Source organism: Streptomyces sp. NEAU-YJ-81, assembly GCF_017592595.1.
Taxonomy (GTDB): Bacteria; Actinomycetota; Actinomycetes; order Streptomycetales; family Streptomycetaceae; genus Streptomyces; species Streptomyces hygroscopicus_B.
Genome location: NZ_JAGFNO010000009.1, coordinates 154,797 through 268,447, shown reverse-complemented (window position 1 = coordinate 268,447; position 113,651 = coordinate 154,797). Strand labels below are relative to the sequence as shown.

Genomic DNA, 113,651 nt, shown 5'->3' with positions numbered 1-113,651 from the left:
CAGCACGATCCCGGCGACCTGCGCGGAGTCATCCGTTGTGCGATCCATGGGCCCTGCTTACCGCACCTGGGGGCCGTGCGGGGGCTTCATCCCAGCCGGTCTGATTTTCGCTCTCCGTATAGCGCGTCGTGCACTGAGTGGCGTTAACTGATCCGCGGCCCCTTGTGTCCGAATCCACGCGAGGTGGAGGGTTGGGGCGGCCATGCGGGAAGGGGGCAGGCTGTGCGAGAGGGCGCGAGGGGGCGAAGGGCAGTGTTGGCCAACGATGGCGCGGGGCTCTGGGGTGAACCCGGTGCCTTGTCAGTGGAGGGCGCCGCAGTCGTGGAAGCCAGGCGAGTGGCGGGCACCGATGACGATCCGAGAGCGGCCGAGCTGCGCCGTGCCGTGGCCCGGCTCAGGCGTGATCTGGCCGCCCACCCGGCGGAATTACCGGACCGGGCGATCGCGGACGACGAGCTGGCCGCGCTCGATGCCATGGCCCGCACCGGCGCACCGGAGCTGCATCGCCTGCGCCGCTCGCTGCTGCTCATCGCGGGCGCGCTGGGCTCGGTCAGCGCACTGGGCTCCGCCCTGACGGGCGTCCGCGCGGCGATCGACCAGTTCAACAACGTGCCGCAGCCGGGCAGAGGGCGAGACTGAGCGGCGGCCCGTGGTCCCGCCCGGCCGCGGGCGGCCCTGTGGCCTTGCCCCCGTTGCCCCGCCCGCCCCGGTGGCCCGCTCCCCATGGCCGCCTTCCGCCGGGCGATGGGACGACGCGTGCGTCGAGCGGGATGCCCGGCCGCGCGCCTGCGTCGAGTTGGGACGCCCGGTCGCCCGGTGGTGCTTCCGGCAGCGCCGACGCCGCACTCGGTCCCGTCCGCCCCGCGCAGGCCGCACCTCATCGAGCCGCGCGGACGGTGGCCCGCCCGCCGGTCCCCTCCGCCGTCAGGCGGACCCGGTGCTGGCCAGCACCCCCGACAGCTCGACCGCGACCTCCTTGAGGATCGGCACGATCTGCTGTGTGGCCTCGTCCGTCACCCGGCCCGCCGGGCCCGAGATGGAGATGGCCGCCGGTGCGGGGGAGTCGGGCACCGGGACCGCGAGGCAGCGCACGCCCATCTCCTGCTCGTTGTCGTCCACCGCGTAGCCCTGCTCGTGGACCTGCCGCAGCGCGTCGAGGAACTCGTCCGGCGAGGTGATCGTCTTCTCGGTCACCGCGGGCATGCCGGTGCGGGCCAGCAGGGCGCGCACCTCCTCGGGAGGCGTGCTCGCCAGCAGCGCCTTGCCGACGCCCGTGGTGTGGGGCAGCACTCGCCGCCCGACCTCGGTGAACATCCGCATCGAGTGGCGCGAGGGCACCTGCGCCACGTACACCACCTCATCGCCGTCCAGCAGCGCCATGTTCGCGGTCTCGCCGGTCTCCTCCACCAGCCGCGCCAGATACGGCCGCGCCCAGGTGCCCAGCAGCCGGGCCGAGCTCTCGCCGAGCCGGATCAGCCGGGGCCCGAGGGCATAGCGGCGGTTGGGCTGCTGGCGGACATAGCCGCAGGCCACCAGCGTGCGCATCAGCCGGTGAATGGTGGGCAGCGGCAGCCCGCTGCTGGTGGAGAGCTCGCTCAGCCCGACCTCGCCCCCGGCGTCGGCCATCCGCTCCAGCAGGTCGAAGGCGCGCTCCAGGGACTGGACGCCACCGGATCCGGCGGTGGTGGCGGCGGTCTTGGACTCGGCGGACGGCACGTCGGTGTTCCTTTCACAGCGGTCGGCACCGGCCCGCATACGGTGACGATCCGCTGCCGACCGGCCACGGGCAGCCTACCGGTCCCCGGCGACGCCCACAGCGGGCTTGCACTGACGGTCCGCGCCGGTCACGGCGGGTGTGCCGGAGCGGCCGGGGACTGGCCGCTCCCGGACACGGGGGCCCCTTGACCGCGGGGACATCGCTGGCTACATTTCTGCGGCGCGGAATTACATTTCCATTGTATGGAATCGCCAGGGGAGCTCCATGCGCATTCTCGTGCTGAACCCCAACACCACCGTCTCCATGACGGCAGCGATCCGGGCCATCGCGGAGGCGAGCGCGAGCTCCGGCACCGAGATTGTCGCGACCGAGCCGCTGTGGGGGCCGGAGTCGATCGAGGGCCACTTCGAGGGATGTCTCAGCGCCGCCGCCGTACTGGACCGGCTGGCCACCTGGGACGAGCCCTTCGACGCCCTGGTGATGGCGGGGTTCGGTGAACCGGGCCGCGAGGCGGCGCAGGAACTCCTCGACGTGCCGGTCCTCGACATCACCGAGTCCGCCGCCCAGATGGCCATGATGCTCGGCCATGCCTACGGGGTCGTCACCACCCTGGACCGGGCCGTTCCGCAGATCCGGGACCGGCTGCTGGTGGCGGGGCTGCTGGGGCGCTGCGCGGCGGTGCGCGGCACCGGCCTCGGCGTCCTGGAGCTGGAGGCGGACCCGGAGCGCACCGTGGAGCTCATCGTCCGGACCGCGCGTGAGGTAGTGGAGCGGGACGGCGCCGAGGTCGTCTGTCTGGGGTGCGGCGGCATGGCGGGGCTCCAGGAGCGGGTCTCGGCGGCGCTGGGCGGGGTTCCGGTGGTGGACGGCGTCGCCGCCGCGGTGCGTTTCGCCGAGGCGGTCGTCGGGCTCGGGCTCTCCACCAGCAAGGTGCGCGCCTTCGCCGCGCCCCGTCCCAAGGCCATCGGCGGCTGGCCCATCAGCGCCCGCCCGTCCTGAATCCGAGGGTTTTCCGATCCGCGATCCGAGGGTTCTCCGATCCGCCGGGCGGACCGGGCCCACGGGCGACGTTCACGGCAACGCCCGCGTAATCGATCGGCAACACCTTCGCGGCACCGTCATGCGGAAAAGAATTTCCGTCCCAGTTCCCCGGAGGGCGCCATGGCATCACCCGCCACACCAGACCCCCGTCTCTATAACGAGGACCTCGCCCCCGCCGTGGAGCGCACATGGGGGACGTACAGCATCTTCGCCATGTGGATGTCGGACACCCACGCGATCAGCAACTACGCCTTCGCGGCGAGCCTGTTCGTGCTGGGGCTGCCGACCTGGGAGGTGTTCCTGTCCCTGCTGGCCGGAGTCACCATCCTCTACTGGTTCATGAACCGCATGGGCCACGCCGGCCACCGCACCGGGGTGCCGTTCCCCGTGCTCGCACGAGCCAGCTGGGGTGTGTACGGGGCCAACATTCCCGCCCTGCTGCGGGCGGTGATGGCGGTCGCCTGGTACGGCATCCAGACCTGGCTGGCCTCCGAGGCCTTGGTCCTCCTCGGCGTTCAGTTGGCGCCCTCGCTCGCCGACTACGACCGCGACTCCATCCTCGGTCTGTCCACCCTCGGCTGGATCGCCTTCCTGGTGATGTGGCTGCTGCAGGCGGTGCTGCTCACCCGGGGCATGGAGTTCATCCGCAAGGTGCAGGACCTGGCCACCGGTCCGGTGGTCTGGCTGGTGATGCTCGCGCTCGCCGTATGGCTGATCGCCAAGGCGGGCGGGGACATCTCGCTCACCGACAGCCTGACCGGGCTCAGCGGGGGCGAGCAGCTCCATCAGAGCCTGATCGCGGTCAGCCTGACGGTCGCCACCTTCCTCACTCTCGTGCTCAACTACGCCGACTTCGCGCGGTTCACCCCAGACCACCGGGCCTACCGGCGCGGCAATCTGCTCGGGCTGCCGGTGAACTTCACCGCCTTCGCCGTCGTCTCCGTGCTGATGACGGCCGGCACGATCTCGGTGTTCGGTGCGGCGATCTCCGATCCGGTCGAGATCATCGCGAAGATCGACAACCCCGTGGTCACGGTGCTCGGCGCACTGTCCTTCATGGTCGCCACCATCGGCATCAACGTCGTCGCCAACTTCGTCTCGCCCGCGTACGACTTCGCCAATCTCGCGCCGAAGTATCTCGACTTCCGGCGCGGCGGCATGATCACGGCGGTGCTCGCGATCGTGGTCATGCCGTGGAAGCTCTACTCCAGCCCGGTCGTCATCCAGTACTTCCTGGGCGCCCTCGGCGCCTTCCTCGGCCCGCTGGTCGCCATCCTGCTCGTGGACTACTACCTGGTGCGGCGCGGCCATATCGACGTCGACGCGCTCTTCAGCGCCGATGCGTCGGGCGCGTACTACTACCGCAAGGGCTTCAATCCGGAGGCGATCATCGCCTTCGTGCCCTCGGCCGCGATATCGGCGGTGCTGGCCTTGGTCAAGGGGTTCGAGGACCTGGCCCCGTTCTCCTGGGTCTTCGGAATGGCCCTCGCCGGGGGTATCTATGCCCTGAGGTCCGCGAGGACCCGGACCGGCGGGACAGGGGCCGATGCGCCGATTCCGTCGCCGGTCGCGGCTGGTGGGGCCTTGACCGGGCCGTCCGCCGAGTGAATCATTCAACGGAAAGTTGATTCCGTTTCGCGGAATCGGCGAGGGTGGAGGCGAGGAGGATATCGGTGCCCGACGTGGAGCTGGTGCTGCGCTCGGCCAGGGTGGTCACGCCGGACGGCCTGCGCGCGGCCTCCGTGTCCGTCGCCGACGGCCGCATCGTGGCCGTCGGGCCGTACGACACCCCGGACCCGGACGGCGCGAGGGTCGAGGACCTCGGCGACGACGTCCTGCTCCCCGGCCTCGTCGACACCCACGTCCATGTCAACGACCCCGGCCGCACCGCCTGGGAGGGGTTCGGCTCCGCCACCCGCGCCGCCGCGGCCGGCGGCGTCACCACCCTCGTCGACATGCCGCTCAACAGCGTCCCGCCGACCACCACCGTCCAGGCCCTTGAGGTCAAACGGGCCGTCGCCCGGCGGTCGGCCCATGTCGACATCGGGTTCTGGGGCGGCGCCGTGCCCGGGAACGCCCCGGACCTGGAGCCGCTGCACGACGCGGGCGTCCTCGGCTTCAAGGCGTTCCTGCTCCCCTCCGGCGTGGACGAGTTTCCGCCGCTCGCCCCCGATCAGCTCCAGACCGCCCTCCGCGAGATCGCGGGCTTCGGCGGACTGCTGATCGTCCACGCCGAGGACCCCCATCTCATCGACGGCGCTCCGCCGCCGACCGGTCCCCGCTACACCGACTTCCTGGCCTCACGCCCGCGCGCCGCCGAGAACGAGGCCATCGCGGGCCTCATCGCCCTCGCCCACGAGCTGGACGCCCGCGTCCACGTCCTGCACCTCTCGTCCGCCGACGCGCTGCCGCTGATCGCCGACGCCCGCCGTAAGGGCGTCCGGATCACCGTGGAGACCTGCCCGCACTTCCTGACCCTCACCGCCGAGGAAGTCCCCGACGGCGCCACGGAGTTCAAATGCTGTCCGCCCATAAGGGAGGCCGCCAACCAGGACGCGCTGTGGGCGGGCCTGGCGGCCGGGGAGATCGACTGCGTCGTCTCCGACCACTCGCCCTGTACGGCCGACCTCAAGGTGGACGACTTCGGGCGGGCCTGGGGCGGCATCTCCTCGCTCCAGCTCGGCCTCCCCGCCGTCTGGACGGCGGCCCGGCGGCGCGGCCACACCCTCCACGACGTGGCCCGCTGGATGTCCACCGGCCCCGCCGCGCTCGTCGGTCTCGACCGTAAGGGCGCCATCGAGGCCGGCCGCGACGCCGACTTCGCGGTCCTCGCCCCCGACGAGACCTTCACCGTCGACCCCGCCGCCCTCCACCACCGCAACCAGGTCACCGCCTACGCGGGCAGAACGCTCTACGGCGTCGTACGGTCCACCTGGCTGCGCGGCCGGAAGATCGCCGACCACGGCGCGATCGCCGACCACGGCGCGATCGCCGACCGTGGCGCGATCGCCGACCGTGGCGCGACGAGCGAACCCACCGGCCGACTCCTGGAAAGGCAGCCCCGCACATGACCGCGCCGATCCCCCGCTTCACCGGCGACGCCGCCCCGTACGGCGGTGGCGATCCGTACGCCGACTACCGGACCGCCGACCTCCCCTTCACCCACCTCGTGGACCTGGCCGACCGGCGGCTCGGCGGCAGCGTGGTCGCGGCCAACGACGAGTTCTTCGCCGAGCGCGAGAATCTGCTGAAGCCCGAACCCCCGCACTTCGACCCCGCCGCCTTCGGCCACAAGGGCAAGGTCATGGACGGCTGGGAGACCCGGCGGCGGCGCGGAGCCTCGGCCGACACCCCGCATCCGGCCGAGGACGACCACGACTGGGCCCTGATCCGCCTCGGCGCGCCCGGCGTCGTCCACGGCATCGTCGTCGACACCGCCCACTTCCGCGGCAACTACCCGCGGGCGGTGAGCGTCGAGGCGGCGGCGGTGGACGGCACCCCGTCCCCCGAGGAACTCCTCGCCGACGACGTCGTATGGACGGAACTCGTCCCCCATACGCGGATCGGCGGCCACGCGGCCAACGGCTTCCCGGTCTCCGTAGGCCGCCGCTTCACCCACCTCCGCCTCAAGCAGCACCCCGACGGCGGCATCGCCCGCCTCCGCGTCCACGGCGAGGTCGCCCCCGACCCGGCGTGGCTCACCGCGCTCGGCACCTTCGACGTGGTGGCGCTGGAGCACGGCGGCGCGGCCGAGGACGCCTCCGACCGCTTCTACTCCCCGCCCGCCAACTCCATCCAGCCCGGCCGCTCCCACAAGATGGACGAGGGCTGGGAGACCCGCCGCCGCCGCGACACGGGCCACGACTGGGTCCGCTACCGCCTCACCGCCCAGGCGTCCCTGCGCGCCGTGGAGATCGACACCGGCTGCTACAAGGGCAACGCACCGGGCTGGGCGGCGCTGTACGGCCTCGACGCCACCTCCGGCGCGGACCCGGCCGACCACACCTCCCCGGCCTGGACCGAACTCCTGCCCCGCACCCGCCTCCAGCCCGATACGGTCCACCGCCTCCTCCTCGACGCCGCCCCGCCGGTGACCCACGTCCGGATCGACATCTACCCGGACGGCGGCGTCGCCCGGCTGCGGCTGCACGGAACGCTGACCGAGGCGGGCGCCGAGCGGCTCGCCGCATGCCATACGGAGCTGAGCGACTAGCTCCCTCCCCGGCGGGCCTCCCGCACCCGACGAGAGGTTCAAGCCCTCAGGCTCGCTGCCTACAGGTACCGGACGCGGAGGCGGGGACCGAGCGAGCCCGCGCGTATCCGTGACGACTTGCCCCGTCCCCACCGCGATGGTGAGGCGGGGACCGGTTGAGTGGCCGGCCAGTGACGAGCCCCACCCCGTTCTGCTGGGGGTGGGGCTCGGTTTCTGGTCAGTCGGCGTCGGGCTCTCGCACCAGCAGTTCATCACCGGCCGGAAAGCGGGCGGCTCCGTTCTCCTCCCAGGTGACCACGACGGCTATCCCGCCCATCGGGCCCTGGGCGGTCGACGCCTTCTTGACCGTGCGCCACTCGCCGTCGTAGCCGATCACGTCACCCGGACAGATCAGGGCAGCGCGCTTGGTAGGCAGGCTTAACCGTTCTTGTCGGCGGGCCTGATGCGGTCCAAAGGGGCTTCCCACTCGAGGCCACCTCCCCTCGGCCGCATGAACGCCGTTTGGCTGAACACCTTTCCGGTGCCCTTGACGCGTTCCTCAACTACGCCTTGCAGCTCGCCTGTGCATCCGGTCTCAGTGTCTTCGACAAGCGTGCCCTTCGAGTACGGCAGACCGCCGTGACTGAGCACCGTCGGTGGATTCTCTTGTGTCTGTGCCATGATCCCTCGTCCCACCTGTGCATATGTGTCTCACGCAAGAGAACTGCCGCAGTGCAAAGCGAGCTTGCACACCTCTTGCACAGGGTGCAAGCACATGAGTGCTGAGAGTGAGACGATGGATCAGAGGTAACGCCAGTCGAGTGGGGAAGACGCACACTATGAGCGCGACCAAGATTCCCGGACCCGGTGCGAATGTGGCCGTTTGCCGCAAGGCGCGCGGCTTCAGCCAGGTTGCCCTTGCTCGGCGTGCAGGCGTGTCCGTCTCGCTGCTCAGCAAGATCGAGGTGGGCGACCGCGCGCTGACCCAGGGCATTGCCGCTGCTCTCGCCCAAGCCATGGGGCTGACGCTGGATGAGCTGCTGGGCACGGCCCCTGTCGAGCGCACCGACGAGAAGAGCCTTGCCGCCCTCAATTACGTCATTCGACGGTTCGACATCCCCGATACACCGCCGACCCACCCCGAGGACCTTCCGCGCAGCCTGGCCGAGCTGAACGAGCACCGCTATCGGACCGAGCTGTCGGCGGTGTTGCAAAAGCTCCCGGGCGTGCTGGCCGACGCGACCAACTACGCGCACGCCACCCAATCGCCCGACGCCTGGACCCGTGTCGCCGATACATACTCGGTCGTCTACTGGCTGGCCGCCCGACACCGCTGGATGCACCTCGCCGAGCTGGCCGTCATGAAACAGCGGTTGGCCGCCGAGCGTGCGCACCCCATCGCGGCCACGGTGGCCGCCCGGGACGAGGCCGGAGCCTTCCTGAACTCCGGAGACTTCGCGGGCGGGTTGGCCATTGTGGACCGTGCCGTTGTTGAGGCCGAGTCGACCTTGCGAGGCCATGACCGCGCCTATGGCCTGGGCATCCTGCACCTGCGCGGGCTGACGCTGGCCGGTCGGATCAAGGACAAGGCAACCGCCCAACGGCACAGCGCGGCAGCGTGGCAGGTGGCCGAGGAGTTCCCTGAGGACGTCGAGGACCATGGCATCCACTTCGGGCCCGAGAACACCGCAGTGCATGTCATTTCGACGGCCTCTGACATGGAGGACTACCGCGAGTCTGTCAATACGGCGGATGACCTGATCCGGGGTGGGGTGACGCTTCCGGCCACGCGCGTTGGCCCGCTGCACATGAACATCAGCCGGTCAAAGCTTGCCCTGGGGGACCGTGACGGGGCTCTCGAATCGCTCGAAGCGGCTTGGGACGTCGCGCCGGAGATGGCCCGGGTGCATCCGACCAGCCAAGAGCTGATGCGCGTGCTGACCTCGCTGCACCGCCGCAGCAACCCGCGCCTTACGAAGCTGGCCAAGAGGGCGGGCGTGCCCTTCTGACCGTCAGCGCCGAAACGGGCGACGGCGTGGAGGGCGGGTTGGGCGAGCGTGGCTGCTTCACGCAGCGCAGCTTCAAGGCATGGCGGAGCTGTGCGCCGTGCCCCCGTATGACCCCGGCCCGGGGGGAACGGCTGGCTCGCCCAGGTTGCTGGGCACCTCGCCCGGAACGCGCGGGGCGCCGCCTTCTGGGCTGATCGCTCAGCCCGTCGGCTCCGGGACCCCGATCGGGTTGGGGAAGCGCAGGGCGGCGGCGCAGGCGGTGGCCAGTGGGGTGAGGAGCCGTACCAGGGTCGCCACCTCCTCAGGGCCCAGCGGTCGCCAAGGGCGTTCCGCCGCTCGGTCGGTCGCGGTCTCGGCCGTCCTGAGCAGCTCGCGTCCGTCCTGCGTCGCGGTGCCGTCCGGGGTGAGCAGGGCCCGGTCGGTCAGGCGCCGGGCGGCGGCGTCCCACTCCTGGTCGGTCCAGCCGCGGTGGGGCTGGAGTTCGGTGCGGGGGAGGTCGACGCCGGATCGGAGGACGAGGGCTTCGCAGCCGTCGAGACCGGCGGCGACCAGGGCCGCGACATGGCCGTCGCCGCGGTGCTCGCGCAGCAGGGTCGTCGCATGCCACAGCCGTTCGACCGGCTTGTCGGGGAAGTCCAGCGCGCCGTTCGCGGCGGCCAGCACCCGGCCGGACCCCTCCAGGCCCGCCGCGCGGGGGACCAGGGCCTCGGCGGCGCGTTCCACCTCGCGCTCGCGCCCGGCGAGCAGCCGGTCGAGGGCGGCCGCGGCGCCCGTACGGCGGAGCTCCAGGGCCCGCCCGGGCGTGGTCAGGGACCAGACGTCGGGCAGGGCGCGGGCGACCATGGCGGGCGCGAAGGTGAAGAAGGCCGCCACGACGGGCTCCGGCCCGACCGGTCCAAGCGGCGCGGCGCGGCCCGCGAAGTAGCCGCGCCAGAAGCCGCGCAGCCCCACGTCCTCGTACGCGGCCGCGGCCTCCGGTGCGAAGTACGCGACCGCGTGGATCGGCTCGAAAAGGGCCCACATCGTGCGGGCCGTCGTCGCAGCGCTGGTGTTCATCGCCATGCTCCCTTCAGCATCGCCCCCGGGGCCGGACCACGACCGGCATTGTGCCAAGCTCCCGGAACCCGGACATCCGGGTCGGACGTTGACCCGGATGTCCGGTTACGACATCACCTGACACCATCTGGCAGCACCGGACGCGACGGACGGGACGGACGGGAGCGATGAGGCCGATGAGGCCGATGCGACCGACCCGAGCCGACGCGCCTGATACGACCTTCGAGGAGATCGGCTGTGACCCTGCGGCAAGAGATCGTCGGCAACGCCATGCAGATGGCGGTCTGCACCCTGCAGCCGGGGCAGACCGTCTACTGCGAGGCCGGGAAGTTCCTGTTCAAGACGGCGAACGTGACGATGGAGACCCGGCTGTCCGGGCCCGGCGGGGGCGGCGGTCAGGCCGCCGGGGGCAGTGGCGGGAACGCCGGGGGCAGTGGCGGGAGCGCCGGGGGCGGCGGGATGGGCGGGATGCTGCGCCAGGCCATGGGCACCGCCATGCAGGTGGGGCAGCGGGCGCTGGCCGGGGAGTCGCTGGCGTTCCAGTACTTCACCGCCACCGGCGGCGAGGGCACCGTCGGCTTCGCGGGGGTGCTGCCCGGTGAGATGCGGGCGCTGGAGCTGGACGGGGCGCGGGCGTGGTTCGCGGAGAAGGACGCCTTCGTGGCGGCCGAGTCCACTGTGGAGTTCGGGATCGCCTTCCAGGGCGGGAAGACCGGGCGCAGCGGCGGCGAGGGATTCATCCTGGAGAAGTTCACCGGGCACGGCACGGTGATCATCTGTGGTGCGGGCAACTTCATCGACCTGAATCCGGCCGATTTCGGCGGCCGGATCGAGGTCGACACGGGCTGCATCGTGGCCTTCGAGGAAGGCATCCGGTACGGCGTGGAGCGCATCGGCGGGCTCAACCGCCAGGGGCTGATGAACGCGGTCTTCGGCGGTGAGGGACTGTCGCTGGCCACGCTGGAGGGCAATGGGCGGGTGATCCTGCAGTCGCTCACCATCGAGGGCCTGGCGAACGCCCTGAAGAAGGCGCAGGGCGGCGACAAGCAGGGGCCGACGGGCGGGATGTTCTCCACCCACGCGGGGTGACGAGCGGCTGGGCCTCTGGGCCCCGGCCCCCGCCTCTTACCCGCCCGCGACGTAGAAGAGGAAGAAGAGGAAAGCGGCGATGAAGTGGACGCCCACGAGGTAGATGAAGACCCGGACCGTGAAGCTCATCGGCGCCCGGTCCTCCTCGTTCGGGCCGGTCCGGGCATGCACCGTCGGGTCCGCCCGGGTATCGCTCGCGGTCATGTCGTTCGCGTCCGTCATGGCGTACCGGGCCTTCCTCGGCGAGGGGCGTCGCCGAGGCAGAGCTCGGCCGCGCCGCTCTGCAGCAGCGTGTGGACGAAGAGCAGATCCACGCCGCCGGGCGAGGCGGCGGCGATGCGGTGCGGGGTGAGCGAGTCGAAATGGGCCGCGTCGCCCGGGGAGAGGGCGTGCACGGTCTCGCCGAGGGTCAGCCGCAGCCGGCCCCCCAGGACGTAGAGCCACTCCTCGCCGGGGTGGACCCGCACCAGGCCCTCCTGGGCGCCGGAGCGCTCCGGCACATGCAGCCGCAGCGCCTGCATGGCCCGGCCGGAGCCGCCGGCCTGCCAGTAGGTCCAGCCGCCGGCCTCCTGCGCCTCCATGCGGTCGGCCCGCACGACCGGGTCCCGTTCCGAGGTCCCCTCGCCGAGCAGGTCGGATACCGTGGTTCCGTAGGTACGGGCCAGGGTCAGCAGCATCGGGAGCGAGGGCTGGCGGCGGCCCGTCTCCAGCCGCGACAGATGCGCGGGTGAGAGCCCGACGCGATGGGCGGCGGCCTCGAGTGTCAGACCGCTGCGCCGCCGCAGGTCACGCAGGCGGGGAGCGACGGTGGGCAGCTCGGCGGACGGTCCGCCGGGGTGGCCGTCGGCCGGTCCGTCCGTGGGCCCCTCGTCGGGACCGTGGGGGAGCGGGTGCATGTCTCCGGTATAGCCAGTCTTGACCTCTCGGGCAAAAGTTTTGCCTGAGAGGCAAGAAGCGCGCCGGGGCGGGCGGGAGGTTACGTTTTCGTTACCTCCTCTGGCGCTTCGCGCAGTTCTTGTGAACTCCCGGCGAACGGCGGTCACTTGGCATTGACACGACAGCGTCTACGCGCGTCATGCTATGTCTATGACAATCCCCCCACGGATCGCTCGCATCGGTGCTCTCGGCGCCCTCGTCTCGACGCTGATCATCGGCGGTACGGCCACCGCGGCCACCGCTGTCGCCCCGGCGGCCTCGCAGACCGTTGTGTCGTCGCAGGTCATCGCGGCCGTCGGCGACATCTGCTACTCGGATCTGCCGTCCCAGGCCCATGACACCCTGGACCTGATCGAGCAGGGTGGCCCCTACCCGTTCCCCCAGGACGGCACCGTCTTCCAGAACCGTGAAGGCGTCCTTCCGTCCCAGTCCTCCGGTTACTACCACGAGTACACCGTGATCACCCCGGGCTCCGACGACCGTGGCGCCCGGCGCATCGTCACCGGTAAGCAGACGGACGAGGACTACTACACCTCGGACCACTACGCCTCGTTCGACCTGGTCGACCGCGGCTGCTGACGCAGCCCCACCGAAGACCGCCACCCCCCGCACCGCGGCCGCTGCCCCTCATCAGGGCAGCGGCCGCAACGCTGTCTGCGCCCGCCCTCAGATCCGCCCTCGGCCCCCCCTCAGGCCCGCTCTCCGTCCCGCCGTCGCCCCGATAACGGTCACCGCCCGGGAACCCCGCGCGGGTCATTGTCGTTGCTTCCCGATACCGTCTCGGTTAGCGGCGGACGTGCGGGGAGGCATGGTGGCGAACGGTCCGGAAGTGGTCACGTGCGGGGAGGCGATGCTCCTGCTGCTCGCCGAGCCCGGGGTTCCGCTGGACCGGGCCGTGCATTTCCGCCGGTCGGTGGCGGGGGCCGAGTCCAATGTGGCCGTGGGCCTCGCCCGGCTCGGCCACGGGGTGCGCTGGCTCGGCCGGGTCGGCGCCGACCCCGCGGGGGAGGCGGTGCTGCGCGAGCTGCGCGCCGACTGTGTGGACGTCGCCCACGCGATCGTGGACGACCACGCCCCCACCGGGCTGCTGATGCGCGACAGCCATGCGCACCGCGCCATCGATGTGCAGTACTACCGCATGGGATCGGCCGCCTCCCGGCTGACGCCCGAGCAAATACGCCCCGAGGCCCTCGAAGGCACCCGGCTGCTCCATCTGTCCGGGATCACGCCGATGCTCTCGCCGACCGCGGCGGCCGCGAGCCGGCGCCTGGTGGAGCTGGCCCGTGCGGCCGGGGCCAAGGTGTCCTTCGATCCGAACGTACGACACAAGCTGGGCGGCGCGGCGCAGTGGGCCCAGACGGCGGGCCCGTTGCTGCGCGATGCCGACATCGTCCTCGCGGGCGAGGACGAGTTGGAGCTGCTGACCGCCCAACCCGCCGACGAGGCCGCGCGGGAGCTGCTGCGCGGCGGGGCCGACGAGGTCGTGATCAAGCGCGCCGACCACTCCTCGACCGTCCTCACCGCGGACGGCGGCTGGGACCAGGCGCCCCACGCGGTGCCGGTCGTCGACCCGATCGGGGCCGGTGACGGCTTCGCGGCCGGCTATCTGTCGGCCCGCCTGCGCGGGCTGCACGAGCACCAGGCGCTCGCCGAGGCGGTGTGCGTGGCCGCCCTCGTCGTCCAGGCCGCCACCGATACGGACGGGCTGCCCACCGCCGCCGCGCGGGACCGGGCGCTCGCCGAGCTGTCCAAGGGCGGGGACGCGGTATACCGCTGAGCCGACACAGGCAACACGGACAACGGAGACAGCACAGACAGCGCGGACAGCGCCGGTAACACCGACAAGCCAGATATCGATCCACCAAGCGCACCACAGCACCGCACATAGTCCACCGCATACCGAAACCGCCGCATATCCCGGAGGCAATCCGGGGCGGCATCGCCAGCAGCACTTGGGAGAGGAAGGCGGCGACCGCCGTGTACCGCTGGGAGATCACCCGGGCCGCGCTCGCGCAGCGCGTTCTCGCCATCGTCCGTAGCGACAGCTACGACCACGCCCATGCCACGGCGGACAGTCTGCTCTCCGCCGGTATCACCAGCCTGGAGATCTCGCTGACCACGCCCTTCGCCCTGGAGGCGGTCACCACACTGATCCGGGAGGTCGGTGATGACGCGGTGATCGGCGCGGGCACGGTGCTCGACGCCGCCTCGGCCCGGATGGCGGTGGACGCGGGCGCCCGCTTCCTCGTCTCGCCGAGCCTGGACCCCGAGGTCATCCGCACCGGCCACCGCTACGGCCTGCCGGTCTTCCCCGGCGTGGCCACACCCACCGAGGCGGTGCACGCTATGGAGCTGGGCGCGGACGCCCTGAAGCTCTTCCCCGCCTCCGCCTACGGGCCCCGATGGGTCAGCGACGTACGGGCCGCGCTGCCGCAGGCCGCCGTGGTCCCCACCGGCGGGGTGACGCTGGCCGAGGCCCCGGACTGGATCGCGGCCGGGGCCGTCGCGTGCGGAATGGGCTCGGCGCTGTCCGAGGGCGACCGGGACACCGTGGGCAAGCGCGCCGCCGAGCTGCTGGCCCGCCTCGCGGATGTGGCACCACCGCTGGACTCGGCGCCAGAGCCGTACTGAGGGGGTGCGCGGGCCGTACGGACTGGGGCGCGGGCCGTACTGACCGCTGTGCGCGGGCTGTACGGACAGCGGGGAGGGCCGACCGCTGTGCGCGGGTCGTACGAATGGCGGTGCCTGAGCCGTACGTCCGCGTATCCCAGCGGGTGGTCAACGGCTTCCCGTGGGGCGGGAGTTCTGCCACCCTGAGCGCGCTGTGATCATGCGGCTCGTACCGGCCGCCCGCTCGCGCCCAGGAGGTGCCGTGAGACGTACCGTCACGCTGTCCGCCCTCGCCGCCGTGCTCGCCGCCACCGCCGCCGGTTCGGCGCTGGCCGTCGGCTCCACGTCCAAGCCCGAGTCGCCGGGGGCGTCCGCCGCCGACCGCGCCCGGCCGCAGCGCGGCACCCTGCTCGACCGGGTGCCCGAGCGCGGGGTGCTGCGGGTGTGCACCACGGGCGACTACCGGCCTTTCAGCCATCGCGACCCCAAGTCCGGCGCCTACACCGGCATCGACATCAAGATGGCCGGGGACCTCGCCAAGAGCCTGGACGCCAAACCGGCGTTCGTGGCCACCACCTGGGCCACCCTGGTGGACGACCTTGCCGCCGGACGCTGCGACGTGGGCATGGGCGGGGTGTCGGTGACCCTGGCCCGCGCCCGTAAGGCGTCCTTCAGCGAGCCGTATCTCACCGATGGCAAGACGCCGATCGTGCGCTGCGCGGACAAGGACAGGTACCGCACGCTGGAGGACATCGACCGGCCTGGCGTGCGGGTGGTGGTCAACCCGGGTGGCACCAATGAGGAGTTCGCCCGGGCCCATGTCAAACGGGCCACTCTCACCGTCCATCCGGACAACACCACGATCTTCGACGAGATCATCGCGGTCCGCGTCGATGTGATGATGACGGACGCCAGCGAGACCCGATACCAGTCCGCGATCCACCCGGAGCTGTGCGCGGTCCACCCCGACGAGCCGTTCTCCTTCTCCGAGAAGGCGTACGCCCTGCCGCGCGGCGACGCGCAGTTCAAGGAGTACGTCGACCAGTGGGTCCATCTGGCCACGCACGACGGTACGTACAAGAAGTACGAGGATGAGTGGATGAAGCGGTGAAGCGGTGAAGCCGCGAGGGGCGGATGGGGCGGTGAATCGGCGGCGGACGGCCGGCGGCTGAAAAACTGGCCATCGCCGTAGGACTCTTGCGTCCGCCGCCCCCCGCGGTGCCCGGAGCGGGAAGATGGCCCCATGAGTCCCGCCCAGCCCGTGCGCCGCCGCTCGGACGCCGTCGCCAACCGCGCCGCCCTCCTCGACGCGGCCGAGCGGGTCCTGCTCCGCGATGGGCCCGCCGTGCCGTTGGACGTGGTGGCGCGCGAAGCCGGGGTCGGCATCGCCACGCTGTACCGGAACTTCGCCGACCGCGACGAGTTATACGCGGCCGTCGTCCACCGCGCCCACCAGCTCGTGGCCGACCTCGCCCAGGAGGCCGAGGCCAGCGCGGCGCCACCGCTGGACGCGCTGGCCGGTTTCCTGGACGGGCTCCTCGCCGAACGCCGCCATCTCGCCCTGCCGTTGCTCAGCGCCCCCGGCCCGCGTCCGCAGAACGGAGCCGACCCCCTCGGCCCGCATCCGCAGAACGGGGCCGACCCTCTCGGCCCGCGGATCTCCAGGTCGTTGGCCGCGGTCCTGAAGCGGGGCATCGACGACGGCTCGATCCGGCCCGATGCCACCGCCGCCGACCTCGTCGTCACCGGCGCGACGCTCGCCCGTGCCCAGCTCCCGTCCGACGCCTGGGAGCGGGCCGCCCGCCGCATCGCCGCGCTCGTCCTGGACGGTCTGCGCGCCCGCTCCGGCACCGCCCCGCTCCCCGCCGGGCTCACCGGTGCCGAGCTGGACCGGGCCATGACCCACAGCGGGGGCGATAGGGCCGCCTACTAGCCTGTCGCCCGCAGCGGGATGCGCATTTGCGCGAATTCGGGCGCGGCCCTTGCGCGGGTGCTACACGCTGACGGATGCCGGTTGTAATGCCCCGGACCGGTGAACGTTTCCTCGCACCCGGAGAGACGATATGAGCAGCCCCCTCAGCCACCCCCTCGTGCGGACCTTTCTGGCCTCGGTCGAGCGGCGGACCGCGGCGCTTCCCGCCGCGTGGCGGGAGGAACTGCTCGAGGATCTGCGCGAGGAGATCGCGGCGGCGCTGGCGGACGACGTCACCGAGGATCCCGCCGCGGACGGCGGCCCGGCGATCAGCGAGGAGCGGGTACGGCGGGCGCTCGACTGGATCGGAACCCCGGAGGAGATCGCGGCGGATGCGCTGGCCGAGGAGTCCGGCAGCATTCCCCCCGAGCCGGAGAACCCCGGCGGCACCTGGCTGACGCTCGGTCTCGCCGTGCTGCCGGTGCCGCTGTGCCTGGTCCCGGGCGTGGGCATACCGCTGGGGCTGGTCGCCGCCTTTGGGGCGCTCGTCCGGCTGTGGCGGTCCGCGCCCTGGGCGCGGCGCGAGAAGCGGCAGGCCACGCTGTTCGTCCTGTCGCCGCTGGTGACGGTGCCGGTGCTGGCGGCCGCCCTCTCCCTGGCGTTCGACGGGATCAGCGCCCCCGCGTTCGTTGCCTCCCTCCTGATAGCGCTCGCCCTGCCGGTGGTCGGCGCCATACGGCTGGCCCGGTCCGCCGCCAGGCTGCGCGAGCAGGCCCCTCAGGAGGCAGGGGCAGGACGGCCCCTTGGGTGACAGCGTTGTCGGCCCCGGCGGGTCGACTGTGCGTAGTTTGTCCGGACAACAGAACTTCACGACTTCCCGTCATGTGCTCATCCGGATACCCTCGCCCCGTGGCTATGGAGGAAGAAGACTCTTCGGGCGGGGCTGAGGCGCTCCAGCTCAGCGTGGATCGCAGCAGTCCGGTCCCGCTGTATTTCCAGCTGTCCCAGCAGCTCGAGGCGGCGATCGAGCAGGGGCGGCTGGCGCCCGGCAGCCTGCTGGGCAATGAGATCGAGCTGGCCGGGCGGCTCGGGCTGTCCCGCCCCACCGTGCGGCAGGCCATTTCGTCGCTGGTCGACAAGGGGCTGCTGGTGCGCCGCCGGGGCGTGGGCACGCAGGTGGTGCACAGCCAGGTCAAGCGCCCGCTGGAGCTGAGCAGCCTCTACGACGACCTGGAGGCGGCCGGTCAGCGCCCCGCCACCCAGGTGCTGCTGAACACGACCGAGCTCGCGACCGCCGAGGTCGCCGCCGCGCTCGGCATCTCCGAGGGTGCCGAGGTGGTGCTGATCGAGCGGCTGCGGCTGGCGCATGGCGAGCCCATGGCCCATCTGCGCAACCACCTCCCCGTGGGCCTGCTCAAGCTGGACAGCGCCGAGCTGGAGGACACCGGGCTCTACCGGCTGATGCGCGCGGCCGGGATCACCCTGCACAGCGCCCGCCAGGCGGTCGGCGCCCGCGCGGCCACCGCCGAGGAGGGGGAGCAGCTCGGGGAGCCGGAGGGGGCGCCGCTGCTGACCATGGAGCGCACGACCTTCGACGACACCGGCCGGGCCGTGGAGTTCGGCTCGCACACCTACCGGGCCTCGCGCTACGCCTTCGAGTTCCAGCTCCTCGTACGCCCCTGAGCCCTTCGCTCCCGCCGTACCCGACCGCTGTTGCTGCCGCGCCTGGCCGTCGCGCTCGGCCGCTGTTCTTGACGTGTCCCGCGTCCCCCGCTACAAGTCCTCCAGCCGGACGGGCACCGGGCCCGCCACGGGTTTCACCGTACGCGGCGCCGCCGAGCACCCCGGAAGCCCCGGCGAGGGCCGGTAACGGATACTTGGCGGCGGCCGGGCCCGATCATGCCGGACCCGGCCGCGAAGGTGACAGCGGGACGAACACACAGTGAGAAGGGCGGGTCTTCGTGGCGAAGGTGCGGAGAGGGGCACGTGCGATGACCGCCGCCGTGCTGGCGGCGGTGCTGGGTACGGCGTTGGCGGGCTGCAGCAGTACGGGCGGCAAGCGTGCCGAGGAGCGGGCCGCGAGGGAGGCGGCCGCCGGGGGGCGGGCGGCGGTCAACACCCCGAAGTGGACCTTCGCGATGGTCACCCACTCCGGCGACGGCGACACCTTCTGGGACATCGTCCAGAGCGGCGCCAAGCAGGCCGCGGTCAAGGACAACATCCGGTTCCTCTACGCCCACAACGAGGAGGGCAAGGAGCAGTCCCAGCTCGTCCAGTCCTACATCGACCAGAAGGTCGACGGCCTGATCGTCACCCTCGCCAAGCCCGACGCCATGAAGGCCGTGGTGAAGAAGGCGCAGAAGGCCGGGATACCGGTGATCACCGTCAACTCCGGTTCCGAGGTGTCCAAGGCGTTCGGCGCGCTCACCCACGTCGGCCAGGACGAGACCATCGCGGGCGAGGCCGTTGGCGACGAGCTCAACAAGCGGGACCGCAAGAAGGCCCTGTGCGTGCTCCACGAGCAGGGCAACGTCGGCCATGAGCAGCGCTGCGACGGCGCGGCCGAGACCTTCGACGGCAAGATGGAGAAGATCTACGTCGAGGGCACCAACATGCCCGATGTGCAGTCCTCGATCGAGGCCAAGCTCCAGTCGGACAAGGGCATCGACACCGTGCTCACCCTCGGCGCGCCCTTCGCGGACACCGCCGCCAAGGCCGCCGACCAGGCGGGCAGCAAGGCCGAGATCGACACCTTCGACCTCAATGCCAAGGTCGCCGCGGCGCTCCAGGACGGCACGCTCGGCTTCGCCGTGGACCAGCAGCCGTATCTCCAGGGCTATGAGGCCGTGGATCTGCTGTGGCTCAACCGCTACAACGCCGATGTGCTCGGCGGCGGCAAGCCGGTGCTGACCGGACCGCAGATCATCACCAAGGACGACGCCGCCGAGCTCGCGTCGTACACGAAGCGGGGCACTCGATGAGCGCAGAGGCACCGCCCGTCGAAGAACTCGCGAGCCGGCAGCCGGTCCGTGGCTCGCTGCCGCGCCGGCTCGCGGGGCGGCCGGAGCTGGGCGCGGTCGTCGGCGCCGTCGCCGTCTTCGTCTTCTTCTCGATCGTCGCCGACGCCTTTCTCCAGTGGTCCAGCTTCAGCACCGTGCTGTACGCCTCCTCGACCATCGGGATCATGGCGGTGCCGGTCGCGCTGCTGATGATCGGCGGGGAGTTCGATCTGTCGACCGGCGTCCTGGTGACCAGCTCGGCGCTGATCTCGTCGATGTTCTCGTACCAGATGACGGCGAACGTATGGGTCGGCGCCGGGGTGTCCCTGCTGGCCACCCTCGCGATCGGCTTCTTCAACGGCTATCTGCTCGTCCGCACCAATCTGCCGAGCTTCATCATCACGCTCGGCACCTTCCTGATCCTCCAGGGCTGCAACCTCGGCTTCACCAAGCTGATCAGCGACACCGTCTCCACCAAGACCATCGCCGACATGGAGGGCTTCCCCTCCGCCCATAAGGTCTTCGCCTCGCATCTGACCATCGGGGACGTCGAGGTGCAGATCACCGTCCTGTGGTGGTTCGCCCTGATCGCGCTCGCCACCTGGATCCTGCTGCGCACCCGCGCCGGGAACTGGATCTTCGCGGTGGGCGGCGCCAAGGAGGCGGCCCGCGCGGTCGGCGTACCGGTGGAGCGCACCAAGATCGGCCTTTATCTGGGCGTCGCGCTGGCCGCCTGGATCTCCGGCCAGCATCTGCTGTTCAACTACGACGTCGTCCAGTCCGGCGAGGGCGTGGGCAATGAGCTGCTCTACATCATCGCCGCCGTCATCGGCGGCTGCCTGCTGACCGGCGGCTACGGTTCGGCGGTCGGCGCGGCCGTCGGCGCGTTCATCTTCGGCATGACCAACAAGGGCATCGTCTACGCGCAGTGGGGCGCCGACTGGTTCAAGTTCTTCCTCGGGGCGATGCTGCTGCTCGCCACGCTGCTCAACTGGTGGGTCCGCAAGCGGGCGGAGGAGAGCAAATGAGTACGTCCCAGACATCTCGGGCGTCCCGGACGGCTCTGGTCGCGCTCAGCGACATCAGCAAGTACTACGGCAACGTCCAGGCCCTGGACGGCGTCTCCCTGGAGGTGCACGCCGGGGAGATCACCTGCGTCCTCGGGGACAACGGCGCGGGCAAGTCCACCCTCATCAAGATCGTCGCGGGGCTGCACCGGCACGACGGCGGCACCTTCGCCATCGAGGGGGAGGAGACCCGGCTCGGCTCCCCGCGTGAGGCCCTCGACCGCGGGATCGCCACGGTCTACCAGGACCTCGCCGTGGTCCCGATGATGCCGGTGTGGCGGAACTTCTTCCTCGGCTCCGAGATCCACAAGGGCCGCGGACCGCTCCGGCGCCTGGACGTGGCGGCGATGCGCGCCACGACCCACCGTGAACTGCTGCGCATGGGCATCGATCTGCGCGACGTCGACCAGCCCATCGGCACCCTCTCCGGCGGTCAGCGCCAGTGCGTCGCCATCGCCCGCGCCGTCCACTTCGGCGCGAAGGTGCTCATCCTCGACGAGCCGACGGCGGCGCTGGGCGTCAAGCAGTCCGGGGTCGTGCTCAAGTACGTCGCGGCCGCCCGGGACGCGGGCCTCGGCGTGGTCCTCATCACCCACAACCCGCACCACGCCTATCTCGTCGGCGACCGCTTCGTGCTGCTCAAGCGAGGTGCCATGGCGGGCAGCCACGCCAAGGACGAGATCGCGCTGGAGGAGCTCACCCGGCAGATGGCGGGCGGCAGCGAGCTGGAACAGCTCAGCCATGAGCTGGCCCGCACCCCCGCCCCCGATCTCTCGGAAGGGGTCGCCAAGGGCTGAGCGGCCGGGCCGACGGCCGTGTTCCGGCACCTCCGCGGGCCGCGCGCCGTAGGCTCGCCATGCGGCGTGAGGCACGGGTGAGGCACAATCGCACGGCGGGCCCCACCCGCCACGACCGACGCACCCGAGGCCGCCCGGCCTCCCGATACCCCCGCAGGGACGACGAACTCTTGCGAGCACGTACCCGCAGCGACCGTACCCCCCACACCGGCGAGGGGGCCGGCCGATGAGCATCTACCGCGAACGAGTGCACCGGGGCTCGGCCCGGGCCACCGTATTGCGGACCGTCGGCACCCGTGAGCGCCGCTCGCATCTCAGCGCGCCCCGGGTGCCCACGGTCGGCATCGACATCGGCGGCACCAAGGTGATGGCAGGGGTGGTCGACGCCGACGGCACCATCCTCGAGAAGCTGCGCACCGAGACCCCGGACAAGTCCAAGAGCCCCAAGGTCGTCGAGGACACCATCACCGAACTGGTGCTGGACCTCTCCGACCGGCACGATGTGCACGCCGTGGGCATCGGCGCCGCGGGCTGGGTGGACGCCGACCGCAACCGGGTGCTCTTCGCCCCGCATTTGTCCTGGCGCAACGAACCGCTGCGCGACCGGCTCGCCGAGCGGCTCGACGTCCCGGTCATGGTCGACAACGACGCCAACGCCGCCGCGTGGGCGGAGTGGCGGTTCGGCGCCGGACGCGGCGAGGACCATCTCGTCATGATCACCCTCGGCACCGGAATCGGCGGCGCGATCCTGGAGGACGGCCAGGTCAAGCGCGGCAAGTACGGCGTCGCGGGGGAGTTCGGCCATATGCAGGTCGTCCCGGCCGGCCACCGCTGCCCCTGTGGCAATCGCGGCTGCTGGGAGCAGTACAGCTCCGGCAACGCCCTCGTCCGCGAGGCCCGCGAACTGGCCGCCGCCGAATCGCCGGTCGCGTACGGGATCACCGACCGGGTCGGCGGCAACATCCAGGAGATCACCGGGCCGCTGATCACCGAGCTGGCTCGGCAGGGCGATGCCATGTGTATCGAACTGCTCCAGGACATCGGCCAGTGGCTCGGCGTCGGCATCGCCAATCTCGCCGCCGCCCTCGACCCCTCCTGTTTCGTCATCGGCGGAGGCGTCAGCGCCGCCGACGATCTGCTGATCGGCCCCGCCCGGGACGCCTTCCGGCGCACCCTCACCGGCCGCGGGTACCGGCCGGAGGCCCGGATCGTCAAGGCGCAGCTCGGCCCCGAGGCCGGGATGGTCGGCGCCGCCGACCTCGCCCGGCTGGTGGCCCGCCGCTTCCGCCGCGCCAACCGCCGCCGCGTCGAGCGATACGAGCGCGCCGGGTCCTCCTCCCCGCTGCGGCTGACACCGCGCGGTCAGGCAGGCCGCGAATGACCGCCGCCGAGCAGCGCCCCGGCGCCCCGACGCCCCCCGCCGCCGACGGCAGGCACCCCGACGGGTCCACGTCCGGTGGGCCCACGTCCGGTGGGTCCACGCCTGGCGGGTCAATGTCCGGCGGGTCCACGCCCGGTGGCGGCCGCCCGTCCCGCCGCTGGCTCAAGGCCGTGATCGTCTTCCTGCTGATCGCGATCCCGGCGGGCTATCTGGTGATCTCCGCCATCCAGAGCCGCAACGGCGGTGAGGACAAGGCGGCGGCGGCGTCGGCCAAGGGCCTTGAGCCGGGCTATCCGACTCGGGTGCAGCGGCGCATATACGACGTGCCGGTGCCGCCCTACTCCAAGAAGGTCGCGTTCTACGAGACCAACTCCTGGAAGGTCAGCTCGCTGTACGTGCAGTTCGTCACCTCCCGCGACGGACTCGACTCCTTCCTGCACCGGATCGGCACCGGCCGCTCCGCCCTGGACAAGGGCAAGGTGACCATCACCGGCGACCAGGCGAAGAAGGTCGGCTGGCAGGTCGGGGAGGCTGGTCACGACTGGGCCGGAATGGAGCTCAAGCAGAAGGATCCGCAACCCAAGTTGAGGATCACGGTCAAGTTCGACAATCCGGCGCATCCCAAGGTTTACGTGGTCTCCACGGTCACCCCGTAGGTCCTTCACATCCTGGGTGCATCAGGCCCGAAACCCCCGCCACTTCTGTCGGATACCGTTTTCGGGTGAGCGAGACGAAGACACTTCAGTACCGGACCGACGGACCCGAGGACGGGCCCCTGCTCGTCCTCGGACCGTCGCTGGGCACCACCTGGCATATGTGGGACCGTCAGATACCCGAACTCTCCCGCCACTGGCGCGTCCTGCGCTTCGACCTCCCCGGCCACGGTGGCGCGCCCGCCCATCCGGCCCCCTCCGTGGCCGAGCTCGCCGCCCGGCTGCTGGCCACCCTCGACCAGCTCGAGGTCGAACGCTTCGGCTACGCGGGCTGTTCGATCGGCGGGGCCATCGGCGCCGAGCTCGCGCTCCGACATCCCCGGAGAGTGGGCTCACTCGCCCTCGTCTCCGCCTCCCCGCGCTTCGGCACCGCCGACTCCTTCCGGCAGCGCGGCGTCGTGGTCCGCACCAACGGCCTCGACCCGATCGCCCGCGCCACCCCCGAGCGCTGGTTCACCCCCGCCTTCGCCGCCTCGCAGCCCGCCATCGTCGACTGGGCCGTCCAGATGGTCCGCACCACCGACCCCGGCTGCTATATCGCCGCCTGCGAGGCCCTCGCCGCCTTCGATATCCGCGCCGAGCTGGGCCGGATCGGCATCCCCACCCTTGTGGTGGCCGGCGCCGACGACCAGGTCACCCCGGCCGCCGACGCCCGCGTCCTGGTTGCCGGCATCGCCGACGCCCGGCTCGCGCTCGTCCCCGGCGCCTCCCATCTCACCCCCGTCGAACAGCCGATGGCCGTCACCGATCTGCTGGTGCGCCACTTCTCCAGCTCCTGGCAGTCCCCGGACCACCCGACCGGGATGACCGCGATCCCCGCGTCCCCGGTCAAGCCCGTGCTCTCCCCGGTACCGCCCGGCGCCGAGATCGTCAGTTATGGCCACAATGTGCCCGAGCCGCTGCTGGACGCCCACTCCGACGCGTACGACCAGGGCATCAAGGTGCGCCGCGAGGTGCTCGGCGACGCCCATGTGGACCGCGCGCAGTCCCTGACCGACGAGTTCACCGGCGACTTCCAGGACTTCATCACTCGCTACGCGTGGGGCGAGGTGTGGACCCGGCCCGGAATCGACCGGCGCACCCGCAGCGTGGTCACCCTCACCGCCCTGGCCGCCCGCGGCCACCTCGACGAACTCGCCTTCCACACCCGCGCCGCGCTGCGCAACGGGCTGACCCCCACCGAGATCAAGGAGGTGCTGCTGCACACCGGCGTCTACTGCGGGGTGCCGACCGCCAACTCCGCCTTCGCCGTGGCCCAGCGGATCATCCGCGAGGAGACAAGCCCGGAGGGCTAGTACGGTCACCGGGCCCGCGGGAGCACAATGATCTCCATGAAGCTCACCAAGAAGGGCCATGCCTGCGTCCGGATCGAGAAGGACGGGCAGGCGCTCGTCATCGACCCCGGGACCTTCAGCGAAGAGGACGCCGCGGTCGGCGCGGACGCGATCCTGGTCACCCACGAGCACTTCGACCACTTCAACGAGGAGCGGCTGCGCACGGCGCTCGACGCCAACCCCGCCGCCCATATCTGGACGCTCTCCAGCGTCTCCGGCCAGATCTCGGCGGCGTTCCCCGGGCGGGTGCACACCGTCGGGGAGGGCGACACCTTCACCGCCGCCGGATTCGACCTCGAGGTGCACGGCCAGCTCCACGCCGTCATCCACCCCGACATCCCGCGGATCACCAATGTGGGCTATCTCGTGGACGGCACGCTCTTCCACCCCGGCGACGCGCTCACCGTGCCCGCCGGACGGCAGGTGGACACGCTGATGCTGCCGGTGCACGCCCCCTGGAACAAGCTCGCCGAGGTCCTCGACTACGTCCGCGCGGTCGACCCGCGCCGGGCCGTCGACATCCACGACGCCCTGCTGTCCGACCTCGCGCACATGGTCTACGGCCGCATGCTCGGCCCCGACGGACCGGGCACCGGTGGCGCCGAGCACCTGCGGCTGACACCGGGCGAGTCCCTCACCCTCTGAGGGCCGGGACCCGGCCACGAGCGGCGCCCTGTGCGGGCCGGGCGGGCTGTCATAGCCGGGATGTAGGTTGTCCCCTATGCGCATCGCGACCTGGAACGTCAATTCGATCACCGCCCGGCTGCCCCGGCTGCTCGCCTGGCTGGAGAGCAGTGGCACGGACGTCCTGTGCGTCCAGGAAACCAAGTGCGCCGAGACCGCCTTTCCGTACGAGCCGCTGCGCGAGCTCGGCTACGAGTCCGCGGTCAACGCCACCGGGCGGTGGAACGGAGTGGCGCTGGTCTCCAAGGCCGGTCTCACGGACGTCACCGTGGGCCTCCCCGGCGGCCCGGACTACGACGGCGGCCAGGAGCCGCGGGCGATAGGCGCCACCTGCGGCCCGGTCCGCCTCTGGTCGGTCTATGTGCCCAACGGCCGGGAGATCGGCCACCCCCACTACGACTACAAGCTGCGCTGGCTGGAGGCGCTGCGCACGGCCGTCGCCGGAGACGCGGCCGGTGAGCGTCCTTTCGCGGTCCTCGGCGACTTCAATGTGGCGCCGACCGACGAGGACGTCTGGGACCGCTCCGCCTTCGACGGGCTGACCCATGTGACCGACCTGGAGCGCGAGGCCCTGGCGGCGCTGCGCGAGGCGGGGCTGTCGGACGTGGTGCCCCGGCCGCTGAAGTACGACCGCCCGTTCACCTACTGGGACTACCGGGAGCTGGGCTTCCCCAAGAACCGCGGTATGCGGATCGACCTGGTCTACGGCAACGAGGTGTTCGCCAAGGCGGTCGGCGACGCGTATGTGGACCGCGAGGAGCGCAAGGGCAAGGGCGCCTCCGACCACGCCCCGGTCGTCGTCGACCTGGAGGTGTGACCCCGGGGGCGTGCTCTACGGGGAGCCCCCATACGCGGGAGCCCCCCGAGCCGCCCCTTTACCTCACCAGCTTCCGCAGGTCGATCGACTCCGCCATCGCCCGCAACCCCGCGTCCCCCGGGTGCAGATGGTCCCCGCTGTCGTAGGCGGGCAGGATCCGCGCCGGATGCTCGGGGTCCCGCACCACCGCGTCGAAGTCCAGCACGGCGTCGAACGCCCCGCCGCTGTCCCGCAGGAAGGCGTTGACGGCCGAGCGCCGCGCCTCCGCGTCCGCCGTGCACAGCGACTCGCCCTCGCACGGGGCGATGGTCGCCCCGACCACCCGCAGCCCGCGCTCATGCATACGCGCCGCGAGCGACCGCAGCCCCGCGATCAGCTCCTCGGCCGAGCTGCCCCAGCGCAGATCGTTGATGCCCTGGAAGACGACGACCGTACGGGCCCCGGTCTGGGCGAGCACATCCCGCTCCAGCCGGTGCTGTGCGCTGACCCCGCCGGTGTCCGTGGAGACGCCCTCGCCCGGATAGCGGTCGGCGACCACGCGGTTGGCGGAGATGCCCGCGTTGAGCACGCCGTACGCCGGGATCTCGGACTGGCCGCGCAGCCGGCGCGAGAGCACATCGGGCCAGCGGCGGTTGGCGTCATTGGTGGACTTGGTGCCGTCGGTGATCGAGTCGCCGAGCGCCACCACCGAACCCGGCCCGCCCCGCACATCGACCCCGGTCAGAAACGGCCAGGTGGTGAGGGTGCCGGTATAGGACTCGGCGCCCGGCTCACCGGTCCGGTCACCGCTGCCCGCCGCGCTCAGATACGACCGCTGGGTGGCCTGGCTGTGCACCGGCACCGCCGCGACCGGACCCGGCAGATGGATGCTCACCAGCAGATTGGCGTCCGCCGGAACCGGGAAGTCCACCGGATCGCTGAATACCTGCGCGCCCGCGGGGACCGACGTCCCCGACCGCCCGCCGAAGGTCAGCGGCACCGGTACGCCCTGCGCCGCCGCGCCGCTCGCCTGGAGCGCGACCGTCGCATGGCCGATCTCCACGGGCGATGCGGCGAAGGTGTTCTCCAGCCGGACTCGGGCCCTCGGCCCGCCCGCGCTGGTGTGCACCACCAGCCGCAGCGTCTGATCGGTCCACGGCCCGACCTTGGTGTACCCGGCGGTGCTCGCCGCCCAGCTCCCGGTCCAGCCGTCCGCGGGCTGCCGCAGCGACGCGGCGAAGACATGGAGATCGGCCGCCGGGCCCGGATCCCTCGGCAGCACCACCGAGGCCACATCCCGGCCGCGCTCCAGCGGCACCGTCACCGCGTACAGCCGGGCCGTCTCCTGCCGCTGCCCGGCGGCGGTGTTGAGATGGGGGAGCCCGACGGCCTTGGTGGCGGCGGGGCCCGCCCGCCAGTCCGGCGCGCTCAGTGTGTACGGGCGGCTCGACCCGTCCCGGTAGCGCACCGTGCCGACACCGCTCGCCCCGGCGCCGGGCCCGTCCGGTGAACTGCCCGCCACCAGGAAGGTCAGCGCCTCGCCCCGCCCGCGCAGCCGCACCGCCTGTCCATCGGCGATCACGTTGTCGGGCCGTGCCCCCGCGCTCCTCGGCCAGGCCAGCCTCGCCGCGTCCAGGGCGATGTCCCGCCCCGGGGTCCAGCCGGCGGCCCGCAGATCCTGTGCGGAGAGCGAGGTGCCCGCGCCGTCGAAGTCGGCGTCACCCGGCCGGGCGTCATCGCTGACCGCCTGGTTGTCGAAAAGCCGCTCCAAAGGGAGCGGCTTCTGGGTCGGCCGGGTCGGCACGCCGGCCGGTGCGGCGGAGGAGGGCGCGAGGAGTGCGAGAGTGACACCTCCCGCGACGATCCCGGCGGCTGTCCAGGGTCTCGCGACGCGCATAAGTGTCCCCTCTCGCAACCAACCTGACCGGTGATTCGACAGGCGCGGGAAGAACGTAGAAAGGCGGGTGGGTGTCGTCAAGACAAGCAACGGGTCACGTCTCGCGCCGCGCCGCGCCGCGTCGCTTTCGCGCCGCCCAACAAGCATCGGGTCACAGCTCACACCGCGCGCCCTGTGGTGCGCCGGTGGCGCGGGTGCCACGCTGAGTCGTATGAACATCTCCTTCTTGGGCAACTGGCGCAAGCGACGCGGCCCCGCCTCGGGCACGGCCCTGATGGGCGCCCAGGAGGAGGACCCCCAGGGCGTCGCCCAACTGCTCTCCGAATGCGAGCTGCTGCGCGCGCGGGCCGCGGCCGCGGGCATCGGACTTGATGACTCGACAGCCTCCCTGGAGGCGCTGGACCAGATGGCGCCGCGCTGGCGCGACGACCCGGACGAGCTCCCCTGGCTCGGCAACGACGCCGGTCTCTACCTCGGCACGGTCATCGTCCGCACCGTCCCCGGGGCCGTCTGGCAGGTATGGCCCAACGGCCGGCCCGTCGTCATGCTGGCCTCGGGCCGGGAGGTCGACGTCGTGGAGGCCGGTCAGCAGTGGGCCGCCGACGGCGCCCCCGAACTCTGCCAGCGCTACGCCGAGGTCGCCGAGGCATAGGGGGCGTCTGACGGCTCGTGGACGCCTGCGGCGGGCTGCTCCCCTCCCCGCCCCTTCCCGAAACTGGGGCTCCGCCCCAGACCCCGGCCGGACGACCCGGAGGTGGGCGGGCGCCCGCCCGCTCAGCCGCTGCTTCGGTGTGCCGACCGCGATCAGCCCTCCGGTGTAGGGGTCCAGGGGCGGAGCCCCCCACGCGGCGGAGCCGCATATCGTCAGGTGTCGGGAAGGGGCGGGGAGGGGGAAGCGTCGATATGCGGCTCCGCCGCGTGGGTCGATATGCGGCTCCGGCGCGTGGTCCGCTGGCCCACGTAGGCCCTGTCGGGCGGTATCCGCCCATCGGCGCGTGTCCGTACCCCAAGCTCCCCAGTTGTCTGGATAGCTTTCGCTGATCGGGACACAGCGGAAGGCGGGTGGGGCCGGGTATGGCCGTCGGTGAGCCGTTGATCGAGCTGCACGGCGTCAACAAGCACTTCGGCGCGCTGCACGTTCTGCGGGACATCGATCTCACCGTCGGGCGCGGCGAAGTGGTCGTGATCATCGGCCCCTCCGGCGGCGGCAAGTCCACCCTGATCCGGACCATCAACCGGCTGGAGACCGTCCAGTCCGGCTCCATCGTCGTCGACGGCCGGCCGCTGCCCGACGAGGGCAAGGAGCTGGCGCGGCTGCGGGCCGAGGTCGGCATGGTCTTCCAGTCGTTCAACCTCTTCGCCCATCGGACCGTGGTGGCCAATGTGATGCTCGGTCAGACCAAGGTCCGCCGCCGCGGGAAGCAGGACGCCGAGCGGCGCGCCCTTGACCTGCTGGACCGGGTGGGACTCGCCGACCAGGCCGGGAAGTTCCCCGCCCAGCTCTCCGGCGGTCAGCAGCAGCGGGTGGCCATCGCCCGCGCGCTGGCGATGGATCCGCAGGTGATGCTCTTCGACGAGCCGACCTCCGCCCTCGACCCGGAGATGATCAACGAGGTGCTGGAGGTGATGCGTCAGCTCGCCCAGGAAGGGATGACGATGGTCGTCGTCACCCATGAGATGGGCTTCGCCCGCTCCGCCGCGAACCGGGTGGTCTTCATGGCCGACGGCCGGATCGTCGAGGACCGTTCGCCGGAGGAGTTCTTCAGGGCCCCGGAGAGCGAGCGGGCCAAGGACTTCCTGTCCAAGATCCTCAAGCACTGAGCCGGTGATGACGGACATGAGGCGTCTGCGCCGCGCGACCACCGCCCTCGCCACGGCCCTGACCCTGCTGCTCATGGTCGGCTGCGGCAAGGAGGGCAGCCCGCCCGCCAAGGGACCCCGGGCCGAGAAGCTGCCCACCTACAAGGTGGCGACCGGCTTCCGGCTGCCCTCCTCGCCCACCTGGCGCAGGGCCGAGCGGCGCGGCCATCTCACCGTCGGGGTCAAGGAGGACCAGCCCTATCTGGGCGAGCGGGACCCGGCCACCGGCCGCTACTCGGGTTTCGACATCGAGATCGCCCGCATGATGTCCGCCTCCCTCGGCTTCGCCCCGAAGACCATCCGGTTCCAGACCATCGCCTCCGCCAACCGCGAGACCGCGCTCCAGAGCGGCCAGATCGACTACTACGTCGGCACCTACACCATCAATCCGCTGCGCAAACGGCTGGTCGGCTTCGCCGGGCCGTACTTCATGGCCGGCCAGTCGCTGCTGGTGCGCACCGACGAGGACGACATCCACGGCCCCGCCGACCTCGCGGGCAAAACCGTCTGCTCGGTGGCCGGCTCGACCCCGCTGCAGCGCATCCAGACCGACTACCCCAAGGCCCACGCGGTCGCGTACGACACGTACTCGGTGTGCGTGGACAATCTGCTCAGCTTCCAGGTGGACGCGGTGACCACCGACAACACCATCCTGCTCGGCTACGCGGCCAAGGCCCCCGAGGAGCTGAAGGTGGTGGGCCGGCCCTTCTCCAAGGAGCCGTACGGCATCGGCGTGCCCAAGCGGGACAACGCGCTGCGCTTCGCGCTGGACGACGCGATCCAGGTCCATGAGCGCAACGGCGACTGGAAGAAGGCGTACGAAGCGACCCTCGGCCTCTCCGGCGTGCCCGCCCCCAAGCCGCCCCCCATCGACCGCTACCGCACCGGCTGAAGGCCCTCCCATGGACGTGCTCACCCAGAACTTCTCGCTCTACGGCAAGGGCTTCCTCGGCACCTTGGAGCTGACCGTCTACGCCTCGCTGCTCGCCCTCGTGCTCGGCATCCTGATGGCCGCCTTCCGGGTGGCGCCGGTCGCCTCACTGCGCGCCTTCGGCACCGCCTGGGTGATGGTGCTCCGCAACACCCCGCTGACGCTGCTGTTCTTCGCGGTGATGCTGGGGCTGCCGCGCTTCGGTCTTGCGCTGCCGTTCACGGTCTTCGCGGTGATGGCGCTCGGCTGCTACACCTCGGCGTTCATCTGCGAGGCGGTCCGCGCGGGCATCAACACGGTGCCGGTGGGGCAGGGCGAGGCGGCCCGCAGCCTGGGCATGACGTTCGACCAGACGCTGAGCGCGGTGGTGCTGCCGCAGGCGTTCCGCTCGGTCATCCCGCCGATCGGATCGACCCTGATCGCGCTTGCCAAGAACTCGGCCATCGCCGGGTCGTTCAGCGTCACCGAGCTGCTCGGCACCTATAAACCCCTCAATGAGCGGGGCTACAGCATCATCTGGTCCTTCGTCTGGATCGCCGCCGGGTATCTGATCATCACCCTCGCCATCAGCGCGATCTTCGCCCTGCTGGAGCGGCGCTGGGGAGTGCAGCGATGACCGCTACCTCGACCACCGCCCTCTACGACGTCCCCGGTCCGCACACCCGGCGCCGGCACCGGATCTACGCGCTGGCCGGGACGGCCGTGCTGCTGGTCCTGCTCGGCTGGGTCATCTATCTCCTCATCCACACCGGCCAGTTCACCTACCGCAAGTGGATGCCGTTTGAGTACAAGGGCATCCAGGAGCTGCTGCTGAACGGGCTCGCGGGCACCCTCAAGGCGTTCGGGATCGCCGCGGTCCTCTCGCTCGCCCTCGGCGGGGTACTCGCCGCCGGGCGGCTCTCCGAGCATCGCCCGGTGCGCTGGGTGGCCACGCTGCTGGTGGAGTTCTTCCGGGCGATGCCCGTCCTGGTGATGATCTTCTTCGTCTTCGTGGCGCTGAAGGTCCAGCCGCTGCCCGCCCTCGTCACCGGGCTGACGCTGTACAACGGCTCGGTGCTGGCCGAGGTGTTCCGGGCCGGGGTGAACTCGGTGGACCGCGGCCAGCGCGAGGCGGCGTACTCGCTCGGCCTGCGGAAGACCCAGGTCATGACGTCCGTGCTGGTGCCGCAGGGGGTGCGGGCGATGCTGCCGGCCATCATCAGCCAATTGGTGGTGGCCCTGAAGGACACCTCGCTCGGTTTCCTCATCACCTATGAGGAGTTTCTGCACGCCGGAAAGCTGATCGCGTCCAATCTCGACTACGACCTGCCGTTCATCCCGGTGGTCATGGTGATCTCACCCATCTACATCGGGATGTGCATGCTGCTGTCGTGGTTCGCCAACTGGGTGGCCAAGCGGGAGCGGCGCAGTGTGAAGACCCGCCAGGTCGAGGTCGCCGCCGCCGAACCGGCCGCCCCGATGCCGGGGGACACCCGCGGCTGAGCCGGGGCGGCCGGAGGGTGCGTCAATCGCGGACCGGGACCGTGAGGTAGGACGGGTCGGCGGCCGGGGACGAGAACGTGAGATGGGCGCCGTCGGGGTTGTGCTCGATGTAGAGCGGGTCGACGGTGTCGACGACCAGCGCCAGCCGGTGGCCCGCCGGGACGTCGTACGCCGTGGAGAACAGCTCCAGGTCCACTCCGAACGGCGTGCCCGGGGTGCGGTCGTGGAAGGTGACCGGGGCGTTGGTGATGAGTTTGCCGATGCCCAGCGGGCCCACATCGTAGAGATACGCGACCGCCGTACCGTCCGAGCGGTCGCTGGTCACGGTGGTGTGGAGCTTCACGGTGCCGCGGACGCGCTGCTCGCGCGCGGCGGCTCCGGTCTGCCAGACGGCCGCGTGGGACCGGGGCAGCAGCGGGATCGAGGCCAGCGGCGGGACCTTCAGGAACTGGTCGAGGGCGCCGCTCAGCAGCACCGTTCCGGCGTTGGCACCGGAGTCGTGGTTGGCGGTGATCTTCTCGGTGGTGGCGAGCGGGACGCGGCGCTGCCCGGAGGGGACGGCCGACCAGCTGGGGTAGCCCTCGTAGCCGTCGCCGCTTGCCGTACGGGACATCAGCTGCACCGGCGCTTGCGTGTCGATGCCGTTGCGCTCGCCCTTGAGGTAGCGGTCGAGCCATTGCCGGGCGTGGCCCCAGGTGGTGTTGGGCAGTCCGAGCAGCCCGGTGAGCTCGGCGGTGGCGTGGTCGCCGGGCCGCAGCTCCAGCCGCTTGGGGCCGGTGAGCTTCTCGAAGAAGTCGGCGTAGCTGTTGGGCGGGAAGATCGAGTCGCCCCAGGAGTTGCCCAGCATGATGGCCGCGCCATTGGCGTTGATCCGGTCGAGCTGGGCGGCGGGGGACCGCTTCTTGCCCCAGGCGATCAGCTCCGGTTCCTTGGCGAGGCCGGAGGAGAAGAAGTCGTCGAGGATCTGCCGGAGTTCATCGCTGGGCCGGCCGGTCAGCTCCCCGGCCCCGGCGAGCAGCCCGGCGGCCTGGGCGTGCTGGGTGCGCCCGCTGTAGATCGAGCCGACCAGGTCCGCCCAGCCGCTCATGGCCACCACGGCCTTGATCCGCGGGTCGGCACCGGCCGCGAGCAGGCTGATCCCGGCGCCGTAGGAGAGCCCGGCCATGCCGATGTGGTCGGGGTCGGCGGGGGTGTGGGCGAGCGCCCAGTCGATGACCTTGGACGCGTCGGCGATATCGGGCGGCCCGGCCGTCTCGATCTTCCCGCCGGACTGCCAGAAGCCGCGGGAGTTGTAGGTGAGGACCACATACCCGGCTTCGGCGAGCTTTTTGGCCTGGGCGAGGTATTCGACCTGGGGCAGGGACCAACTGGTGGGCAGGACGACGAGGGGCAGGCGGCGGGAGGCGTCGGCGTCCGCGGGGGCCACGACGTTGGCGGCCAGCTTCACGCCGCCGTCGCCGGGGATGTCGACGAACCGTATGGAGACCCCCGAGGAGGCGGAGGCGGAGGCGGTCGTGGCGGTGGTCGGGGCCGGTGCCGCGGCCTGGACGGAGGGGGCGAGGCCGAAGGCCGCGCCGGCCAGGACGGTCACCGAGACGGCGGCGGCCATCGTGGGGCGCAGGGCTTTGCGGGCAGGGGTCACTGTGGCTCCTGGTGGGGGTGCCGTGGGGGCAGGGGAGCACCGGTGCTGGTGACCTGACGGTAACTCGGGGGTTTACCGGCGGTAATAGCGCGGTAAGTTACGCCTGGGTAACGATAGAGGTCGTGGTCGGCTGCCGGGGTCGGCCCGGCCCGGGGCGCTATCCGGGGGCCGGATCCGCAGGGGTCCGGCCCCGCTCCTGCGGAATTCCGCCCGAGCGCAAGCCCCCGCCGGCCGCCGGGCTTTGGCCTTGCGACGAGCCCCGGCCCCGGGCTGGGTGTCGGTCCTGGGCTGGGCCCCGGCCCCCGTGCTCAGGGGGGCGACGGCTCGCGGCGCCTGCGGCGGGCTGTTCCCCTCCCCGCCCCTTCCCTCAACTGGGGCTCCGCCCCAGACCCCGCGCCTGACGACCCGGATATGCGCGGGCGTCCGCCCGGTCATCCACTGTGCCGGTGTGCCGACCGCGATCAATCCGCCGCGTGGTCCGCCGGACACCCCATGGCGCCGCTCGCGCGGGATCGCGTCCACCGCCCAAGCCTCGGCCCCAGGTCCCAGGGTGGCCCAGGACCGGGCCCGGCTACGTGCCGCCCGCCCCGCGGAGGTTGCGGCGGATCTTGATGTCCCGCATGTCCGTCACGCCGACCCGCAGGATCCGATGGGGGTAACCATGCGCGGTCAGCGCCGCGATGGCCCGTTCGGTCGCCTCGTGTTCGCCGTCGTCCGGCTCCTCCGCCGGAACCTGGCAGCGGAAGGTGAACGCCGAAAGGCTCTGGTCGCAGGTGAAGGTGCCCGCCTCGGTGAAGCCCACCTGGAAGGAGCCGACCGCGGTGCGCAACGCCTCGCGATCGTCCTCGCCCAGCTCCTCGAAGGCCCCGCGGATGGTCACTCGGAACACGGTCGCTCCTCCCGTACGGCGTAGCCGAGCATCGGCGCGCCGAGCATCTCCTCGATGGAGTCGAGGAGTTCCGTTACGGCCTTGGCGATGGCGCCGGGGCGCTCGCCCGCCGTGACGCGTCGGCCGATCTCGCCGAAGATGAGTGAGTGATAGCCGCTGATCTGGGCGGCCACCACACGCGGCAGCGGATCCTCCGGCGCCGTGCCGGTCTCCTCGGCGAGCACGGCGGCCAGTTCGTCGTTCATCCGGTGGCCGAGCTCCTCCAGCCGGGCGACCAGGGTGGGGGCGGCCCGCATCATCGCGAAGAACGGGCCGAAGCCCTCGGTCAGTCCCAGTGAGCGATCGCGGCGCTCCACCTCCTCGCGCAGCCGGTCCAGCACCGCCTGGGCGGCGGACCGGCCGGGCGGGCGCTCGCGCACGATGTCGGCGAGCCGCCGCGGGGACGCCTGGTCGGGCGGCAGGACCAGATCCTCCTTGGCCGGGAAGTAGTTGTAGACGGTGTTGACGGACACCTCCGCGGCCGCGGCGACCTCGGCGACCGTGACCCGGTCGAAGCCCCGCTCCAGGAACAGGCCGGTGGCCACGTCCGCGATCCGTCGGCGTGTACGGCGCTTGTGCCGTTCCCGCAGTCCTTCGCTCATGGCCGTCAGTGTATCCCGTTGCAAACTTGCACTCGCTTCTTATCTTTAAGTCGATTGCAAGTTTGGGGCACGTTGTGCTCTGATCGTGGGCATGTCCTCATCCGTCATCCGCGTTCGCGGCCTCACCCGGACGTTCTCGCTGGGCAGCGGCCCCGTGCACGCCGTCCGCGGCATCGATCTGACCGTCGGCCGCGGCGAGATCCTCGGCTTCCTGGGCCCCAACGGAGCCGGTAAGACCACGACCCTGCGCATGCTCACCACCCTGCTGCCGCCCAGCGGAGGCGAGGCGGAGATCGCCGGGCGCGATCTGCTCCGCGATCCGGCGGGCGTGCGGCGGCGGATCGGCTATGTGGCCCAGTCGGGCGGCCTGGACCCCGCGTGTTCCGTACGCGAGGAACTGGTCACCCAGGGCCGGCTGCATCTGATGTCCCGGGGCGCGGCGGCCGGGCGCGCCGATGAACTCGCCGGTGAGCTCGGCCTGTCGGGGCTCATGGACCGCCCGACCGCCGCCCTGTCCGGCGGTCAGCGCCGTCGGGTGGAGATCGCGCTGGGCCTGGTCAACCGGCCCGAGGTGCTCTTCCTCGACGAGCCCACCACCGGTCTCGACCCCGGCAGCCGGGCCGAGCTGTGGGACCTGGTGCGGCGCGTCCGCGCCGAGCACGGCACCACGGTCTTCCTCACCACCCACTATCTGGACGAGGCCGATGCGCTCGCCGACCGGATCGTGGTCCTGGACGCCGGGCGGATCGTCGCCGAGGGCACCTCCGCCGAGCTCAAGAGCCGCTATGCGGGCGATCCGGCCGCCAGTCTCCAGGACGCCTTCCTCGCCATCACCGGCCGGTCCACGGCCGAGCGACCCCTCGCCATCTAAGGGGTGTCCGGCGGCTCTTGCCGCCTGCGGCGGGCTGTTCCCCTCCCCGCCCCTTCCCACAACTGGGGCTCCGCCCCAGGCCCCAGACCCCAGGCCCCAGACCCCAGGCCCCGGGGTTCAGGGGCGAAGACCCTGCCATGCGGCTCCGCCGCATGGTCCGCCGGACACCCCGTAGTGCCGGCCACGACATCCGACGCACCCAAGGGCCCCTTATGACTCTTCTCGCCCATACCGGCATCGTCTTCGGCCGTTGTCTGCGCTCGACGCTCCGCTCGAAGACCAATCTCTTCTTCGGGATGCTGCAGCCGCTGCTCCTGCTCGCCCTCTTCGGCCCGCTGCTGACCGGACTCGACATGGGCGTCAGCGGATCGTCCTGGCAGACGCTGGTCCCCGGCGTACTCGTCCAGCTCGCCCTGCTCGGCGGGTCGTACGTCGGACTCGGACTGCTGATGGACCGCAACCTCGGCGTTCTGGACCGGATGCGGGTCACCCCGGTCAGCCCGCTGGCGCTGCTGCTCGGCCGCACCCTGCGCGATGTCGTCCAGCTCGTGGCCCAGTCGGTGCTGCTGGTGCTGCTCGGTCTGGCCTTCGGGCTGCGTGCCCCGCTCCCCGGTGTGCTGATCGGCCTGCTGTTCGTGGCCGTTCTCGCGGCGGCGCTGTCCGCGCTCTCCTACGGGCTGGCCATGAACGTCCGTACGTCCCCGGAGTTCGCCGCCATCGCCAACACGGCGGCCATGCCGCTGATGCTGCTGTCCGGCCTGCTGCTGCCGATGGCCCTGGCCCCCGGATGGCTGGAGGGCGCCTCGCGCGCCGTGCCGTTCCGCTACACGGTCGACGCGGTGCGCCAGGTGTTCCTGGGGCACTACGCCAACACCACGGTCGCCGTCGGGGCGGCCGTCACCCTGGCCCTGGCGGCGCTGTGTCTGATGGGCGGGGCACGCCTGTTCGGCCGGGTCCGCGGCTGAGCCAGTCGTCCTTGGCCGACTCAGTCGCCCTTGGCTGGGCTCAGTCGTCCTTCGCGGCCGCCTTCGCGGCGGCGCGGGGGCCCGCCGGAGTGGTCGCCGGCTTGGTCACATCCGCGACCAGCTCCACCAGATCCGGGCCGTACGCCTGGGAGTTGACCACCTTCAACAGCAGACAGAAGGAGCCCTGTGCGCCGTACTTCCGGGCCAGCCGGGCGCGGTTGCGGACGAGATGGCGGACGGCGGCGCGATGGGTGACCGGACGCTGACCTGCCGCCAGGAAGACCGGCCGGCTGTCGTCGCCCGCCGTCAGCCGGGCCAGCAGCACATACTCGACCGTGCCCGGCTCCGGGCGGTAGTGCGTACCGGCGATGGTGAACATCCCCCGGTCCGTGCCGGAGTCGTCCCCCGGGTGCACGGTGACGCCCGGCAGTAGATTGGTCATATGGGCGGCGAGCCTGCGGTGCGCGGTCGGATCGCCGACGCAGAATTCGGTGCGCGCGCCGAAGCCCTGCAGCCCCGTGTCATGCGGGGCGACCTCGGTATGCGCCCCGCAGTTCTCCACGATCGCCGCGAGACCGAGCAGCGCGAGTGCGTCATGGCGGGGGATGCTCCAGTGGGCCGAGGTGCTGTCCCGGTGGGTGACCAGCACGCACTCCGAACCGTCCGGCAGACCGAAGAAGCGCTGCTCGCGGGCGCGCTTGCGGCGCCCGAACGCCGAGTGCACGGCCCAGCCGGCAGCCAGGCCCACGATCAGGGCCGCCGCGGAGGCGATCAGGTCCTGCAGGGTGTCTGTCATGGCCGCGCATCGTAGCGTCCGATCGGGTACGCGTTCGAGCGTACGGGTGAACGAAGGCGGGAACGGACACATGTACGAATGGCGGGACGGATCGGCGATCTACCCCTGTCGTGGGCATGAGGCTCGCGGGTAGGCTCCGCTCCCTGTCGTTTCGCTTGGAGGTCACGGATGGGGCACGCCGCACGACCAGCCGCATCGTCAACCACGTCCACCACTCGCGCCTCCGCCGCGGCGGTCGTCCGGCGGAGGCTGCCCGCGCTGGCGGCCGCGGCCGGAATGGTCGCGGTGCTGGGCGTCGTCCCGGCCGGTGCCGCGGGGCAGGAGCAGGACGACACCGCGAAGCCGGCTCCCGCGAAGACGCCCGTGGCCGTCGGCTACGGCGGCGCGGTCTCCAGCGTGGACGCCGACGCCTCGGCGGCCGGGATCGACGTGCTGCGGCACGGGGGCAACGCGGTGGACGCGGCGGTCGCGACCGCCGCCGCGCTCGGGGTCACCGAGCCGTACTCGGCGGGTGTTGGCGGCGGTGGTTACTTCGTCTACTACAACGCCAAGCGGCACAAGGTCTCCACCCTCGACGGCCGCGAGACCGCGCCCCGCAGCGCGGACCAGAAGCTCTTCCTCGGCAAGGACGGCAAACCGCTGCCGTTCGCCGACGCCGTCACCAGCGGGCTGAGCGTCGGCACCCCCGGCACCCCCGCCACCTGGAACGACGCCCTGAAGGACTGGGGCACCCGTTCGCTGGGGCAGGTGCTCAGGCCCGCCGAGCGGCTGGCCCGCGACGGGTTCACCGTCGACAGCACGTTCCGGCAGCAGACCGCCGACAACCAGGCCCGCTTCAAGGACTTCCCGGCCACCGCCAAGCTTTTCCTGCCCGGCGGCGAGCTCCCGAAGGTCGGCTCGACCTTCCGCAACCCCGACCTCGCCCGTACGTACGCGCTGCTGGCCAAGAAGGGCGTCGGCGCCGTCTACAAGGGAGAGCTGGGCCGCGACATCGTCGACACCGTGCGCAAGCCGCCCGTCGACCCGAAGGCGCAGCGCGTCGTGCGCGCGGGCGATCTGACGGCCGAGGATCTGCGGGCCTACGGAACGAAGCGGCAGGCCCCGACCCGGACCGCCTACCGCGGTCTGGACGTGTACGGCATGGCGCCCTCGTCCTCCGGCGGGACCAGCGTCGCCGAGGCGCTCAACATCCTGGAGAAGACCGACGTCTCCAAGCTCAGCGACCTCGAGTATCTGCACCGCTATATCGAGGCCAGCCGGATCGCCTTCGCCGACCGGGGCCGCTGGGTCGGCGACCCCGCCGCCGAGGACGTCCCCACCAAGGGGCTCACCTCGCAGCGGTTCGCCGACTCCCGGGCCTGCCTGATCAAAGACGACGCGGTGCTCAAGAGCCCCGTACCGCCCGGCGACCCGAACAGCCCGTCCGCGCCCGGCTCCTGCGACACCCGCGGCCACGCCGCCCCGACCACATACGAGGGCGAGAACACCACGCATCTCACGGTCGCCGACAAGTGGGGCAATGTCGTGGCCTACACCCTCACCATCGAGCAGACCGGCGGCAGCGGGATCACCGTCCCCGGCCGTGGCTTCCTGCTCAACAACGAGCTGACCGACTTCTCCTTCGCGCCCGCCGACCCCGCCGTCCACGACCCGAACCTGCCGGGCCCGGGGAAGCGGCCGCGCTCGTCCATGTCGCCGACGATCGTGCTGGACGGCCACAAGCCGGTGCTGGCGCTGGGCTCCCCGGGCGGGGCGACCATCATCACCACCGTGCTGCAGACCCTGCTGAACCATCTCGACAGGGGCATGCCGCTGGTCGACGCGATCGCCGCACCGCGCGCCAGCCAGCGCAACGCCGCCCAGACGGAGCTGGAACCGGGGCTGTGGAACGGCCCCGAGCGCGCCAAGCTGGAGGCGCTCGGCCACTCCTTCAAGCAGAACCCCGAGATCGGGGCGGCGACCGGTGTGCAGCGGCTGTCCGGCGGACGGTGGCTGGCGGCGGCCGAGACGGAACGGCGGGGCGGCGGCTCGGCGATGGTGGTCAGCCCGAAGCGCTGATCTGACGCGGCGGGTCGGCGGGCTCTGGTGCGATCCAGGAGCCCGCCGACCCAAGCTCCGCGGCTTCTCAGGCCAGCAACTTCTCAGCCCGGCGGCTTCTCAGTCCAGCAGGCCGATGATCGCGTCGGCGGAGTCGGTCTCCCCGAGCCGGGGGAAGATCTTCTCGACGCTGTTGCGGTGCGCCTCGGCGTCCATGTCGGTCATGGCGTCGGTCGCCAGGGTCACGTGGTACCCGTGCGCGTACGCGCCACGGGCCGTGGACTCCACGCCGATGCTGGTGGCGATGCCGCCGAGCACCACCTGGGTCACCCCGCGGCGGCGGAGCTGGAGGTCGAGGTCGGTGCCGTGGAAGGCGCCCCAGGTGTGCTTGGTGACCACGACGTCGCCGTCCTCGTGGCCGAGTTCCGGCACGAGGTCGGCGAAGTCGGCCGGGAACTGCCCGCCTCCGCCGCCCCCCTGCGCCTCGGTGCGGCCCGGCGCCCCGGCCACGACCCGGACGAGGACGACCGGCAGTCCGCGCTTGCGGAACGCGGCGGCCAGCCGGGCGCCGCGCTCGATGACCTCGGCGGTGGGGTGGACGGTGGGCAGTCCGGTGATGCCCTTCTGGAGGTCGACGAGGACCAGGGCGGTGTTCGGGTCGAGCGTGGTGGCGGGCATGGTGCCTCCTGGGGTGGGTCTGTGCGTGTGTGCGTCTGTGGGTCTATGGGGCGTAGGGGGAAAGGGGGATGGTCAGGTACGGGCGCGGGCGCGCAGCGCCCGGTCGGTGGCGGTCAGCAGTAGCACCGCGAGGCTGAGCGCACCCGCCACCATGGCGATGCCGTGCAGCCCGGCGGCGGTCGCCCGCTGTCCGTAGAAGAGCCCGATCAGCCCGGCGGCGGTGATCGCGCCGAGGTACTGCGAGGTGCGCTGCAGCCCGGCCGCCGCGCCGACGCTCTCGCGCGGGGCCTGGGTGTAGACGGCGGCCTGGTTGCCGGTCGAGGACAGCCCCTGCGGCAGCCCGAAGAGGACCGCGGCCAGCAGCAGCGCGAGAAGTGGGGTGGACTCGTCGGCGAGCAGCAGCACTCCGCTCCCCGCGGCGAGCAGGACGGCCGCGAGGACGAGCGGTGCGTAGATGCCCTTCGTACGGGCGCCGAGCAGTGAGCACACGGCGGCCGCGCCCGACATGGGCAGCATGATCAGTCCGGCCCGGGAGGCGGAGTAGCCGTGCCCCTCCTCCAGCCACTGCGCATATCCGTACATGACCATGTAGATGACCAGGTACGCCGTGCCGTGGCGGAGGTAGGTGAGGGCGAGGGAGCGGTTGCGGCCGATCATCCGCAGATCGATGAAGGGGCGGGGGCGGCGCAACTGCCACCAGGTGAGGGCCGCCGCGAGGACCAGGACGACGGGCAGCAGTGCCCAGTTGGGCCGCTCCAGGTCCATCAGGAAGATCATGAGGGTGGTGAGGGTGCCGGTGAACAGCGCGATCCCGAGCGGATCGAAGGCCGCGCCCGCCGTCCGTGCCCCGGCGTCCTCGCCGTCCGCGCTCGCCATACGGGTCCTGGGGAGCCAGAGCAGTGCGAGGCCGATGCCGATGAGGGCCAGCGGCACATTGACCGCGAAGATCGCCCGCCATCCGGCCGTCGCGGTGAGCACCCCGCCCAGCACCGGCCCGACCGCCGCGCTGCCGAGCGCGGCGAGCGAGAGCCGGCCGAGAACGGGGCGCGGTGTCTCGCGTCCGGTGGCGACGGACTGGGCGCGCAGCAGCGCCATCGCCGCGGGATACGCCGCGGATGTACCGATGCCGAGCAGCACCCGCGAGGCGATCAGCCAGCCGAACGCGGGCGCGAGCGCGCCCACGAGCCCTGCGGCGCACACCACAAGCAGCCCGCAGAGGAAGATTCGGCGCGGCCCGAGCAGATCGGCGAGCCGGCCCATCGCGGGCTGCGCCACGGCGCTGGCGAGGTAGAGGGAGGCGACCAGCCAGGCGGTCTGGGCGGCGCCGACGCCGAAGTCATGGCCGATGGCCACCAGTCCGGTGGCGATCATCGTGGAGTTGACGGGGTTGAGGACCGAGCCGATGAGCAGCGGGGCCATCAGCCGGGGGCCGAAGGGGGCGGCGGTGTCGGCGGGGTTGCCCAGGACCGGGTTCGCGGCCCCTGTCCCGGCCGCCGGGGGTACGGCGGGCTTGCCCGCGGTGTCGGTCATTCCTGGACCAGCCGCTTGAGGAGATCGGTGGCCTCGGCGAGGGTGCGGCGCTCATCGGTGTCGAGACGGGTGTCGATCGCGTCGAGCAGCCAACTCTGCTTGGCCTGCCGTACGGAGGTGATCGCCTCCCGCCCCCGCTCGGTGATCGAGAAGACCACCTGCCGCCCGTCGGTGGGATGCGGGGCCCGCTCCACCAGCGTCTGCTCCTCCAGCGCGGCCAGGATCATGCGCATCGACTGCGGCCGGACCAGCTCGGCGCGGGCCAGCGCGGCGGTGGTGGTCGGCCCCTCGGTGTAGAGCCGGCTGATGACCGCGCGCTGGGAGGGGGTGAGCGCCCCCTGCGAGGAGGCCGCCCGCATACGGCGCATTAGCTGGCTGACGACCGCGGCGAGGTCGACGGCGATGCGCTCCTCGGCCCGCGGGCCGGTCTCTGGCCGGGGCTCGGTCTCTGGCCGAAGGGCGGGCTCGGTGGGCGGGTGATCAGGCGTGGCCATGCCCTCACCCTAGGAGTTCGACAGACAAACTTGCAAGTTTGCCTGTCGTGTGCGGAGCAGGAAAAGTGCTCGTAGCGCAGCCGTAACCGATGCCGTAACACGCAGGGTGTCGAATGCGTGGCCTTGGGCCGTGCACCGTCCGAGGGGGAGGGGAGGCCATGGCGAGCGGGCAACTCCCGGCCGAGGTCGAGGAGTTCGCGAGATATCTGCGGGCGCTGACGAGGCGGCTGGACGCGGGGACGGGCTGGTACGGCGTCTTCGCCCTGCGCGACCCCGAGGGGCTGCGGGCCTGTCTCGACGGCCTCGAGGTGCCGCCGTGGGACGTCGTCCAATCCCTGCTGCAGGACCTCTCCACCCAGCGCGGCATCGGGACCGCCCAGGAGGCGGCGGCCCGCGCGGCGACCCTCTACCGTGCCTCGGTCGCGGCCCACGACGCCGGACCCGGCAGCCGCGAGGCGCTCCGGGACCGCCTGGACGGCATGCTCCGCGAACAGCGGAACGCCGACCGTCGCGAACGCGACCTCCAGGCGGCGTTGTCCGCCGCCGAGGCCGCGGCCGACCGGGAACGCCTCGGCGCGGAGCTGGCCTGGGCCCACGACGACTGGCGTCGCGCGACGGCCCGCGCCGAAGAACTCCACGCCCGCCTCACCGCCCTCGGGTCCCACCCCTCCCATCCACCGGCCCCGGAGCCCGGACCTCCCGCCGCGCCGACGGGCCCCACCCCAACCGCATCCGCCCCGGCGCCCTGGCCGACGGCCCTGGCGGAGCCCACGCCGACCGCGCCTGCCCCGGCGCCCCGGCCGTTGGCCCCGACGAGGCCCACGCCGCCGGGTACCTCCGTGGGTGCCCCCTCGTCTGCTGTCGGTTCGGGCCCGGACGCGTCTTTCGAGCCCCTGGCGCAGGGCCTGGGGCCCACGCCGACAACATCCGCCCTGGCGCCCCGGCCCTCGGCCCCGACGGCGGGGGCCACGCCGCCGGGCACCTCCGTGGGTGTCTCCGCGTCTGGTGGGGGTTCGGGCGCGGACGCGTCTTTCGATCCGCCCGTGGAGGGCTTGCGGCCCGCGTCGACAGCGTCCGCCCTGCCGCCCTGGTCGGCGGCCCCCACGGCGGGGGCGACGCCACCGGGTACCGCCGTGGGTGCCCCCGAGCCTGCTGCGGGTTCCGCGCGACCTGGGCCGCGTGGGGCGCGGTTTGCCGGGGTGGAGGAGATGGGCGCGGCGCCCGGGCCATCGGTCTCGGAGGCTGGGGTCCGGGCTGCCTCGGAGGCCACGCCGCCGGATACTCCCACGGGTGCCCCCGCGTTCGGTGGGGGTTCGGGTGCGGATGCGGCTTTCGCAGCCCCCGCGCAGGGCCGGGAGCCCATGCCGCCTGCGCCTGCCGTTGCCTCCCCTCGGCCGCGCGGGGCGCGGTTCGCTGGGGTCGAGGAGGTGGGCACGGCGCCGAGACCTCGCGGGGCGCGGTTTGCCGGGGCCGGAGGCGGGGGCACGGCGGCCCCGCCGCCGTCCTCGCCTGCCCCGCCCTTGGCGGAGAGCGGGAGTGAAGTCCCCACGACCCCGCGCGGTGCTCGGTTCGCCGGGGCGTACGACGGCGAGGGCGTCGGCAAACGCCGTAGGCGGGACAAGGCGGCGGACGATGGGCGGCGGCTTGCCCGGGAGGCGGCGGAGCGTGCCGCCGCGCGACGTGCCGCTCAGGAGGCCGTCGCACGGCTCGGCCGACTCCGGGCGGCGGGCCGATCCGGCGAGGCCCATGTCGTGCTGTGCGAGACCGCCGCCTGGCCCGCCCCACAGTTGCCCGTCCTCGCGGAGGAGCTGGAGCGCGCCGGACTCGGGGCCGATGTGTCCACGCTGCTGTGGGAGATGGCGTGTCTGCCGCCCGCACGGCTTGCCGCAGCCGCCGAAGCGCTGGTCGCGGCGGACCGTGAGGCCGACGGCGAGCGGCTGTTACGGCAGAGCGTCTCGCGCCCCGTGCCCGAGGTGGCCCACACCACCCAGGCGCTCCTCGCGGCGGGCGCCCCTCACAGGGCGGCGTTTCTGCTGGAGGCGCTGGTACGGGCCCGTACGCCGGAGGAGGTGGCGCGGGCGGCGGCAGAGGACCCCGCCACGCTGGTGCCCCTGCTGCTCGATGCTGCCGCCGGTGTGTCCTCCAGCAGTCACCACGATCTCGCCCATGCGCTGCGCGCCGCGGGGCTGCCGGGCGTACCCGGTCTGGCGTGAGCCTGAGCTCCGGGTGGCGCTCGTGGTTGGATGCGGCGCCGTTTCGCGCCTTCGGCGCATTTGAGCAGCGGCGGCGGTGGTGGGGGGCGCGGCACCGCTGCCGGGCGCCGGGCCGGTGGGTGTGGGCCCCGGTGGCGGCCTCCCTGGCCGACGGCTGGGGTCGGCGCCGGACAGCCGAGAGGGGGTTGGGGTACCCCTCCTGAAAACGTTTGACAAATTAGTTGCTTCAGATCAAGCGTTTCTTTGGGGGGTACCCAGAGGGGCCGTTAGCCCGGATGGGTCTCAACTCCGGATCACGAGAGCCGCCCCCCGGGTCCGCCAACCGGCCCGGCGGCCTGTGGCCGATTCCCCGGAGGCGCCCCCGCCTCGGGCGGTCCGGCATCGGCCCGAGCTTCCGGGTGCAGATGCCGCCACCGGCAGTCGCCCCACCGGCCCGGCGGTCGGCGGCGCGGCTGGCGGCTGACCTCCCGGAGGTGCCCCGCCTTCGGCAGTCCGGCGTCTGCCTCAGCTCCCGGGCGTAGGTGCCGCCACCGGCGCTCGCACCAACCGGCCCGGCGCCCGGCGGCGGCGCCGCGCCCCCCGCTCCCGCCGCCGCTGCTCATTTGCGCCGAAGGCGCGAGACGAAACCCGCGCCCATCCGCTCCCCCCGCAACCCGATAAAACAGGAAACGTGATCGTCTTCGTTGAGTAACGGCGGCGGTATTGCCAGAGTGGTCAGTGCGCTCTTACGTTCTTCAAAGCCGGATTCTACGTGCGTAGACATAGGTTGAGGAGCTGATCATGGCCAACCTCGTACGTGCCGCTCTCGTCCAGGCCACCTGGACCGGCGATACCGAATCGATGATCGCGAAGCATGAGGAGTACGCCCGGCAGGCGGCCGCGCAGGGCGCCAAGGTGATTGGCTTCCAGGAGGTTTTCAACGCGCCGTACTTCTGCCAAGTGCAGGAGGCGGAGCACTATCGGTGGGCGGAGCCGGTGCCGGATGGGCCGACCGTGCAGCGGATGCGGGAGCTGGCGCGGGAGACCGGCATGGTGATCGTGGTGCCGGTCTTCGAGGTCGAGCAGTCGGGCTTCTACTACAACACCGCAGCCGTGATCGACGCGGACGGCAGCTATCTGGGCAAGTACCGCAAGCACCACATCCCGCAGGTCAAGGGGTTCTGGGAGAAGTACTACTTCAAGCCGGGGAACGTGGGCTGGCCGGTGTTCGACACCGCCGTGGGCAGGGTCGGGGTGTACATCTGCTACGACCGCCACTTCCCCGAGGGCTGGCGTGCGCTGGGCCTGGCCGGGGCGCAACTCGTCTACAACCCCTCGGCCACCTCCCGTGGGCTGTCGGCCTACCTCTGGCAGCTCGAACAGCCCGCCGCGGCCGTCGCCAATGAGTACTTCATCGCCGCGATCAACCGCGTCGGCACCGAGGAGTACGGCGACAACGACTTCTACGGCACCAGCTACTTCGTCGATCCGCGCGGCCAGTTCGTCGGCGACGTGGCCAGTGACAAGGAGGAGGAGCTGATCGTCCGCGATCTCGACTTCGGCCTGATCGACGAGGTCCGGCAGCAGTGGGCGTTCTACCGCGACCGGCGCCCCGACGCCTACGAGGGGCTGGTGAAGCCATGAGCAGCAGCAGCGATGCCGTGAGCAGCAGCGATGCCATGAGTGGCAGCAGCAGCGCCACGAGCAGCGGCGATGCCAACCGCGGCACCCACGCGGCCCTGCACACCCGGCACCAAGCCGTGCTCCCCGACTGGCTCGCCGTCTACTACCAGCGCCCCATCGAGATCACCCACGGCGAGGGCCGCCATGTCTGGGACGCCGAGGGCAACCGCTACCTCGACTTCTTCGGCGGCATCCTCACCACCATGACCGCGCACGCCCTCCCCGAGGTCACCAAGGCCATCAGCGAGCAGGCGGGCCGGATCCTGCACACCTCCACGCTCTACCTCGACCGGCCCATGGTCGACCTCGCCGAGCGGGTCGCCACCCTGTCCGGTATCCCGGACGCGCGGGTCTTCTTCACCACCTCCGGCACCGAGGCCAATGACACGGCCCTGCTGCTCGCCACCACCTACCGCCGCTCCAACCAGATCCTGGCGATGCGCAACAGCTACCACGGCCGCTCCTTCTCGGCCGTCGGCATCACCGGCAACCGCGGCTGGTCGCCGACCAGCCTGTCCCCGCTGCAGACGCTGTACGTGCATGGCGGGGTGCGCACCCGGGGGCCGTTCGCCGGGCTGTCCGACGGGGAGTTCATCAAGGCGTGCGTCGCCGATCTCGAGGACGTCCTCGGCCAGGCGCACGGGAATGTCGCCGCGCTGATCGCCGAGCCGGTCCAGGGCGTCGGCGGTTTCACCTCGCCGCCCGACGGGCTGTTCGCCGCCTTCCGCGAGGTGCTCGACCGGCACGGCATCCTGTGGATCACCGATGAGGTGCAGACGGGCTGGGGCCGCACCGGCGACCACTTCTGGGGCTGGCAGGCACACGACCGCTCCGGGCCGCCCGACGTCCTCACCTTCGCCAAGGGCATCGGCAACGGCATGTCGATCGGCGGTGTCGTCGCCCGCGCCGAGGTCATGAACTGCCTGGGCGCCAACTCCATCTCCACCTTCGGCGGCAGCCCCATCACGATGGCCGCCGGTCTGGCCAACCTCACCCATCTGGTCGAACACGATCTGCAGGGCAACGCCCGCCGGGTCGGCGGGCTGCTGATCGAGCGGCTGCGCGCGGCCTGCGCCGGTCTGGACACCGTGCGCGAGGTCCGCGGCCGGGGGCTGATGATCGGCATCGAGCTGGTCGAGCCGGGCACCGGCGACCCGTACCCCGAGGGCGCGTCCGCCGTTCTGGAGGCCGCCCGGGAGGGCGGGCTGCTCATCGGCAAGGGCGGCGGGCACAACAGCAGCGTGCTGCGGATCGCCCCGCCGCTCAGTCTCACCGTCGCCGAGGCCGAGGAGGGCGCGGAGATCCTCGAGGCCGCCCTCAAGACCACCCGGTCCGCAAGGAGCGTGAGCTGATGTCCCGTACCGTGATCCGCGGCGGGCTGGTCGTCACCGCCGCCGAGGAGACCTTGGCCGATGTGCTGATCGAGGACGGGAAGGTCGCCGCCCTCGCCTCGTCCGGCAGCGCGTACGCCCAGGGCTGGACGGCCGACCGTGCGATCGACGCCACCGGCAAGTACGTCATCCCGGGCGGGGTCGACGGGCACACCCATATGGAGATGCCGTTCGGCGGCACCTACGCCGCCGACACCTTCGAGACCGGCACCCGGGCGGCGGCCTGGGGCGGCACCACCACCATCGTGGACTTCGCCATCCAGACGGTGGGCCACGCCCTGCGCGAGGGGCTGGACGCCTGGCACCTCAAGGCGCGGGGCAACTGCGCCATCGACTACGGCTTCCACATGATCCTCTCCGATGTGAACGAGAGCGCGCTCAAGGAGATGGATCTCCTGGTGGGGGAGGGCGTGACCAGCTTCAAGCTGTTCATGGCCTACCCGGGGGTCTTCTACAGCGACGACGGGCAGATCCTGCGGGCCATGCAGCGCGCCTCCGCCAACGCCGGGCTGATCATGATGCACGCCGAGAACGGCATCGCCATCGACGTCCTGGTGGAACAGGCCCTGGCCGAGGGCAGGACCGACCCCCGCTACCACGGTGAGGTCCGCAAGGCGCTGCTGGAGTCGGAGGCGACCCATCGCGCCATCCAGCTCGCCCGGGTGGCCGGCGCCCCGCTGTATGTCGTCCATGTGTCGGCCCAAGAGGCCCTCGCGGAGCTGACGCAGGCACGTGACCTGGGGCTTCCGGTCTTCGGCGAAACCTGTCCGCAGTATCTGTTCCTGTCCACGGACAACCTCGCGGAACCGGACTTCGAGGGCGCCAAGTACGTCTGCTCCACACCGCTTCGGCCCGTCGAGCACCAGGCCGCGCTGTGGCGGGGGCTGCGGACCAACGACCTCCAGGTGGTCTCCACCGACCACTGCCCGTTCTGCTTCACCGGGCAGAAGGAGCTGGGCCGGGGCGACTTCTCCAAGATCCCCAACGGTATGCCGGGGGTGGAGCACCGGATGGATCTGCTCCATCAGGCCGTGGTGGACGGCCATATCTCCCGCCGCCGCTGGATCGAGATCGCCTGCGCCACCCCGGCCAGGATGTTCGGCCTCTACCCGCGGAAGGGCACCATCGCTCCCGGGACCGACGCCGACATCGTCGTCTACGATCCGGGGGCCCAGCAGACCCTGTCCGCCGAGACCCACCACATGGACGTCGACTACTCGGCGTACGAGGGCAAGCGGATCACCGGGCAGGTCGAGACCGTGCTGTCGCGCGGTGTCCCCGTCATCGACCGGCGGGAGTACACCGGGCGTGCCGGGCACGGCCAGTTCCTCATCCGCGACACCTGTCAGTACCTCGGCTGAGCCAGGGAGCGAGCATGGATTTCGGACTCGTCCTGCAGACCGATCCGCCCGCCTCGGCCGTCGTCGAGCTGATGCGCCGCGCCGAGCGCAACGGCTTCGGCTACGGCTGGACCTTCGACTCCGCCGTGCTGTGGCAGGAGCCGTTCGTCATCTACAGCCAGATCCTGGCCCGGACCGAGCGGCTGATCGTCGGCCCCATGGTCACCAATCCGGGCACCCGCACCTGGGAGGTGACCGCCTCCACCTTCGCCACCCTCAACGAGATGTACGGCAACCGCACCGTCTGCGGTATCGGCCGCGGTGACTCCGCGCTGCGGGTGGCCGGGCGCAAGCCCAACACCCTCGCCCGCCTCGGCGAGGCCATCGACGCCATCCGCGATCTGGCGGAGGGCAGGGAGGCCGTCGTGGACGGCAGCCCGATGCGCATCCCCTGGATCGAGGACAGCAGGCTGCCGGTGTGGATGGCGGCGTACGGCCCCAAGGCGCTCGCGCTGGCCGGGCAGAAGGCCGACGGGTTCATCCTGCAGCTCGCCGACCCCTTCCTGACGGAGTGGATGGTCAAGGCGGTGCGCACCGCCGCCGCCGAGGCCGGGCGCGATCCGGACGCGGTCACCATCTGCGTCGCCGCCCCCGCGTATGTCGGCGACGACCTGGCCTACGCCCGTGAGCAGTGCCGCTGGTTCGGCGGCATGGTCGGCAACCATGTGGCCGACCTGGTCTCCCGTTACGGCGAGCACTCCGGCGCCGTGCCCGAGTCCCTGACCGTGTACATCAAGGAGCGGCAGGGGTACGACTACGCACACCACGGCCGCAGCGGCAATCCGGACACGGCCTTCGTCCCCGATGAGATCGTCGACCGGTTCTGCCTGCTCGGCCCGGTCGAGGCGCATATCGAGAAGCTGGAGCGGCTGCGCGCCCTGGGGGTCGACCAGTTCGCCGTCTACGCGATGCATGACGCGAAGGAGCGCACGCTCGACGCGTACGGCGAGCGGGTCATCCCCGCGCTCACGGGCTGACCGCTCAGCCGCGCATCCGCATCCGTACGCCCGCGCACCGCGCGTCCGCCGGCCGGCCGACCACCGGCCGGCACCCGGGCCTCCCGGGATCATTCGCCGTACCCTTCTCGCGGTTCCGGCCTCCCAGCCCGGCAAAGGCCCTTTTCTCAAGGAAGGGTTAATTCCGTTTTTGCGGCCCGGAGAACAAAAGACACTCCCGTCCCCTGAAACCTTCGAACATGGCTACAATCACCTCGGGTTTTGTGCTCTGATATGCCGTCGGCTGAACGACTCCTTGCCAGAGAAGGGTTGGGCATGACGCAAACCGAGGTACCGATAGAAGTGGAGCTCAGAGGGCTCTACAAGGCCCACTATCGGTTTCAGTTCCTGAGCGCGGGATTCCAGTTGGGGCTCTTCGCACTGGTGGAGAAGGAGCCCGGCCTGGCCGTACGGAAGATCGCCGCACGGCTGGACCTCAAGGAGCAGCCCACCCGCATCCTCCTTCTCGGTTGTACGGTATTCGGGCTTTTGCGCAAGGACGGCGAGGGTTACCACACCACCCCGCTCTCGAAGCCGCTGACCGCGAACTTCGACGAGTCGCCCGCTTCCAACATTCCCTGGGAACAACACGGCATCTACCGGGCGATGGCCTGGTTCTGTGAATCCCTCAAGGAAGACACCAACATCGGACTGCGGCGGGAAATCCCGGGAACGGCGCCCACTCTCTACGGGCGGCTCGCCGAAAATCCCGAGCTGGAGAGCACATTCCACACCATGATGTCGTCGGTGAGCAGGCTCGTGGGCGCCGAGCTGGGGGAGAGGCTGGACCTCTCGGGGTGCGGCCACCTCCTGGACATCGGCGGCGGAACGGCCATCAACGCCGCCAGCCTCGCCGCCCGCTGGCCGGACCTGCGCATCACCATCGCCGATCTGCCCTCCGTGGCGACCGCCGCCAACGAGAAGATCGAGAAGCTCGGGCTGGCCGACCGGGTGCGGGCGGTGAGCCTCGACGCCTTCCACGACGAGTTCCCGACCGGCTGCGACGGAGTGCTCTTCGCTCACTTCCTGGAGATCTGGTCCCCCGAGCGGATCCAGGAACTGCTCGCCAAGGCCGCCCGCGCCCTCCCTCCCGGCGGCGGGATCTATGTGGTCACCCCGCGCCAGGACGACGACGGCACCGGACCCGAGCGGGCGGCGATGCTGTCCGCCTACTTCCACACCATCGCCTCCGGCGAGGGCATGGTCTACACGGGCGCCGAGTACGAGCGGTGGTTCCGCGCCGTGGGCCTCGAGCCCACCGGGCGGCTGCCCCTCGGCGCGGACACCGTCGTGATCACCGGCCGCAAGGCATAGTCCGGAACCAGGCGAGGCACCCCCGGCGGGCGGACCCTTTGATGCGGAGGTCGCAGCGGTCCGTGCGCCGGGGCATGACCCGCCCCGATCAGGAGGCGAACCATGGCCGGCGCCACGAGCCAAGCCACCCCGGGCGACGCGGACGGCGAGGGAGACGGCCCGCCGCCGCACCACCGCCACAAGTGGCTGATCCTGGGGATCTGCTGCATCAGCCTGTTCATGGTGGGCCTCGACACCACCATCGTGAATCTCGCCCTGCCGTCCATCCAGGACGATCTGGACGCCTCGCCCTCGGGGCTGCAGTGGACGGTGGACTCCTACACCGTGGTGCTCGCCAGTCTGCTGATGCTCTCCGGCTCCATGGCCGACCGGTTCGGCAGGCGCCGGACCTTCCAGACCGGGCTGCTGCTGTTCAGCCTGGGGTCGCTGCTGTGCGGGCTCGCCACCGACACCGGTTCGCTCATCGCCTTCCGGATGGTGCAGGCCATGGGCGGCGCCATGCTCAACCCCGTCGCGGTCTCGATCATCGCCAACACCTTCACCGACCTCAAGGAGCGGGCCAGGGCGATCGGGCTGTGGGGTGCGGTCGCGGGGGTGAGCATCGCGCTGGGGCCCGTCGTCGGCGGTGCGCTGGTGGACTCGACCGGCTGGCAGGCCGTCTTCTGGGTCAACCTCCCGGTCGCCGCCCTCGCCCTCGTCCTCACCGCGCTCTTCGTCCCCGAGTCCAAGGCCCCGCGGCCGCGCAGGCTCGATCCGGTGGGGCAGCTCCTGGTGATCGTGCTGTTGGCGACGCTCACGTTCGGCATCATCGAGGGCCCGGTCAGGGGCTGGGGCTCGGCACAGATCGTCGGCTGCTTCACCGTCGCGGCCGTTGCCGCCGCCACCCTCATCCGGTATGAACTCCGCCGCGCCGAACCGCTGCTGGACGTCCGCTTCTTCCGCAGCCCCTCCTTCAGCGGCGCCATCGCCTCGGCGGTGTGCGGTTTCGCCGCGCTCGCCGGGTTCCTCTTCCTCAACGCCCTGTATCTGCAGGACGTACGGGACTTCTCCCCGCTGCACACCGGACTGCTCACGCTGCCGATGGCGGCCATGACGCTGGTCTCCTCACCGCTCGCGGGCCGTATCGTCGGCGCCCGCGGCCCACGTATCCCCATGGTGATCGCCGGGGCCGGTACGGCGGGATGCGGACTGCTGCTGACCCAGGTGGGCGCGGACACCCCGATCTGGTACCTCGTGATCGCCTATGTGGCGTTCGGCATCGGCTTCGGCATGCTCGACGCCCCGCTCACCTACTCGGCCGTGTCCGGGATGCCGCGCTCCCAGGCCGGGGTGGCCGCCGCGGTCACCTCCACCGGCCGCCAGGTGGGGGCGGCCCTCGGCGTCGCCGTCCTCGGCTCGGTCTCCACCGCCCGGGTGCACGGCCCCTTCGCCTCCGGCTTCCCCGAGGCCAGCCATCTGGGCTGGGCGATCATGACGGGCTGCGGTCTCGCCATCGTGACCTTGGGCCTGCTCACCACCGGCGCCCGGGCCCGCGGCCCGGCGGAGCCCAGCCCCGACCCGGCCGCCGGCCGCCCCGCCCAGCGCGTGCGCTGACCCCTGCCCGGCCCCGCGCCCGTTCCTGTGCCGCCCCCTGGCGGGCGACGGGGCGTCCGCCCCCGGGCGCGCGCTGGCATGCTCGCTCCCGGGCTCCTGGCGCGTGGCGGGGCACTCGTTCCGGTGCCCGGCAGCGTGCTCGTTCCCGGGCCCGGGGCGCCCCGCACCGCGCCTGTTCCTGCGCCGCTCCTGGCGGGCGGCGGCGTGCTCGTTCCCGCGCCCGCGCCCGCGGCACCCGGCACCGCGCCCGTTGCCGTATATCGACGGGGTAATTCGTGATGCCGGTCGAAAAGGGATTTGCGGCGGTCGCTCCCTTCACCTCGATGACACCGTCTGGCAGCCGGTATGCCACCTGCCGTCGCTGAGACATGATTCGATGAACGCATGATCGATGAATTTCTCGCCGGTGATCTCGGCGCGGTGGAGGAGGCGATCCGCACGGCGGTCGCCGACGAGGTCATGCCGCGCTACCGGCAGCTCGCCGCCCACGAGATCGTGGAGAAGAAGGGCCCGCACGACCTGGTGACCATCGCCGACCGGCAGGCCGAGGAGCATCTGACCGACGCCCTCACCAAGCTGCTGCCCGGCTCCGTGGTGGTGGGCGAGGAGGCGGTGCACGCCGACCCGGCCGTGCTCACCGCCCTGGGCGGCGACGCGCCCGTATGGATCGTCGACCCGGTCGACGGCACCCGGCAGTTCGTCCACGGCGACCCCGGCTTCGCGACGCTGGTCACCCTCGCGCACCGCGAAGAGCTCCTCGCGTCCTGGACCTACGCCCCGGTGCTCGACCAGATGGCCATCGCCCGCCGCGGCGGGGGCGCCCTGCTGAACGGCGAGCCGATCCACTGCGGCTCCCCGGAGCCCGGCGCGGTCCTCCACGTGGCCGTCTCGCACTACGACTTCACCACCGACGCGGAGAAGCGCGCCCTGTCGGGCCTGCAGACGCCGGGAGTTGAGGTGCGTCCCTGCGGTTCGGCCGGCCTGGAGTATCTGAACGTGGCCCGGGGGCTGCTCGACGCCGTCGCCTTCACCTGGGAGAACGCCTGGGACCACGCCGCCGGTCTGCTGCTGGTCGGCGAGGCGGGCGGGGCGCATGCCACGCTCGGCCGCGAGCCGTTCCGGATCACCGGGGGCAATGCCCTTCCTTTCACGGCGGCCAGGGACGAGGCGGCCGTTGCGCATATCCTGGGCTTGCTGGCCGCCGCCGGCTGATCGTTCCACTGATTCCTCAAGGACGAGGGGGCCGAGGTGCCGTCCATGCTCGACGCGGTCGTTGTGGGAGCCGGGCCGAACGGGCTGACCGCGGCCGTCGAACTCGCCCGCCGCGGCTGTGCGGTGGAGATCTTCGAGGCCGCGGACACCATCGGCGGGGGCTCCCGCACCGAAGAGCTGACCCTCCCCGGTTTCCGGCACGACCCCTGCTCCGCCGTGCACCCCCTCGCCATCGGCTCCCCGGCCTTCGACCGGATGCCGCTCGCCCGGCACGGCCTGGAGTGGCTCCACCCCGAGCTGCCGCTGGCCCACCCCTTCCCGGACGGCACGGCCGCGGTGCTGGCCCGCTCGGTCGGCGAGACCGCCAGGTCGCTCGGTCCGCGGGACGCCGGTACCTACCGTCGGCTGATCGCGCCCTACCTGGGCAAATGGGCCACCCTCGCCCCCGATCTGCTGCGCACCCCCTGGGACGGGGTGCCCCGCGACCCGATCACCTGGGCCCGCTTCGGGCTGCACGCGCTGCAGCCGGTCTCGCTGCTCGCCGGGCCGCTCCGCTTCCGCGACGAGAAGGCGCGCGCCCTGTTCACCGGGCTGGCCGGGCACACCATCGCGCCGACCAGCGCGCTGGTCACCAGCGGACCCGCCCTGATCTTCGCCGTCGCGGCCCATGAGGTCGGCTGGCCGATTCCGCGCGGCGGCTCCCAGTCGATCGTGGACGCGCTGGGGGCGTATCTGCGGGAGAACGGCGGGACGATCCACGTCTCCACCGAGGTCAAGCGGCTCGACGAGCTGCCGCCCGCCCGCGCGTACATCTTCGACACCTCGCCGCGCGCCCTGGCCCGTATCGCCGGTCTCGGCAACGCCTACCGCCACTACCGCTACGGGGCCAGTGCCTTCAAAATCGACTACGCGCTGTCCGGCCCGGTGCCGTGGACCGCGCCCGAGGCCCGGCGCGCGGGCACCGTCCACGTCGGCCCCACCTCGGGCGAGATCGGCGCGGCGCTACGGGCCGCCGTCGACGGGCGCGACCCCTCCGTCCCGTTTCTGATCACCTCTCAGCCGACCCTTCTCGACCCCTCCCGGGCCCCGGAGGGCAAGCACACCTTCTGGGCGTACGGCCATGTGCCCAGCGGGTGGAAGGGCGACGCCACGGAGGTGATCGAGCGTCAGATCGAGCGCTTCGCGCCCGGTTTCCGCGATCTGGTTCTGGCCCGCGCGGTGGCCGGACCGCCCGAACTCGCCGCGCGCAACGCCAACTACATCGACGGCGACATCGCCTGCGGCGCCTTCGAGGGCATCCAGGCGGTCATACGGCCCAAGCTCGCCCGCGTCCCGTACGCCACCGCCCACCCGGCGGTCTTCCTGTGCTCCTCCGCCACCCCACCGGGGCCCGGCGTCCACGGCATGTCGGGGCACCACGCGGCGCGGGCGGTGTGGCGGAGGCTGCGGGCGAGGTAAGGCCCGGACGGAGACAGGGCCAGCCGGAGGTAGGGCCCGGACGGCGCCGGGAGCTGCGTCAGTGCGGGATCGTGTCGATGACCTCGCGGGCGCCCTGCCGCAGCAGCGCCACCGCGACCGACGTGCCCAGGGTGGCCGGGTCCAGCGGGCCCGCCCACTCGTGGGCGTCCAGCACCGTCTTGCCGTCCGGGCTGAAGACCCGGGCGCGCAGCGAGAGCCGCCCGTCCCGCTCGGCCTTGGCGTATCCCGCGATGGGGGAGTTGCAGTGCCCCTGCAGCACATGCAGCAGCATCCGCTCCGCGGTGGTTTCCTTCCAGACGTCGGCGTCGCCGAGCCCGGCCACGGCCTCGATCGTCTCGGTGTCGTCCTCGCGGCACTGCAGCCCCAGCACCCCGGCCCCGATGGGCGGGCACATGGTGTCCACCGGCAGGATCTCGCTGATCCGGTCCGTACGGCCGATCCGCTCCAGCCCCGAGACGGCCAGCATCAGCGCGTCGCACTCGCCCGCGTCCAGCTTCTCCAGCCGGCGGTTGGCGTTGCCGCGCATCGGCACGCATTCCAGCTCCGGATGGGTGATGGCGAGCTGGGCGACGCGCCGGACCGAGGAGGTGCCGATCCGGGCTCCCGCGGGCATCTCGTCGAGGGTCAGCCCCTCGGGGTGGATCACGGCGTCGCGGATGTCGTCCCGCTTGAGGTAGGCCGCGAAGACCGTGCCCGCGGGCAGCGGACGGTCGGCGGGCACGTCCTTGATGCAGTGCACCGCGAGGTCCGCCTCGCCAGCCAGCAGCGCGGCGTCCACCTCCTTGGTGAACGCCCCCTTCCCGCCCAGCTTCGACAGATCGCCCATCCACCGGTCGCCGGAGGTGGTGACCGGCACGACCTCCGTACGGATACCGGGTCGCAGCGCGGCCAGCTCGGTGCGGACCCGTTCGACCTGGGCGAGGGCCATGGGGGAGGAGCGCGAGACGATGCGGATCAAATCGGCGGACATGGCGTAGAGGATAGGCCCTCGGGGCGGGCGCTATGTTCCGGCCCCGGGGAACCCCTCCGCGACCAGCGCCGCGATATCGAGGTAGGCGTCGAGGGTCCTGGGCGCCAGTTGCTCGAGGTCGATATCCCTCCCAGCGGCCACATGGTCGTCGTACGGCACGACGACCACGCCGCGGCACCGGGCCCGGAACTCCGTGACCGGGTCTTCTCTCGGGTCGGGCTGGGACGTCTCGTGTGATGTGCTGATCACAGTGATGGCGTTTCGTGCCAGCTCCGCGTGGCCGTCCTCGGCCAGCCGGTCCAGGATCGTGCGCGCGCTGCTCGTGAGTTCCGCGGACGGGGTGGTGACGATGATGAGCTGGTCGGCGAGGTCGATCACGCCCCGCATGCTGGTGTCGGACGTGCCGGTGTCCGAGTCGGCGAGAATGATCGAGTAGTGCCTGCTCAGCGCCCCGATGACGCGGCGGTACTCCTCGTTGGCGACCGAGACTCGCGGGGTTCCAAGCCTCCTTAGGTCATAGTCCCCCGCGAGGATCTCGAGTCCGGACGGCTTCTGTGTGGTGAATCGCTCCAGGGACGCATGGTCGTCGGGGAGCGGATCGCTGTGCGCCAGATCACGGATGGTCGCCCTGGTCTCGTGCCGAACGCGGAGGGTGAGACCCCGGCCGCCGGGAATCGCGTCGACCGCGAGGACGTGCTCCTCGCGCTCGCTCGCGAAGATGGCGCCGAGCGCGAGGGTCGTGGCGGTCCGCCCGACCCCGATCGGGTGGCTGATCACCGCGATGCGGTGGCAGACCGTCAGGTCCCTCAGGATCAACTCCCGTTTCCGCTGCCGCCGGGCACTTCTGCCGAATCCGGCGTTCCGGAGAATGGCCGTCAGACGGCTGGGGCGCGCGGCGCGGGCGGGCGGGGTCTCGGGCTGTTCCGGAAGCGGCACCTGAGGGCCGGGGACGGACGTGTCCGGCGGCGAGTCGTCGGGGAGTTGGGCGTCCGTCGACTCGAGCTCGTACAGCGTCTCGTGGCCGAACGTCGGCATGGTCGTCAGGCACTGGACGAAGACGTCCGCCACCCGCCCCGCCGACGGTCGGCTGCCCGGCCGGTCGTCCAGACAGGCGGAGATGGTCGAGAGCAGTTGGGGGTTGCGCCACAGGTCCATGGTGCGGATGAGGTCACCCGTCGGCTGTGCGTCGCTCAGGTCGCGGAGGATCTGGCCCAGGGCGTGGACGCTGTCCGCGGCGGTGGGAGCTCCCGGGAGGCGGCCGCCGATGCTCGCGTCGGTCCAGCCGATCAGCTTCACCGTGCTGTCGGTGACGAGCACGGTGTCCGCCGTGAGCGGCCCGGGAACGACGCCCTTGAGCGAGCACATGTTCACCGCCTCGGCGATGCGGAGGCCGATGGTGGCGGCGCGCAGGGCGTCCAACAAGGGGGAGCCGTCGGGCCTCCGGCCCAGGAGCGAGGACAGCGGCGGTGCCGGTGATCCGTCGGAGAGCTGGACGCATTCCACTGCGAGCCACGGAGAGTCGGAAGAGGAGGCGTCGGCGAGGAGCCGGGGGGCGTAGTGCCCGGCCATCCGCCGCAGCGCCTCCGCCTCGGCCCACAGTCGCCGCCCGATGCCCTGGGCGGTGCCGCCGGGGGCGACGCGTATCACCACATCGTTCGACGCGCCCGGCCGACGGGCCAGATAGACGCCGAACCCCCGACTGCCGCCCAGCCTGCGGTGGGCCCGATACCCGTCGACCGACGGCAGGCCGCTCTCCGGGTCCGTACGGGATGCGCGAGCGGAGCCGGGCGGCGCCGACAGTGGCGGTGTCGCGGACAGATCCGCACCGCACGCGCCGCAGTAGCGGTCGTTCGGTTCCAGCGGATTGCCGCACAGCGCGCAGACGGTGGGTTCCCCGGGGCGGGGCCGGGGTCGATGGGCGAGGGCTTTCGACGGCCCGGCCTCCGGCTGGAAGTGCGTGAGAAACTCCCAGACCTCGTGCGCGGTGTGGCCGTAGGGCCTCTCCCGGCACGACATCACCAGGGTGCGGAGCGGCTCCCAGGCGGCACTGCTCCAGCGCGACATGAAATAGAGCCCCGGGGCGGGCCGACGTGTCGGCGCCCCGCCGCCGAGGCTCAGCAGGATGTCGCCCAGCGCCCTGACGTTGTCCTCGGGGGTCGGCGGGCGGTCGCCGCCGAGTGCCGGGGAGGGCACACCGTCGATGGAGGCCGATGACCAGCCGGTCAGGAGGATGTCCGCCCCGGCGACATGCACGGTGCTGATGGTGAGGTCACCGTGCACTACTCCCGCGTCCTCGGACAGCCGTACCGCGTCCGCGACTTGGCGGGCGAGCGCGAGGGCGGTGTGCCCGTCCCACCGCCCGGGGTCGGTACGGAGGGCCTCGTCCAGCCGGTCGTCCCATCGCTCGGCGTAGCCGCGGAGGACGTAGTCCAGCCGTTCCCCGATGAAGGCTTCCTCCGCGAGCCACGGAACGTCGTCGCCCAGCCCCGTGCGCAGCAGACGGCGGGAGTAGCGCCCGTCCATCCGGCGCAGTGCCTCCGCCTCCACGCCCAGCAGGTCGGCGGCCTGCTGTCCGCGCAGATGGCGGGCGATCTGGACGACGGCCCGCGTACCGTACGCGTCCTGGCCCAGATAGGGGATCACGCGCGCTCCCGGCGGCCCGGCCATCGTCAGCCGGTACGGGCCGAGCGTGCGCGGATCACCGGGTTCCGGGCGGCGCCACTCCTGCGCCGCCGTGGCGGTCGCGAACGCCGACGACAGCGACGATGCCCCCAGCCGGGTCGCCAGCCGTCGCTCCACCGCGCTGAAGGGCCGGGCGCCGGGCGGGAGCCGGTCGGTGCCGCGCGCGTCGGCCAGCCAGGCCGGGAAGTCGGGGGAACGGCCCGCCAGTTGCTCAAGACGACGGCCGATCAGCTTGCTGGTCGCGATCAGTTCGGGCAGCGGCACCGCGCCCAGCAGCGCTCGCTGCGCCGCGTCGGCGAAGGTGAAGGGCCGGTGTTCGGGCGGCAGCGGGTCCGGTCCCGCCGAGGCGGGCGGTTCGACGGGGTGCATCAGGCCGCCCAGGAACACCTCGGCAAGACGTCCGGTGTCGGTCCGGCCGTCCACCGCCTTCTGCACCATCCGCATCACCGGCACCGGCAGCGGGGCCACGGCGGCCAGATGGGCCGCCAGCCGGTACGCCTCCGGGGAGGCCGCGTCGCGGAAGCGCTGGACGCGTCTCAGCTCATCGGCCGGGGTCGGGGAGGCAGCCGGGCCGGGGGCGGCGGCCGGGCCGGGGCGGGGGCCGCCGCGCCCCGGGTCCAGCAGCGGCAGGACGGCCGTACCGCTCGCGGAGGCGATCAGCCGGGCCCAGTCGGCCAGCGGCCCGGCCTCCGGTTCCAGCACCGGCACCGGCACCCCCTCGAAACGCGCCAGGGCGGCGGGCAGCACCGGATCCGCGACCGTCCAGTCCGTATTGGCCGAGCCCGGTCTGCGGGTCCGCACCTGCCAGCGCCGCGCCCGGATCCCGGAGCCCTCCCACAACCGGGGCGGCAGCGCGTGCACCACCGCCGTGGGGCCGACCCCCGCCCAGCGCGCCAGCACCTGGCCCATCCGACCGTCGCGCCACGCGCCTCCCACCCCGTCGCTCACCACGAGCACCAGCGTGTGCCCGGAGGGGTCCGAGAGCGCCGTCGTGGGGAGCCTGGGCGCGTCCGGGGCGTAGGGCCGGGCGCGCAGCGCGGGGGCGCCGGCGCCGCGCGTGTGCAGCCCGAGGACGCGTACGACGCGGAACGCGCCCGAGCGCTGCAGCACCGTGCGCAGTTCGACGGCGAGCCGCCGCCACAGCAGCATCGACATCCCGTCGTCGATGACGAGCGCGAGATCGAGCCAGCGTTCGCGGGCGGGGCGGGTCACCACGTCCGGCAGACCGGTCTCGGCGAGCGCGGTGGCGGTGGCGGCCTCGTCGAACTCCCGCTTGAGCGGATTGGGGCGGTGCTGTTTCAGCGGGCGCAGGGCACGGCCGATGGACAGCTCCTGGCGCAGCGCCTTGTCCTCGGGCACGCGCAGCGGCAGTGCGCGCCGCGCGTCGGCCGCCCCTTCCGTATCGGGGCCCTGGCTATCGGGGCCCTGGCTTCCGCCGTACAGGCCGCGCAGCCGCTGATCGCCACGGGGGCGGGGCCGGGGCTGGTCCGGCGGGTCGTCCGGGCGCCCCTTCGCGGGGGCGGACGGCTGGGCGCCGGGGCCGTCGGCCTCGGGGGTACGGGCGGGGGCGGTCGGCTCGGAGGCCGGCTGGGCGGACGCGGCCGGGGAGGCCGTGGCGGGGGGACGGGCGGTCTCGGGGCGCGTGGCGGGCAGCGCCGTCCCGCCACTTGTCACCGCGCGGGCCAGGGGCGCCCACTCCACGCCGTCCTCGGGCAGCCGGCCGGCCAGCCAGAGCGCGTCGAGCAGTTCCTCCCTGGACAGTTCGAGACCGCTGGAGGCGAGGACCACCATCGCCTCGTCGAGCCGTCCCAACCGCTCGGTGCCGCCCTGCCCGGCGCCGCCCTGTCCTGCGCAGTCCTGCCCGGCGCCGCCCCGCCCAGCGTCACCCCCGCCCATGCGCCGTTACACCGCCCCGCCCAGCCGGTGCAGCACCGCTTCCAGGAGCCCGTCCGCCGTCACGTCCATGCCGCCCGCCCGCAGGAACACGGCGTTCAGCAGTTGGTCGGTGGCCAGCTCGCGGGCCGCGCGCCGACGGAGGAAGGCGTCCAGCAACTGATCGACCTCCTCCAGCGCGTCGTCCCCCAGATGTGCGGTGACGATCGCCCGCAGCCGCCCCTCGTCGGGGGTGGGCAGCTCCAGCCGTACGCAGCGGCGCAGGAAGGCGGGCGGGAAGTCGCGCTCGCCGTTGCTGGTGATCACCACGACCGGGAACTCCTCGCACACCAGCCGGCCCCGACGCACCGTGGCCCGCTCGCCCGCCCGTGCGGTGAGCACCTCCACCACCGACTGGTCCTCCGGCAGCCGGGCCAGCTCGGGGATCTCGAACTCGCCCTCCTCGAAGACGGTCAGCAGGTCGTTCGGCAGATCGACATCGCCCTTGTCGAGTTCGTCGACGAGCAGCGCCCGGGGGCGTTCGTTCGGCACCAGCGCGGTGCCCAGCGGCCCGAGCCGTACGAAGCTGCCGATGTCGGGCTCGGCCTCGCCACGGTCGCGGGTCAGGGCCGTCTCGCGCAGCCGCCCGATCGCGTCGTAGCGGTAGAGCGCGTCCTGCACGGTGGAACGGCTGTTGACCGGCCAGCGCAGCACCTCGCCCAGCCCCATCTCATGCGCGACCGCCCGCGCGAGCGAGGACTTGCCGGTCCCCGGGCTGCCGGTGACGAGCAGCGGGCGCCGCAGATGGAGGGCGGCGTTGACCACGTCGGCGTGTTCGGGCGAGATGAGATACGGCGCCGGGCCCGCCGGACCGGACGCGGGCGACCCCTGCGCGTTGTCGGGGGCTCCCGTGTCCGGGGCCGTCGGCTCCCCGCCGCCGAAGCGGCGCCACGGCGGGGCGGGTGGCATCTCCACGTGCCGGGGCACGCCGTCCCCCCGGAACAGCCGCCAGTCGTGCCGTTCCCGTGGATTCATCGGGGAACCTCCCTTTCGGTCCGCCTCAGCGGACATCGCGCGCCTCCTGTCGTCATCACGTCCCGCCGTCCCCGCCCAGCACGGCCACCGCGTCCCACGGTCCCTGGGTTTCCCACCGTCACTCCGTCGGGTCCGCGAGGTCCAGCCGTGGCAGCGCCCGTCCGGCGTCGGCCCAGGCGAGCACCGGCCGCCCGCTGTACTCCGCGGGTCTCTGCAGGGTTTTCGTGCGGTAAGTCCTTACCGCTTCGGGCAGTTCACGGGTGCTCACCTCCGCCGCGTGGCGCACGGCCGGGGATCCCGCCTCCCCGCTCCGATCCCACAGCACCACCGGAATGCCCGCGGCGAGACACATCTGCACCACCCCGGTGCGCCGGTGGGCCGCCACATCGATGGTGACCCGGGCGGTGAGCCGCTCCATGACCAGCCCGCACACCGCCTCCGGGTCCGGGGCCGTGGCGTCGTCGATGTGCACGGGCTCCTCGGCGTCCAGCCGGACCCAGCGCTCCCGCCACTGGTCGAGCATGGTGCCGCCGTTCAGCTCGCGCAGCTCGGGGCAGTTGACGACCAGGGGGTACGGAGTGCCGAGCCGCATGGGGAGCACCGCGCCCGGCCCCGCGGCCTTCCAGCGGTCCACGGGCACCTCCAGGGCGTCCCGGTCCACGATCAGTTCGATGACGGGCCGTGGCCCCGAGGGGTCGGGGCGGCGCAGTGAGCCCACGGCGGCGAAGATCTCCTGGGCCACCTCCTCGGCGCCGCGCGGCCGTTCACTGTCGTCCGAGACCTGGCGCAGCCCGTCCCCGTCGTCGCACCACAGCCGCAGCCGGTACCGCTCCGGCTCCTCCCGCGCCGTCGCCGACGTGCCGCCCGATGGAGCCCCGCAGAGGTCCAGCTTCGCCACGACGCGGGGCGCGCAGCCCCGGGAGGCGCTCTGTGCCCACTGCTCGGCCTCGAGGCGGCGTTCGGTCATGGCGGCGTCATGGACGCCGAGGCGGCGGGCGACCGCCGCGTTCCACCGCCGCAGCGGGGTGCGCTGGTCCGCCGGACAGCACCCGGCGGCCACGAACTCCACGGCGCGCAGCAGCCCCGGCACGGCCATGACCCCGTCGTCGATCGGCGAGCTGTCGCCGTGCAGCCCCTCCAGATGGGCGATCAGAGCCTCGAACCGTCCGCCGGGGCCGGTGCCGTTCCTGCCCTCATCACAGTGGCCGCCGTCGCCGCCATGTCCGCCGTCACCGCCCGTGAGCAGCGCCGCGGGCAGGGCCGCCAGCGGCAGCGCCGCCCGTACGGCCCCGGGGACACCGGCCGCGGCGGCCGTGGGCAGGGCGCGCAGCAGGACCAGCAGCCGCTCGTGCTCAGCCGGCGAGAGCAGCTTGGGCAGACCGCAACGGCGTCCGATCGCGAGGAGGTCGTCGGCCGCCGTGCCCGCCGTGCCGCGCACCGCCTCGACCAGCGCGGGCAGGGCACGCCCCCGGGTGAGCAGCAGATGGGCGAACTCGTCGGCGGAGGGCACGCCGTCCGCGCGATGGTCGAGGCCGCACTGCCGGGCGACCGTCCGGCAGGAGCGTATCCAGCCCTCGGACCGCGGCAGCGGCCCGTCCAGCAGGGAGACGAGCTCCGCGTAGCCCGGGTGGTCGCGTACGTCCTCCTCGGGCTGCCGGGGCAGCAGATGGCCCGCCCCGGCGTCGTGCAGCTCCCGCGCCACGCGCTGCCAGGGGATTCCCCAGGCGCGGCGCAGCGTCCCCTGGATGCGGAGCTTCGCCGTCACGAGCCCGACGACGGCGCCCTCCTCGTTGGACCACAACGGGCCGCCGCTGTAGGCGGGTTCGATGTCCAGGGCACGCTCGGCGCCGTCGAAGTAGCCGAACCGCCCGTCGCATTCGCTCACTTCGGCATCGGCGAAGACCCCTGGCTCACCGCTGCCGTGCCAGGCCCGTACGAGCTGCCGCTGGGCCATCGGGTGCCAGCGCGGCGGCTCGATCGCGGGCGGCAGGGCCGCGGACAGCCGCAGTACGGCGAGGTCGCCGTTCCACTCGAAGGCGCCCAGGCCGCCGTCGTCGGTCCGGGGCGGTATCCAGACCGCCAGCTCGGCCTCGGCCTCGACGGTGTGCTCCGGTCCGTGGAGCCGTACGGGAACGGCGATCGGGCCCGGGTGATCCGGGGCCAGCCTGTCCTTTCCGAGGGCGCTGTTGACCACATGAGCGCAGGTCAGCAGATGGCGGCGGGGCAGCAGGACGCCCGCACCCGCCGGTCTTCCGTCGGCCTTGGAGAGAATGGATACGGCGGGCCGTGACAAGGACCCGTGCGCGTGGAACCACCCCATGGCTCAGGCCGAGGAGCCGGGCCGGGACGGCTGTGGCGGCTGCGGTGGCACCGTCGGCTCGGGCTGCTCCGACGGCCTCCAGGTGGCCGAGAGCGTCAAGTTGGCGTTCCCATTGGCGCCCACGATGCCGAGTTTGAGGTCCTGGCCGACCTGGACCCCGAACTGCACGGTGAACTCCTGGGGCGGATGGGGAGTCGAGCGGACGGCGTCGTGCACATCCTCCAGCACCGACCCCAGCCCTTGGAGGATGACGCTCAGACTGGCGTTGGCGAGCGTGACCGCGGCCTGCGCACCACGCCCCACCGGGGTCACGCCACCGACGCCGCCGTACGCGTCCTCGAGAGAGGCGTCCCCTACGGGAGCCAGTTCCAGCCGTACGGTGGTGCCGTTCGCCAGGGGTATCTCACGGTGTTCCGTCACATTCCTCATCATGCCGATCATCAGGCCCCCGGTCTGCCCCTTCGCACCAAACACCGCCGGAACGGGGACATGGCGCGGGCCGACACGGGCGGGCGCCGCCCGGTGAGGTCAATGTCGCATTCCCGCGAGAACGGACCCGCCCGCTGACGGATGCTGGACCCATGCACACCGACACCGACCGCTGTCTCCGCGCCGCACAGGCGAAGGACGCCCGCTTCGACGGGTGGTTCTTCGTCGCCGTCGTGACCACCGGGATCTACTGCCGGCCGAGCTGTCCGGTCGTCGGGCCCAAGGCCGAGAACATGCGGTTCTACCCCAGCGCCGCGGCCGCCCAGCAGGCTGGGTTCCGGGCCTGCAAGCGGTGCCGTCCGGACGCCAGCCCCGGGTCGCCGCAGTGGAACGAGCGCGCCGACCTCGTCGCGCGGGCCATGCGGCTGATCGCCGACGGCGTGGTGGACCGGGACGGGGTGCCGGGCCTGGCGGCCCGGCTGGGATACAGCACCCGGCAGGTCGAGCGGCAGTTGCTCGCCGAGCTCGGCGCGGGCCCGCTCGCGCTGGCCAGGGCGCAGCGGGCGCAGACCGCGCGGCTGCTCATCGAGACCAGCGCGCTCCCGATGGCGGACATCGCCTTCGCGGCCGGGTTCGCCAGCGTCCGCGCGTTCAACGAGACCGTACGGGAGGTCTTCGCGCTCTCCCCGACCGAGCTGCGGCAGCGGGCCACCCGCGGGCCGCGGACCAGCGTGCCGGGGGCGCTCACGCTGCGGCTGCCGTTCCGGGCGCCGCTGTGCCCGGACAACCTCTTCGGTCACCTGGCCGCCACCGGCGTCCCCGGGGTCGAGGAGTGGCGCGACGGCGCCTACCGGCGGACGCTGCGGCTGCCGTACGGGCCCGGGGTGGTCACCCTGAGCCCGCGGCCGGACCACATCGCCTGCCAGCTCTCGCTGGCCGACCTCCGCGACCTGGCCGGGGCGATCAGCCGCTGCCGGCGGCTGCTCGACCTCGACGCGGACCCGGCCGCCGTGGACGACCTGCTGCGTACGGACCTCCAACTGGCGCCGCTGGTCGACAAGGCCCCGGGGCGGCGGGTGCCGCGCGCGGTGGACGCGGACGAGTTCGCGGTGCGCGCCGTGCTCGGCCAGCAGGTGTCCACGGCCGCCGCCCGCACCCACGCCGGGCGCCTGGTGGCGGCGCACGGCGAGCAGGTGGAGGACCCGGCGGGCGGCCTGACCCACCTCTTCCCGTCCGTCCAGGCCCTCGCCGGCCTGGACCCCGAGACGCTGGCCATGCCCCGCACCCGCCGCGCCACCCTCACGGGGCTGGTCGGCGCGCTCGCCGAGGGCCGGGTCGCACTCGGCGTCGGCAGCGACTGGGACGACGCCCGCGCGGCCCTGGGCACGCTGCCGGGGCTCGGCCCCTGGACCGTAGAGGTGATCGCGATGCGCGCCCTCGGCGACCCGGACGCCTTCGTCCCGACCGACCTCGGGGTGCGGCGCGCCGCCGCCGAACTGGGGCTGCCCGTCACGCCCGGCGCCCTCACCCGCCACTCGGCGCGCTGGCGCCCCTGGCGCGCGTACGCCGTCCAGTACCTCTGGGCGACGGACGCCGCCCACGCCATCAACCGCCTGCCCGCGGCGTGACCGTTTGTGGGCAATCGTCCTGTGGGGCTGGACGGGTGGGCACAAACCGGCCACCGGCCCGCACCCGGCAACGAAACGGCGGCCCGCTACACCGCTAAGCCGCCGGACCCGCACCGCATCGCACCGCACCCAACACACCAGAGCCGCCGAGGAACCTCGTGAATCGCAGCCACACCACCATCGACAGTCCCTACGGCCCCCTCACCCTCGTGGCCACCGGCACCGACCTGTCCGGCCTCTACATGGTCGAGCAGCGCCACCGCCCACCCGAGGAGACCTTCGGTGCGCCCGGCGACCCGGCCGACACCCCCTTCGCCGAGACCGTCCGCCAGCTCACGGCCTACTTCGCGGGCGAGTTGACCGCGTTCGACCTGCCGCTGCACCTGGACGGCACGCCGTTCCAGCGCCGCGTCTGGGCCGAGCTGCGGGCCATCCCGTACGGCGAGACCTGGTCGTACGGCCGGCTGGCCGACCGCATCGGCCAGCCGACCGCCTCCCGCGCGGTGGGCCTGGCCAACGGCAAGAACCCGGTCGGCATCATCGTCCCCTGCCACCGCGTCGTCGGCTCCAGCGGCAGCCTCACCGGCTACGGCGGCGGCCTGGACCGCAAGCGGCGGCTGCTGGAGTTCGAGGCGCGGCAAGAACTGCCCGGCCTCTTCTGAAGCTGAAGGCAGAGATCAGCCCGCGGCGATGCGGTCCAGCAGGGCGGGCAGCGCCGTGCTGATGGGCTCGCGGACGACCTCGTCCGCGAGCTCGTCGTACGGCGTCGGCTCGGCGTTGACGATGATCAGCCGGGCGCCGTGCTCGGCGGCCAGCCCGGCGAGCGAGGCCGCGGGCTGGACCTGGAGGCTGGTGCCGACGGCGATGAAGATCTCGCACGCCTGCGCCACCGCGACCGCCTCGGTCAGCACCTCCGGATCGAGGCTCTCCCCGAACATCACCGTGGCCGACTTCAGGATCCCGCCGCAGTCCTGGCACGCCGGATCCGGCTCACCCGCCGCGACCCGCTCCAGCGCCTCCTCCATCCCGGACCGCGCCTCGCAGTGGGTGCACAGCACGGCCCGCGCGGTGCCGTGCAGTTCGAGCACCTTGCGCGCGGGCATCCCGGCGATCTGGTGCAGCCCGTCCACGTTCTGGGTGATCACCCGCACCGGCACCCCCGAGCGCTCCAGCCGGGTGACGGCCTCGTGCGCCCCGTTGGGCCGGGCGCGCAGCGTCTCGCTGTCGCGCCGCATCTGCCAGGAGCGGCGCCGGATCTCCGGGTCGGTCATGTAGTACTCGTACGTCACGAGCTTCTCGGCCTCGGGGTCACGCCGCCAAAGCCCCTGCGGACCGCGGTAGTCGGGGATCCCGGAGTCGGTGGAGATGCCCGCCCCGCTCAGGATCGCCACCAGCGGCCGGTGCGTTGTCTCGCTGCTCATGCGGCGAGCGTACGCACGCCGCACGGCCGACGGCGAGCGCGTTTCCCCGGCCGGGTAGAGTCCGCCCGGCACCGGGACGGACGCGGCGGACGGGGAGAGTGGGGGAATGGCGCGTTTCCTGTGGCTGACCAGCCACGACGCACAGGAGGACGAGGCGCGGGAAGGCCATGCGCAGGAGGGCCAGGCCCAGGAAACCCACGCTCAGGAGGCCCATGCCCCGGAGGCTCATGCCCCGGTGGCTCATGCCCCGGTGGCCCATGCCCAGGACGGCGGCGTCCCCTGGGCGATACGGATCTCCGACGGCCCCGCCCGCCGCGGCCGCACCAGCCGCCCGCTGGCCTTCCCCGAGCGACGGAACCCACCCGGCGGCGGCCTCCCCGAATACCGTGCCGCCCGTAAGGAGGGCATCCGCGCGTTCACCCTCTGGGCCGACCCCCAACGCGGGCAGGTGTTCGCGCAGGTGGTCACCAAGTCGGCCACCAGGGGCGGCCCGTCCGCCTATGAAGTCCTGGGCGCCGCCGGTGAACCCCTGGCCCTCGTCACCCGCCGCCCGGCGATGAAGGGCGGTCTCCGCACCCGCTGGACCGTCCAGCAGACCGGCTCCCGGCCCGCCGTCGGCTTCAAGGGGCGGCCCGTCTGGTGGGGCGTGTGGTGGCTGTCCCTGCCCCTTCAACTGCTGATCGTGATCGGCAGCATCCTCAACGGCGGCGGCGACCCCGCCCGTACCCCGCGCCGCACCCGATGGCGGCTGGACCGCCGGATCGTCCTCGACTTCCACAGCGGCCCCGGAACCGCCTTCGAGCTCACGGTCGTGGCGGACTGGTGGGACGACCGCGTGACCGCCTCCCTGGTCGCCCTCCTCGACAGCCACGGCGGCTGGCTGGGCAGCGAATGGGACACCGCCGAGCGCTGACGTCCGGGGAGGCGGGGGCGAGCGGGCCAGGTTTCGTTCGACACGTCACCGGGGCGGCGCGACAGCCGACTTCAGGTAGTCCTCCAGGCGCACCGTGGGTCGGCCGAGCAGTTCGGCGAGCGTGGGGTCGACCGGTGCGAAGTCGCCCCGGCGGCTGGCGGCGAAGAGGCCGACGAGGAGGTCGGCCGCCGACTCGGGCGCGCCATGGGTGACCAACTGCGCGCGGTAGTCGTCGTCGGAGACGACCACCCGGCGGATCGGGCGGCCCGTCACCCGTGTGAGGATCTCCGCGATACCGGCCATGTCGATGACCGCGGGGCCGGTGAGCGCGGGGCTCAGGCCGTCCAGGGCCTCGTCGGTGAGGGCGAGGACCGCCGCGTCGGCGAGGTCGGCATGGGCGGTCCAGGCGACCGGGCCGTCCTCGGGCACGGCCAGGACGCCCGTCTCGAGCGCGGCCCTGACCAGCTCCAGGGCGGATGAGGCGTAGAAGCCGTTGCGCAGCGAGGTGAAGGGGACACCGGACCGCCGCAGCGCCTCCTCGGTGGCGGCGTGGTCGGGCATCGGGTGGAAGGGGGAGGACGGGTTCGCGCCCATGTGGCTCGTGTAGAGGATCCGCTTGGCCCCGGCCGCCGCCGCGGCGTCGATGGCCGTGCGGTGGCCGCGGACGGCGGCCTCGCCCGTGGTGCCCGTCGAGACGATCAGGACCTGCGAGGCGCCCTCGAAGGCGTGGGGGAGGGTTTCCGGGTCGTCGAAGTCGCCCCGGCGGACGCGCACGCCCTGCGCGCCGAGGTCCCGTGCCGCCTCCACGTCGCGCACGCTGACGCCGATCTCCCCGGCGGGGACGCGCTTCAGCAGCCGCTCGGCGACCATCCGGCCGAGCTGGCCATTGGCTCCGGTAACGATGATCATGGCGATCTCTCCTCGCTGTTTCCAGTGATATCGCCGTCAACGTATCATCGGAAACGAATGACCGCTAACGCGATTCTGTTATCGTCGGAAGCATGGAGAGCGAGGACGTCACCACGGCGGACGGGAGCCACGACGGGACCCATGACGCGAACCGCGACCGAGACGGACATCGCGAACGCATCGTCACGGCCGCCGCCCGGCTGCTGTCCGAAGGCGGGCCCGACGCCGTCTCGACCCGGGCGGTGAGTTCCGCCGCCGGGGTGCAGCCGCCGACCATCTACCGGCTCTTCGGCGACAAGCAGGGTCTGCTCGACGCGGTCGTCGCCTACGGCTTCACGGAGTACCTGAGCAGCAAGACCGCCGAGGAACCCACCGATGACCCGGTCGAGGACCTGCGCGCCGGCTGGGATCTGCACATCGGCCTCGGCCTGGCCAACCCGGCGCTGTACTCGCTGATGTACGGCGGGCACCGCCCCGGGGTCTCCTCGCCGGCCTCCGTCGCCGCCTTCGAGATGCTCGCCCGGCTCATCCGGCGCATCGCCGAGGCGGGGCGGCTCGCCATCCCCGAGGAGCGCGCCGCGGCCCTCGTCCACGCGGCGGGCTGCGGTACGACGCTCACGCTCATCGCCACGCCCGAGGACCGCCGCGATCCGGAGCTGTCCCGCACCGCCCGCGAGGCGGCCATCGCGGCGATCACCACGGACGCCCCCGCGGCCGCCGAACCCGGTCCCGTCGCGGCAGCCGTCACCCTCCGCGCCGCACTGCCCCGCACCGACGCCCTGACCGCGTCCGAACGCGGCCTCCTGCGGGAGTGGCTGGACCGGATCGCCGATCCGGCCGGCCCACACCGCCATCGGGCCGGCTGAAACCGCCTAGCGCTCCGCCGCGACCGCCAGCCGGTGCGTACGGGCCGCCAGGTCGCTGATGCGGGCGCCGTCGAAGCCGAAGACGGCGCTGCGCACCCGGTCCTCCAGCGGCTCGGTCCACTGCGGCGGGATGGCCGCCGCGCCGCACAGCACGCCCGCGACCGACCCGGCCGTGGCGCCGTTGGAGTCGGTGTCCAGGCCGCCGCGCACCGTCAGGGCGATCGTCGTCGTGAAGTCGCCCGCGCCGTAGAGCAGTCCGGCCGTAAGAACGGCGGCGTTGGGGACCACATGGATCCAGGGCAGCCCGGCGGTCTCCCGCTCCAGCTGGGCGAGCGCGTCCGCCCACGCCACGCCCGCGTCGTGCAGGGACGCGGCCCGGCGCACCGTACGGGCCAGTCGGCAGCGCGGCGGGATCCGGTCCAGGGCGCTCGCGACGGCGGCACGCGGACCGTCCGCCGTGAACGCGGCCGCGATCAGCGCGGCCGCCCACATCGCCCCGTACACCCCGTTGCCGGTGTGGGAGAGGACGGCGTCCCGGCGGGCCATCGCGGCGGCCCGGTGCGGATCGCCGGGGTTGACCCAGCCGTGGACGTCGGCGCGGATCAGGGCGCCGATCCACTCCTGGTAGGGGTTGTCGAGGGTCGCGCTGAGCGGCGGCTTCACCCCGGCCGTGAGGTTGCGGTAGGCGGCCCGCTCGGCGGTGAAGGTCTGCAGATACGGCAGCCGCAGCAGCCACACCTCGCCGACCTGCTCGGTGGTGAAGCCGGGGCCGTGGGTCTCCAGCAGGTGCAGGCCGAGGACGGAGTAGTCCACGTCGTCGTCGCGGCAGCTGCCGTGGATCCGGCCGCGGACGCAACTCTGCCACTCGGGGCGCAGCGCGAACTCCACCGGGTCGGGCGGCGGCTCCAGGGCGGGGAGGTAGTCGGTCAGCGGCAGGGCGTCGGCGCGGCGCAGATACCGGTCGATGCGGTTGCGGGTCCAGTGTTCGCCGTTTTCGATGGGCTTGCCGAGCATGTTCCCGGCGATCCGGCCGAGCCAGCCGCCGTGGATCCGGTCCGCGAGTGCGCTCCCGCTGAGGGCCATGGGTCAGGTGTACCCATATGAGGTGGGTGTACCGGTGAGCCCGCGCCGGATAGGGTCACAGCGGCGCGACCGCCTGTGCGAATGCGAGGAGTTACCAAGGTGACGGACGCTTCGACGGAGACTTCGGGCGCTACGGAGACTTCAGACGCTACGCACGACGCTTCGAAGGCAGCGGCCGCCACAGAGACCAAGACGTGGGCGGAGGGGCAGGCGACGCCCCCGAAGCGCGTACTGATCGCCGCGGACAAGTTCAAGGGCTCGCTCACGGCGGTGGAGGTCGCCGAGCACGTCACGGCGGGGCTGCGCCGCGGCGCGCCCCAAGGCGGCGAGGGGCTGCGGATCGCGGCGCTGCCCGTCGCCGACGGCGGGGACGGCACGGTGGACGCGGCGGTCGCGGCCGGGTTCGAACGGCGCGAGGCGCGGGTCACCGGGCCACTGGGCGCGCCGGTGACGGCGGCGTACGCGCTGCGCGGGACCACGGCCGTGGTGGAGATGGCCGAGGCGTCCGGGCTGCGCCATCTGCCGGCCGGAGTGTTCGCGCCGCTCACCGCGACCACCTACGGCAGCGGCGAGTTGCTGCGCGCGGCGCTCGACGCGGGCGCCCGCACGATCGTCTTCGGCGTCGGCGGCAGCGCCACGACGGACGGCGGCGCGGGGATGCTCAGCGCGCTCGGCGCGCGCTTCCTGCGCGACGACGGTACGCCCGTGGCGCCGGGCGGGGGCCCGCTGCGCGACCTCGCCACGGCCGATCTGTCCGGCCTCGACCCGCGCCTGGCCGACACCGAGACCGTCCTGGCCAGCGATGTCGACAACCCCCTGACCGGCCCGAAGGGCGCGGCGGCGGTCTACGGCCCGCAGAAGGGCGCGGGCGAGGACGATGTGGCGGCCCTGGACGCCGCCCTCGCCCACTACGTACGCGTCCTGGAGCGCGCGGTCGGGGCCACGGCCGCCGAGTACGCCCTCGCGCCCGGCGCGGGCGCGGCGGGCGGCATCGGCTTCGGCGCGCTCGTCGGCCTGGGCGCGGCCTTCCGCCCCGGCATCGAGGTGATGCTCGACGTCCTCGGCTTCCCCGCCGCGCTGGAGGGCGCGGACCTGGTGATCACGGGGGAGGGCTCGCTGGACGAACAGACCCTGCACGGAAAGGCCCCGGCGGGCGTCGCGGCGGCGGCCCGGGCGCGGGGCATCGAGGTGGTCGCGGTCTGCGGCCGTCTGGCCCTCGCCCCGGTGGCCCTGGGCAACGCGGGCATCCGCCGCGCCTACCCCCTCACCGACCTGGAGCCGGACCCGGCCCGCTGCATCGCCGAGGCCGGCCCCCTCCTGGAACGCGCGGCAGAACGCCTGGCGACGGACTTCCTGACCTGACGCCGCACGGCCCCACCGGGCTGTTCCCCACCCCGCCCCTTCCCGAACCCGGGGCTGCGCCCCGGGCCCCCACCGGGGTTGTGCCCTGGGCCCCAGCGGGGCTGCGTCCCCGGAGGCCCGCCTGGGGCTGTGCCCCTGGCCTCGCTCTGGGGGCTGGGCCCTGTACCGGCTCTGGCCGTAGCTGCCGGGCCCGCGTCCCGGCCCTGTGATGCCCTCGGCCCATGAGCCCGGCGCCCGGCCGGGGCGCGGGCTGGCCCGGAGCGCGCGGCCGGATGCCCGGCGGGGGCTGTTCCCCACCCCGCCCCTTCCCGAACCGGGGGCAAGCCCCCGGCCCCCAGCGGGGCCGTGCCCCGGACCCCCACGGGGGCTGTGTTCCCGGGCCTCGGCTGGGGCCGTGCCCTGGACCCGTACCGGGGTCGTGCCCTCGGGTCTCCACCGGGGCTGTGCCCCCGGGCCCGCTCTCGGGGGCTGCGCTTTGGGGCTTGGGCCCACCCTGCACGGCGTGCACGGCGGGTGTCGCGGCGGCGGGGCGTGCGTGGGGTATCGGCGCTGGGGACCCCTCGGGCCCGGGTCGGGCCTCCCAGCCGGGCCTGAGGCGCGGCTGCAGAGCGCAGGCCCTGGAGCGAGGGCGAGGGCGAGGGCGGGGGCACGGACGCGGCAAGGCGGCGGGGCCTGCTCCGATGGGGGCCAGGGGCGCAGCCCCGGGGGTCCGAGGGCTTGCCCCCGGGTTCGGGAAGGGGCGGGGTGGGGAACAGCCCCCGGCAGGCGCGGCGGACGCGGGGTGGGGAACAGCCCCGGCAGACGCGGCGGACGCCCGCGCCGCGCAGGCCGCCGCCGCGAGCGCCACGCACCCGCCGACCACGGCCCCCGGGCCGCGCCTGGCCACCCCGGCCTCGAGCCTCAAGCTCCCGCCGCGGGACGCAACGCACCGGGAACGGCGAATGGGGTGGGCCCGAGCGCAATGCTCGGGCCCACCCCATCCGGCAGGTGCGGCCGAAGGCCGCTACGGCAGCTGCGCTGCCCTCGCCTCGCGGCGGTTGTCGCGGAAGGCGTTCACCCGGCGGGCCGTGGCGAAGAGGGGGATCACCGCGCCCATGACGACCTGCAAGGCGCAGGCCGACTGGAGCAGCAGCTCGCCGCCGGGGGCCTCGAAGGCCCAGGCCGCCAGCAGCGCCATGCTGGTGACGATCCAGCCGAGCATGGCCACCGCGAGCCGACCGCGCGGCTTAGGGTACTCCACCCGGCTCACCATCAGCCAGGCGACGCCGATGATCGCGAGCAGCGTCGGCACGAACGGCAGGCCCAGCAGGACCACCGAGACCACCGTCAGGGCGCCGAAGGGGCTCGGCATGCCCTGGAAGACGCCGTCACGCAGCGTGACACAGGAGAATCTGGCAAGCCGTAGCACCACCGCCAGGAGCACCACGATCGCGCCCACCACTGAGACCCGCTGATACGCGTCGTCGGAGACCATGCCCCAGACGAGGACGAAGTACGCGGGGGCCAGGCCGAAGCTGATCAGGTCGGAGAGGTTGTCCAGCTCCGCGCCCATCGCCGAGCTGCGCAGCTTCCGCGCGACCAGTCCGTCGAAGAGGTCGAAGACGGAGGCGAGCAGCATCAGCATCACGGCCGACGCCGCGCTGTGCCGGGTCATCCCGCCGTCCTCGCTGCCCGTGAGGTGCGGGATGAGGACGCCGGTGGTGGTGAAGTAGACCGCCAGGAAGCCACAGGTGGCGTTGCCCAGGGTCAGCGTGTCGGCTATCGACAGTCGCGTCGACAGCGGCATGTCGTCCGTCTCGTCGACGGCGTCCACCTCGGCCTCGGGGACCCAGGCGGCCTGTGTGTCGGGATCAATCACGGTCAAGGCGTGTCACCCCCGCGGTGGTGGCCTGGCCGACCTCGACCGCGACATCGACACCCTCGGGAAGGTAGATGTCGACGCGCGAGCCGAAGCGGATGAGACCGATCCGCTCACCCTGTTCGACCTTCGTGCCCTGTGGCACATAGGGCACGATACGCCGGGCGACCGCACCGGCGATCTGGACCATCTCGATGTCGCCGAGCTCGGTGTCGAAGTGCCAGACGACCCGCTCGTTGTTCTCGCTCTCCTTGTTGAACGCGGGAACGAAGCCGCCGGGGATGTGCTCCACGGAGGTCACCGTGCCAGCCAGCGGGGCGCGGTTGACGTGGACATTGAGCGGGCTCATGAAGATGGCGACGCGGGTGCGCCCGTCCTTCCACGGCATGATGCTCTGCACCACACCGTCGGCCGGAGAGATCACGCGGCCTTGCGTGATCTCTCTCTCGGGGTCGCGGAAGAACCACAGCATGCCCGCCGCGAGCGCGGTGGCGGGCACGGCGACCGCCGTCCAGCGTCCGGAGCGGCGGGCCCGAGCAAGACTGACCGCCGCGGTGGCGACGGTCGGGAGGAGCCACGGCGATGCTCCGCGCGCGAGGCGTACACCGACCGGGCTGTCGCGTTGTGCAGAGGATTGGCTGTGGGGCATGGATGACCTTCGTAGCGGAGGATGCCGCGACGCAAGACTGGGGACGGCGGCTTTCCCGGATGGTATCGGTTGCGAGCGGTAACTGGGCAAGCGCCGGGGCCTGTCGGTGGCTGGTCAGTGACCGAAGACCCTCGGCGCGGTGTGACCTTCTTCTCTCGGATACCACCCCAAAAGGGACGTTCAGTCTTGGGTTCGGTATTCCTCCAGGAGCCTCCGTCCAATAATCATTTTCTGAATCTCGGCGGTACCTTCGCCGATGAGAAGCATCGGTGCCTCTCGGTAGAGGCGCTCGATCTCGTATTCCTTGGAGAAGCCGTACCCGCCGTGGATGCGGAAGGCGTCCTCCACGACCTCTTTGCAGTACTCCGACGCGAGGTACTTGGCCATTCCCGCTTCGAGGTCGTTGCGCGCGCCCGAATCCTTCTTCCGGGCCGCATTGACCATCATCGCATGGGCCGCCTCGACCTTTGTTCCCATTTCGGCCAGTTTGAACTGGATGGCCTGGTGCTGTGCGATCGGCTTACCGAAGGTATGCCGCTGCTGTGCGTATGCAACGCCCAGCTCGAAAGCTCGCCGCGCCACACCACAGCCGCGGGCGGCGACATTCACCCGGCCGACCTCGACTCCGTCCATCATTTGGTAAAAACCTCGGTTCGGCATCCCGCCGAGCACCCGATCGGCCGGAATGCGCAGTCCGTCCATGATGAGCTCGGTGGTGTCGACGCCCTTGTAGCCCATCTTGTCGATCTTGCCGGGGATGGTCAGGCCGGGCCGGACCTCGCCGAAGCCCGGCTCCTTCTCGATCAGGAAGGTGGTCATCGCCTTGTGCGGCGCGACCCCCTCCTGGGCCTCACCGGTCCGGCACAGGACCGCCACCAGAGTGGAGGTGCCGCCGTTGGTCAGCCACATCTTCTGCCCGTTCAGGACGTACTCGTCGCCGTCCTGTACCGCCTTGCTGGTGATCGCCGACACATCCGAGCCCATGCCCGGCTCCGACATCGAGAAGGCGCCCCGGATCTCGCCCAGCGCCATCTTGGGAAGGAAATACTCCTTCTGTTCCTCGGTGCCGTGCTGCTTGAGCATGTACGCCACGATGAAGTGGGTGTTGATGATGCCCGAGACGCTCATCCAGCCGCGTGCGATCTCCTCCACACACAGCGCGTAGGTGAGCAGTGACTCACCCAGACCGCCGTATTCCTCAGGGATCATCAGCCCGAAGAGGCCGAGCTCCTTCAGCCCTTCGACGATCGCGGTCGGATATTCATCGCGATGTTCCAGTTCCGTCGCGACCGGCAGGATCTCCTTGTCGACAAAATCCCTGACCGTGGAGAGGATCTCCCGCTGGATGTCGGTCAGGCCCTCGGTCTGCGCCAGGCGGCTCATATCACTGCTCTCCCAGCTCCGGGCGGCCCGGCTGCTCGCCGCCCCGCTCCTTGATGTACGTGGCGGTCGGCACCATCACCTTGCGCCGGAAGATGCAGACCAGGGTGCCGTCCTGCTTGTAGCCCTTGGTCTCCACATGCACGATGCCCCGGTCCGTCTTGGACTTCGACGGCGTCTTGTCGAGGACCGTCGTCTCGCCATAGATCGTGTCGCCGTGGAAGGTGGGCGCGACATGCCGTAGCGACTCGACCTCCAGATTGGCGATGGCCTTTCCGGAGACATCGGGGACGGACATCCCCAGGAGCAGTGAGTAGATGTAGTTCCCGACCACCACGTTCTTGCCGAAATCGGTCGTCTTCTCGGCGTAGTTGCTGTCCATGTGCAGCGGGTGGTGGTTCATGGTGAGCAGACAGAAAAGGTGGTCGTCGTACTCGGTGACCGTCTTCCCCGGCCAGTGCCGGTAGACGTCGCCCACCGTGAACTCCTCATAGGTACGGCCGAACTGCATGGCTCATGCCTCCGGGGGCTGGAAGGTGGACGTACGGGTCATCCCGGCCGCGCGGCCCTTGCCCGCGACGACCAGGGCCATCTTGCGGCTGGCCTCGTCGATCATCTCGTCGCCGAGCATCGCCGAGCCCTTCATGCCGCCTTCCGCCGAGGTGCAGTAGTCATAGGCGTCCAGGATCAGCTCGGCGTGGTCGTAGTCCTCCTGGGACGGCGAGAAGACCTCGTTGGCCGCCTCCACCTGGCCGGGGTGCAGCACCCACTTGCCGTCGTAGCCGAGGGCGGCCGCGCGCCCGGCCACCTCGCGGAAGCCGTCCACGTTCCGGATCTGCAGGTAGGGGCCGTCGATCGCCTGGAGGTCATGGGTGCGGGCCGCCATCAGGATCCGCATCAGGATGTAGTGATAGGCGTCCGCCGGATAGCCGGGCGGCTGCTCGCCCACGACCAGCGACTTCATGTTGATGGACGCCATGAAGTCGGCCGGGCCGAAGACGATGGTCTCCAGGCGGGACGAGGCGCCCGCGATCTCGTCCACGTTGACCAGGCCCTTGGCGTTCTCGATCTGCGCCTCGATGCCGATCCGCCCGACCTCGAAGCCCATCGTCTTCTCGATCTGGGTGAGCAGCAGGTCCAGCGCGATCACCTGCTGGGCGTCCTGCACCTTGGGCAGCATGATGCAGTCCAGGTTGGGACCCGCGCCCTCGACAACCGTGATGACGTCCCGGTACGTCCAGTGGGTGGTCCAGTCGTTGACCCGCACCACCCGGGTCTTACCGGTCCAGTCGCCCTCGTTCAGCGCCTTGACGATGGTGTGCCGGGCGTCCTCCTTGGCCAGCGGCGCACAGGCGTCCTCCAGGTCCAGGAAGACCTGGTCGGCCGCGAGCCCCTGAGCCTTCTCCAGGAAGCGCGGATTGGAGCCGGGGACGGCCAGGCAGGAGCGGCGAGGGCGCAGACGGGTCGCGGCATCTGCGCGGTCGGGGGCGGTCATACGAGAACCTCCAGAGGGGGAAGCGTGTTCGCGGCGCGGATCTCATCGACAATACGGCCGATGATCTCCGTGATACCGAAGTCCTTGGGGGTGAAAACGGCGGCGACACCCGCGGCCCGCAGCGCGGCCGCGTCCGTGGCCGGGATGATCCCGCCGACGATGACGGGGATCTCCTGGGCGCCCGCGTCGCGCAGCCGCTCCAGGACGTCCGGCACCAGCTCGGCATGCGAACCGGACAGGATGGACAGCCCGACGCAGTGCACATCCTCGGCCACGGCCGCCGAGACGATCTGCTCGGGGGTGAGCCGAATCCCCTGGTAGACCACCTCGAAACCGGCGTCCCTGGCCCGTACGGCGATCTGCTCGGCGCCGTTGCTGTGCCCGTCCAGACCGGGCTTGCCGACCAGCAGCCGCAGCCTGCCGCCGCCGAGCTCGGCCGCCGTCTTCTCGACCTTCTCGCGGACGGAGGACAGCAGGGAGCCCGCCTCCGTGGCGACGGCCAGGGGCGCGCCGCCGACCCCGGTGGGGGCGCGGTACTCGCCGAAGACATCGCGCAGCGCCCAGGACCACTCCCCGGTGGTCACGCCCGCGCGGGCACAGGCCAGGGTCGCCGGCATCAGGTTCTCGGTCCCCGCGGCGGCCTTACGGAGGGCGGTGAGGGCCTCCTGGGCGGGGCCCTCGTCGCGCCGCTCGCGCCAGGCGTGCAGGGCCGAGACCACCCGCGCCTCGTTCTCCGGGTCCACCGTCATGATCGCGGTGTCGAGATCGGCGGTGAGCGGATTGGGCTCGGTGGACTCGTAGCAGTTGACGCCGATGATCTTCTCTTCGCCCGCCTCGATCCGCGCCCGACGCTCGGAGTGGGAGGCCACGAGCTGCGCCTTGAGGTAGCCGGACTCGACGGCGGCCATCGCCCCGCCCATCTTCTCGATCCGCTCGATCTCGGCCTCGGTCTCCTCGACCAGCGCGGCGACCTTGGACTCGATCACATGGGAGCCCTCGAAGATGTCGTCGTACTCCAGCAGATCGCTCTCCAGGGCGAGGACCTGCTGGATGCGCAGCGACCACTGCTGGTCCCAGGGGCGGGGGAGGCCCAGCGCCTCGTTCCAGGCCGGGAGCTGGACGGCGCGGGCGCGGGCGTCCTTGGAGAGGGTGACGGCCAGCATCTCCAGGACGATGCGCTGGACGTTGTTCTCCGGCTGGGCCTCGGTCAGGCCGAGCGAGTTCACCTGGACGCCGTAGCGGAACCGGCGCTGTTTGGGGTTCTCGATGCCGTACCGCTCACGGGTGATCCGGTCCCAGATGCGGCCGAAGGCGCGCATCTTGCACATCTCCTCGATGAAGCGGACGCCCGCGTTCACGAAGAAGGAGATCCGGGCCACCACGTCGCCCTTACGGTCCTCGGGAACCTGGCCGGAGGCGAATACCGCGTCCAGGACGGCGATCGCCGTGGACATCGCGAAGGCGATCTCCTGCACCGGAGTGGCCCCGGCCTCTTGCAGGTGGTAGCTGCAGATGTTGATCGGGTTCCACTTGGGGATGTGGTTCACCGTGTACGCGATCATGTCGGTGGTCAGCCGCAGGCTCGGGACCGGCGGAAAGACATGCGTACCGCGCGAGAGGTACTCCTTGACGATGTCGTTCTGCGTCGTCCCCTGGAGCTTGCCGATGTCCGCGCCGTGCTCCTCCGCGACGACCTGATACAGCGCCAGCAGCCACATCGCGGTCGCGTTGATGGTCATGGAGGTGTTCATCCGCTCCAGGGGGATCTCCTGGAACAGCCGCCGCATGTCGCCCAGATGCGAGACCGGGACCCCGACCCGGCCCACCTCGCCGCGGGCGAGGATGTGGTCGGGGTCGTAGCCGGTCTGGGTGGGCAGGTCGAAGGCGACTGAGAGCCCGGTCTGGCCCTTGGCCAGGTTGCGCCGGTACAGCTCGTTGGACGCCTCGGCGGTGGAGTGCCCGGCGTAGGTGCGCATCAGCCAGGGCCGGTCCTTGGGGCGGGGTGTGCCACTCATCAGATGTCCCGGCTGTGCTTGTTGGCCTGCCCCGAGGAGTCCTTACGGCTGTGCTTGTTGGTCCGCTCCGACGAGTCGTCACGGAACAGGTTGATGGCGTCGATGTGCTGCTCGCGCATCGCCTGGTCGCGCACGCCCATGCCCTCCTCGGGGGCCAGGCACAGCACGCCGACCTTGCCCTGGTGGAGGTTGCGGTGGACGTCGTACGCGGCCTGTCCGGTGTCCTCCAGCCGGTAGGTCTTGGACAGCGTCGGGTGGATCTTGCCCTTGGCGACCAGGCGGTTGGCCTCCCACGCCTCGCGGTAGTTGGCGAAGTGCGAGCCGATGATCCGCTTGAGCTGCATCCACAGGTAGCGGTTGTCGTACTCGTGGGTGTAGCCGGAGGTCGACGCGCAGGTGACGATCGTGCCGCCCTTACGGGTGACATAGACCGAGGCGCCGAAGGTCTCCCGGCCCGGGTGCTCGAAGACGATGTCCACGTCCTCGCCGCCGGTCAGCTCGCGGATCTTCTTGCCGAACCGCTTCCACTCGCGCGGGTCCTGGGTGCCGTCGTCCTTCCAGAACGCGTAGTCCTCGGCCGTGCGGTCGATGATCGCCTCGGCGCCCATCCGCCGGCAGATCTCGGCCTTCTGCGGCGAGGAGACCACGCAGATCGGATTGGCCCCGCCGGCCAGCGCGAACTGGGTGGCGTAGGAGCCGAGCCCGCCGCTCGCGCCCCAGATCAGGACGTTGTCGCCCTGCTTCATCCCGGCGCCGTTACGGGAGACGAGCTGCCGGTAGGCGGTGGAGTTGACCAGGCCCGGGGCGGCCGCCTCCTCCCAGCTCAGATGCTTGGGCTTGGGCATCAGCTGGTTGGACTTGACCAGGGCGATCTCGGCGAGCCCGCCGAAGTTGGTCTCGAAGCCCCAGATGCGCTGCTCGGGGTCGAGCATGGTGTCGTTGTGGCCGTCGGAGCTCTCCAGCTCGACCGACAGACAGTGCGCGACGACCTCGGCGCCCGGCTGCCAGGCGTTCACACCGGGGCCGGTGCGCAGCACGACGCCCGCGAGGTCGGAGCCGATGATGTGGTACGGCAGATCGTGCCGCTTGGCCAGGGGGGAGAGCTTGCCGTACCGCTCCAGGAAACCGAAGGTCGGCAGCGGTTCGAAGATCGAGGTCCACACGGAGTTGTAGTTGACCGAGCTGGCCATCACGGCGACGAGTGCCTCTCCGGGGCCGAGCTCCGGCACCGGCACCTCGTCCACGTGCAACGATTTGCGGGGGTCCTTCTCCCGGGTGGTGAGGCCCGCGAACATCTCGGCCTCGTCCTTGCGCACGGTCACCGCGCGGTACGACTCGGGGATGCGCAGTGACGCGAAGTCCTCGGGTGCTGTGTCCGACGCCAGGATCGCGTCAAGTATCTCGTTCATCGGTGCCTCCGGCGAGGCGTCCAGGGGGGACGCCTGAGGGAACGCTGGGCTCGTGACGGGTGATGCTGATGCGGTGCCGTCGGTTCGGCGGAGGTGGTGCTCGATGCGGCGCGGGTGGCGCCGGTTGCCTGGTGACGCAGGCGTTGTCCGGGCGCACAAAGCGGTTTGCGGGGACAGCCGACGCACGAAGGTTGGCAGTGCGCCGGCCGCCCGGACTCCACTCACGGTATGGCACGCTGTGCCACCTCGCAAGACACTGCGTGCCAACAAATTCCCTCAGTTGTCATCTCGGCTGCACACATGAGCAATAACGGCCGCCCTGAGCAGGGCGGCCGTCACGGTGGGTATGCGGTTATGCGTGCTTCGTCAGTCGTTCTTCTCCAGCGAGAGCGCGAAGACATGGGCCCGTGCGGTGCCCGAGGGGGCGGTCAGCGTGATCGCCGACAGCTCCTTGGCCGGGTCCAGCTCCACCACCTGGTGGAAGATCGCGGCCTTGGTGCCCAGCGGGCCGGTGCGGGTGTGGATCTGGCTGGTCCGCACCGCCTCAGTCTCGCCGTACGCCGGACCCGACATCCAGCCCGTCAGCTCCATGGTCAGCGTGCCCGTGGAGCCGTCGGCGTACGTGGCCTCGGCGGGCACGGACACATTGCCGGTGTCGCCCGCGCCCAGCACATGCAGCTTCGTGTAGCTGCCCGCCGGGACCGTGACCTTCTGGCCCGCCGCGATGACGTTGTTGTCGGAGCCCTCGCTGCCGTTGGTGAACGCGAAGGTGATCCCGTCGTCCTCGGTCTGCCCGGTCTGCGGGAGCTGCGCCATCGGATAGGTGCGGCCCGTACCGTCGAAGTCGCCGTCCCCGTAGTACATCTCGGTGGTGATGGCGTCGTTGTCGAAGTGCCCGGTCAGATCGACCTGGGTGACCGCGCCCGCCTGCGGCAGCTCCGGCAGGCCCCAGGGCTCGGCCGGGGTGGTGACCTTCACCGGGGCGACCCGGAAGTCCGGCCGGGTGCCCGCCGGATAGATCACTGCCTCGCCCTCCCGGTCCAGCTCCAGCTCGATCTCGCCGTTCCCCAGGTCACGCCACTTGGGCGCGGGGCCCCCGACCCCGGCGACCGCGACCCGGCCGCCGATCGAGTGGCGGACCCGGCAGGGCTCCCCGGCCAGGCTGCGCACCCGCACCCAGCGCGTCCTGCCGCCCGTCCGCACCGCGCTGACCAGGAACGCGCCCTCGGTACGGAAGTCGTGCAGCGTGACGTCCTGCCACTCGCCCGGCACCCCGGGAAAGAAGCGGATGGTCCCGCCCCAGCTCTGGCAGAGCATGTCGTGGATGGCCTGCGCACCCGACAGCGGGGTCTCGATCACCGGACCCGCCTCGTAGTAGTGCGTATTGGGCTGGATGAACCGCGCCACCAGCTCCCGCAGATACGTCAGCGCGTCATCGCCGCGCCCCATCTGGGTCGAGATCGAGGCCGCGCCCGAGAAGCTGTAGCCGCGCAGCGCGCCCTCGAAGCTGATCCAGTGCTTCAGCGAGCGGGCGATCAGGTCCCGGTGCTCCTGCTGGTCCCAATTGACCAGGTAGAGCGGGTAGACCGAGAGCATATGGGAGTAGTGGCGGTGGGACTTGGCGAACGGGACACCGGTGCCGATCATGAAGCCGTTCTCGTCCACCGGATAGTCGACCAGCTTCTCCAGCACCTCGCGCCACTTGGGCACCAGTGGATCGTCCTTGTCCAGCAACTCGACCGTCGTCAGCAGGGTCTGGCAGGACCAGCGCAGCAGCGCCAGGTCGTAGTTGCAGTCCGGGGCCGCGCCGTACTCGGGGGAGAAGGTCTTCGGCAGATGCAGCTTGCCGTCCGACTGCTCGGTGAGAAAGTGCAGGTAGTAGTTGGTGGAGCGGCGCAGCAGCGGATAGAGCACATCCTCCAGCACGCCCCGGTCCATGGTGTGGCGGTAGGTCAGCCAGACGTTGTGCAGTGCCCAGGGCAGATTGCCGACCTCGGGGGAGTCCCCGACGCCGGGCACCGGGACCGTGCCGTTGTCCTCGCACTGCGCGTCCGTGGAGCGGCGCAGCCCGGCCGAGTCGGCGCGGTACTCGGGCCCCAGCGCGCCGATGAGCACATCGGTGTTCTCGGCGAGGGTGCGCGGAATCGCGTCCAGTTCCAGGTGGTTGGAGCCGTGGACCGGCCAGTACTCAAGCTGGACGTTGAGGTTCCACCACACGCCGGGCCAGGGGGTCGGCTCCACCCACGGGCCGGTGGTGGCCATGACGGGCGCGTGCTCACGGGCGGCGCAGGCCAGCTTGTAGAGCTGGATCCAGTAGAAGCTCTGCAGCATCCCGTCGGGCACCGAGATGAAGCTCTTGCGGTAGAAGCGGTGCCACCACTCGTAGTGGGTGCGCCGCAGGCTGGAGACCGGCAGCGCCGACGCCTTGCGCACGGTGGTCCGGGCCCGGCCCTCCGCGTCCGTACCGGGGTGGGAGTGCGCCACGGCCAGGTAGTACGTGCGCTCCCGGCCGCTGCCGCGCTGCCGGTACGCGCTCACCGTCTGCCCGCCCGCCACCAGCGACTGGACGGTGCTGCCGAGCCCGTCCTCGGTGCGCGTGACCGGGGCCGGGTTGGGCTCGAAGCCCTTGGGCGGATCCTCGCGGACGATGCGCGGGCTGACCGCCGGTGACGGCTTGAACTCCCAGCGGAATCCCTCCTCGCCGGCGCTCGCCTCGACGGTGGCCAGCAGCATGGTGCGGTCGTTGTGCACCAGGGCGCGGAGCTTGAGCTTTCCCTTGTCCGTGGTGATCGTGCCGCGCAGTTCGGCGTTCCACAGATCCAGCCGCAGATCGACGCCGGTGATGGCGCCGACCGGGCGCAGCAGCAGATTGCCGACCGGAAGCCGTGCCACCCCCCAGTCGCTGCCGCCTTCGGTGGGCCGGTGGTCCTGCACCTCGCTGTGGTGGATGGTGAACCGCAGCGCATTCTCGCCGGGCTCCTGATAGATCATCGAGCCGAGCAGGCCATTGCCCAGGAAGGGCCCCTCGTACCAGGTTCTCGGCAAGCGCTTCCAGAGCAGATCCTGGCCGCCCAGAAAGCGCTCCCACTCCCGGTCGGTGCGCATGCCCCGCAGGGCCACCGACTGCTGTGGCTGGGCGGCCGCCTCCTGTTCGGGAAGGGCCGCGCCGACGGCCGTGCTCGCGGCCGCGCCCGCCGCCACCCGGCCCAGGAACCCACGTCTGCTGACTGGCATCCCGATCATCTCCCGTCCCCGAAGCGATCAAATTGATCCGATGATTTGGCTAGACGGGAGCGTAGAAACGGGCTGATGATGCGTCAAGGTAGGGGATTGCTCTGATGTATCGAGCGCCGCATCGAAGATGCGGTGAACGAGGAGGAACGATGCATACGGCACGATCAAAGGTCACCAGAGCCGTGGCCGCCCTCGCCTGCGCGGCCGCCGTGCTGGTGCCGCTCCGGGCGGCGGCGGCATCGGACGGTCGTGCGCAGGACTGGCGGCTGACCGGAAAGGGGCAGGTCAGCGGCGAGCTCAAACTGAGCAACGAGGGCGGGCTGACGCTGGCCGCGCGCCATGGCGCCACCACCGTGCTGCGGCCGTCGGGCTTGGGCATCCGCACCGCGGAGACCGATTTCAGCAAGGGCTTGCGGTTCGCGGGGCGCAGCGACCGTAAGGTCCACGAGACCTACACGACCACCACCGGCCGCCGCACCCACCACACCTCCGACGCCTCCGAGTCGACCTTCACCTTCCGCAAGGACGGGCGGACGCTGAAGGTGGTCATCCGGGTCTCGGCCGACGGGCTGGCCTACCGCTATGTGGTGCCGGACAAGGGGACGGTCACCGTCCTCGGCGAGCACTCGGAGTTCGCCGTCCCGCCGTCCGCCGACTCCTTCCTCCTGCCGTACGACAACGGCCGCCAGGACTACGAATCCGCCCATGACCACGGCAAGGTCGCCGACGCCAAGGCGGGCGACTACGGCTATCCGTCGCTCTTCCACCTCGGCAAGAGCTGGATGCTGATCGAGGAAGCGGACCTGAACAGCTCCTACGGCGGCTCCCGGCTCGCCCTCGACTCCGCCACCGACCGCTTCAAGCTCACCCTCCCCGACCCCGCCGAGGTCAGCGGCCCCGGGCTGACCACGCCCTGGCGCACCATGGTCATCGGGGACCTCGCCACCGTCACCGAGAGCGATCTGCCGACCGATCTGGCCGCCCCCTCGAAGGTCGCCGACACCTCATGGATCAAACCGGGCCGGGCGGCGTGGTCCTGGTGGTCCGACGGGCAGAGCCCGACCAGCCTGGACGCCCAGAAGAAGTTCGTGGACTTCGCGGCGCGTGAGGGCTGGGAGTACATCCTGGTGGACTCCGGCTGGAGCGACTCCTGGATGCCCGAGCTGACCGCGTACGCCAAGGAGAAGGGCGTCGGCGTCTGGCTGTGGGCCCGCTGGCAGACCATCGACGCGCAGAGCGAGCGGGACCGGCTGTTCCCGCTGTGGAAGTCCTGGGGGATCGCCGGGCTGAAGATCGACTTCCTGGAGTCGGACGGCCAGGACCGGATGCGCTGGTACGACGCGGTCTTCAAGGACAGCGCCCGGAACCAGCTGATGCTGAACTTCCATGGCGCCACCATCCCGCGTGGCCAGGAGCGGACTTGGCCGCAACTGATGAGCACCGAGGCGGTCAAGGGCGCCGAGGGCACCCGGCCCAAGCCGGGCCGCCAGCCCTTCCCGGCGGCGCACTACACGACCCTGCCCTTCACCCGGAACCTCATCGGGCCCATGGACTTCACACCGGTGACCTTCACGGGCGTGCGGCCCACGAGTGACGCGGCCGAACTCGCGCTCTCGGTCGTCTACGAGTCCGGTGTGCAGCACTTCGCCGACAGCGTGGAGTCGTACGAGAGCCGGCCGGTGGAGCTGAAGTTCCTGAACCAGGTGCCCACGGTGTGGGACGAGACGCGGCTGGTCGACGGCGACCCCGGCGACCGCGCCGTCCTGGCCCGCCGCTCCGGCGACACCTGGTACCTGGGCGCGATCACCTCGGGCGCGGCCCGCACGCTGGACGAGCCGCTGAGCTTCCTCGGCAAGGGCAGTTGGCGGATCGAGGTGTGGAAGGACGGTCCGGACGGCAAGGTCGTCACCGAAACCCACGAGGTCACACGGGACTCGCGGCTCTCGGTGGACGTCCCGAAGAACGGCGGCTTCGCCGCCAAGCTGACCAGGACCGGCTGACGCGCCCGCGCCGCCCCGACCCGGCACCGGGACGGCGCCCAGCCGGGTCCCCGCCCCGGCGGGGGCGGGCCCGGCCAGGCGGGACCTGCCTGTGGGGGGCGGGTCCCGCCCCTCCTTCCGCCGCGCCCGACGGTGCCGAGCCGTCCGCATGGGCGGGAAGCCCGGGCCGCCCGGCCCGGCGGCGTCACCGCGGCCGCCCGGCGCTGCGCCTGCGCCCGGGCAGGTCGCGGGGCTACCCCTGGGCCGGCCCCACGACGGCAAGCGGCTCGTGCCACCGGCGGGTGGCCGCGAGACGGCGGGCGGGGGTGGGGCCACCCCCACCCAGGACCCGGCCCCTCCCCGGGGGCTGAACGTGGAACGGCGGGCGCCCGGTGCCACCGGCGGGCAGCCGCCGACGAGACGGGAGGGGGTGGGGTCGCAGGGGTGGTGTCCTGGACGCTTTCGCATATTTGTGGCGCCAATCCCCGGCCCACTCCACGCCTCCGGGCACCGGCGCCGTAAATATGCGGTCCAGGGCGCCGCACCGGAGGTCCCGCCCCCGGCACCCGCCACCCAACCGACCGCGTACCCCGTACGCGCCGCACCGGAGGCCCCGCCCCCGGCACCCGCCACATCCGCATGGGCGGGCCACCCCGGCCCAAGACGTGGGCCACCCGGTCCGGGAGGCGAGCCCCGGACCGGCGAACCCGAAGCGTCAGCGCTACCGCTTGAGCGCTTCCTTGATCGTGCGCATCACCTCGGCCAGTGGCGCGTCCGTCCGCGCCACCATCACCACCACCTCGTCCTCGTCCGTCGCCGACACGGTCGCCGCGGGGCGGCTGCCGGACGGGATGGGGCGGGCGCCGATGCCGCTCCCGAAGGTTTCGCGGACAATCGCGAAGGCGTGGTCCAGCTGGTTTTCCACATCGCCCTGGCCGCCCGCCCGCAGCCAGCGCCGCAGCACATGGTTGTGGGCCGTGACCACGGCCGACGCGGCCACCTCGGCCAGCAGCGGATCGTCGTCGCCGTCGTGGTGGGCCCCCTCGTCGAAGTGGCCCAGCAGATAGCTGGTGAACAGCCGCTCGTAGCGGGCCACCGAGGCGATCTCTCGCTCCCGCAGCGCCGGTACCTCACGGGTCAGCCGGTAGCGCTCCACGGAGACGGTCGGCGCGCTCGCGTACATCCGCATGACCTCCTTGATCCCGCGGCACACGGTGTCCAGAGGGTGCTCATGCGGAGGCGCCGCGTCCAGCACCGCCGCGGCCCGCACCAGCGTGTCGTCGTGGTCCGGGAAGATCGCCTCTTCCTTGGAGCGGAAGTGCCGGAAGAAGGTGCGGCGGGCCACTCCCGCCCTGGCCGCGATCTCGTCGACGGTCGTCGCCTCGTACCCCTGCGTCGCGAACAACTCCATCGCCGCGGCCGCGAGTTTGCGGCGCATGGACAGACGTTGGGCCGCGGCGCGGCGACTTCCCGCGCTCTCACCGCCACCGGATGAGGGGGATCGCTTCGTACGCTCCGTACGCGTGGCCTTCACGGGCTGGGACATGTGGGGAACGTAACACGCTTGTGAGTGCCGGTGCGGGGGCAGACCGACGGAAGGCTCCAGCAGCCCGCCCCACCCGGAACCGGACTCAGACGGTCCGCCCCACCCGGAGCAGAATTCAGGCTTTTGCATACTCGCGGAAGCCGCGCCCGGTCTTGCGCCCCAGGCACCCCGCGGCCACCAGATGCTCCAGCAGCGGCGCGGGCGCCAGGCCCGGTTCACGGAACTCCCGGTGCAGCACCCGCTCGATGGCCAGCGACACATCGAGCCCCACGACATCGAGCAGTTCGAAGGGCCCCATCGGATAGCCGCCGCCCAGCTTCATCGCGGCGTCGATGGCGTCCGGGGTGGCGTAGTGCTCCTGCACCATCTTGACGGCGTTGTTGAGGTACGGGAACAGCAGGGCGTTCACGATGAAGCCCGCCCGGTCGCCGCAGTCCACCGGATGCTTGCCCACCGCCGCGCACACCGCGTGCGCGGTCGCGCGCACATCGTCCGCGGTCAGCACGGTGCGCACCACCTCGACCAGCTTCATCGCGGGCGCCGGGTTGAAGAAGTGCAGGCCCACCACGTCCTGCGGGCGCGAGGTGGCCCGTGCGCAGGCCACGACGGGCAGCGAGGAGGTGGTCGTGGCCAGCACCGCACCCGGTTTGCAGACCTTGTCGAGCACCTTGAAGAGCTCCTGCTTGACGACCAGATCCTCGGCCACCGCCTCCACGGCCAGATCGACCTCGGCGAACGCGTCGAGTGCGTCGGCCGCGGTGATCCGCTCCAGCGCCTGCTCCCGGGCCCGTTTGGTCATCCGCCCCTTGGACACCGAGCGTTCCAGGGATTTCCCTATGCGGGCCTTCGCCCGCTCGGCCTTCTCCAGGCTCCGGCCGGCCAGCACCACCTCCAGGCCCGCCTTCGCGAAGACCTCGGCGATCCCGGAGGCCATCGTGCCCGAGCCGGCGACGCCCACGGCGCGCACCGGACGCGCCCCTTCCGTGGAGTGCCGCACCTCGGCCGTCGCGGCGTCCGGGACGACGGTGGCGCTGCCCGGCGCCTCGTACGTATAGAAGCCGCGGCCCGCCTTACGGCCGGTGAGACCGGCCTCGGAGAGCTGCCCGAGGATGGGCGCGGGGGCGTGCAGCCGGTCGCCGGAGGCGGAGTACATGGCCTCAAGGACGGTACGGGCGGTGTCGATGCCGATCAGGTCGAGCAGGGCCAGCGGGCCCATCGGCAGCCCGCAGCCGAGCCGCATCGCGGCGTCGATGTCCTCCCGCGCCGCGTACTTGGCCTCGTACATCGCCGCGGCCTGGTTGAGATAGCCGAACAGCAGCCCGTCGGCGACGAATCCGGGCCGGTCGCCGAGCGCCACCGGCTCCTTGCCCAGATCGCGGGCGAGCGCGGTGACCGCCTCGATGGCCGCGGGGGCGGTCAGCACGCTGGAGACGATCTCGACGAGCTTCATAGCGGGCGCCGGATTGAAGAAGTGCAGGCCCAAGACCCGCTCCGGATGGGCGGATTCGGCGGCCAGCCGGGTCACCGACAGCGCGTTGGTGCCGGTCGCGATGATCGCTGAGGGGCTGACGACGGTGTCCAGCGCGGCGAAGACCTCGTGCTTGGTCTCGTAGTCCTCGGGCACCACCTCGATCACCAGCTCAGCGTCGGCGGCGGCGCGCAGATCGGTGGAGACGCGGAAGCGGTCGAGGATCCCGGCGCGCTCCCGCTCGCTGATCCGCTCGCGGTGCACGGCGCGGGCGGTGGCGACCTCGAGCGCGGTGACGGCTCGGCGGCAGGCGCTTTCGTTGATGTCGACGCCGATCACCTCGCGGCCCGCCCGGGCCAGGATTTCGGCGATGCCGGTGCCCATCGTGCCGAGCCCGACGACGGCGACAGTAGTGAGCGGGGCCCGGGAGGGGGAGAGATCAGAGGGGGACGTAGTGCTGACGCCGGTGTGTGGGAGACGGTCCATCGCGGACTCCAGAGGGTGTTCCCCGCAAAAGGGGATGAAGTGACGACTGAGGGGAGCTCGTGCCATGCCACTGATGCCGTTCACGCCACGCATGCGCGGGGGGCTGACGCGGCTGACACAAATCCCCGATGGAAGGGCTTGCACGCTCCCTTACGGACAGCGCCGTACGGAGGAAACTGCCCGTGGGAGACACCCGGCCGACCCTGTCCCGGGGCCATGCCGTACTCGCTTTTCTGGAACTGCCGAACCGACGTCACACAAGGCGGCTGCGTCACCAGGCCGCCAGAGCAGGGGTGCTGCTCGTGTCGCCATATTAACTCGCGGGTAACCAAGATGCCAGAGCTCATAGTGCGGCCGTGCCCGGGCGCGGCCCACCGGGGAGGGGAGACCTCGTATGGACGAAGAATTCCGGACGCTGACGGAGCGGGTACGGGCCTCGCTCTCAACCCCGCAGGAAACGGCGGCCCATGCCTCGCTGCTCGCGCTCGTACGGCAGGGCACCCCCGCCGCGCGTGAACAGCTCGCCCGCATCCTGGTGGCGCCGGAGCAGCCGCTGTGGGCGCGGGAGACGGCCGCCTTCGTGCTCGGCAGCGCAGGAGACCGCAGGGCCTTCGAAACCCTTGTCCTGCTGCTCAACTACCGCGAGCCGGCCCGCTGTGCGACCGCCGCCCGGGTGCTGGCCCGCCTCGGCGATCCGCGCACCGCGCGGGCCGCCGCCGCCCTGGCCACGAACCCGCTGCGCACCGCGTACTCCCTGCACCCCATCCGGCTGCTGGTGGAGCTGCGGGCCGCCGAGTCCGTGCCGTCCCTGGTCGCCGCGCTGGAACGGCAGTTGGGGGCCCGTGACCGCCACTGGGCGATCGCCCGCGCCTGCGTCGAGGGCCTGGGCGCGATCGGCGACGAGCGCGCCATCCCGGCGCTGACCGCCGCCGCCCAGCACATACGTCTCAGCGCGGCTGCGGCCGCCGCCCTGGCCCGCATCACCGGCGAAGGCGCCGTCACGGGCGGAGGCGCCCCGGAGCCGGCGGGCAAGGGCGGCGCGGCGGAGAAGGTGGGTGAGGCGCGCGTGCCGTGAGGGACAGCAGGGAAACGGCCCGCCGCGGGGTGCGTGTGCTCACGGCGGTGACGCGCGTGCTCACACGCGCGCGTGCTTACAGCAGGGAGAGCTGGGCGGGCGCCGGCGGTGAGTCGGCCCGGGCGTCCGGCTCCTCCGGCTCCTCCGGCTCCTCCGGCACATTGCGGTGCGTGCCCGCCGTGTACGGGCCGATGCCGTACTCGGCGGCGAAGTCGTGGACCATCCCGGTGATCCGCCGCTGGTACCACTTCGGGGCGTAGGAGCCGCCCTCGTACAGCGCGTCGTACCGCCGCAGCAGCCGAGGGTGGTGGTGGGTCAGCCAGGTGGTGAACCACTCGCGGGCGCCCGGGCGCAGATGGAGCACCAGCGGGGTCACGGAGGTGGCTCCGGCCTGAGCGATCGCCCTTACGGTGGCGCGCAACTGCTCGGGGGAGTCGCCGAGGAAGGGGATCACCGGCGCCATCAGCACGCCGCACGGGATCCCGTGGGAGGACAGCGTCCGTACGACGTCCAGGCGCCGCTCGGGCGAGGGCGTGCCCGGCTCGACGGTGCGCCACAGCTCGCCGTCGGTGAAGCCGACCGAGACCGAGACGCCGATGTCGGTGACGCGTGAGGCCCGCCGCAGCAGCTCCAGATCGCGCAGGATCAGCGTGCCCTTGGTGAGGATCGAGAAGGGGTTGGCGCGCTCCATGAGCGCGGTAAGGATGCCGGGCATCAGTTGGTACCGGCCCTCGGCGCGCTGGTAGCAGTCCACGTTGGTCCCCATGGCGATGTGCTCGCCGGCCCAGCGGCGGGAGGCCAGCTCGCGGCGGAGCAGCTCCGGCGCGTTGGTCTTCACCACGATCTGGGAGTCGAAGCCGATCCCGGTGTCCAGGTCGAGATAGCTGTGCGTCTTGCGCGCGAAGCAGTAGACGCAGGCGTGGGTGCAGCCGCGGTACGGGTTCACCGTCCACTCGAAGGGCATCCGGGAGGCCCCGGGCACCCGGTTGATGATCGAGCGCGCCCGGATCTCGTGGAAGGTGATCCCGCGGAACTCCGGGGTGTCGAAGGTTCGGGTGGTCACCGCGTCCGCGGCGAAGAGGGCCGGGGTGGCCGATGTGTCGTCTCGGGTCAGGTTGTCCCAGCGCATCGCAGGCACCTCCGGGTCTCGCTCGTTACCACAATAGAACACATGTTTGATTGGTTTTCGTCAACCCCCGATTTGGGCGGGTGACCCTGAGGTGGTTGGCTTGCGCTCGTCAAGGCGTCACGGGCTGGGGGCGCCACGTCGAGCGCGGAGGGACATGCGATGGGCCAGGTCGAGGCCACTACGGAGCGGATCGTCACGGGTAAGCCCGAGGACGTGTTCGACGCACTCGCCGACTACCGCGAGACCCGCCCCCGGCTGCTTCCGCAGCAGTTCAGCGAGTACGAGGTGCGCGAGGGCGGCGACGGTGAGGGCACCGTCGTGCACTGGAAGCTCCAGGCCACCAGCAAGCGGGTGCGCGACTGCCTGCTCGAGGTCTCCGAGCCGAGCGACGGCCAGCTTGTCGAGAAGGACCGCAACTCCTCCATGGTCACCACCTGGACGGTCACCCCGTCGGGTGAGGGCAAGTCGCGGGTTGTCGTCACCTCGACCTGGACCGGCGCGAGTGGCATCGGCGGCTTCTTCGAGCGGACCTTCGCCCCCAAGGGGCTGGCCCGGATCTACGACGAACTGCTGGCCAAGCTCGCCGCCGAGGCAGCCCAGACCGCCCAGTAGCGCTCGGCGCGTCCTGATCCCGTCCCCGGACCGAACGTCGCACTCACCGGTTCGGGTGGTTTTCTCTACGGTCCGGCATACCCCCCGCACACACTCCCACCGGGGGGAATGCCGTCGATGGCCCCTCGTCGGTGATTCGTCGCTGTTTGCCCCTGGTTGCGCGTGATGCGAGAAATGGGCGGCGCAGGCGTGACGAGGGGAGAAGGACGTGGGCGGCACCACCGGGACCACCGGGGCCACCGTGCCGAAGCGGCGAGAGAGCCACGAGCGGCACGGGGGGTACGAACCGGCGGGCCCTCCCGCCCACACCACCGACGACGGAACCGACTGGGCCGGGGGCGCCGGGGCGGGCGCGGCACCGCCTCCGGTGGCGGGCGCCGCCCCGGCGCCCGCCCCGCTCAGCCCGGCCCGGGTGCGGATGGTCTTCTTCGGGCTGATGCTCGCGCTGCTGCTCGCGGCCCTCGATCAGACCATCGTCGCCACCGCCCTCCCAGAGGTGGTCGGCGAACTCCACGGCCTGGACAAGATGTCCTGGACCGTCACCTCCTACCTCCTCGCGGTCACCATCGTGCTGCCGGTCTACGGCAAGCTGGGCGACCTCATCGGCCGTAAGAGCGTCTTCGTCTTCGCGATCGTCGTCTTCGTCGCCGGATCCGCGCTCGCGGGCTGGTCCCGCACGATGGACGAACTGATCGCCTTCCGCGCGGTGCAGGGCGTGGGCGCTGGCGGTCTGATGATCGGCGTCCAGGCGATCATGGCCGATATCGTTCCGCCCCGGGAACGCGGCCGCTATATGGGGCTCATCGGCGCCGCGTTCGGCCTCGCCTCGGTGGCCGGTCCGCTGCTCGGCGGGTTCTTCACCGACCATGCCTCCTGGCGCTGGTGCTTCTATGTCAACGTCCCCTTCGGGCTGGTCACCCTCGCCGTCGTGGCCGCCGTCCTCAAAGTCCCGGAGCCGCCGCGGCGGGCGCGCTTCGACTATCTGGGCGCGCTGTTCCTGTCGCTGTTCTCCACCTGCGCGGTGCTGCTGACGAGTTGGGGCGGCACGGAGTACGCGTGGGGCTCCCGCGTCATCCTCGGGCTCGCCCTGGGGGCGGCGGGTTCGGCGATCCTCTTCGTCGTCGTGGAGTGCGTCGTCCCCGAACCGATCATCCCCATGCGGCTGTTCCGCGACTCGGTCTTCTGCGTCAGCGGGCTGATCGGCGCCGTCATCGGCGTCGCCCTCTTCGGCGCCGCCAGCTATCTGCCGACCTTCCTGCAGATGGTCGACGGCGTCTCGGCCACCGAGTCGGGGCTGCTGATGGTGCCCATGATGGGCGGCATGGTGCTGGCCTCGATCATCTCCGGCCAGCTCATCAGCGCCACCGGCCGTTACAAGGTCTTCCCCATCGTCGGCGGGCTGATCTCCGTCGTCGGCATGTGGCTGCTCTCCCGGCTGGAGGAGGACACCTCCCGCCAGGACTACAGCCTGTGGATGGGCGTCCTCGGGCTCGGTCTGGGGCTCGTCCTGCCGGTGCTCATCCTCGCCGTGCAGAACGCCGTGCCCGCGGCCGACCTCGGCTCGGCCACCAGCGCCAACAACTACTTCCGGCAGATCGGCGGCAGCGTCGGCGCGGCCGTCTTCGGCACGCTCTTCGCCAACCGGCTCGCCGACCGCCTCGAGGCCGACCTGCCCTCCGGGGCGGCGTACGGGCGCGGCGGCGACGGAACCGGTCTGCCCGACCCCGACTCGGTCACCCCGCAGATGGTGCACGCGATGCCGGGCGCCCTGCGGGACGGCTACATCGCGGCGTACGCCCACGCCATGCCGCGGATCTTCCTCTATCTCGTGCCGGTGCTCGTCCTGGGCTTCCTGCTCGCCTTCCTCCTGAAGGAGAAACCTCTGGTGTCCCACACCGACTATGCCGTCCAGCAAGACCTGCAAGACCCCGTGGTGCCGGCCGCGCGCACGGGCGCCCGGCACGCCGCGGCGGGCGCGCCCTCCGCGCCGCCACCCTCCGCGGGCGTCCCGGTCTGCGGCACGGTCCAGCACCACGACGGCACCTCGGTCCCACGGGCGGCCCTGACCCTCATCGACATCGGCGGACGCCAGATCGGGCGCGGTGCCACCGGGGAGGACGGGCGGTACGCGCTGAGCACGCCCGGCGCCGGGTCGTACGTCCTGATCGCGGCGGCCGGCGGCCATCAGCCGCGGGCGGTCAGCGTCACCGTCGGGGACCGGCCGGTCGACCTGGACGTGGTCCTCGGCGGGGCGGGGCGGCTCGCCGGTGCCGTCCTTACGGCGGACGGCACCCCCGTAAGGGAGGCGACCGTCACTTTGACCGATGTGCGTGGCGAGGTCGTCGCGGCGACCCGCAGCGGACGCGAAGGCGGCTATGTGATGGACGAGTTGGTGGCGGGTGAATACACCCTCGCCGCCAGCGCCCCCGCGTTCCGCCCCGCCGCCCTCCCCGTCTCCGTCCAGGCCGCCCGCGAGACCCGGCAGGACATCGAACTGGCCGGTGGCGCGGTCCTGCGCGGGGTCGTCCGGGCCACCGGCGGCCGGGTGGTGGAGGACGCCCGGGTCACGCTGCTGGACGCGGCGGGCAATGTGGTCGACACGGCGACGACGGGCCCGGACGGCGCGTTCCGCTTCATCGACCTGTCAGCGGGCGAGTACACGGTCATCGCGGCCGGCTACCCGCCGGTGGCGACGGTCCTCCAGGTCGCGGGCGGCGGCCGTACGGAGCGCGATCTCCAACTGGGCTACGAGGACTAGGCCCAGCCTCGCCGGGAGGCGCGCCGCGGCGCCTCCCGGCGGCGGCCTCCATCGCACGTACCCGCACATGACACCTATTCGGGTATTGCCTCCCACGGACGCCCGCAACAGCCGTACCGTGGGTAGCGCTGTCGCAGATCTTGCGTGCGAAGGAGTCTTCCGCCTATGGAGTACGGCACGTCGCGCTGCGACGACGGCCAGGGCGAGCCGCCCGCGGTGCCGGAGCAGCGCAGGGGTGTCCACGGGAGGATGCCGCTCGCGGTCGTCGTCATCGATGCCGAAGGGCGCGTCACGCATTGGAGTTCGGGGGCTCGCAGGCTCTTCGGACCCACGCGCGAACAGGCCGTCGGCTGCCCCGCCGTCGACCTGATGCCGGTCTCGGGGGCGTTACGCGGCGCGGAGGTGCGCACCGACGCGACGGGCCACCCGGAACTCGACGATTCGCAGCTCGGCGCCATGTACTACCCCACCGCGGGGCGGGCCCGTATGGCGGATCCGGCGCATGGCCAGGCGGACGTCCTGTGGTGGGCGTATCCGCTGGTGGGCCCCGGGCCGGAGCGGCTGCTGGTACTGGCGGCGGATGCCAACGGAGTGGGCGGGGACGCGCTGGGGCCGGACGGGCGGATCGCACCCGGCTTCGCGCTGCACACCGAGTTCCCCGGCGCCGAGCGGCTGGCCGGCCGGCTGCCGGACATCCTGCCCAACATGGGCCCGGCCACGGCCGGCCGGATCGTCGCCCAGGTGCTGGAACTGGGCTATCCGGTACTGGAGATCAGCCACCACGAGCGCGTCCCGGTGACGCCGGACTGGGGGATGCCGCGCTACCGCGAGCGCCGGGCGCGCCAGGAGGCCGTACTGCGGCGCGCGGTCACGGCGGACGGCGCACCGGATCGCGCGCACGCCTCCGGGCGCTCGCTGGACCCCGATGAGGTGGACCTGGAGTACGCGGCGGTCCGTGAGCGGCTGGAGTTCCTCAACGAGGTCAGCGGCCGCATCGGCACCTCCCTGGACCTCGCCCGCACCATCCGCGAGGTGACCAGCGCCGCCGTGCCGCGCTTCGCGGACTTCGCCGGTACGCATCTGCGCGCCCAGGTCCTGGCGGGTGAGGGGTTCCCCGACGGCCCGCCCGACGTCACCACCGTCTGGCACCGCGTCTGGGTCGAGCACAACGACGAACCGGGCCGCTGGGACGACACCGTGCCGGTCGGGGAGAGCATCGCGTTTCCCGAGCACACCCCGTTCTTCCAGTGCATGGTCACGGGCGAGCCGGTGCTGATCCCTTGCATCAGCGACGAGGTGGGCGACCGGATCGCCGGGCAGTTCGAGAAGCGCGACCTCAGACCGCTGATCAACGGCCGGTCGATCCTGATCGTGCCGCTCAAGGCGCGCGATGTGGTGCTGGGCTTCATGGTGCTGCTGCGGCGCCCCGGGCGTGAGCCGTTCGACGACATGGACCGCACGACCGGCGCCGAACTGGCCGCCCGCGCAGGTCTCGTCCTCGACAACGCCCGGATGTACACCTACCAGGAGAACGTCGCCGAGACGCTCCAGGACAGCATGCTGCCCCAGGTGACCCCGCGCATGGCGGGCTGCGACACCGCGACCCGCTATCTGCCCGGGACCCGGCTCGGCCGGGTCGGCGGAGACTGGTTCGACACCATCAAGCTGCCCGGGTCGCGCACCGCGCTGGTGGTCGGCGACGTGATGGGGCACGGGCTCACCTCGGCGGCGATGATGGGGCAGTTGCGCACCGCCGTGCAGACCATGGCCGCGCTCGATCTGCCGCCCGCCCAACTCCTGCGCAACCTCGACGACCTGGCCCAGCGGCTCGGTGAGCACTATCTGGCCACCTGTCTGTACGCCGTCTACGACCCCGTCAGCTCCGAGCTGGTGCTCTCCAACGCGGGCCATATCCCGCCCGTGCTGGTGCGGGCCCAGGACGGCCGCAGCGAGCTGCTGGACCTGCCGACCGGGGCGCCGATCGGCGTGGGCGGGGTGCCCTTCGAGACGGTGACGGTGCGGGTGGAGCCCGGGGACCGGCTGGTGCTGTGCACGGACGGCCTGGTCGAGGTGCGCGGCCAGGACATCGGCGCCGGGATCGCCGCGCTGTGCGAATCCGCTGCGCATCCGGCGGCGTCCATGGACGACGCGTGCGACACCATCATCCGGGCGCTGGCCGCCGCCTCCCGGGACAAGGACGGCCGTGACGGCCGTAAGGACGACGTGGCGCTGCTGATGGCCCGGCTGGGCGGCATACCGGCCGAGCAGGTCGCCCAATGGCGGCTCGCGCTGGACCCCAGCGAGGTCGGGCGGGCCCGCCGGCTCGTCCGCGAGCGGCTGCTGCGGTGGGGGCTGCCGGAGTCCGTGGAGACCGCCGAGCTTCTGGTGAGCGAGGCGGTGACCAACGCGATACGGCATGCCCACACCCACCATGTGCGGCTGCGCCTGGTCCGCACCGACGCCCTGCTGTGCGAGGTCACCGACGACGACCACGAACTGCCGGCGCTGCTGAGCGCGGACCGTGACGACGAGAGCGGGCGCGGGCTGCGGGTGATCAGCAAACTGGCGCGCGAGTGGGGTACGAGTCGCACGGGGCGCGGTAAGACGGTGTGGTTCGAGCAGGCGTTGGCACACCCAGGGGAGCGGCGATGAGCGTCTCGGAGCGCTACCGGCAGGCGTGGGAGAGCTACTGGCAGCAGACCTCGGATGCCCCGGGGGAGGCCATCTGGGACGCGGACCCCTCGCTGAGCGCCGCCCCGCATCTGGACCTGCTGGCGCCGTACGCCGACCCCTCGCTGCCGATCGTCGACCTGGGCTGCGGCAACGGCACCCAGACCCGCTATCTGGCCTCCCGCTTCGGGCGGGCGGTGGGCGTCGACCTGTCCCGCGCCGCGGTGGAGCACGCGCGGCACGCCGATCCGGCGGGCGCGGCGGAGTACCGGCGGCTGAGCCTGACGGACGCGGCCGGGGTGGCGGAGCTGGCCCGGCGGCTCGGCGACGCCAATGTGTATATGCGCGCCGTCATCCACCAGAGCGACGCCGCCGACCGGCGTCCGGTCGCGGAGGCGGTGGCCACGCTGCTGGGGCGGCGCGGGCGGGGGTTCGTCGTGGAGCTGACGGCGGAGTCCAAGGCCGTGCTGCGGGAGCTGGCGGCGAGCCCGGGCGGTCCGCCGCTGAAGCTGCGCCGGGTCTTCGACCACGGGCTGCGGCCGGCCGACGCGGCGGACAAGGAGGTGCCGGAGGTGCTGGCGGAGGCCGGGCTGGAGATCCTCGCCGAGGGCCCGTCGGCGCTGGCCCAGACGGAGCAGTGGCCGGACGGCTCACGGGTCGAGCTCCCGGCCCGCTGGTTCGTGGTCTCGCGGGCGTAGGGCCCTTGCCCGAGGGTGGTCGGGGCGTGTGCCCGCGGGCGGTTGGGGCGTGTGCCCGCGGGTGGTTGGGGCGTGTGCCCGCGGGTGGTTGGGGCCCTTCCCCGCGGGTGGTCGGGGCGCGGCGGGCATGCGCCGGACGAGGCGGGCACGGGCCGGGCGCGACAGTGGACTGGACCAGTTATCCACAGGGGTGGTTCGGGTCGGGCGCGGCGCGTAACGTGACGAGGCATGAAGATCCTCATCAGCGCCGACATGGAGGGCGCCACCGGCGTCACCTGGCCGGCTGATGTGCTGCCCGGCACCCCCCAGTGGGAGCGCTGCCGCCGTCTGTTCACCTCCGATGTGAGCGCGGCCGTCGCCGGATTCCTCGACGGCGGTGCGGACGAGGTGCTCATCAACGAGGCGCATTGGACCATGCGCAATCTGCTGCTGGAAGAGCTGGACGATCGAGCCCAGATGCTCACCGGTCGGCACAAGAGCCTGAGCATGGTCGAGGGCGTGCAGCACGGTGATGTGGACGGAGTGGCGTTCGTCGGCTATCACACCGGCGCGGGCACCGAGGGCGTCCTCGCCCACACCTACCTCGCCAACTCCATCACCGGAGTGTGGGTGAACGGCGCGCGGGCGAGCGAAGGCCGGCTCAATGCCCTGGTGGCCGCCGAGTACGGGGTGCCGGTGGTGCTGGTGACCGGGGACGACAAGACCTGTGAGGACGCCGGGGACTATGCGCCGGGCGCCCGTTCGGTCGCGGTCAAGGACTATGTCTCGCGCTATGCGGCGGTCTGCCGCACCCCCGCCCGCACGGCCGCGGACATCCGGGCGGCGGCGCGGGAGGCGGCGGTGCTGGCGGTGCGCCACGAGCCCGCGCGCGGCGGGCCGTTCACGGTGGAGCTGGAATTCGACGCCGAGCATCTGGTGGGGGCGGCGAGCGTCGTGCCGGGCGTGGAGCGCAGTGGCGAGCGGCGCGTCGCGTACACCTCACCGACCATGTACGAGGGGATCCGCTGCTTCAAGGCCGTCACGACGGTCGTCTCGGCCGCGGTGGAGGAGCAATATGGCTGACACGGACCGTCCGGAGACCATCGACGCCCAGACGCTCGACGAGGTGGTGCGGTTCACCTCCGAGCTGATCAGGATCGACACCACCAACCGCGGCGGCGGTGACTGCTCGGAGCGCCCGGCCGCCGAGTATGTGGCGGAGATGCTCGGCGATGTGGAGATCGAGCCCACCTTGCTGGAGCGGTCGCCCGGGCGCACCAATGTCGTGGCCCGGATCGAGGGCACCGATCCGTCCGCGCCCGCGCTGCTGGTCCACGGCCATCTGGACGTGGTGCCCGCCGAGCCCGCCGACTGGACCGTGCACCCCTTCTCCGGGGAGGTGCGCGACGGCGTCGTCTGGGGCCGGGGCGCCATCGACATGAAGAACATGGACGCGATGGTGCTCGCGGTCGTCCGGGCCTGGGCGCGGACGGGCGTGCGGCCGCGCCGGGACATCGTGCTGGCCTTCACCGCCGATGAGGAGGACAGCGCCGCCTGGGGTTCCGGCTTCCTCGCCGAGCGCCACGCCGACCTCTTCGAGGGCTGCACCGAGGGCATCAGCGAGTCCGGAGCCTTCACGTTCCACGCCGGGCCCGGGGCGCGGATCTACCCCATCGCGGCGGGGGAGCGCGGCACGGCCTGGCTGAAGCTCACCGCGCACGGCCGCGCCGGACACGGCTCCAAGGTCAACCGGGACAACGCGGTCAGCCGGCTCGCCGCCGCCGTCGCCCGGATCGGCGAGCACCGCTGGCCGGCCCGGCTGACGCCCACGGTGAAGGCCGCGCTCACCGAACTGGCCGCGCTCCAGGGCATCCCGGCCGATGTGGACGCGGCGGACTTCGACGTCGACGCCCTGCTGGCCAAGCTGGGGCCGGCCGCCGCCCTGATCGAGCCGACCGTGCGCAACAGCGCCAACCCCACGGTGCTGGAGGCCGGTTACAAGGTCAATGTGATCCCCGGCAGCGCCACCGCCTATGTGGACGGGCGGATGCTGCCCGGCGGCGAGGACGAATTCCACGACACCCTGGACCGGCTCACCGGACCGGACGTGGAGTGGGAGTTCCACCACCGCGAGCGCCCGCTGGAGGCGCCGATCGACACCCCCACCTACCGGGCGATGCGCGCCGCCGTCGAGCACTTCGACCCGGGCGCCCACGCCGTGCCGTACTGCATGTCGGGCGGCACCGACGCCAAGCAGTTCTCCCAGCTCGGCATCGCCGGATACGGCTTCTCACCGCTGCGCCTGCCCGAGGGCTTCGACTACCAGGCGCTCTACCACGCCGTGGACGAGCGGGTCCCGGTGGAAGCCCTGCACTTCGGCGTCCGGGCGCTCGACCACTTCCTGCAGAGGGCGTGAGGATCGGTGCGAACGGTGCAGCAGCAGACGGCCGTCATGGCCCCCTACGGAGCCTGGAGTTCCCCGGTCGACGCCGCGCTCGTCGCCTCGTACGACGGCCATCCGGAGTATGTGGGCACGGTCGGCGAGGAGGTGTGGTGGACCGCGCCGCGCCCCGGCGAGGGCGGCCGCCGCGCCCTGATCCGGCGGCGGACCGACGGCGCGGAGGTCCCGGTGCTGGCCCCGCCGTGGAATGTGCGCAGCAAGGTGATGGGGTACGGCGGGATGCCCTGGGCCGCGGTGGACCGCGCGAGCGGCGGCCCGCTGGTGGTGTTCGTCCACTTCGCCGACCAGCGGTTGTACATCCATGAGCCGGACGCCCCGGCCGGGGGCGCGCCGCGCCCGCTGACCCCGCTGTCGGCGGTGGGGGAGGGGCTGCGCTGGGCGGATCCGGTGCTGCGCCCGGAGCGCGGCGAGGTGTGGTGTGTGCTGGAGGAGTTCACGGGCGAGGGGCCGACGGATGTGCGGCGGGTGATCGCCGCCGTACCGCTGGACGGTTCGGCCGCCGAAGATCGCGCGGCGGTGCGCGAGCTGACCGACGACCGGCATCGCTTCCTCACCGGGCCCCGGCTCTCGCCCGACGGCCGGCGGGCCGCCTGGATCGTCTGGGACCACCCCCGGATGCCCTGGGACGGCACGGAGGTGATGCTGGCCGATGTCGCGGAGGACGGCTCCTTCACCGGCGCCCGGGCGGTGCTGGGCGGGCCGGATGAGTCGGTCGCCCAGATCGAGTGGGCCGAGGACGGCGCGCTGCTCGCGGCCACCGACCGCATGGGCTGGTGGAATCTGCACCGTCTGGAGCCGCCGGCGGAGGTGGCCGGTGCGCGGGAATGGGCCCCGGCCGGTCGGCCGGTGGCGCTGTGCCCCCGCGAGGAGGAGTTCGGCGGGCCGCTGTGGAAGCTGGGCCACCGCTGGTTCGCCCCGCTGGCCGGCGGTCTGATCGCGGTGCTGCACGGCCGGGGCGCGGCGGCCCTCGGCATCCTCGATCCACGGACCGGCGGGACGGCCGATGTGCCGGGCCCCTGGACCGAATGGGAGCCGACGCTGGCCGTGAACGGCACGCGCGTGGTCGGCGTCGCGGCGAGCCCGCACAGTGGCCATGAGGTGATGGAGCTGGACGTCTGCACCGGCCGCTCCCGGGTCATCGGCAACGCGTACACCGACCCCGTGGACCCCGCGTACTACCCCCGGCCCCTGGCCCGCACCTTCACCGGACCGGACGGCCGGGAGATCCACGCCCAGCTCTATCCACCGCGCCATCCCGGCCACACCGCACCGGACGGAGAGCTTCCGCCGTATGTGATCTGGGCCCACGGCGGGCCCACCGGCCGCGCCCCGCTCGTGCTCGACCTGGAGATCGCCTATTTCACCTCACGCGGCATCGGCGTCGCCGAGGTCAACTACGGGGGCTCCACGGGCTATGGCCGCGCCTACCGCGAGCGGCTGCGCGAGCAGTGGGGCGTGGTCGACGTCGAGGACTGCGCCGCCGTCGCCGGGGCGCTCGCCGACGAGGGCATCGCCGACCGCGCCCGGCTCGCGATCCGCGGCGGCAGCGCGGGCGGCTGGACGGCGGCGGCCTCCCTCACCGCCACGGATCTCTACGCCTGCGCCACCGTCACCTACCCCATCCTCGACCTGGTCTCCTGGGCCACCGGCGGCACCCATGACTTCGAGTCGCGCTACACCGAATCGCTGGTCGGCCCCCTCGCGGAGGTGGCGGACCGCTACCGCGAGCGCTCCCCGCTGCACCGGGCCGACCGCATCGGCTCGCCCTTTGTGCTGCTCCAGGGGCTGGACGACACCATCTGCCCACCCGAGCAGTGCGAGCGGTTCCTGGCTGCGGTCTCCGGGCGTGGCATCCCGCACGCCTACCTCACCTTCGAGGGCGAGGGCCATGGCTTCCGCCGCGCCGATACGATGATCCGCGCCCTGGAGGCCGAATTGTCGCTGTACATCCAGACCTTCGGGCTGATCAGATCCGATGTGCCTACCCTGGAGCTGCTGACATCAGCGGCCCCGAACTCCACTGGAGGAGCGAGTTGACACCCCCACCGGCCCCGCGCATCGTCGGCTCCGAGCCGCTGCCCACCGCCGTCGCCGGTGCCTGGCCGCAGGGCGGCGAGCCCGAGACCTGGCTGCTCAGCGTCTCCCGGTACACCGCGGCCATGGACCCGGGCGCGCCCGGCACGATTTTGGACGCCGAGGAGCGGGAGCGGGCCGCGAAGTTCCTGCGGGCGGAGGACCGCGAGCGCTATACGGCGGCCCATCTGGGGCTGCGGGAGCTGCTCGGCGCCTATCTGGGCATGCCCCCGGCCGACGTTCCGTTCACCCGCGAGACATGCCCCGGCTGCGGCGGTCCGCACGGCCGCCCCGCCGTGTCCGGCACCCCGCTGCACTTCAACATGTCGCACGCCGGTGATCTGGTGCTCTTCGCCTTCGCGGGCTCCCCGGTCGGCGTGGACGTGGAGAAGCTGCAGCCCGCCTCGGTGGTAGACCAGGTCGCCGAGAGCCTGCATCCCAAGGAGCGCGCCGAGCTGGACGCGCTGGCACCGGCCGACCGGCCCGCCGCCTTCGCCCGCTGCTGGACCCGTAAGGAGGCCTATCTCAAGGGCCTGGGCACCGGCCTGTCCCGGGACCCGGCGGTCAACTACGTCGGCACCGGGCTCTCCCCCGTGCCCGTCGGCCCGTGGGCGATGACCGACATCCCCGTGGACGAGGCCATATCCGGTGGCTCCGGCTATGCGGCGGCCATGGCGCTGCTGTCATCATTGCCGCATGCCTGACGTCCGGTATGTCACCGAGGGAACCCGGGCGGCCATCCGCCGCACCACCCGCGCGGACGGTGCGGAGTTCGTCAGGCGCGCCCGGGAGAGCATGGAGTTCCACCGCCCCTGGCTCACCCTCCCCACCACCGAGCGGGCCTATCTGCACTACATCGCCCAGCTTGAGCGCGAGGACCGCGAGGGCTTCCTCGTCTGTGCCCGGGACACCGGGGACATGGTCGGGTTCATCAACATCAACAACATCGTGCGCGGCGCCTTCCAGTGCGGCTCGATCGGCTACGGAGCCTTTCCGCCCGCCGCCGGACAGGGCTATATGTCCGAGGCACTGGGGCTCGTTCTGCGCCATGCCTTCGGGCCGCTGGGGCTGCACCGCGTCGAGGTCAACATCCAGCCGGGCAACAAGGCGTCGTTGGGGCTGGTGAAGCGCCATGGCTTCCGGCTGGAAGGGTTTTCCCCAGACTTCCTCTATATCGAGGGCGCGTGGCGCGACCATGAGCGCTGGGCCATGACCAGCGACATGCTGGACCAGCCGATCGGTCCTGGCTGACGGGGCACCATGATCGGTCCGAAGCGGCTCTGTTCAGCGGGCCCCACGACGTTGTTCCATGGTCATCGGACGGTCGCCGCACCGAGGTGACCCAAGGCAGTCGGAGCGAGGCAGCCCGTGGCCACGAGCGTGCGACGTACCACCCTGACCCTTCCCACCGCCCCCGTCGGGCCCGACAACCCCCTGCCCGCGCTGCGCCCCCTCGACGAGGTGCACCGCGTGGACGACCGCGTCCGGGCCACGCTCCCCTCCGACATGGCCCGTCAGGTCGCCCATGCCCCCCTGCGGTCGGTGCTGCCGGTGCGGCTGCGCGACGGCTACGGCCGCGACCGCGCCCCCGCCACGCTCGACGCCATCGTCCTGGAGAACGACCGGCTGCGGGCCACGGTGCTGCCCGGGCTCGGCGGCCGGGTCCACTCGCTGATCCACAAGGCCACCGGCGATTCCGCCGACACCGAGCTGCTGTACCGCAACCCGGTGCTCCAGCCCGCCGACTTCGCCCTCAATGGCGCCTGGTTCTCCGGCGGGATCGAGTGGAACATCGGCGCCACCGGCCACACCACCCTGTCCTGCGCACCCCTGCACGCAGCCCGCGTCCCCGCCCCCGACGCCGCCGACGGGGGCGCGATGGTGCGGCTGTGGGAGTGGGAGCGGCTGCGCGATCTGCCCTTCCAGGTGGATCTGTGGCTGCCCGCCGACTCCGCGTTCCTCTACGTGGGCGTCAGGATCCGCAACCCCCACCACCTCCCCGCCCCCGTCTACTGGTGGTCCAACATCGCCGTCCCCGAGGACGAGCACACCCGCGTCCTGGCCCCCGCCGACGACGCCTGGCACTTCGGCTACGCCCGCACCCTCAGCAGGGTTCCGGTCCCGGAGTGGGACGGCGCCGACCGCACCTATCCGCTGCGCGGCGCCTACCCCGCCGACTACTTCTACGAGGTGCCCGACGGCGCCCGCCGCTGGATCGCCTCCCTCGACGGCGACGGCAGCGGCCTCGTCCAGACCTCGACCGATCTGCTGCGCGGGCGCAAGCTCTTCGTCTGGGGCGCGGGCCCCGGGGGACGGCGCTGGCAGCAGTGGCTGACCGAGCCCGGCACCGGCGGCTACGCCGAGATCCAGGCCGGGCTCGCCCGCACCCAGCTTGAGCACATCCCGCTGGAGGCGGGCGAGGAGTTCGCCTGGCTGGAGGCGTACGGTCCGCTGACCGCCGACCCGGCCGCCGTCCACGGCACTGACTGGGCCGCCGCCCGCCGCGAGACCGAGACCCGGCTGGAGGCGGCGCTGTCGCGCGCCGCGGTCGACGCGGCCTACGCCGCCTGGCGCCCGTACGCCGACGCGGAACCGGCGGAGCAGCTCGCGACCGGCTCCGGCTGGGGCGCGCTGGAGGCCGAGCGGGGCGGGTTTCAACTGCCCGGTACGCCATTCGACCCGGGCACGCTGGGGGAGGACCAGGAGCCGTGGCGCCGGCTGCTGCGCACCGGCGCCCTCCCCGACTGGGAGCCGGGCCCCTCCCAGGCCGACCCCGGCGCCTCCCTGGTCGCGCCCGCCTGGCGCGACCTCCTCGAAGCGGCCCCCTCGACCGCGGGCGCCGAATACCACCTGGGCGTCGCCCAGTGGCATGCGGGCGACCGCGCACAGGCCGAGCGCAGCTGGGAGCGGTCGCTGCGGTGCGCCGAAACGCCCTGGGCACTGCGCTGTCTGGCCGTGGCCGACACCGCCTCCGGCCATCCGGCACGCGCGGCGGACCGGCTGTTGCGCGCCGTACAGCTCCTCCTCGCCTCGGGCACCGTCCCGCCGCAGGAGGCGGACCCGGTGCTCGAAGCGGCGGGAGCGGGGCAGGGACCGGGGCCGGGAGTAGGAGTGGGAACGGGACAGGGGGCGGAGGCGGCCGGAGCGCCGACCGCCGTCTCGCTGGCCGCGCCGCCCGTCGCTGCCGCCGCCGACCCGGTCGCCCTGGAGGCGGCGGAGGCGGCGCTCGGCCGGGAGGCGATCGTCGCGCTGCTCGCGGCCGACCGCGCCGACGACGCACGGGCGGTCCTCGACGCCCTGCGCCCCGCCATCCGGGCCCGCGGCCGCTTCCGGCTGCTGCGCGCACAGGTGCTGCTGGCCCAGGGCGACGCCTTGGCCGCCCGCGCCGTCTTCGACGAGGGCTTCGAGGTCTGCGATCTGCGCGAGGGCGACGAGGCGTTGAGCGACACCTGGTACGCGATCGTGGAACGGCTGGTGACGGGGACCGACGAGCCCCTGACCGAGGAGGCACGGGCACGGGCCAGGACCGAGCACCCGCTGCCCGGCCGCTACGAGTTCCGCATGCGCCCCACATAGCGGGCCTGCGGCCCGCATTGGGGCGATCCGGGTTGCGCCCGCAGGCGGCCTCGGCCCCGAGCGGGCCTGCCCGGGGCGTGAGCGTGAGCGGTCTGCGTCCTGTCACTGGCCTGCGGGCCGCATGACGACCTCCCCGGGTTGCGCCCGCAGGCGATCTCGCCCGAGAGCGGGCGTGCCCGGGGCGCGGGGGCGAGTGGCCTGCCCCCTGCGAGTGGGGTGCATCCGCCATGGATGCCGCGCGGCTGCGCCCGCGTTCGCGTTGCACGGTGTGGCCTGCATAGGGCTGGCCCAAGGGGGCACCCGGTCGTGGATGTCGGCATAGCGCACGAGCGAGCGGAAGGAGCCGCGACCGTGAGGACACCGCATGACCCCGGCGCGGATCCCGAGGACGAGGGGATCCCCGATCTGCAGGACGGTACGCCCGAGCAGCAGCGGGCCGAGGATCCTGAGCAGTTGCCCGTGCCCGGGGACGAGCCGACCATCGCCGAATACCGGGACACCACGAGCGCGGAAACGCATGAGCGGGAGTCGCTCGAGGAGCACTTGACCGATGAGGAGCCGGAGACGGGGGAGCCGGTCGGCATCGAGGCGGAACGGGCGGGGCTGCTGTACGACGAGCCGGACCCCGACTTCCCGCGCGAGCAGGACGTCTACTCCCAGGAGGGCTCGACCAGCGGGCTGTCAGCCGAGGAGGAGGCGGTCCGGATCAAGAGCGATGAGCTCCGTGATGTGGACGATCTCTACGAGGAGTTCGACGACGAGGAGCTCACCGAGGATCCGGGACCGCCCTCCTGACGGGTCTGCCGGACGGTGAGTTCACGGGCGGGTCACGCCATCGGGTTCCGGTCGACGTACTCGAAGATCGAGCCGTCGGGGTGGCGCGCGACCAGGGTCCGGCCCACGGGGGCGGGCAGCGGACCGGCCACGATCTGCCCGCCGACCGCCGTGAGATCCGCGATCGCCTCGTCCACGTCCTTCACCGCGATCGTCGCCGTGATCTTGCGAAGAATCGACAGCTCCGACTCCGGACCGCTCATCAGAAAGAAGCAGCCGACCGCCGCGACCGAGACCGGGCCGCGCTGGAAGCGCACCGCCTCGGCTCCCGTCAGCCGTTCGTAAACGGCGATCGCCGAGTCCAGATCGTCGACGCACACGCGGAGTGAAGTCCCCAGAATATCCATGCGGGTGAGCCTAGTTGAACTGCTCAGACGCGGCAGAGGATCTCACCGTGCAGGACGGCGAACCAACCGTCCGGGGCCTCGCCCCATGCCCGCCACGCGTCCGCGATCGACCGCAGTTCCTCCTCGGTGGCATGGCCGCCGTCCACCGCGCGCCGGGCGTAGGAGGAGGCGACCGTGCGGTCCGCCCACAGCCCGCTCCACCACGCCCGCTCCTCCTCGGTGGCGTAGCACCACGCCGAGGCGGTCGAGGTGATGTCGATGTCGGTGAACCCCGCCTCCAGCGCCCAGGAGCGCAGCCTGCGACCGGCGTCCGGCTCGCCGCCGTTGGCCCGCGCGACCCGGTGGTAGAGATCCAGCCAGCCGTCCAGGCCGGGGACGGACGGATACCAGGTCATGGCGGCGTAGTCGGAGTCGCGCACCGCCACGATGCCGCCCGGCGCGCACACCCGTCGCATCTCGCGCAGCGCCCCCACCGGGTCGCCGACGTGCTGCAGCACCTGATGGGCGTGGACCACGCAGAAGGAGTCGTCGGGGTAGTCCAGCGCGTGGACGTCGGCGACCGCGAAGGACACGTTCGTCAGCCCGCGCTCCTCGGCCACCGAGCGGGCCCGCTCCAGGATGGAGTCCTCGGCGTCGACGCCCGTGACCTGCCCCTGGGGGACCAGTTCGGCCAGGTCGGCGGTGATGGTGCCGGGGCCGCAGCCGATGTCCAGGATCCGCATATGGGGCCGCAGATGGCCGGTCAGATACGCGGCGGAGTTGGCCGCCGTGCGCCAGGTGTGCGAGCGCAGCACCGACTCATGGTGGCCGTGGGTGTAGACGGCGGCGTCCTTCGACATGGCGGAACTCCCCCTTCGGGACCGGTGAGCGGGTGGCTCCACGGTAGAAGGCATCTCGCATCACGAGAAGAACCGTCTCACTATGTAAGAAGTGTGAGTGCTATGCGGAAGCGGCGGCGGTCTCATGGCGAAGCGGCGGCGGTCTCATGGCGAAGGGGCGGCGGTCTCATGGCGAAGCGGCGGCGGTCTCATGGCGAAGGGGCGGCGGGGGAGGACCCCCACCGCCCCTTCGGCGGAACGTGCTGCGGGAATTCAGGGCGGCTCCGTCGCATCGCCCAGGCTGATCACGCCCAGCGGACGCCCCGCCTCGACGACCGGAAGCCGCCCCACCGCATGTCGCCGCATCAGCGCGGCCGCCTCGGCCACCTCCTTGTCCGGCCCGATGGTCACCGGGTCCGGAGTGCACACGGCATGGCAGGTGACGGCGAGGGGGTCGATGCCCTCGGCGACAGCGCGGAGGGTGATGTCGCGGTCGGTGAGCACACCGAGCAGCTCCCCGTCGCTGGCGACCAGCACATCGCCGATGCCCTGTGCGCGCATCAGCTGAGCCGCTTCCACCAGCGAGGCATCGGGGTGCACCCAGATCACGGGCCGCGACATGACTTCCCGCACATAGCGAGGTGGGTCCTGGGACATCTGTCCACCTCCCCTTCGTGGGTGATGTGCTGCCCGCAGTACCCGCGCGGGGCGGGTGCTATGCGTGCCGGTGTGCGCCGTCCCCTCGACGTCTCGCCGTCCCTCCATGTCTTACGTGGGTCTTACGAGGGTTTTACGAGGCCGGGCGCATCCCCAGCGCCGAGACCACCTCCTGCACCGTGTGGAACGTCCGGTCCGCGGGCAGTTCCTCGGCCAGAGCGATCAGACCGTCCGGTGTGTGCCGTTCTTCCAGGACGCGCAACAGCTCCTCACGATCGGCGGGGAACGACGTACGTCCCAGCCGGCGCGCGAACTCGAACCGCACCGCCTCGGCCTCACCGGTCGTCCCCCGGGCCGGGACCGGCCCCAGGGTCACGTCCGGGTCGTCGTCGGCGCCCGGCTCCGGGTCGTGCCACTCCTCGGCACGGGTCGGGTGCCCGGAGCGGATCAGCCCCTGGAGCTCGTGCTTCATCTCGTCGTCCTTGTGGACGCTCAGCCGGTCGCTGCCTCGCTGCATGTCGGTCCCCTTCCTCAGCGGGTCCGTATGTGTCTCCCGGGTCGGTCGTCTCCCGGGATGGTCAGTCCGCGCCGCCCTCGTACGGCCGGCGCACCGCACGGCAGGTGGCCCGGTCGGCGCCCTGCCCTTCCAACCGGCGAATTGCCTGGCGGGCGGCGCGTTCCCGTTCCTGGGCCGCGGATTCGTCGGGGCGCGAGGTGTCGAAGTGGGCGCCGGCCCAGGAGCCCGGGCGGTCAGGGCGGTCGTAGAGCGGTTGGAGCGGTTGGAGCGGTTGGAGATGTCCGAGTCGCATGTACTCCCTCCAGCTTTCGCGTCCCCCACGCGTACCCGTCGCGATGGCATCGACACGAGGTTGTCGGGTGCGTTTGAGGACCCCGGGGGCGGGGACCCGTCGTGCGGCCGAGCGGCCCGTAGGGAGTGAGGAGCGGCGTCGGACGTGGGATATCAGGGGCCGCGTTCGACGCCGTGCCCTGTCTTGCCCTGCGGATGTGCCCGCGTATCCGTGTCCCGTCCGTTTTCCGTCCCATGCCCCGCCCGTGTCGGCCGGGACTGTTAGCGAGGATGGGGCACGGGTACTCGGCGGCGCATGACTGATAAATCGGGCTACCCGAAGGCAGGCATACCCTCGGCCGGGGACCTGGCGGAGCCGGTCGCACGGGCCGTCCGCGACGAAGTCCGCAGGGAGCTGCGGGAGCAGTCCGGGCGGCGCGCGGTCCGCCTCTACGGTGGCGCGGCGGCGGCCGCGCTCTACGCCGGGGGTGCGCTGACGGCGTGCCTGGTGCTGCTCTTCGCCCTCGCGCTTCCGGCGTGGGCGGCGGCGCTGATCGTTTTCGCGCTGTTGCTGGTGGCGGCGGGGTGGCTGAAGAACTCCGCGGCGCAGGCGTCGGGGCCGGGGCCGGGAGTGGCTTCTGGGCCGACCGCGCCCTCGGGGCCTTCGGGGCCTGCCCCGCCTACGGGCCCTTCGGGTCCCGCCGCTCCGGGTTCCGCTGGTCCCTCGGGCCCCTCCGGGCCCTCCGCGCCTCCCACGCCGCCGACGCCTCCGGCGCCGGGGTCCGGGGCGCCTCCTCAGCCCCCTCAGCCTCCTCAGACGGGGTGATCGCCCATGGCGGAGAATCGGCTGCTGGCCAGGCACGGCGAGGCGCTGGACCTCTTCACCGAACGGGTGCACGCGATCCGGCCCAATCAGTGGGACGACCCGACGCCCTGCACCGAGTGGACCGTACGGGATCTGGTGAACCATCTCGCGGTCGAGCAGATGTGGGTGCCGCCGCTGGTCCGGGAGGGGGCGAGCGTCGCCGACCAGAGCGATGCGCTGGAAGGCGATCTGCTCGGTGACGACCCGGTCGCCACGTGGGACGTGGTGGTCGCCGCGGCGCGGGACGCCTTCCGCGAGCCGGGGGCCCTCGACCGGACGGTCGACCTCTCGTACGGGGAGAGCCCCGCCACGCATTACTGCGCCCAGATGACGGCTGACGCGGCCGTGCACGCGTGGGATCTGTCGCGGGCCATTGGGGCGGAGGAGCGCATTCCGAAGCCGCTGGTGGACTTCTCGGTGCGGGAGGTCGCGCCGTATGCGGCGGACTTGGAGGAGAGCGGGCTTTTCGCGGCGCCTGTGGAGCCACCGTCGGGAGCGGATGCGCAGGCCCGGCTCTTGGCCTTGCTCGGCCGCGAGCCGTAGCGGGGGGCGTGGGCGCCTTCGGCGGAGAGCCCCCACCCCGCCCCTTCCCGAAACGAGGGGCTCCGCCCCTCGACCCCGCCGGGGCCCCGCCCCCCGACCCCGCTCCTCAAACGCCGGAGGGGCTGGTGTCCCCCACCAGCGGTACTTCGACGGTCCGTCCGGTCGGGGCGAGTCCGGGCAGCAGGAACGGGCTCTCCTGGTCGTGAGGCATCCGCATGATGATCTCCTCGACGAGGAAGTCGCTGCCCACCGACCGATCCACCGTCTCCACGATGGTGTTCCGCGGAATGCCCGGAATGAAGAGGTCGCGGTACCGTGTGCTCCTCCCACAACGCGACCACGATGCCTCCTTCAGCGAGCCTGCGATCCGCCGGTGCCGACGGGCGGGGGGGGGGGGGGGGGGGGCGCCCCCCCCCCCCCCCCCCCCCCCCCGACGCCCCCCCCCCCCCCCCCCC

98 protein-coding genes and 1 pseudogene (1 of these 99 only partly in view) are annotated in these 113,651 nt (G+C 72.1%); 60 read left to right on the top strand and 39 right to left on the bottom strand.

Annotated elements, in window-relative coordinates; translation table 11 throughout:
* Window positions 1–48 carry the beginning of an NTP transferase domain-containing protein gene (locus J5X86_RS22220; protein WP_078644568.1) on the bottom strand. 561 nt of this gene lie to the left of the window's left edge, so 48 of the gene's 609 nt are visible here — the first part of the coding sequence; it begins with the start codon at window positions 46–48; its stop codon lies off the left edge, out of view.
* A 273-nt stretch (window positions 49–321) separates the two neighbouring features.
* Here J5X86_RS22220 and J5X86_RS22215 point away from each other — a divergent pair, with 273 nt between their 5' ends.
* Window positions 322–639, top strand: coding sequence for a DUF5955 family protein (locus tag J5X86_RS22215; RefSeq protein ID WP_043235715.1), 318 nt, complete (start codon window positions 322–324; stop codon window positions 637–639).
* Between the two features lie 285 nt (window positions 640–924).
* Here the strand turns inward: J5X86_RS22215 and J5X86_RS22210 are convergent, their stop codons facing one another.
* Window positions 925–1,755: an IclR family transcriptional regulator gene (locus tag J5X86_RS22210; RefSeq protein ID WP_243981039.1), complete on the bottom strand. Its 831-nt coding sequence runs from the start codon at window positions 1,753–1,755 to the stop codon at window positions 925–927.
* 226 nt (window positions 1,756–1,981) lie between these two features.
* Between J5X86_RS22210 and J5X86_RS22205 the strand changes: the two genes are divergently transcribed.
* From J5X86_RS22205 to alc, 4 genes are all read left to right on the top strand, one after another.
* Window positions 1,982–2,716 carry an aspartate/glutamate racemase family protein gene (locus J5X86_RS22205; protein ID WP_208518484.1) on the top strand — a complete coding sequence of 245 codons (735 nt, stop codon included), beginning with the start codon at window positions 1,982–1,984 and terminating at the stop codon, window positions 2,714–2,716.
* A 162-nt stretch (window positions 2,717–2,878) separates the two neighbouring features.
* Window positions 2,879–4,366 (top strand): NCS1 family nucleobase:cation symporter-1, encoded by a 1,488-nt coding sequence (locus J5X86_RS22200; RefSeq protein ID WP_208518483.1) that lies wholly within the window; start codon window positions 2,879–2,881, stop codon window positions 4,364–4,366.
* Window positions 4,367–4,431: 65 nt separating this feature from the next.
* Window positions 4,432–5,829, top strand: coding sequence for an allantoinase AllB (gene allB / locus J5X86_RS22195; protein WP_208518482.1), 1,398 nt, complete (start codon window positions 4,432–4,434; stop codon window positions 5,827–5,829).
* Window positions 5,826–6,971 (top strand): allantoicase, encoded by a 1,146-nt coding sequence (alc, locus tag J5X86_RS22190; RefSeq protein ID WP_208518481.1) that lies wholly within the window; start codon window positions 5,826–5,828, stop codon window positions 6,969–6,971. Before allB ends, alc begins: the two co-directional genes overlap by 4 nt.
* Window positions 6,972–7,188: 217 nt before the next feature.
* Here the strand turns inward: alc and J5X86_RS50860 are convergent, their stop codons facing one another.
* Complete coding sequence (locus tag J5X86_RS50860; protein ID WP_243981037.1) at window positions 7,189–7,347, bottom strand: hypothetical protein; 159 nt, start codon at window positions 7,345–7,347, stop codon at window positions 7,189–7,191.
* A 442-nt stretch (window positions 7,348–7,789) separates the two neighbouring features.
* Between J5X86_RS50860 and J5X86_RS22180 the strand changes: the two genes are divergently transcribed.
* Entirely contained in the window at window positions 7,790–8,959 is a 1,170-nt protein-coding gene (locus J5X86_RS22180; protein ID WP_208518479.1) for a helix-turn-helix domain-containing protein, read from the top strand.
* 198 nt (window positions 8,960–9,157) lie between these two features.
* Here the strand turns inward: J5X86_RS22180 and J5X86_RS22175 are convergent, their stop codons facing one another.
* The gene (locus J5X86_RS22175; protein WP_208518478.1) at window positions 9,158–10,015 is read right to left on the bottom strand and encodes a hypothetical protein; all 858 of its coding nucleotides are present in this window, start codon (window positions 10,013–10,015) and stop codon (window positions 9,158–9,160) included.
* Window positions 10,016–10,252: 237 nt separating this feature from the next.
* Here J5X86_RS22175 and J5X86_RS22170 point away from each other — a divergent pair, with 237 nt between their 5' ends.
* Entirely contained in the window at window positions 10,253–11,104 is an 852-nt protein-coding gene (locus tag J5X86_RS22170) for an AIM24 family protein (protein ID WP_208518477.1), read from the top strand.
* Between the two features lie 36 nt (window positions 11,105–11,140).
* Here the strand turns inward: J5X86_RS22170 and J5X86_RS22165 are convergent, their stop codons facing one another.
* Together J5X86_RS22165 and J5X86_RS22160 are read right to left on the bottom strand one after the other, a co-directional pair.
* Window positions 11,141–11,326 (bottom strand): DUF6126 family protein, encoded by a 186-nt coding sequence (locus J5X86_RS22165; protein ID WP_208518476.1) that lies wholly within the window; start codon window positions 11,324–11,326, stop codon window positions 11,141–11,143.
* Window positions 11,323–12,000 (bottom strand): helix-turn-helix domain-containing protein, encoded by a 678-nt coding sequence (locus J5X86_RS22160; RefSeq protein ID WP_243981036.1) that lies wholly within the window; start codon window positions 11,998–12,000, stop codon window positions 11,323–11,325. Before J5X86_RS22160 ends, J5X86_RS22165 begins: the two co-directional genes overlap by 4 nt.
* Before the next feature lie 190 nt (window positions 12,001–12,190).
* Between J5X86_RS22160 and J5X86_RS22155 the strand changes: the two genes are divergently transcribed.
* The 15 genes from J5X86_RS22155 to J5X86_RS22085 all read left to right on the top strand — a co-directional run bounded on the left by J5X86_RS22155 (window position 12,191) and on the right by J5X86_RS22085 (window position 26,354).
* Window positions 12,191–12,619, top strand: a complete 429-nt coding sequence (locus J5X86_RS22155; protein ID WP_078644587.1) for a ribonuclease — start codon at window positions 12,191–12,193, stop codon at window positions 12,617–12,619.
* A 229-nt stretch (window positions 12,620–12,848) separates the two neighbouring features.
* Window positions 12,849–13,817 (top strand): sugar kinase, encoded by a 969-nt coding sequence (locus tag J5X86_RS22150; protein WP_078644588.1) that lies wholly within the window; start codon window positions 12,849–12,851, stop codon window positions 13,815–13,817.
* Between the two features lie 200 nt (window positions 13,818–14,017).
* Window positions 14,018–14,671: a bifunctional 4-hydroxy-2-oxoglutarate aldolase/2-dehydro-3-deoxy-phosphogluconate aldolase gene (locus tag J5X86_RS22145; RefSeq protein ID WP_208518475.1), complete on the top strand. Its 654-nt coding sequence runs from the start codon at window positions 14,018–14,020 to the stop codon at window positions 14,669–14,671.
* Between the two features lie 241 nt (window positions 14,672–14,912).
* Window positions 14,913–15,761: a transporter substrate-binding domain-containing protein gene (locus tag J5X86_RS22140; protein ID WP_208518474.1), complete on the top strand. Its 849-nt coding sequence runs from the start codon at window positions 14,913–14,915 to the stop codon at window positions 15,759–15,761.
* A 132-nt stretch (window positions 15,762–15,893) separates the two neighbouring features.
* Entirely contained in the window at window positions 15,894–16,583 is a 690-nt protein-coding gene (locus J5X86_RS52025; protein WP_208518473.1) for a TetR/AcrR family transcriptional regulator, read from the top strand.
* A gap of 130 nt (window positions 16,584–16,713) precedes the next feature.
* Window positions 16,714–17,373, top strand: a complete 660-nt coding sequence (locus tag J5X86_RS22130) for a hypothetical protein (protein ID WP_208518472.1) — start codon at window positions 16,714–16,716, stop codon at window positions 17,371–17,373.
* Window positions 17,374–17,477: 104 nt separating this feature from the next.
* The gene (locus J5X86_RS22125; protein ID WP_208518537.1) at window positions 17,478–18,245 is read left to right on the top strand and encodes a GntR family transcriptional regulator; all 768 of its coding nucleotides are present in this window, start codon (window positions 17,478–17,480) and stop codon (window positions 18,243–18,245) included.
* Window positions 18,246–18,553: 308 nt separating this feature from the next.
* The gene (locus tag J5X86_RS22120; protein ID WP_208518471.1) at window positions 18,554–19,543 is read left to right on the top strand and encodes a sugar ABC transporter substrate-binding protein; all 990 of its coding nucleotides are present in this window, start codon (window positions 18,554–18,556) and stop codon (window positions 19,541–19,543) included.
* A complete protein-coding gene (locus J5X86_RS22115) occupies window positions 19,540–20,589 on the top strand; it encodes an ABC transporter permease (RefSeq protein WP_119991906.1) in 1,050 nt (349 codons plus the stop codon). The genes J5X86_RS22120 and J5X86_RS22115 overlap by 4 nt, the downstream gene beginning before the upstream one ends.
* Window positions 20,586–21,425, top strand: coding sequence for an ATP-binding cassette domain-containing protein (locus J5X86_RS22110; RefSeq protein WP_208518470.1), 840 nt, complete (start codon window positions 20,586–20,588; stop codon window positions 21,423–21,425). Before J5X86_RS22115 ends, J5X86_RS22110 begins: the two co-directional genes overlap by 4 nt.
* 226 nt (window positions 21,426–21,651) lie before the next feature.
* Window positions 21,652–22,806, top strand: a complete 1,155-nt coding sequence (locus J5X86_RS22105; RefSeq protein ID WP_208518469.1) for an ROK family glucokinase — start codon at window positions 21,652–21,654, stop codon at window positions 22,804–22,806.
* 113 nt (window positions 22,807–22,919) lie between these two features.
* Window positions 22,920–23,462: a hypothetical protein gene (locus J5X86_RS22100; RefSeq protein WP_208518468.1), complete on the top strand. Its 543-nt coding sequence runs from the start codon at window positions 22,920–22,922 to the stop codon at window positions 23,460–23,462.
* Window positions 23,463–23,527: 65 nt separating this feature from the next.
* Window positions 23,528–24,814: a 4-carboxymuconolactone decarboxylase gene (gene pcaC, locus J5X86_RS22095; protein WP_208518467.1), complete on the top strand. Its 1,287-nt coding sequence runs from the start codon at window positions 23,528–23,530 to the stop codon at window positions 24,812–24,814.
* Between the two features lie 36 nt (window positions 24,815–24,850).
* On the top strand, window positions 24,851–25,498 hold the full coding sequence (locus J5X86_RS22090; RefSeq protein ID WP_078647746.1) for an MBL fold metallo-hydrolase: 648 nt from the start codon (window positions 24,851–24,853) through the stop codon (window positions 25,496–25,498).
* Window positions 25,499–25,574: 76 nt separating this feature from the next.
* Entirely contained in the window at window positions 25,575–26,354 is a 780-nt protein-coding gene (locus tag J5X86_RS22085) for an exodeoxyribonuclease III (RefSeq protein WP_208518466.1), read from the top strand.
* Window positions 26,355–26,412: 58 nt separating this feature from the next.
* Here the strand turns inward: J5X86_RS22085 and J5X86_RS22080 are convergent, their stop codons facing one another.
* Window positions 26,413–28,230, bottom strand: a complete 1,818-nt coding sequence (locus tag J5X86_RS22080) for an SGNH/GDSL hydrolase family protein (RefSeq protein ID WP_208518465.1) — start codon at window positions 28,228–28,230, stop codon at window positions 26,413–26,415.
* Between the two features lie 211 nt (window positions 28,231–28,441).
* On the opposite strand from J5X86_RS22080, the gene J5X86_RS22075 reads away from it, so the two are divergent.
* The 5 genes from J5X86_RS22075 to J5X86_RS22055 all read left to right on the top strand — a co-directional run bounded on the left by J5X86_RS22075 (window position 28,442) and on the right by J5X86_RS22055 (window position 32,503).
* Complete coding sequence (locus J5X86_RS22075) at window positions 28,442–28,882, top strand: DUF6278 family protein (RefSeq protein ID WP_119991910.1); 441 nt, start codon at window positions 28,442–28,444, stop codon at window positions 28,880–28,882.
* 422 nt (window positions 28,883–29,304) lie between these two features.
* Window positions 29,305–30,051, top strand: a complete 747-nt coding sequence (locus tag J5X86_RS22070; protein ID WP_279595312.1) for an amino acid ABC transporter ATP-binding protein — start codon at window positions 29,305–29,307, stop codon at window positions 30,049–30,051.
* 16 nt (window positions 30,052–30,067) lie between these two features.
* Window positions 30,068–30,982, top strand: coding sequence for a glutamate ABC transporter substrate-binding protein (locus tag J5X86_RS22065; RefSeq protein WP_208518535.1), 915 nt, complete (start codon window positions 30,068–30,070; stop codon window positions 30,980–30,982).
* 10 nt (window positions 30,983–30,992) lie between these two features.
* Entirely contained in the window at window positions 30,993–31,637 is a 645-nt protein-coding gene (locus J5X86_RS22060) for an amino acid ABC transporter permease (RefSeq protein ID WP_208518464.1), read from the top strand.
* A complete protein-coding gene (locus J5X86_RS22055; protein ID WP_208518463.1) occupies window positions 31,634–32,503 on the top strand; it encodes an amino acid ABC transporter permease in 870 nt (289 codons plus the stop codon). The genes J5X86_RS22060 and J5X86_RS22055 overlap by 4 nt, the downstream gene beginning before the upstream one ends.
* A 22-nt stretch (window positions 32,504–32,525) precedes the next feature.
* Here J5X86_RS22055 and J5X86_RS22050 read toward each other — a convergent pair whose 3' ends face one another.
* The 3 genes from J5X86_RS22050 to J5X86_RS22040 all read right to left on the bottom strand — a co-directional run bounded on the left by J5X86_RS22050 (window position 32,526) and on the right by J5X86_RS22040 (window position 35,675).
* A complete protein-coding gene (locus J5X86_RS22050) occupies window positions 32,526–34,145 on the bottom strand; it encodes an alpha/beta fold hydrolase (RefSeq protein ID WP_374229278.1) in 1,620 nt (539 codons plus the stop codon).
* A 571-nt stretch (window positions 34,146–34,716) separates the two neighbouring features.
* A complete protein-coding gene (locus tag J5X86_RS22045) occupies window positions 34,717–35,034 on the bottom strand; it encodes a DUF6204 family protein (protein ID WP_208518462.1) in 318 nt (105 codons plus the stop codon).
* Entirely contained in the window at window positions 35,022–35,675 is a 654-nt protein-coding gene (locus tag J5X86_RS22040; protein ID WP_208518461.1) for a TetR family transcriptional regulator, read from the bottom strand. The genes J5X86_RS22045 and J5X86_RS22040 overlap by 13 nt, the downstream gene beginning before the upstream one ends.
* A gap of 91 nt (window positions 35,676–35,766) precedes the next feature.
* Between J5X86_RS22040 and J5X86_RS22035 the strand changes: the two genes are divergently transcribed.
* Window positions 35,767–36,546 (top strand): ABC transporter ATP-binding protein, encoded by a 780-nt coding sequence (locus J5X86_RS22035; RefSeq protein ID WP_208518460.1) that lies wholly within the window; start codon window positions 35,767–35,769, stop codon window positions 36,544–36,546.
* Window positions 36,547–36,758: 212 nt separating this feature from the next.
* Window positions 36,759–37,511: an ABC transporter permease gene (locus J5X86_RS22030; RefSeq protein WP_014055694.1), complete on the top strand. Its 753-nt coding sequence runs from the start codon at window positions 36,759–36,761 to the stop codon at window positions 37,509–37,511.
* A 40-nt stretch (window positions 37,512–37,551) separates the two neighbouring features.
* Here J5X86_RS22030 and J5X86_RS22025 read toward each other — a convergent pair whose 3' ends face one another.
* Window positions 37,552–38,307 (bottom strand): hypothetical protein, encoded by a 756-nt coding sequence (locus J5X86_RS22025; protein ID WP_208518459.1) that lies wholly within the window; start codon window positions 38,305–38,307, stop codon window positions 37,552–37,554.
* Between the two features lie 276 nt (window positions 38,308–38,583).
* Here J5X86_RS22025 and ggt point away from each other — a divergent pair, with 276 nt between their 5' ends.
* Window positions 38,584–40,365 carry a gamma-glutamyltransferase gene (gene ggt / locus J5X86_RS22020; RefSeq protein WP_208518533.1) on the top strand — a complete coding sequence of 594 codons (1,782 nt, stop codon included), beginning with the start codon at window positions 38,584–38,586 and terminating at the stop codon, window positions 40,363–40,365.
* A gap of 99 nt (window positions 40,366–40,464) precedes the next feature.
* Here the strand turns inward: ggt and J5X86_RS22015 are convergent, their stop codons facing one another.
* The 3 genes from J5X86_RS22015 to J5X86_RS22005 all read right to left on the bottom strand — a co-directional run bounded on the left by J5X86_RS22015 (window position 40,465) and on the right by J5X86_RS22005 (window position 43,046).
* Entirely contained in the window at window positions 40,465–41,022 is a 558-nt protein-coding gene (locus tag J5X86_RS22015; RefSeq protein ID WP_208518458.1) for an isochorismatase family protein, read from the bottom strand.
* A 72-nt stretch (window positions 41,023–41,094) separates the two neighbouring features.
* Complete coding sequence (locus J5X86_RS22010) at window positions 41,095–42,552, bottom strand: MFS transporter (RefSeq protein ID WP_208518457.1); 1,458 nt, start codon at window positions 42,550–42,552, stop codon at window positions 41,095–41,097.
* Window positions 42,549–43,046 (bottom strand): MarR family winged helix-turn-helix transcriptional regulator, encoded by a 498-nt coding sequence (locus J5X86_RS22005; protein WP_208518456.1) that lies wholly within the window; start codon window positions 43,044–43,046, stop codon window positions 42,549–42,551. The genes J5X86_RS22010 and J5X86_RS22005 overlap by 4 nt, the downstream gene beginning before the upstream one ends.
* Before the next feature lie 158 nt (window positions 43,047–43,204).
* Between J5X86_RS22005 and J5X86_RS22000 the strand changes: the two genes are divergently transcribed.
* The 9 genes from J5X86_RS22000 to J5X86_RS21960 all read left to right on the top strand — a co-directional run bounded on the left by J5X86_RS22000 (window position 43,205) and on the right by J5X86_RS21960 (window position 56,284).
* Window positions 43,205–45,259: a hypothetical protein gene (locus tag J5X86_RS22000; RefSeq protein WP_208518455.1), complete on the top strand. Its 2,055-nt coding sequence runs from the start codon at window positions 43,205–43,207 to the stop codon at window positions 45,257–45,259.
* Window positions 45,260–46,039: 780 nt separating this feature from the next.
* Entirely contained in the window at window positions 46,040–46,882 is an 843-nt protein-coding gene (locus tag J5X86_RS21995) for a nitrilase-related carbon-nitrogen hydrolase (RefSeq protein WP_208518454.1), read from the top strand.
* Between the two features lie 35 nt (window positions 46,883–46,917).
* Entirely contained in the window at window positions 46,918–48,273 is a 1,356-nt protein-coding gene (locus J5X86_RS21990; protein ID WP_208518532.1) for an aspartate aminotransferase family protein, read from the top strand.
* Window positions 48,270–49,673, top strand: a complete 1,404-nt coding sequence (gene hydA / locus J5X86_RS21985; protein ID WP_208518531.1) for a dihydropyrimidinase — start codon at window positions 48,270–48,272, stop codon at window positions 49,671–49,673. The genes J5X86_RS21990 and hydA overlap by 4 nt, the downstream gene beginning before the upstream one ends.
* Window positions 49,674–49,687: 14 nt before the next feature.
* Window positions 49,688–50,689, top strand: a complete 1,002-nt coding sequence (locus J5X86_RS21980) for a TIGR03842 family LLM class F420-dependent oxidoreductase (RefSeq protein ID WP_208518453.1) — start codon at window positions 49,688–49,690, stop codon at window positions 50,687–50,689.
* 294 nt (window positions 50,690–50,983) lie between these two features.
* Complete coding sequence (locus tag J5X86_RS21975) at window positions 50,984–52,021, top strand: methyltransferase (protein WP_208518452.1); 1,038 nt, start codon at window positions 50,984–50,986, stop codon at window positions 52,019–52,021.
* Window positions 52,022–52,123: 102 nt separating this feature from the next.
* On the top strand, window positions 52,124–53,614 hold the full coding sequence (locus tag J5X86_RS21970) for an MFS transporter (protein WP_208518451.1): 1,491 nt from the start codon (window positions 52,124–52,126) through the stop codon (window positions 53,612–53,614).
* Window positions 53,615–53,998: 384 nt separating this feature from the next.
* A complete protein-coding gene (locus J5X86_RS21965) occupies window positions 53,999–54,826 on the top strand; it encodes an inositol monophosphatase family protein (protein ID WP_208518450.1) in 828 nt (275 codons plus the stop codon).
* Window positions 54,827–54,871: 45 nt separating this feature from the next.
* Window positions 54,872–56,284 (top strand): NAD(P)/FAD-dependent oxidoreductase, encoded by a 1,413-nt coding sequence (locus J5X86_RS21960; protein WP_208518449.1) that lies wholly within the window; start codon window positions 54,872–54,874, stop codon window positions 56,282–56,284.
* 58 nt (window positions 56,285–56,342) lie between these two features.
* On the opposite strand, the gene hemC is transcribed toward J5X86_RS21960, so the two are convergent.
* From hemC to J5X86_RS21935, 5 genes are all read right to left on the bottom strand, one after another.
* On the bottom strand, window positions 56,343–57,275 hold the full coding sequence (gene hemC / locus J5X86_RS21955; protein ID WP_208518448.1) for a hydroxymethylbilane synthase: 933 nt from the start codon (window positions 57,273–57,275) through the stop codon (window positions 56,343–56,345).
* 30 nt (window positions 57,276–57,305) lie between these two features.
* Window positions 57,306–61,853 (bottom strand): SAV_2336 N-terminal domain-related protein, encoded by a 4,548-nt coding sequence (locus tag J5X86_RS21950; RefSeq protein WP_243981107.1) that lies wholly within the window; start codon window positions 61,851–61,853, stop codon window positions 57,306–57,308.
* A gap of 6 nt (window positions 61,854–61,859) precedes the next feature.
* A complete protein-coding gene (locus J5X86_RS21945; RefSeq protein WP_243981034.1) occupies window positions 61,860–62,864 on the bottom strand; it encodes a MoxR family ATPase in 1,005 nt (334 codons plus the stop codon).
* A 118-nt stretch (window positions 62,865–62,982) separates the two neighbouring features.
* Entirely contained in the window at window positions 62,983–65,157 is a 2,175-nt protein-coding gene (locus J5X86_RS21940; protein WP_243981033.1) for a trypsin-like peptidase domain-containing protein, read from the bottom strand.
* 30 nt (window positions 65,158–65,187) lie between these two features.
* On the bottom strand, window positions 65,188–65,613 hold the full coding sequence (locus J5X86_RS21935) for a CU044_2847 family protein (protein ID WP_243981032.1): 426 nt from the start codon (window positions 65,611–65,613) through the stop codon (window positions 65,188–65,190).
* 152 nt (window positions 65,614–65,765) lie between these two features.
* Between J5X86_RS21935 and J5X86_RS21930 the strand changes: the two genes are divergently transcribed.
* Window positions 65,766–67,241 carry a DNA-3-methyladenine glycosylase 2 family protein gene (locus J5X86_RS21930; protein ID WP_208518444.1) on the top strand — a complete coding sequence of 492 codons (1,476 nt, stop codon included), beginning with the start codon at window positions 65,766–65,768 and terminating at the stop codon, window positions 67,239–67,241.
* Between the two features lie 158 nt (window positions 67,242–67,399).
* A complete protein-coding gene (locus J5X86_RS21925; RefSeq protein ID WP_208518443.1) occupies window positions 67,400–67,903 on the top strand; it encodes a methylated-DNA--[protein]-cysteine S-methyltransferase in 504 nt (167 codons plus the stop codon).
* Window positions 67,904–67,918: 15 nt separating this feature from the next.
* Here the strand turns inward: J5X86_RS21925 and J5X86_RS21920 are convergent, their stop codons facing one another.
* A complete protein-coding gene (locus J5X86_RS21920) occupies window positions 67,919–68,662 on the bottom strand; it encodes a Sir2 family NAD-dependent protein deacetylase (protein WP_208518442.1) in 744 nt (247 codons plus the stop codon).
* Between the two features lie 106 nt (window positions 68,663–68,768).
* Between J5X86_RS21920 and J5X86_RS21915 the strand changes: the two genes are divergently transcribed.
* The gene (locus J5X86_RS21915) at window positions 68,769–69,575 is read left to right on the top strand and encodes a hypothetical protein (RefSeq protein WP_243981031.1); all 807 of its coding nucleotides are present in this window, start codon (window positions 68,769–68,771) and stop codon (window positions 69,573–69,575) included.
* Between the two features lie 45 nt (window positions 69,576–69,620).
* Here the strand turns inward: J5X86_RS21915 and J5X86_RS21910 are convergent, their stop codons facing one another.
* Window positions 69,621–70,484: an NAD(P)H-binding protein gene (locus J5X86_RS21910; RefSeq protein ID WP_208518441.1), complete on the bottom strand. Its 864-nt coding sequence runs from the start codon at window positions 70,482–70,484 to the stop codon at window positions 69,621–69,623.
* A gap of 92 nt (window positions 70,485–70,576) precedes the next feature.
* Here J5X86_RS21910 and J5X86_RS21905 point away from each other — a divergent pair, with 92 nt between their 5' ends.
* The gene (locus J5X86_RS21905; protein WP_208518440.1) at window positions 70,577–71,350 is read left to right on the top strand and encodes a TetR/AcrR family transcriptional regulator; all 774 of its coding nucleotides are present in this window, start codon (window positions 70,577–70,579) and stop codon (window positions 71,348–71,350) included.
* Between the two features lie 6 nt (window positions 71,351–71,356).
* On the opposite strand, the gene J5X86_RS21900 is transcribed toward J5X86_RS21905, so the two are convergent.
* Window positions 71,357–72,433 (bottom strand): ADP-ribosylglycohydrolase family protein, encoded by a 1,077-nt coding sequence (locus J5X86_RS21900; RefSeq protein ID WP_208518439.1) that lies wholly within the window; start codon window positions 72,431–72,433, stop codon window positions 71,357–71,359.
* Between the two features lie 231 nt (window positions 72,434–72,664).
* On the opposite strand from J5X86_RS21900, the gene J5X86_RS21895 reads away from it, so the two are divergent.
* Window positions 72,665–73,795: a glycerate kinase gene (locus J5X86_RS21895; protein WP_208518529.1), complete on the top strand. Its 1,131-nt coding sequence runs from the start codon at window positions 72,665–72,667 to the stop codon at window positions 73,793–73,795.
* Between the two features lie 1,003 nt (window positions 73,796–74,798).
* Here J5X86_RS21895 and pssA read toward each other — a convergent pair.
* From pssA to ccrA, 7 genes are all read right to left on the bottom strand, one after another.
* Complete coding sequence (gene pssA, locus J5X86_RS21890; protein ID WP_185929962.1) at window positions 74,799–75,659, bottom strand: CDP-diacylglycerol--serine O-phosphatidyltransferase; 861 nt, start codon at window positions 75,657–75,659, stop codon at window positions 74,799–74,801.
* Window positions 75,646–76,302: a phosphatidylserine decarboxylase gene (locus J5X86_RS21885; RefSeq protein WP_078640337.1), complete on the bottom strand. Its 657-nt coding sequence runs from the start codon at window positions 76,300–76,302 to the stop codon at window positions 75,646–75,648. The genes pssA and J5X86_RS21885 overlap by 14 nt, the downstream gene beginning before the upstream one ends.
* Window positions 76,303–76,482: 180 nt before the next feature.
* Window positions 76,483–77,685, bottom strand: a complete 1,203-nt coding sequence (locus tag J5X86_RS21880) for an acyl-CoA dehydrogenase family protein (protein WP_208518438.1) — start codon at window positions 77,683–77,685, stop codon at window positions 76,483–76,485.
* A gap of 1 nt (window position 77,686) precedes the next feature.
* Complete coding sequence (locus tag J5X86_RS21875) at window positions 77,687–78,193, bottom strand: MaoC family dehydratase (protein WP_078640333.1); 507 nt, start codon at window positions 78,191–78,193, stop codon at window positions 77,687–77,689.
* 3 nt (window positions 78,194–78,196) lie between these two features.
* Entirely contained in the window at window positions 78,197–79,177 is a 981-nt protein-coding gene (locus tag J5X86_RS21870; protein ID WP_078640332.1) for a CoA ester lyase, read from the bottom strand.
* Window positions 79,174–81,192, bottom strand: coding sequence for a protein meaA (locus tag J5X86_RS21865; protein WP_208518437.1), 2,019 nt, complete (start codon window positions 81,190–81,192; stop codon window positions 79,174–79,176). Before J5X86_RS21865 ends, J5X86_RS21870 begins: the two co-directional genes overlap by 4 nt.
* On the bottom strand, window positions 81,192–82,601 hold the full coding sequence (gene ccrA / locus J5X86_RS21860; RefSeq protein ID WP_208518436.1) for a crotonyl-CoA carboxylase/reductase: 1,410 nt from the start codon (window positions 82,599–82,601) through the stop codon (window positions 81,192–81,194). Before ccrA ends, J5X86_RS21865 begins: the two co-directional genes overlap by 1 nt.
* Before the next feature lie 1,246 nt (window positions 82,602–83,847).
* Here ccrA and J5X86_RS52920 point away from each other — a divergent pair.
* Complete coding sequence (locus J5X86_RS52920; RefSeq protein ID WP_374229281.1) at window positions 83,848–83,976, top strand: hypothetical protein; 129 nt, start codon at window positions 83,848–83,850, stop codon at window positions 83,974–83,976.
* Between the two features lie 14 nt (window positions 83,977–83,990).
* Here the strand turns inward: J5X86_RS52920 and J5X86_RS52915 are convergent.
* Window positions 83,991–84,932 (bottom strand): annotated as a pseudogene (locus J5X86_RS52915) (Tat pathway signal sequence domain protein); the annotation flags it as partial.
* A gap of 1,052 nt (window positions 84,933–85,984) precedes the next feature.
* On the opposite strand from J5X86_RS52915, the gene J5X86_RS21850 reads away from it, so the two are divergent.
* Window positions 85,985–87,835 carry a glycoside hydrolase family 97 protein gene (locus J5X86_RS21850; RefSeq protein WP_208518434.1) on the top strand — a complete coding sequence of 617 codons (1,851 nt, stop codon included), beginning with the start codon at window positions 85,985–85,987 and terminating at the stop codon, window positions 87,833–87,835.
* A 700-nt stretch (window positions 87,836–88,535) separates the two neighbouring features.
* On the opposite strand, the gene J5X86_RS21845 is transcribed toward J5X86_RS21850, so the two are convergent.
* The gene (locus tag J5X86_RS21845; protein WP_208518433.1) at window positions 88,536–89,360 is read right to left on the bottom strand and encodes a TetR family transcriptional regulator; all 825 of its coding nucleotides are present in this window, start codon (window positions 89,358–89,360) and stop codon (window positions 88,536–88,538) included.
* A gap of 115 nt (window positions 89,361–89,475) precedes the next feature.
* Window positions 89,476–91,314, bottom strand: a complete 1,839-nt coding sequence (locus J5X86_RS21840) for a 3-hydroxyacyl-CoA dehydrogenase family protein (protein ID WP_208518432.1) — start codon at window positions 91,312–91,314, stop codon at window positions 89,476–89,478.
* Window positions 91,315–91,708: 394 nt separating this feature from the next.
* Here J5X86_RS21840 and J5X86_RS52020 point away from each other — a divergent pair, with 394 nt between their 5' ends.
* Window positions 91,709–92,389 (top strand): HEAT repeat domain-containing protein, encoded by a 681-nt coding sequence (locus J5X86_RS52020; RefSeq protein WP_119991943.1) that lies wholly within the window; start codon window positions 91,709–91,711, stop codon window positions 92,387–92,389.
* Window positions 92,390–92,465: 76 nt separating this feature from the next.
* On the opposite strand, the gene J5X86_RS21830 is transcribed toward J5X86_RS52020, so the two are convergent.
* The gene (locus J5X86_RS21830) at window positions 92,466–93,518 is read right to left on the bottom strand and encodes an Rv2578c family radical SAM protein (protein WP_208518431.1); all 1,053 of its coding nucleotides are present in this window, start codon (window positions 93,516–93,518) and stop codon (window positions 92,466–92,468) included.
* 159 nt (window positions 93,519–93,677) lie between these two features.
* On the opposite strand from J5X86_RS21830, the gene J5X86_RS21825 reads away from it, so the two are divergent.
* The 11 genes from J5X86_RS21825 (at window position 93,678) to J5X86_RS21775 (ending at window position 109,140) form a co-directional block, all read left to right on the top strand.
* A complete protein-coding gene (locus J5X86_RS21825; RefSeq protein WP_208518430.1) occupies window positions 93,678–94,130 on the top strand; it encodes an SRPBCC family protein in 453 nt (150 codons plus the stop codon).
* Window positions 94,131–94,338: 208 nt separating this feature from the next.
* Window positions 94,339–96,888, top strand: a complete 2,550-nt coding sequence (locus J5X86_RS21820; protein WP_208518429.1) for an MFS transporter — start codon at window positions 94,339–94,341, stop codon at window positions 96,886–96,888.
* A 165-nt stretch (window positions 96,889–97,053) separates the two neighbouring features.
* Window positions 97,054–99,540 (top strand): SpoIIE family protein phosphatase, encoded by a 2,487-nt coding sequence (locus J5X86_RS21815; protein ID WP_208518428.1) that lies wholly within the window; start codon window positions 97,054–97,056, stop codon window positions 99,538–99,540.
* On the top strand, window positions 99,537–100,256 hold the full coding sequence (locus J5X86_RS21810; protein WP_208518427.1) for a class I SAM-dependent methyltransferase: 720 nt from the start codon (window positions 99,537–99,539) through the stop codon (window positions 100,254–100,256). The genes J5X86_RS21815 and J5X86_RS21810 overlap by 4 nt, the downstream gene beginning before the upstream one ends.
* Before the next feature lie 228 nt (window positions 100,257–100,484).
* Window positions 100,485–101,318 carry a M55 family metallopeptidase gene (locus tag J5X86_RS21805; RefSeq protein ID WP_208518426.1) on the top strand — a complete coding sequence of 278 codons (834 nt, stop codon included), beginning with the start codon at window positions 100,485–100,487 and terminating at the stop codon, window positions 101,316–101,318.
* Window positions 101,311–102,651 carry a M20/M25/M40 family metallo-hydrolase gene (locus J5X86_RS21800; protein WP_208518425.1) on the top strand — a complete coding sequence of 447 codons (1,341 nt, stop codon included), beginning with the start codon at window positions 101,311–101,313 and terminating at the stop codon, window positions 102,649–102,651. Before J5X86_RS21805 ends, J5X86_RS21800 begins: the two co-directional genes overlap by 8 nt.
* A gap of 36 nt (window positions 102,652–102,687) precedes the next feature.
* The gene (locus J5X86_RS21795; protein ID WP_208518528.1) at window positions 102,688–104,733 is read left to right on the top strand and encodes a prolyl oligopeptidase family serine peptidase; all 2,046 of its coding nucleotides are present in this window, start codon (window positions 102,688–102,690) and stop codon (window positions 104,731–104,733) included.
* On the top strand, window positions 104,730–105,473 hold the full coding sequence (locus J5X86_RS21790; protein ID WP_208518424.1) for a 4'-phosphopantetheinyl transferase superfamily protein: 744 nt from the start codon (window positions 104,730–104,732) through the stop codon (window positions 105,471–105,473). The genes J5X86_RS21795 and J5X86_RS21790 overlap by 4 nt, the downstream gene beginning before the upstream one ends.
* Window positions 105,466–106,020 (top strand): GNAT family N-acetyltransferase, encoded by a 555-nt coding sequence (locus J5X86_RS21785; protein WP_208518423.1) that lies wholly within the window; start codon window positions 105,466–105,468, stop codon window positions 106,018–106,020. Before J5X86_RS21790 ends, J5X86_RS21785 begins: the two co-directional genes overlap by 8 nt.
* A 117-nt stretch (window positions 106,021–106,137) precedes the next feature.
* The gene (locus tag J5X86_RS21780) at window positions 106,138–108,345 is read left to right on the top strand and encodes a DUF5107 domain-containing protein (RefSeq protein ID WP_208518422.1); all 2,208 of its coding nucleotides are present in this window, start codon (window positions 106,138–106,140) and stop codon (window positions 108,343–108,345) included.
* 351 nt (window positions 108,346–108,696) lie between these two features.
* Window positions 108,697–109,140: a DUF5709 domain-containing protein gene (locus tag J5X86_RS21775; RefSeq protein WP_208518421.1), complete on the top strand. Its 444-nt coding sequence runs from the start codon at window positions 108,697–108,699 to the stop codon at window positions 109,138–109,140.
* Between the two features lie 32 nt (window positions 109,141–109,172).
* Here J5X86_RS21775 and J5X86_RS21770 read toward each other — a convergent pair whose 3' ends face one another.
* From J5X86_RS21770 to J5X86_RS21750, 5 genes are all read right to left on the bottom strand, one after another.
* Window positions 109,173–109,526: a VOC family protein gene (locus J5X86_RS21770; RefSeq protein WP_014055744.1), complete on the bottom strand. Its 354-nt coding sequence runs from the start codon at window positions 109,524–109,526 to the stop codon at window positions 109,173–109,175.
* A gap of 23 nt (window positions 109,527–109,549) precedes the next feature.
* Window positions 109,550–110,365 (bottom strand): class I SAM-dependent methyltransferase, encoded by an 816-nt coding sequence (locus tag J5X86_RS21765; protein WP_208518420.1) that lies wholly within the window; start codon window positions 110,363–110,365, stop codon window positions 109,550–109,552.
* Between the two features lie 252 nt (window positions 110,366–110,617).
* The gene (locus tag J5X86_RS21760) at window positions 110,618–111,001 is read right to left on the bottom strand and encodes a CBS domain-containing protein (protein ID WP_208518419.1); all 384 of its coding nucleotides are present in this window, start codon (window positions 110,999–111,001) and stop codon (window positions 110,618–110,620) included.
* 133 nt (window positions 111,002–111,134) lie between these two features.
* Window positions 111,135–111,518, bottom strand: coding sequence for a DUF2795 domain-containing protein (locus J5X86_RS21755; protein ID WP_208518418.1), 384 nt, complete (start codon window positions 111,516–111,518; stop codon window positions 111,135–111,137).
* 61 nt (window positions 111,519–111,579) lie between these two features.
* Entirely contained in the window at window positions 111,580–111,810 is a 231-nt protein-coding gene (locus tag J5X86_RS21750) for a hypothetical protein (RefSeq protein WP_208518417.1), read from the bottom strand.
* Between the two features lie 294 nt (window positions 111,811–112,104).
* On the opposite strand from J5X86_RS21750, the gene J5X86_RS21745 reads away from it, so the two are divergent.
* Both J5X86_RS21745 and J5X86_RS21740 read left to right on the top strand, forming a co-directional pair.
* Complete coding sequence (locus tag J5X86_RS21745; RefSeq protein ID WP_208518416.1) at window positions 112,105–112,614, top strand: phage holin family protein; 510 nt, start codon at window positions 112,105–112,107, stop codon at window positions 112,612–112,614.
* Between the two features lie 6 nt (window positions 112,615–112,620).
* A complete protein-coding gene (locus tag J5X86_RS21740; protein WP_208518415.1) occupies window positions 112,621–113,196 on the top strand; it encodes a TIGR03086 family metal-binding protein in 576 nt (191 codons plus the stop codon).
* A gap of 106 nt (window positions 113,197–113,302) precedes the next feature.
* Here the strand turns inward: J5X86_RS21740 and J5X86_RS21735 are convergent, their stop codons facing one another.
* Window positions 113,303–113,467: a hypothetical protein gene (locus J5X86_RS21735; RefSeq protein WP_208518414.1), complete on the bottom strand. Its 165-nt coding sequence runs from the start codon at window positions 113,465–113,467 to the stop codon at window positions 113,303–113,305.
* Between the last annotated feature and the right edge of the window lie 184 nt (window positions 113,468–113,651).

What these genes read in the sequence shown, in the direction of transcription:
- J5X86_RS22210 (WP_243981039.1), bottom strand. Translation starts at nt 1,755, where the DNA reads ATGCGGGCCGGTGCCGACCGCTGTGAAAGGAACACCGACGTGCCGTCC.
- J5X86_RS22205 (WP_208518484.1), top strand. Translation starts at nt 1,982, where the DNA reads ATGCGCATTCTCGTGCTGAACCCCAACACCACCGTCTCCATGACGGCA.
- J5X86_RS22200 (WP_208518483.1), top strand. Translation starts at nt 2,879, where the DNA reads ATGGCATCACCCGCCACACCAGACCCCCGTCTCTATAACGAGGACCTC.
- alc (WP_208518481.1), top strand. Translation starts at nt 5,826, where the DNA reads ATGACCGCGCCGATCCCCCGCTTCACCGGCGACGCCGCCCCGTACGGC.
- J5X86_RS22180 (WP_208518479.1), top strand. Translation starts at nt 7,790, where the DNA reads ATGAGCGCGACCAAGATTCCCGGACCCGGTGCGAATGTGGCCGTTTGC.
- J5X86_RS22175 (WP_208518478.1), bottom strand. Translation starts at nt 10,015, where the DNA reads ATGAACACCAGCGCTGCGACGACGGCCCGCACGATGTGGGCCCTTTTC.
- J5X86_RS22165 (WP_208518476.1), bottom strand. Translation starts at nt 11,326, where the DNA reads ATGACGGACGCGAACGACATGACCGCGAGCGATACCCGGGCGGACCCG.
- J5X86_RS22160 (WP_243981036.1), bottom strand. Translation starts at nt 12,000, where the DNA reads ATGCACCCGCTCCCCCACGGTCCCGACGAGGGGCCCACGGACGGACCG.
- J5X86_RS22155 (WP_078644587.1), top strand. Translation starts at nt 12,191, where the DNA reads ATGACAATCCCCCCACGGATCGCTCGCATCGGTGCTCTCGGCGCCCTC.
- J5X86_RS22150 (WP_078644588.1), top strand. Translation starts at nt 12,849, where the DNA reads ATGGTGGCGAACGGTCCGGAAGTGGTCACGTGCGGGGAGGCGATGCTC.
- J5X86_RS52025 (WP_208518473.1), top strand. Translation starts at nt 15,894, where the DNA reads ATGAGTCCCGCCCAGCCCGTGCGCCGCCGCTCGGACGCCGTCGCCAAC.
- J5X86_RS22130 (WP_208518472.1), top strand. Translation starts at nt 16,714, where the DNA reads ATGAGCAGCCCCCTCAGCCACCCCCTCGTGCGGACCTTTCTGGCCTCG.
- J5X86_RS22125 (WP_208518537.1), top strand. Translation starts at nt 17,478, where the DNA reads ATGGAGGAAGAAGACTCTTCGGGCGGGGCTGAGGCGCTCCAGCTCAGC.
- J5X86_RS22120 (WP_208518471.1), top strand. Translation starts at nt 18,554, where the DNA reads ATGACCGCCGCCGTGCTGGCGGCGGTGCTGGGTACGGCGTTGGCGGGC.
- J5X86_RS22115 (WP_119991906.1), top strand. Translation starts at nt 19,540, where the DNA reads ATGAGCGCAGAGGCACCGCCCGTCGAAGAACTCGCGAGCCGGCAGCCG.
- J5X86_RS22110 (WP_208518470.1), top strand. Translation starts at nt 20,586, where the DNA reads ATGAGTACGTCCCAGACATCTCGGGCGTCCCGGACGGCTCTGGTCGCG.
- J5X86_RS22105 (WP_208518469.1), top strand. Translation starts at nt 21,652, where the DNA reads ATGAGCATCTACCGCGAACGAGTGCACCGGGGCTCGGCCCGGGCCACC.
- J5X86_RS22100 (WP_208518468.1), top strand. Translation starts at nt 22,920, where the DNA reads ATGTCCGGCGGGTCCACGCCCGGTGGCGGCCGCCCGTCCCGCCGCTGG.
- J5X86_RS22090 (WP_078647746.1), top strand. Translation starts at nt 24,851, where the DNA reads ATGAAGCTCACCAAGAAGGGCCATGCCTGCGTCCGGATCGAGAAGGAC.
- J5X86_RS22085 (WP_208518466.1), top strand. Translation starts at nt 25,575, where the DNA reads ATGCGCATCGCGACCTGGAACGTCAATTCGATCACCGCCCGGCTGCCC.
- J5X86_RS22080 (WP_208518465.1), bottom strand. Translation starts at nt 28,230, where the DNA reads ATGCGCGTCGCGAGACCCTGGACAGCCGCCGGGATCGTCGCGGGAGGT.
- J5X86_RS22075 (WP_119991910.1), top strand. Translation starts at nt 28,442, where the DNA reads ATGAACATCTCCTTCTTGGGCAACTGGCGCAAGCGACGCGGCCCCGCC.
- J5X86_RS22070 (WP_279595312.1), top strand. Translation starts at nt 29,305, where the DNA reads ATGGCCGTCGGTGAGCCGTTGATCGAGCTGCACGGCGTCAACAAGCAC.
- J5X86_RS22065 (WP_208518535.1), top strand. Translation starts at nt 30,068, where the DNA reads ATGAGGCGTCTGCGCCGCGCGACCACCGCCCTCGCCACGGCCCTGACC.
- J5X86_RS22060 (WP_208518464.1), top strand. Translation starts at nt 30,993, where the DNA reads ATGGACGTGCTCACCCAGAACTTCTCGCTCTACGGCAAGGGCTTCCTC.
- J5X86_RS22055 (WP_208518463.1), top strand. Translation starts at nt 31,634, where the DNA reads ATGACCGCTACCTCGACCACCGCCCTCTACGACGTCCCCGGTCCGCAC.
- J5X86_RS22040 (WP_208518461.1), bottom strand. Translation starts at nt 35,675, where the DNA reads ATGAGCGAAGGACTGCGGGAACGGCACAAGCGCCGTACACGCCGACGG.
- J5X86_RS22035 (WP_208518460.1), top strand. Translation starts at nt 35,767, where the DNA reads ATGTCCTCATCCGTCATCCGCGTTCGCGGCCTCACCCGGACGTTCTCG.
- J5X86_RS22030 (WP_014055694.1), top strand. Translation starts at nt 36,759, where the DNA reads ATGACTCTTCTCGCCCATACCGGCATCGTCTTCGGCCGTTGTCTGCGC.
- J5X86_RS22025 (WP_208518459.1), bottom strand. Translation starts at nt 38,307, where the DNA reads ATGACAGACACCCTGCAGGACCTGATCGCCTCCGCGGCGGCCCTGATC.
- ggt (WP_208518533.1), top strand. Translation starts at nt 38,584, where the DNA reads ATGGTCGCGGTGCTGGGCGTCGTCCCGGCCGGTGCCGCGGGGCAGGAG.
- J5X86_RS22015 (WP_208518458.1), bottom strand. Translation starts at nt 41,022, where the DNA reads ATGCCCGCCACCACGCTCGACCCGAACACCGCCCTGGTCCTCGTCGAC.
- J5X86_RS22010 (WP_208518457.1), bottom strand. Translation starts at nt 42,552, where the DNA reads ATGACCGACACCGCGGGCAAGCCCGCCGTACCCCCGGCGGCCGGGACA.
- J5X86_RS22005 (WP_208518456.1), bottom strand. Translation starts at nt 43,046, where the DNA reads ATGGCCACGCCTGATCACCCGCCCACCGAGCCCGCCCTTCGGCCAGAG.
- J5X86_RS22000 (WP_208518455.1), top strand. Translation starts at nt 43,205, where the DNA reads ATGGCGAGCGGGCAACTCCCGGCCGAGGTCGAGGAGTTCGCGAGATAT.
- J5X86_RS21995 (WP_208518454.1), top strand. Translation starts at nt 46,040, where the DNA reads ATGGCCAACCTCGTACGTGCCGCTCTCGTCCAGGCCACCTGGACCGGC.
- J5X86_RS21990 (WP_208518532.1), top strand. Translation starts at nt 46,918, where the DNA reads ATGAGTGGCAGCAGCAGCGCCACGAGCAGCGGCGATGCCAACCGCGGC.
- J5X86_RS21980 (WP_208518453.1), top strand. Translation starts at nt 49,688, where the DNA reads ATGGATTTCGGACTCGTCCTGCAGACCGATCCGCCCGCCTCGGCCGTC.
- J5X86_RS21975 (WP_208518452.1), top strand. Translation starts at nt 50,984, where the DNA reads ATGACGCAAACCGAGGTACCGATAGAAGTGGAGCTCAGAGGGCTCTAC.
- J5X86_RS21970 (WP_208518451.1), top strand. Translation starts at nt 52,124, where the DNA reads ATGGCCGGCGCCACGAGCCAAGCCACCCCGGGCGACGCGGACGGCGAG.
- J5X86_RS21965 (WP_208518450.1), top strand. Translation starts at nt 53,999, where the DNA reads ATGATCGATGAATTTCTCGCCGGTGATCTCGGCGCGGTGGAGGAGGCG.
- J5X86_RS21960 (WP_208518449.1), top strand. Translation starts at nt 54,872, where the DNA reads ATGCTCGACGCGGTCGTTGTGGGAGCCGGGCCGAACGGGCTGACCGCG.
- hemC (WP_208518448.1), bottom strand. Translation starts at nt 57,275, where the DNA reads ATGTCCGCCGATTTGATCCGCATCGTCTCGCGCTCCTCCCCCATGGCC.
- J5X86_RS21950 (WP_243981107.1), bottom strand. Translation starts at nt 61,853, where the DNA reads ATGGGCGGGGGTGACGCTGGGCGGGGCGGCGCCGGGCAGGACTGCGCA.
- J5X86_RS21945 (WP_243981034.1), bottom strand. Translation starts at nt 62,864, where the DNA reads ATGAATCCACGGGAACGGCACGACTGGCGGCTGTTCCGGGGGGACGGC.
- J5X86_RS21935 (WP_243981032.1), bottom strand. Translation starts at nt 65,613, where the DNA reads ATGAGGAATGTGACGGAACACCGTGAGATACCCCTGGCGAACGGCACC.
- J5X86_RS21930 (WP_208518444.1), top strand. Translation starts at nt 65,766, where the DNA reads ATGCACACCGACACCGACCGCTGTCTCCGCGCCGCACAGGCGAAGGAC.
- J5X86_RS21920 (WP_208518442.1), bottom strand. Translation starts at nt 68,662, where the DNA reads ATGAGCAGCGAGACAACGCACCGGCCGCTGGTGGCGATCCTGAGCGGG.
- J5X86_RS21915 (WP_243981031.1), top strand. Translation starts at nt 68,769, where the DNA reads ATGGCGCGTTTCCTGTGGCTGACCAGCCACGACGCACAGGAGGACGAG.
- J5X86_RS21910 (WP_208518441.1), bottom strand. Translation starts at nt 70,484, where the DNA reads ATGATCATCGTTACCGGAGCCAATGGCCAGCTCGGCCGGATGGTCGCC.
- J5X86_RS21905 (WP_208518440.1), top strand. Translation starts at nt 70,577, where the DNA reads ATGGAGAGCGAGGACGTCACCACGGCGGACGGGAGCCACGACGGGACC.
- J5X86_RS21900 (WP_208518439.1), bottom strand. Translation starts at nt 72,433, where the DNA reads ATGGCCCTCAGCGGGAGCGCACTCGCGGACCGGATCCACGGCGGCTGG.
- J5X86_RS21885 (WP_078640337.1), bottom strand. Translation starts at nt 76,302, where the DNA reads ATGCCCCACAGCCAATCCTCTGCACAACGCGACAGCCCGGTCGGTGTA.
- J5X86_RS21880 (WP_208518438.1), bottom strand. Translation starts at nt 77,685, where the DNA reads ATGAGCCGCCTGGCGCAGACCGAGGGCCTGACCGACATCCAGCGGGAG.
- J5X86_RS21875 (WP_078640333.1), bottom strand. Translation starts at nt 78,193, where the DNA reads ATGCAGTTCGGCCGTACCTATGAGGAGTTCACGGTGGGCGACGTCTAC.
- J5X86_RS21870 (WP_078640332.1), bottom strand. Translation starts at nt 79,177, where the DNA reads ATGACCGCCCCCGACCGCGCAGATGCCGCGACCCGTCTGCGCCCTCGC.
- J5X86_RS21865 (WP_208518437.1), bottom strand. Translation starts at nt 81,192, where the DNA reads ATGAGTGGCACACCCCGCCCCAAGGACCGGCCCTGGCTGATGCGCACC.
- ccrA (WP_208518436.1), bottom strand. Translation starts at nt 82,601, where the DNA reads ATGAACGAGATACTTGACGCGATCCTGGCGTCGGACACAGCACCCGAG.
- J5X86_RS21850 (WP_208518434.1), top strand. Translation starts at nt 85,985, where the DNA reads ATGCATACGGCACGATCAAAGGTCACCAGAGCCGTGGCCGCCCTCGCC.
- J5X86_RS21845 (WP_208518433.1), bottom strand. Translation starts at nt 89,360, where the DNA reads ATGTCCCAGCCCGTGAAGGCCACGCGTACGGAGCGTACGAAGCGATCC.
- J5X86_RS21840 (WP_208518432.1), bottom strand. Translation starts at nt 91,314, where the DNA reads ATGGACCGTCTCCCACACACCGGCGTCAGCACTACGTCCCCCTCTGAT.
- J5X86_RS52020 (WP_119991943.1), top strand. Translation starts at nt 91,709, where the DNA reads ATGGACGAAGAATTCCGGACGCTGACGGAGCGGGTACGGGCCTCGCTC.
- J5X86_RS21830 (WP_208518431.1), bottom strand. Translation starts at nt 93,518, where the DNA reads ATGCGCTGGGACAACCTGACCCGAGACGACACATCGGCCACCCCGGCC.
- J5X86_RS21825 (WP_208518430.1), top strand. Translation starts at nt 93,678, where the DNA reads ATGGGCCAGGTCGAGGCCACTACGGAGCGGATCGTCACGGGTAAGCCC.
- J5X86_RS21815 (WP_208518428.1), top strand. Translation starts at nt 97,054, where the DNA reads ATGGAGTACGGCACGTCGCGCTGCGACGACGGCCAGGGCGAGCCGCCC.
- J5X86_RS21810 (WP_208518427.1), top strand. Translation starts at nt 99,537, where the DNA reads ATGAGCGTCTCGGAGCGCTACCGGCAGGCGTGGGAGAGCTACTGGCAG.
- J5X86_RS21805 (WP_208518426.1), top strand. Translation starts at nt 100,485, where the DNA reads ATGAAGATCCTCATCAGCGCCGACATGGAGGGCGCCACCGGCGTCACC.
- J5X86_RS21800 (WP_208518425.1), top strand. Translation starts at nt 101,311, where the DNA reads ATGGCTGACACGGACCGTCCGGAGACCATCGACGCCCAGACGCTCGAC.
- J5X86_RS21795 (WP_208518528.1), top strand. Translation starts at nt 102,688, where the DNA reads ATGGCCCCCTACGGAGCCTGGAGTTCCCCGGTCGACGCCGCGCTCGTC.
- J5X86_RS21785 (WP_208518423.1), top strand. Translation starts at nt 105,466, where the DNA reads ATGCCTGACGTCCGGTATGTCACCGAGGGAACCCGGGCGGCCATCCGC.
- J5X86_RS21770 (WP_014055744.1), bottom strand. Translation starts at nt 109,526, where the DNA reads ATGGATATTCTGGGGACTTCACTCCGCGTGTGCGTCGACGATCTGGAC.
- J5X86_RS21765 (WP_208518420.1), bottom strand. Translation starts at nt 110,365, where the DNA reads ATGTCGAAGGACGCCGCCGTCTACACCCACGGCCACCATGAGTCGGTG.
- J5X86_RS21760 (WP_208518419.1), bottom strand. Translation starts at nt 111,001, where the DNA reads ATGTCCCAGGACCCACCTCGCTATGTGCGGGAAGTCATGTCGCGGCCC.
- J5X86_RS21755 (WP_208518418.1), bottom strand. Translation starts at nt 111,518, where the DNA reads ATGCAGCGAGGCAGCGACCGGCTGAGCGTCCACAAGGACGACGAGATG.
- J5X86_RS21750 (WP_208518417.1), bottom strand. Translation starts at nt 111,810, where the DNA reads ATGCGACTCGGACATCTCCAACCGCTCCAACCGCTCCAACCGCTCTAC.
- J5X86_RS21745 (WP_208518416.1), top strand. Translation starts at nt 112,105, where the DNA reads ATGACTGATAAATCGGGCTACCCGAAGGCAGGCATACCCTCGGCCGGG.
- J5X86_RS21740 (WP_208518415.1), top strand. Translation starts at nt 112,621, where the DNA reads ATGGCGGAGAATCGGCTGCTGGCCAGGCACGGCGAGGCGCTGGACCTC.